This window comes from Stenotrophomonas capsici (assembly GCF_034961085.1).
Taxonomy (GTDB): Bacteria; Pseudomonadota; Gammaproteobacteria; order Xanthomonadales; family Xanthomonadaceae; genus Stenotrophomonas; species Stenotrophomonas capsici.
On the sequence record NZ_JAYFUH010000263.1, the window covers coordinates 1 to 106,237 of the forward strand.

General features: G+C 66.6%; 84 protein-coding genes, 1 pseudogene and 1 riboswitch. Of the genes and pseudogenes, 49 read left to right on the forward strand and 36 right to left on the reverse strand.

Annotated elements, in window-relative coordinates:
* The coding region (locus VA603_RS19085) for a DUF294 nucleotidyltransferase-like domain-containing protein (RefSeq protein ID WP_323439769.1) at positions 1-1,219 on the forward strand (1,219 nt) is incomplete at its 5' end.
* A gap of 28 nt (positions 1,220-1,247) precedes the next feature.
* Here the strand turns inward: VA603_RS19085 and VA603_RS19090 are convergent.
* From VA603_RS19090 to VA603_RS19110, 5 genes are all read right to left on the reverse strand, one after another.
* A complete protein-coding gene (locus tag VA603_RS19090; protein ID WP_132863419.1) occupies positions 1,248-1,802 on the reverse strand; it encodes a queuosine precursor transporter in 555 nt (184 codons plus the stop codon).
* 377 nt (positions 1,803-2,179) lie between these two features.
* Positions 2,180-2,695: a hypothetical protein gene (locus tag VA603_RS19095; protein ID WP_323439770.1), complete on the reverse strand. Its 516-nt coding sequence runs from the start codon at positions 2,693-2,695 to the stop codon at positions 2,180-2,182.
* 31 nt (positions 2,696-2,726) lie between these two features.
* Complete coding sequence (locus tag VA603_RS19100; protein WP_323439771.1) at positions 2,727-3,269, reverse strand: hypothetical protein; 543 nt, start codon at positions 3,267-3,269, stop codon at positions 2,727-2,729.
* A complete protein-coding gene (locus VA603_RS19105; RefSeq protein WP_323439772.1) occupies positions 3,266-4,135 on the reverse strand; it encodes a DUF2145 domain-containing protein in 870 nt (289 codons plus the stop codon). Before VA603_RS19105 ends, VA603_RS19100 begins: the two co-directional genes overlap by 4 nt.
* Before the next feature lie 118 nt (positions 4,136-4,253).
* Positions 4,254-5,222, reverse strand: coding sequence for a mitochondrial fission ELM1 family protein (locus VA603_RS19110; RefSeq protein WP_323439773.1), 969 nt, complete (start codon positions 5,220-5,222; stop codon positions 4,254-4,256).
* A 131-nt stretch (positions 5,223-5,353) separates the two neighbouring features.
* Here VA603_RS19110 and VA603_RS19115 point away from each other — a divergent pair, with 131 nt between their 5' ends.
* Together VA603_RS19115 and VA603_RS19120 are read left to right on the forward strand one after the other, a co-directional pair.
* Entirely contained in the window at positions 5,354-5,944 is a 591-nt protein-coding gene (locus VA603_RS19115; protein WP_132863426.1) for a malonic semialdehyde reductase, read from the forward strand.
* 90 nt (positions 5,945-6,034) lie between these two features.
* A complete protein-coding gene (locus VA603_RS19120; RefSeq protein ID WP_323439774.1) occupies positions 6,035-6,742 on the forward strand; it encodes a YceI family protein in 708 nt (235 codons plus the stop codon).
* A 129-nt stretch (positions 6,743-6,871) separates the two neighbouring features.
* On the opposite strand, the gene VA603_RS19125 is transcribed toward VA603_RS19120, so the two are convergent.
* Both VA603_RS19125 and VA603_RS19130 read right to left on the reverse strand, forming a co-directional pair.
* A complete protein-coding gene (locus VA603_RS19125) occupies positions 6,872-7,186 on the reverse strand; it encodes a hypothetical protein (RefSeq protein ID WP_425603755.1) in 315 nt (104 codons plus the stop codon).
* 83 nt (positions 7,187-7,269) lie between these two features.
* A complete protein-coding gene (locus VA603_RS19130) occupies positions 7,270-7,581 on the reverse strand; it encodes an I78 family peptidase inhibitor (RefSeq protein ID WP_323439776.1) in 312 nt (103 codons plus the stop codon).
* Positions 7,582-7,845: 264 nt separating this feature from the next.
* Here VA603_RS19130 and VA603_RS19135 point away from each other — a divergent pair, with 264 nt between their 5' ends.
* The gene (locus tag VA603_RS19135; RefSeq protein ID WP_132863432.1) at positions 7,846-8,907 is read left to right on the forward strand and encodes a linear amide C-N hydrolase; all 1,062 of its coding nucleotides are present in this window, start codon (positions 7,846-7,848) and stop codon (positions 8,905-8,907) included.
* A 42-nt stretch (positions 8,908-8,949) separates the two neighbouring features.
* Positions 8,950-9,732: a hypothetical protein gene (locus VA603_RS19140; protein ID WP_323439777.1), complete on the forward strand. Its 783-nt coding sequence runs from the start codon at positions 8,950-8,952 to the stop codon at positions 9,730-9,732.
* Positions 9,733-9,851: 119 nt separating this feature from the next.
* Here VA603_RS19140 and VA603_RS19145 read toward each other — a convergent pair whose 3' ends face one another.
* Positions 9,852-10,643, reverse strand: coding sequence for a siderophore-interacting protein (locus VA603_RS19145; protein WP_323439778.1), 792 nt, complete (start codon positions 10,641-10,643; stop codon positions 9,852-9,854).
* Between the two features lie 84 nt (positions 10,644-10,727).
* On the reverse strand, positions 10,728-11,222 hold the full coding sequence (locus VA603_RS19150; protein WP_323439779.1) for a PadR family transcriptional regulator: 495 nt from the start codon (positions 11,220-11,222) through the stop codon (positions 10,728-10,730).
* A 407-nt stretch (positions 11,223-11,629) separates the two neighbouring features.
* Between VA603_RS19150 and aceE the strand changes: the two genes are divergently transcribed.
* Both aceE and VA603_RS19160 read left to right on the forward strand, forming a co-directional pair.
* A complete protein-coding gene (gene aceE / locus VA603_RS19155; protein WP_313252855.1) occupies positions 11,630-14,317 on the forward strand; it encodes a pyruvate dehydrogenase (acetyl-transferring), homodimeric type in 2,688 nt (895 codons plus the stop codon).
* A gap of 175 nt (positions 14,318-14,492) precedes the next feature.
* Positions 14,493-16,949: a P-loop NTPase gene (locus tag VA603_RS19160; protein ID WP_323439780.1), complete on the forward strand. Its 2,457-nt coding sequence runs from the start codon at positions 14,493-14,495 to the stop codon at positions 16,947-16,949.
* Between the two features lie 565 nt (positions 16,950-17,514).
* Here the strand turns inward: VA603_RS19160 and VA603_RS19165 are convergent.
* Positions 17,515-18,588, reverse strand: coding sequence for a hypothetical protein (locus tag VA603_RS19165; RefSeq protein ID WP_323439781.1), 1,074 nt, complete (start codon positions 18,586-18,588; stop codon positions 17,515-17,517).
* A gap of 133 nt (positions 18,589-18,721) precedes the next feature.
* Between VA603_RS19165 and VA603_RS19170 the strand changes: the two genes are divergently transcribed.
* From VA603_RS19170 to VA603_RS19180, 3 genes are read left to right on the forward strand one after another with little or no spacing between them, the layout of a single operon-like run.
* Entirely contained in the window at positions 18,722-20,773 is a 2,052-nt protein-coding gene (locus VA603_RS19170) for a hypothetical protein (protein WP_323439782.1), read from the forward strand.
* Complete coding sequence (locus VA603_RS19175) at positions 20,748-21,518, forward strand: hypothetical protein (protein ID WP_323439783.1); 771 nt, start codon at positions 20,748-20,750, stop codon at positions 21,516-21,518. Before VA603_RS19170 ends, VA603_RS19175 begins: the two co-directional genes overlap by 26 nt.
* Entirely contained in the window at positions 21,515-22,288 is a 774-nt protein-coding gene (locus VA603_RS19180; RefSeq protein WP_323439784.1) for a hypothetical protein, read from the forward strand. The genes VA603_RS19175 and VA603_RS19180 overlap by 4 nt, the downstream gene beginning before the upstream one ends.
* Before the next feature lie 53 nt (positions 22,289-22,341).
* Here the strand turns inward: VA603_RS19180 and VA603_RS19185 are convergent, their stop codons facing one another.
* Genes VA603_RS19185 through dcm form a run of 3 tightly spaced genes read right to left on the reverse strand, consistent with a single transcriptional unit; the run spans position 22,342 to position 25,392 of the window.
* Positions 22,342-23,688: a type II restriction endonuclease gene (locus VA603_RS19185; RefSeq protein ID WP_323439785.1), complete on the reverse strand. Its 1,347-nt coding sequence runs from the start codon at positions 23,686-23,688 to the stop codon at positions 22,342-22,344.
* Positions 23,689-23,710: 22 nt separating this feature from the next.
* Positions 23,711-24,139 carry a very short patch repair endonuclease gene (locus tag VA603_RS19190; RefSeq protein ID WP_323439786.1) on the reverse strand — a complete coding sequence of 143 codons (429 nt, stop codon included), beginning with the start codon at positions 24,137-24,139 and terminating at the stop codon, positions 23,711-23,713.
* A 2-nt stretch (positions 24,140-24,141) separates the two neighbouring features.
* Complete coding sequence (gene dcm, locus VA603_RS19195) at positions 24,142-25,392, reverse strand: DNA (cytosine-5-)-methyltransferase (RefSeq protein ID WP_323439787.1); 1,251 nt, start codon at positions 25,390-25,392, stop codon at positions 24,142-24,144.
* A 477-nt stretch (positions 25,393-25,869) separates the two neighbouring features.
* Here dcm and VA603_RS19200 point away from each other — a divergent pair, with 477 nt between their 5' ends.
* Both VA603_RS19200 and VA603_RS19205 read left to right on the forward strand, forming a co-directional pair.
* Positions 25,870-26,829, forward strand: coding sequence for a GGDEF domain-containing protein (locus tag VA603_RS19200; protein ID WP_323439788.1), 960 nt, complete (start codon positions 25,870-25,872; stop codon positions 26,827-26,829).
* A 3-nt stretch (positions 26,830-26,832) separates the two neighbouring features.
* On the forward strand, positions 26,833-27,087 hold the full coding sequence (locus VA603_RS19205; protein ID WP_323439789.1) for a nucleotidyl cyclase domain-containing protein: 255 nt from the start codon (positions 26,833-26,835) through the stop codon (positions 27,085-27,087).
* 96 nt (positions 27,088-27,183) lie between these two features.
* Here VA603_RS19205 and pnuC read toward each other — a convergent pair whose 3' ends face one another.
* From pnuC to VA603_RS19220, 3 genes are all read right to left on the reverse strand, one after another.
* Entirely contained in the window at positions 27,184-27,780 is a 597-nt protein-coding gene (gene pnuC / locus VA603_RS19210) for a nicotinamide riboside transporter PnuC (protein WP_323439790.1), read from the reverse strand.
* A complete protein-coding gene (locus VA603_RS19215) occupies positions 27,777-29,945 on the reverse strand; it encodes a TonB-dependent siderophore receptor (protein ID WP_323439791.1) in 2,169 nt (722 codons plus the stop codon). The genes pnuC and VA603_RS19215 overlap by 4 nt, the downstream gene beginning before the upstream one ends.
* 70 nt (positions 29,946-30,015) lie before the next feature.
* Positions 30,016-30,111, reverse strand: a riboswitch (TPP riboswitch).
* A gap of 43 nt (positions 30,112-30,154) precedes the next feature.
* The gene (locus tag VA603_RS19220) at positions 30,155-31,291 is read right to left on the reverse strand and encodes a phosphotransferase enzyme family protein (RefSeq protein ID WP_323439792.1); all 1,137 of its coding nucleotides are present in this window, start codon (positions 31,289-31,291) and stop codon (positions 30,155-30,157) included.
* Positions 31,292-31,522: 231 nt separating this feature from the next.
* Here VA603_RS19220 and VA603_RS19225 point away from each other — a divergent pair, with 231 nt between their 5' ends.
* The 3 genes from VA603_RS19225 to VA603_RS19235 are packed head-to-tail and all read left to right on the forward strand — an operon-like array spanning position 31,523 to position 34,061.
* Positions 31,523-32,476 (forward strand): hypothetical protein, encoded by a 954-nt coding sequence (locus tag VA603_RS19225; protein WP_323439793.1) that lies wholly within the window; start codon positions 31,523-31,525, stop codon positions 32,474-32,476.
* 48 nt (positions 32,477-32,524) lie between these two features.
* The gene (locus VA603_RS19230; protein ID WP_192286761.1) at positions 32,525-33,619 is read left to right on the forward strand and encodes a DNA glycosylase AlkZ-like family protein; all 1,095 of its coding nucleotides are present in this window, start codon (positions 32,525-32,527) and stop codon (positions 33,617-33,619) included.
* A gap of 49 nt (positions 33,620-33,668) precedes the next feature.
* Entirely contained in the window at positions 33,669-34,061 is a 393-nt protein-coding gene (locus VA603_RS19235; RefSeq protein ID WP_323439794.1) for a hypothetical protein, read from the forward strand.
* A 27-nt stretch (positions 34,062-34,088) separates the two neighbouring features.
* Here VA603_RS19235 and VA603_RS19240 read toward each other — a convergent pair whose 3' ends face one another.
* On the reverse strand, positions 34,089-35,564 hold the full coding sequence (locus VA603_RS19240) for a hypothetical protein (RefSeq protein ID WP_323439795.1): 1,476 nt from the start codon (positions 35,562-35,564) through the stop codon (positions 34,089-34,091).
* Positions 35,565-35,775: 211 nt separating this feature from the next.
* Here VA603_RS19240 and VA603_RS19245 point away from each other — a divergent pair, with 211 nt between their 5' ends.
* From VA603_RS19245 to VA603_RS19255, 3 genes and pseudogenes are all read left to right on the forward strand, one after another.
* Positions 35,776-36,489 (forward strand): hypothetical protein, encoded by a 714-nt coding sequence (locus tag VA603_RS19245; RefSeq protein ID WP_323439796.1) that lies wholly within the window; start codon positions 35,776-35,778, stop codon positions 36,487-36,489.
* A 96-nt stretch (positions 36,490-36,585) separates the two neighbouring features.
* Positions 36,586-38,543 (forward strand): annotated as a pseudogene (locus VA603_RS19250) (alpha/beta hydrolase family protein).
* Between the two features lie 158 nt (positions 38,544-38,701).
* The gene (locus tag VA603_RS19255) at positions 38,702-39,856 is read left to right on the forward strand and encodes a YncE family protein (RefSeq protein ID WP_323439797.1); all 1,155 of its coding nucleotides are present in this window, start codon (positions 38,702-38,704) and stop codon (positions 39,854-39,856) included.
* A 93-nt stretch (positions 39,857-39,949) separates the two neighbouring features.
* Here the strand turns inward: VA603_RS19255 and VA603_RS19260 are convergent, their stop codons facing one another.
* On the reverse strand, positions 39,950-40,312 hold the full coding sequence (locus tag VA603_RS19260; protein ID WP_132865091.1) for a BON domain-containing protein: 363 nt from the start codon (positions 40,310-40,312) through the stop codon (positions 39,950-39,952).
* A 264-nt stretch (positions 40,313-40,576) separates the two neighbouring features.
* Between VA603_RS19260 and VA603_RS19265 the strand changes: the two genes are divergently transcribed.
* On the forward strand, positions 40,577-40,771 hold the full coding sequence (locus tag VA603_RS19265; RefSeq protein WP_132865090.1) for a hypothetical protein: 195 nt from the start codon (positions 40,577-40,579) through the stop codon (positions 40,769-40,771).
* Between the two features lie 105 nt (positions 40,772-40,876).
* Here VA603_RS19265 and VA603_RS19270 read toward each other — a convergent pair whose 3' ends face one another.
* The 4 genes from VA603_RS19270 to VA603_RS19285 form a co-directional block, all read right to left on the reverse strand.
* Positions 40,877-42,511 carry an alkaline phosphatase D family protein gene (locus tag VA603_RS19270; RefSeq protein ID WP_323439798.1) on the reverse strand — a complete coding sequence of 545 codons (1,635 nt, stop codon included), beginning with the start codon at positions 42,509-42,511 and terminating at the stop codon, positions 40,877-40,879.
* 115 nt (positions 42,512-42,626) lie between these two features.
* Positions 42,627-45,641 carry a TonB-dependent receptor gene (locus tag VA603_RS19275; RefSeq protein ID WP_323439799.1) on the reverse strand — a complete coding sequence of 1,005 codons (3,015 nt, stop codon included), beginning with the start codon at positions 45,639-45,641 and terminating at the stop codon, positions 42,627-42,629.
* A gap of 320 nt (positions 45,642-45,961) precedes the next feature.
* Positions 45,962-47,128, reverse strand: coding sequence for a hypothetical protein (locus tag VA603_RS19280; RefSeq protein WP_323439800.1), 1,167 nt, complete (start codon positions 47,126-47,128; stop codon positions 45,962-45,964).
* A gap of 127 nt (positions 47,129-47,255) precedes the next feature.
* The gene (locus VA603_RS19285; protein WP_323439801.1) at positions 47,256-47,534 is read right to left on the reverse strand and encodes a hypothetical protein; all 279 of its coding nucleotides are present in this window, start codon (positions 47,532-47,534) and stop codon (positions 47,256-47,258) included.
* Positions 47,535-47,675: 141 nt separating this feature from the next.
* On the opposite strand from VA603_RS19285, the gene VA603_RS19290 reads away from it, so the two are divergent.
* From VA603_RS19290 to hemC, 5 genes are all read left to right on the forward strand, one after another.
* Positions 47,676-48,599, forward strand: a complete 924-nt coding sequence (locus VA603_RS19290) for a CorA family divalent cation transporter (RefSeq protein ID WP_323439821.1) — start codon at positions 47,676-47,678, stop codon at positions 48,597-48,599.
* A gap of 100 nt (positions 48,600-48,699) precedes the next feature.
* Entirely contained in the window at positions 48,700-49,017 is a 318-nt protein-coding gene (locus VA603_RS19295; RefSeq protein ID WP_192287302.1) for a DUF3817 domain-containing protein, read from the forward strand.
* 377 nt (positions 49,018-49,394) lie between these two features.
* A complete protein-coding gene (gene mdoH, locus VA603_RS19300; protein WP_425603757.1) occupies positions 49,395-51,311 on the forward strand; it encodes a glucans biosynthesis glucosyltransferase MdoH in 1,917 nt (638 codons plus the stop codon).
* 119 nt (positions 51,312-51,430) lie between these two features.
* On the forward strand, positions 51,431-52,096 hold the full coding sequence (locus tag VA603_RS19305; RefSeq protein WP_323439803.1) for an alpha/beta hydrolase: 666 nt from the start codon (positions 51,431-51,433) through the stop codon (positions 52,094-52,096).
* Positions 52,097-52,187: 91 nt separating this feature from the next.
* Positions 52,188-53,096: a hydroxymethylbilane synthase gene (hemC, locus tag VA603_RS19310; protein ID WP_132865083.1), complete on the forward strand. Its 909-nt coding sequence runs from the start codon at positions 52,188-52,190 to the stop codon at positions 53,094-53,096.
* Positions 53,097-53,347: 251 nt separating this feature from the next.
* Here hemC and VA603_RS19315 read toward each other — a convergent pair whose 3' ends face one another.
* Positions 53,348-54,139: a DUF481 domain-containing protein gene (locus tag VA603_RS19315; RefSeq protein WP_132865082.1), complete on the reverse strand. Its 792-nt coding sequence runs from the start codon at positions 54,137-54,139 to the stop codon at positions 53,348-53,350.
* 161 nt (positions 54,140-54,300) lie between these two features.
* Between VA603_RS19315 and VA603_RS19320 the strand changes: the two genes are divergently transcribed.
* Complete coding sequence (locus VA603_RS19320) at positions 54,301-55,266, forward strand: helix-turn-helix transcriptional regulator (protein ID WP_132865081.1); 966 nt, start codon at positions 54,301-54,303, stop codon at positions 55,264-55,266.
* A gap of 144 nt (positions 55,267-55,410) precedes the next feature.
* Here VA603_RS19320 and VA603_RS19325 read toward each other — a convergent pair whose 3' ends face one another.
* Positions 55,411-56,010, reverse strand: coding sequence for a lipocalin family protein (locus tag VA603_RS19325; protein ID WP_132865080.1), 600 nt, complete (start codon positions 56,008-56,010; stop codon positions 55,411-55,413).
* 137 nt (positions 56,011-56,147) lie between these two features.
* On the opposite strand from VA603_RS19325, the gene VA603_RS19330 reads away from it, so the two are divergent.
* Together VA603_RS19330 and VA603_RS19335 are read left to right on the forward strand one after the other, a co-directional pair.
* A complete protein-coding gene (locus tag VA603_RS19330; RefSeq protein ID WP_313252816.1) occupies positions 56,148-56,465 on the forward strand; it encodes a hypothetical protein in 318 nt (105 codons plus the stop codon).
* Positions 56,466-56,533: 68 nt separating this feature from the next.
* Positions 56,534-58,633, forward strand: coding sequence for a prolyl oligopeptidase family serine peptidase (locus VA603_RS19335; protein WP_313252814.1), 2,100 nt, complete (start codon positions 56,534-56,536; stop codon positions 58,631-58,633).
* Between the two features lie 274 nt (positions 58,634-58,907).
* Here the strand turns inward: VA603_RS19335 and VA603_RS19340 are convergent, their stop codons facing one another.
* Complete coding sequence (locus VA603_RS19340; protein WP_323439804.1) at positions 58,908-60,110, reverse strand: pyridoxal phosphate-dependent aminotransferase; 1,203 nt, start codon at positions 60,108-60,110, stop codon at positions 58,908-58,910.
* 121 nt (positions 60,111-60,231) lie between these two features.
* Here VA603_RS19340 and VA603_RS19345 point away from each other — a divergent pair, with 121 nt between their 5' ends.
* From VA603_RS19345 to hslU, 9 genes are all read left to right on the forward strand, one after another.
* On the forward strand, positions 60,232-62,340 hold the full coding sequence (locus tag VA603_RS19345; RefSeq protein ID WP_323439805.1) for a S9 family peptidase: 2,109 nt from the start codon (positions 60,232-60,234) through the stop codon (positions 62,338-62,340).
* A gap of 179 nt (positions 62,341-62,519) precedes the next feature.
* Complete coding sequence (lptM, locus tag VA603_RS19350) at positions 62,520-62,753, forward strand: LPS translocon maturation chaperone LptM (protein WP_132865075.1); 234 nt, start codon at positions 62,520-62,522, stop codon at positions 62,751-62,753.
* Positions 62,753-63,604 (forward strand): diaminopimelate epimerase, encoded by an 852-nt coding sequence (dapF, locus tag VA603_RS19355; RefSeq protein WP_425603758.1) that lies wholly within the window; start codon positions 62,753-62,755, stop codon positions 63,602-63,604. The genes lptM and dapF overlap by 1 nt, the downstream gene beginning before the upstream one ends.
* Positions 63,601-64,278, forward strand: a complete 678-nt coding sequence (locus tag VA603_RS19360) for a DUF484 family protein (RefSeq protein ID WP_313252807.1) — start codon at positions 63,601-63,603, stop codon at positions 64,276-64,278. Before dapF ends, VA603_RS19360 begins: the two co-directional genes overlap by 4 nt.
* 16 nt (positions 64,279-64,294) lie before the next feature.
* Positions 64,295-65,173, forward strand: a complete 879-nt coding sequence (gene xerC, locus VA603_RS19365) for a tyrosine recombinase XerC (protein ID WP_132865072.1) — start codon at positions 64,295-64,297, stop codon at positions 65,171-65,173.
* Between the two features lie 107 nt (positions 65,174-65,280).
* Positions 65,281-65,757 carry a DUF1203 domain-containing protein gene (locus tag VA603_RS19370; RefSeq protein WP_132865071.1) on the forward strand — a complete coding sequence of 159 codons (477 nt, stop codon included), beginning with the start codon at positions 65,281-65,283 and terminating at the stop codon, positions 65,755-65,757.
* Between the two features lie 121 nt (positions 65,758-65,878).
* Positions 65,879-66,346, forward strand: coding sequence for a DUF3079 domain-containing protein (locus VA603_RS19515; RefSeq protein ID WP_345785856.1), 468 nt, complete (start codon positions 65,879-65,881; stop codon positions 66,344-66,346).
* Positions 66,232-66,783, forward strand: coding sequence for an ATP-dependent protease subunit HslV (hslV, locus tag VA603_RS19380; protein WP_132865070.1), 552 nt, complete (start codon positions 66,232-66,234; stop codon positions 66,781-66,783). The genes VA603_RS19515 and hslV overlap by 115 nt, the downstream gene beginning before the upstream one ends.
* Before the next feature lie 29 nt (positions 66,784-66,812).
* Entirely contained in the window at positions 66,813-68,186 is a 1,374-nt protein-coding gene (gene hslU / locus VA603_RS19385) for an ATP-dependent protease ATPase subunit HslU (protein ID WP_132865069.1), read from the forward strand.
* 141 nt (positions 68,187-68,327) lie between these two features.
* Here the strand turns inward: hslU and VA603_RS19390 are convergent, their stop codons facing one another.
* Positions 68,328-69,005, reverse strand: coding sequence for a TetR family transcriptional regulator (locus VA603_RS19390; protein WP_132865068.1), 678 nt, complete (start codon positions 69,003-69,005; stop codon positions 68,328-68,330).
* Positions 69,006-69,228: 223 nt separating this feature from the next.
* Between VA603_RS19390 and VA603_RS19395 the strand changes: the two genes are divergently transcribed.
* On the forward strand, positions 69,229-70,413 hold the full coding sequence (locus VA603_RS19395) for an efflux RND transporter periplasmic adaptor subunit (protein ID WP_313252802.1): 1,185 nt from the start codon (positions 69,229-69,231) through the stop codon (positions 70,411-70,413).
* Between the two features lie 12 nt (positions 70,414-70,425).
* On the forward strand, positions 70,426-73,569 hold the full coding sequence (gene smeE / locus VA603_RS19400; RefSeq protein ID WP_323439806.1) for a multidrug efflux RND transporter permease subunit SmeE: 3,144 nt from the start codon (positions 70,426-70,428) through the stop codon (positions 73,567-73,569).
* A 138-nt stretch (positions 73,570-73,707) separates the two neighbouring features.
* Here the strand turns inward: smeE and VA603_RS19405 are convergent, their stop codons facing one another.
* Entirely contained in the window at positions 73,708-73,959 is a 252-nt protein-coding gene (locus VA603_RS19405) for a hypothetical protein (RefSeq protein WP_132865065.1), read from the reverse strand.
* 116 nt (positions 73,960-74,075) lie between these two features.
* The gene (locus VA603_RS19410; protein ID WP_323439807.1) at positions 74,076-74,528 is read right to left on the reverse strand and encodes a nucleoside deaminase; all 453 of its coding nucleotides are present in this window, start codon (positions 74,526-74,528) and stop codon (positions 74,076-74,078) included.
* A gap of 100 nt (positions 74,529-74,628) precedes the next feature.
* Between VA603_RS19410 and ubiE the strand changes: the two genes are divergently transcribed.
* Together ubiE and VA603_RS19420 are read left to right on the forward strand one after the other, a co-directional pair.
* A complete protein-coding gene (ubiE, locus tag VA603_RS19415) occupies positions 74,629-75,393 on the forward strand; it encodes a bifunctional demethylmenaquinone methyltransferase/2-methoxy-6-polyprenyl-1,4-benzoquinol methylase UbiE (RefSeq protein ID WP_132865063.1) in 765 nt (254 codons plus the stop codon).
* Between the two features lie 274 nt (positions 75,394-75,667).
* A complete protein-coding gene (locus tag VA603_RS19420; RefSeq protein ID WP_323439808.1) occupies positions 75,668-77,620 on the forward strand; it encodes a M1 family metallopeptidase in 1,953 nt (650 codons plus the stop codon).
* Between the two features lie 102 nt (positions 77,621-77,722).
* Here VA603_RS19420 and VA603_RS19425 read toward each other — a convergent pair whose 3' ends face one another.
* Both VA603_RS19425 and VA603_RS19430 read right to left on the reverse strand, forming a co-directional pair.
* Positions 77,723-79,012: an acetamidase/formamidase family protein gene (locus tag VA603_RS19425; protein WP_323439809.1), complete on the reverse strand. Its 1,290-nt coding sequence runs from the start codon at positions 79,010-79,012 to the stop codon at positions 77,723-77,725.
* Between the two features lie 195 nt (positions 79,013-79,207).
* Complete coding sequence (locus VA603_RS19430; protein ID WP_323439810.1) at positions 79,208-79,834, reverse strand: TetR/AcrR family transcriptional regulator; 627 nt, start codon at positions 79,832-79,834, stop codon at positions 79,208-79,210.
* An 80-nt stretch (positions 79,835-79,914) separates the two neighbouring features.
* Here VA603_RS19430 and VA603_RS19435 point away from each other — a divergent pair, with 80 nt between their 5' ends.
* The 3 genes from VA603_RS19435 (at position 79,915) to VA603_RS19445 (ending at position 82,507) form a co-directional block, all read left to right on the forward strand.
* The gene (locus VA603_RS19435; RefSeq protein ID WP_323439811.1) at positions 79,915-81,024 is read left to right on the forward strand and encodes an MBL fold metallo-hydrolase; all 1,110 of its coding nucleotides are present in this window, start codon (positions 79,915-79,917) and stop codon (positions 81,022-81,024) included.
* Between the two features lie 113 nt (positions 81,025-81,137).
* A complete protein-coding gene (locus VA603_RS19440) occupies positions 81,138-81,872 on the forward strand; it encodes a hypothetical protein (protein WP_323439812.1) in 735 nt (244 codons plus the stop codon).
* Positions 81,873-81,886: 14 nt separating this feature from the next.
* Positions 81,887-82,507 carry an HAD family hydrolase gene (locus VA603_RS19445; protein WP_323439822.1) on the forward strand — a complete coding sequence of 207 codons (621 nt, stop codon included), beginning with the start codon at positions 81,887-81,889 and terminating at the stop codon, positions 82,505-82,507.
* A 73-nt stretch (positions 82,508-82,580) separates the two neighbouring features.
* Here the strand turns inward: VA603_RS19445 and VA603_RS19450 are convergent, their stop codons facing one another.
* From VA603_RS19450 to VA603_RS19465, 4 genes are all read right to left on the reverse strand, one after another.
* Positions 82,581-85,406 carry a valine--tRNA ligase gene (locus VA603_RS19450; protein WP_323439813.1) on the reverse strand — a complete coding sequence of 942 codons (2,826 nt, stop codon included), beginning with the start codon at positions 85,404-85,406 and terminating at the stop codon, positions 82,581-82,583.
* Between the two features lie 34 nt (positions 85,407-85,440).
* Positions 85,441-85,632: a YqaE/Pmp3 family membrane protein gene (locus VA603_RS19455; protein ID WP_323439814.1), complete on the reverse strand. Its 192-nt coding sequence runs from the start codon at positions 85,630-85,632 to the stop codon at positions 85,441-85,443.
* A gap of 9 nt (positions 85,633-85,641) precedes the next feature.
* A complete protein-coding gene (locus VA603_RS19460; protein WP_132866183.1) occupies positions 85,642-86,064 on the reverse strand; it encodes a DNA polymerase III subunit chi in 423 nt (140 codons plus the stop codon).
* 112 nt (positions 86,065-86,176) lie between these two features.
* A complete protein-coding gene (locus tag VA603_RS19465; RefSeq protein ID WP_323439815.1) occupies positions 86,177-87,649 on the reverse strand; it encodes a leucyl aminopeptidase in 1,473 nt (490 codons plus the stop codon).
* A gap of 104 nt (positions 87,650-87,753) precedes the next feature.
* Between VA603_RS19465 and lptF the strand changes: the two genes are divergently transcribed.
* Both lptF and lptG read left to right on the forward strand, forming a co-directional pair.
* Positions 87,754-88,839 carry an LPS export ABC transporter permease LptF gene (gene lptF / locus VA603_RS19470; RefSeq protein ID WP_313252789.1) on the forward strand — a complete coding sequence of 362 codons (1,086 nt, stop codon included), beginning with the start codon at positions 87,754-87,756 and terminating at the stop codon, positions 88,837-88,839.
* Entirely contained in the window at positions 88,836-89,942 is a 1,107-nt protein-coding gene (lptG, locus tag VA603_RS19475) for an LPS export ABC transporter permease LptG (RefSeq protein WP_323439816.1), read from the forward strand. Before lptF ends, lptG begins: the two co-directional genes overlap by 4 nt.
* Positions 89,943-90,087: 145 nt before the next feature.
* On the opposite strand, the gene VA603_RS19480 is transcribed toward lptG, so the two are convergent.
* Complete coding sequence (locus VA603_RS19480; RefSeq protein ID WP_323439817.1) at positions 90,088-90,558, reverse strand: RDD family protein; 471 nt, start codon at positions 90,556-90,558, stop codon at positions 90,088-90,090.
* Between the two features lie 71 nt (positions 90,559-90,629).
* Here VA603_RS19480 and xerD point away from each other — a divergent pair, with 71 nt between their 5' ends.
* Together xerD and VA603_RS19490 are read left to right on the forward strand one after the other, a co-directional pair.
* Positions 90,630-91,607, forward strand: coding sequence for a site-specific tyrosine recombinase XerD (gene xerD, locus VA603_RS19485; protein ID WP_132865052.1), 978 nt, complete (start codon positions 90,630-90,632; stop codon positions 91,605-91,607).
* A gap of 196 nt (positions 91,608-91,803) precedes the next feature.
* The gene (locus VA603_RS19490) at positions 91,804-92,580 is read left to right on the forward strand and encodes a DsbC family protein (RefSeq protein ID WP_132865051.1); all 777 of its coding nucleotides are present in this window, start codon (positions 91,804-91,806) and stop codon (positions 92,578-92,580) included.
* A 79-nt stretch (positions 92,581-92,659) separates the two neighbouring features.
* On the opposite strand, the gene VA603_RS19495 is transcribed toward VA603_RS19490, so the two are convergent.
* Positions 92,660-94,792, reverse strand: coding sequence for a glycosyl hydrolase family 18 protein (locus tag VA603_RS19495; RefSeq protein WP_323439818.1), 2,133 nt, complete (start codon positions 94,790-94,792; stop codon positions 92,660-92,662).
* 307 nt (positions 94,793-95,099) lie between these two features.
* Here VA603_RS19495 and purL point away from each other — a divergent pair, with 307 nt between their 5' ends.
* Positions 95,100-98,981, forward strand: a complete 3,882-nt coding sequence (gene purL, locus VA603_RS19500) for a phosphoribosylformylglycinamidine synthase (protein ID WP_323439819.1) — start codon at positions 95,100-95,102, stop codon at positions 98,979-98,981.
* Between the two features lie 662 nt (positions 98,982-99,643).
* Positions 99,644-106,237: ESPR-type extended signal peptide-containing protein (locus VA603_RS19505; RefSeq protein WP_323439820.1), on the forward strand; the 6,594-nt coding region annotated here is incomplete at its 3' end.

Sequence of the window (106,237 nt, forward strand, 5' to 3'; positions counted from 1 at the left end):
CTACCTGGCACTGCTGGACGAACAGCCCAGCGCGCTGACCCGCCTGGTCAACGTGCTGGCGCGCAGCGCGCTGTTGTCCGAGCGGTTGGTGGCGTTCCCGCTGTTGCTGGACGAACTGCTGGACACGCGCGTGGCCGGGCCGATGCCCGGGGCGCAGGAAATGCAGGACGCCTGTTCGGCCGCGCTGGCCATCGACGACCCGGAAGCGGCGCTGCGCGCGCTCAATGAAGTGCGCCTGGCGCTGAGCTTCCGCATGGCGCTGGCCTTCCACGATGGCCGCCAGCGTGCGGTGGACTGCACGTTGCAGTTGGCGCAGCTGGCCGATGCCGTGGTGGTCACCGTGCTGGAGATGGCGCGCGCGGACATGCGCCATGCACACGGTGAGGTGCCGGGCGGGCGCTTCGCGATCATCGGCTACGGCAGCCTGGGCGGCGAGGAGCTGGGCTTCGGCTCGGACCTGGACCTGGTGTTCCTGTATGACCATCCGGCCGAGGCCGAGGAGAGCGATGGCAAGCGACCGCTGGAAAGCGGGCGCTGGTTCGCACGCCTGGCGCAGAAGGTGATGGCGCTGCTGTCGGCGGTGACCGCCGCCGGGCGCCTGTATGACATCGACGTGCGGCTGCGCCCGGACGGTGGCAAGGGCGCGCTGGTGTCTTCGCTGGCCAGCTACACCGAGTACCAGCGCGAGCGTGCCTGGACCTGGGAACACCAGGCGCTGGTACGCGCGCGCGGGGTTGCCGGCACCGGGTCGCTGCTGGCCGATTTCGAGCAGGTGCGCGATGCCACGCTGGGCCGGGCGCGCGACGCGGAAACCCTGTTCGGCGACGTGATGAAGATGCGCGGCCGCATGCGCGCCGAACTGGACCGCAGCGATGCCGGGCGGCTGGACCTGAAGCAGGGCGCGGGCGGGCTGGTCGACCTGGAGTTCGTGCTGCAGACCGGGGTGCTGTCGCAGGCCGCGGTGCATCACGCGCTGTGCGGGCCCCGCCAGACCCCACGCCTGATCACCGCCCTGGCCGGCGTCGGTTGGCTGCAGGAAGACACCGCGGCGGCGCTGCACGATGCGCACGCGACGCTGCTGGACGTAGGGCTGGGCTGCACGTTGGACCGGCGCCCGCGCATGGCGGTGCCGACGGCGGAGATCCAGGCCGCCTGTGCGGCGATCACCGCCGCGGCGGTGGGCAAGGGCCTGGTATTCCCGGGCGGCGCCGGGGAGTGAGGCACGCCGGCGGCGAGGCGCCTGGTGGTTACTGCTTCACCGGTGCCATCTTCCACAGCAGGGCACGAAACGGCGCCAGCAGGCACAGGCCGATGCCGAGCTTGACCAGCCAGTCGCCGACCGCCCAGCTGACCCACGGCAGCTGCGAACCGGCGAAGGCGATCGACCAGAAGATGGCCGTGTCCAGCGTGGCGCTGCAGGTGGTGGCCACCATCGGTGCGCGCCACCAGTTGCCCACGCGCAGGCGGTCGAACACGGTGATGTCCAGCAGCTGCGCGCAGATGAAGGCCAGGCACGAGGCCACCGCGATGCGCGGGGTGGCGATCCAGACCGACAGCACCACCGCCACCGCGAAACCGGCCCAGGCCACGCGGCGCGCGGCCTGCGGGCCGAAGCGGCGGTTGATCAGGTTGCTGACCAGGAACGCGACCGGGTAGCTGAAGGCACCCCAGGTCAACCAGTCATTGATCGGGTACTGCACCAGCACATTCGAGCCCAGCACCACGGCGCCCATCGCCAGCACTGCCAGCAGCAGCGAGGTGGGGGTGAGCGGGGCGAAGCGGATGGACGGATGTGGGGACATGGGCACTACGGGCAGCACCGTGAGGCGCCGCATCGACAAGGGAAAGGGGGGGCAGCCGCGCCCGGACGGGCAGCAAGGCAGGCGCGCATTGTACCCGCAGGTTGCTGGCCGCCATGTAAAGGCGGCCCAGACCTCGTCGCCAGGGGATGCGCACAAAGCCCCTCTCCCGCCTGCGGGAGAGGGGTTGGGGTGAGGGCAGCTTGAGCAGGGGGCCGCCGGGGGTCAAACCGCACCCCTCCCCAACCCTTCCCTGCGCCTACGGCGCAAGGGAGGGGGCCAAAGCGGCTTTTGCCGCAATCTGAAAGACCATGCGGAACCACCCCCTCCCTTGCGCCGCAGGCGGAGGGGAGGGCCGGGGAGGGGTAAGCCTTCCCCCGTCAAAGCACCTGCGTGCGGCTGTCGTCGGAGGCTTCGACGGTCGGCACGAAGGTCAGCACCGCGCCGTCCTCGGCGCGCAGCATCCAGCCGGCGCCCTGCGGGCTGGGGGTGAAGGCGACCCGTTGGCCGACGTTGAAGTTGGCGGCCGGGTTGTCCTCGCGCTGCGGCCAATGCAGCTGCGCGGTGTTCTCCGCGTTGCTCGGGTCTTCCAGCGCGACGGTGCGGCCGCCATCGGCTGCTTCGGTGATCGACTTCACCTGCATGTCCGGCAGCGGGCCGGCGGTCAGGCGCCGTGCCTGGCGGTCATTGTGCGCCCGGGTAGACGACTCACCGGCCTTGCCGCTCACGCCGGCGGCCAGGAACAACGGCGCCGATACCAGCATCGAGGCGCCCGCAGACACCACCAGCGTGCTGATCTCGGACTTGTTCATGCCTTCGCCGGCGCGTGCCGGCGCCACCGCCAGCAGGCAGGTCACGGCGACGCTGGCGACAAACAGGGTAAGCGGGGTCTTCATGGGAATTCCTGGGGAAAGAAAAACGACGGGTTCACAACGTGCGGGTGCGGCTTTCATCCACCGCCTCGATGCTCGGCACGAACGCCAGCGCCGTGCCTTCGGTATCACGCAGCATCCAGCCGGCGCCCTGCGGGCTGGGCTGGAAGGCGATCATCGCCCCCACGCGGAAGCCGGCCGCGGGGTCGTCCTCGCGCTTGGGCCATTCCAGCGTGGCGCGGTTCTCGGGATTGCCGGGGTCTTCCAGCGCCACCCGGCGGCCGCCATCGGCCGCGGTCTCGATCGACTTGACCTCCAGGTCCGGCAGGTGCCCGGCCCTGAGGCGGCGCTTCTCCCCGCGGCGCTCGCGCGATGCCTTGGACATGTCGGCCGCGCCGCGCACGCCGGCGGCCGACAGGAACATCGGCCCGGACACCACCATCACCGCGCTGAAGCCGGCCACCAGCACCGAGCCCTGCGAGCCGTTGAGGTTCAGCCCGTCCATGCCCGCCTGCGCGGGGGCGCTGGCCAGGCCCAGGCCGACGACGACGACGGCGAAGGCGAAGGTGAGTGTGCTGCTGCGGATCAGGTGCTTCATGGGGAGGACGCCTGTCGTGGGGACGCCGTGCCGGTCACCGCCGGCACCGGGGTCTGGTGGGGGATGGACAACTCGCGTTCCAGCGCGCCGCTGCGGTGCAGGAAGTCGAACACCGACTCCACCGTCACCACCGAATAGTTGCCGGAGATGCGTTCGCTGGCCGGATGGTCGGTGACGGCCACGTTGTCGGCGAAGAACCGCGCACCCAGGCGCTTGCCGATGCCGATGTGCATGCGGCTGGGCGTGTAGCCACGTTGCTTGAGCCAATCCAGGGTGCGCTTGCGGTCGTCCAGCACGGTGCCGTCGCCGGACTGCGCCATCGCCGCGGCGGTGACCTCCAGGATCCACTGGTTGGAATTCTGGTACTCGGTGCTGCCGGGGTAGGCCAGCATGCTGTAGCGCGGTTCATGCAGCGCACGGGCCTGCGGCGCCGCGCCGGCCAGCAGCGCCTTCAATGCGCCGCGCACCGCCGGCGTCGGGACGCCCACGCGCAGGTCGGTGGTGATCGAGCTTTCGCCGACCAGGTTGACCAGCCCTTCGCGGTACAGGTCGGAGTGGTCGGTCTTGCAGCGGTTGAGCAGGTGCACCACGTCCCAGCTGCCTTGGTCATTGCGGACCAGGAAGGCCAGGTGGCTGTGGCGCAGGCCGTACTTGCTCAGGTCCTGGCCGCCGCGCGCGGCCAGCACCACGTCCACGTCGGGCAGGGCATCGAGCGTGTCCGCGGTGACCGCGGCCATGTCGAACATCGCTGCGATGGTGGTGGGCGGCGGATAGCGCGGTGCGCAGGCCTGCTGGGCAAAGGCCGGTGCGGTGAGGGCGGATAACCCGAGGCAGGCGGTCAGCAGGCGTGTTCTGCAATGTTTCATTGGCGCGCATCCTTGCATGGCATTCGAAAAGGAATCGTTAGTTCAGGGGCTGCCGGCACGGCCGCCTTGCGTTCGCGCAGATCATAGAGCCAGGCCACGTGCGGTGGGGCATGGCCGGTTACAGGCCCAGCCGTGCGCGGACGTCGGCCGCGATCCGTGCCGTCTCCCGCAATGGCTCGACCTCCTGCGCGGGAGGATCAAGCACCGCCAGGCCGTCCAGCAGCCGCCCGCGTTCGCGCAGCACGGCCTGGAAATGCGCCATCCGCCCCTGCGCGCGCTGCCCCAGCAGCACGCCCACCGGCACCCGCGTGGCGCAGGCCTCGGACAGCAGGTTCACCGAGTCCGGCGTGCACACGATGCGGTCGGCCCAGCCCAGCAGCCCCGCATAGGGATTGGACCCATCGCCGCCATCGCTCCAGATCACCCCGGGCACGTCGTCGAAGGCACGCAGCAGGGCCTGCGTGGTCGCCCGCGGGGTGCGCCGCGAGGTGGTCGCCAGCACGCTGCCGCCGTCGGCGCGGATGCGCGCGGCCAGTTGCGCGAACAGCGGCTGCAGGTCGGCGTCCTGCCACGGTGCATGGTCGGTGGGGCCGCCGACGAGCAGCGCGGTGCGCGGGCCGGGCAGTTGTTCGAAGCTGGAGAACGCCGCGCGGCCCCAGGCCAGCCAGTCGTCGTTGACCGGGTTGAGGCTGCCCAGCAGGGTGAGCACGTTGTCGCCGCGCAGGCGGTCATGCTCGGGCACCACCACCAGGTCCCAGTGGCGCGCGCCGATGCGCGGGTCCAGGATCTGCACGGTGCGGGTGCCGCGGCGGCCCAGCAGCCGCAGCGCCGCCGCGGCCTGCCGGCCACAGCCGATGGCCAGCCCCGGCGGGTTGCCGGCCAGCTCGGCGAAGGTGGGGCCAAAGCCGTGCGCGGCGCCGGGCAGCAGCCGCGGCGACAGCCAGCGCCAGGGCGCCTGCGGCTGCAATGCCAGCCGTTGTTGGCCACCCAGGCGCAGCGTCGATGCCAACGCCACGGCCTGGCGCACGTTGCCGGCGCGGCCGTCGGTGATCGTCCAGGGAAGCGTCGATCGTTTCGCGTATGGCATTAATTCGTTTCAGTAAGTCTGGGTGTTGCAACAGTCGGAGCGTTCTACACTGCGTCCTTGCATCGACGTTGCCATTGTCCGGGGCTTTCCGGCGCAATGCACGACCGTAGCCCTTTCACCACGGAGTTTCCATGTCCGACATCTTCAACGATGCCGCGCTTGACCAGCTGTTCCGCACCGCCCGTACCCAGAACGCCTTCCAGGACCGCCCGGTCGAGGACAGCCAGCTGCGTGCCCTGTACGACCTGCTGAAGTGGGCGCCGACCTCGGCCAACTCGAGCCCGGCACGCTTCGTGTTCGTGAAGTCCGCCGAGGCCAAGCAGAAGCTGGCGCCGGCCCTGTCCGAGGGCAACCTGGCCAAGACCCTGGCCGCGCCGGTCACGGCGATCATCGGTTTCGACCAGGATTTCCACGAGAAGCTGCCGTACCTGTTCCCGCACGCCGACGCCAAGTCCTGGTTCGACGGCCCGCGCGAAGGCCGCCACGAGGCGGCGTTCCGCAACGGCACCCTGCAGGGTGCCTACCTGATCCTGGCCGCCCGCACGCTGGGCCTGGATGCCGGCCCGATGTCCGGCTTCGACCCGGCCAAGGTGGACGAAGCGTTCTTCGCCGGCACTGCCATCAAGTCCAATTTCCTCGTCAACCTGGGCTATGGCGATCCGTCCGGCGTGTTCCCGCGCCTGCCGCGGCTGTCCTTCGACGAAGCCGCGCGCATCGAGTAAGTGTTGCACCGGCGGCGTCCCTCACATCGGGCAACGCCGGGTATGTTGAAGCTGCCTGCATTCCCCATTCCCGTCCTCAAGGAGAGTTCCATGTCCAACCTGTCCAAGCTGTTGCTCCCGCTGGCGCTGGCCGCCGCCATCACCGCCTGCTCCAAGCCGGCCGACCAGGCCGCCGCACCGGCCGCCACCCCGGCTGAAACCGCTGCGCCGGCCGAAGCCGCCGCCGCTGCCCCGGCCGCCCCGGAAGCGGCCGCCATCCAGGTTGCCGCCGGCACCTACAAGCTCGACCCGACCCACACCGACGTGCTGGTGCAGTGGAACCACCTGGGCTTCTCCAACCCGACCGCGCACTTCGGCAACGCCGACGGCACCCTGGTGTACGACGCCGCCGACGTGACCAAGTCGACCGTGGAAGTGACCCTGCCGCTGTCGGGCCTGAACAGCTTCACCGCCAAGTTCGACGAGCACCTGCGCAGCGCCGATTTCTTCGACGCCGCCAAGTTCCCGACCGCCACCTTCAAGAGCACCAAGGTGGAAGCGGCCGGCACCAACAAGCTGACCGTCACCGGTGACCTGACCGTCAAGGGCGTGACCAAGCCGGTCGTGCTGGACGTGACCGTCAACGGTGCCGGCGAGCACCCGATGGCCAAGGTGCCGGCCGTCGGCTTCGACGCCACCGCCACCCTGAAGCGCAGCGATTTCGGCATGGGTGCCTACGTGCCGAACGTCGGCGACGAGATCAAGGTGCGCATCACCACCGAAGCCCTGGTCCCGAAGGCTGAAGAAGCCAAGGCCTAGTAATCGGCGCCGGCCCCGGCCGGCATGCGACATGACAAAGGCCCGCCAGCAATGGCGGGCCTTTGCTATGGATGGGAGCAGCGCTGTTCCCCTCCCTCTTTGCCGCAGGCAAGGTGAGGGGTAACGCGTTTACTCGCAGCGCACCGCGGTGATCACATTCCCCGCATCCACGTACACCCGCAGGCGGTCCTGGCGGATGTCGCGCGAGACGATGGTGCCCGGGCCGATCGGGTTGACCAGCCCGGCGCCACTTTCCTGCTTCAGGCGGCGGATGGTGGGTTCGTCGTTGGTCTTGCCCACGGCCCACTGCACGCCGGCATCGCTGCAGCGGCCGAAGTCGGTGTCGCGCGCGGCCGACGGGGGGGGCGTGCTCTGGCAGGCACTCAGGCCGGCTGCCAGCACAGCGGCAACCAGCAGCGTACGAAGGGAAGTGGCGCGCTCCATGGGCATTCCAATGGCAACAGGGGCGCTGAGCATAGCAGCGCCATTTTGTACGGATGCCGTCCGGCGCGGTGGCCGGGCAGCGATTACTCGCAGCGCACGGCGGTGATCACATTCCCGGCGTCCAGGTACACCCGCAGGCGGTCCTGGCGGATGTCGCGCGAGACGATGGTGGTCGGTGTGATCGGGTTGACCAGGCCGGCGCCGCTTTCACGCGAAAGCCGGCGCATGGTGGCCTCGTCGCCCGGCTGACCCACCGCCCATTGTAGGTCGGTCGCGCTGCAGCGGCCATCGCCGGCGATGGTCGGCCCGGGCGTGGTCAGGCAGCCACCCAATGCCCCAGCGAACACGATGGAAGCGGCGGGCAACAACGCCTTGTGGATGCGGAACAGGTTCATGCGTGGACCCGGGAGTCTGCGGCCGGAGGTGGTTGGGCCGAGCATACCAGCCGGCAATGGCCGCACGATTGATCCGAAACAATGTGTGCGTGCGTGAGATTCCCCACCATCCCGAACGACGCCGCTCCTGCGGTTTCAACCTGCGCGCGGCAACGGGTTGCGAAGCCGATCACACCCGCGCATTCGGCGCCGCCGGCGCGCAACACATTGGTGGCATGATCCGGCCTGCATGCAACGTGCTGTTCAACTTTAGGGGAGTGATCCATGAAGCGCATCAGACGATCCATTGCCGCTGCCTGTGCCACGTTCCTGTGTGGTGCACTGGCCCTTCCGCAGGCCGAAGCCTGCACACGCTTCGTCTATCACGGTGCCAACGGTGAAGTGATCACCGGGCGCTCGATGGACTACAAGATCGACACCGGCACGCACCTGTGGACCTTCCCGCGCGGCATGAAGCGCAGTGGCGAAGCCGGGCCCAACTCGCTGCAGTGGACCTCGCGCTACGGCAGCGTCATCGCCAGTGCCTACGACATCTCCACCACCGACGGCATGAACGAAGCCGGGCTGGTCGCCAACCTGTTGTGGCTGGCCGAATCGGAATACCCCGAGCGCACCACCGGCAAGCCGGGCCTGAGCATCGCGGCGTGGACGCAGTACGTGCTGGACAACTTCGGCAGCGTCGACGAAGCGGTGAAGGCGCTCTCACGCGAGCCGTTCCTGCTGGTCTCCGACAGCCCGCCCGGCGAGCAGCGCATGGCCACGCTGCACTTGTCCATCTCCGATGCCAGCGGCGACAGCGCCATCATCGAGTACATCAAGGGCAAGCAGGTCATCCACCACAGCCGCGACTACCAGGTGATGACCAACTCGCCGATCTTCGAGGAGCAGCTGGCGCTGGAAAGCTACTGGCGGCAGATCGGCGGCACCGTGATGTTGCCCGGCACCAATCGCGCCTCCGATCGCTTCGCGCGTGCGTCGTTTTACGTCAACGCCATTCCCAAGGCCGAGGACCCGGTGGAATCCATCGCCAGCGTGTTCAGCGTGATCCGCAACGTGTCGGTGCCGTACGGCATCACCACGCCGGACCAGCCCAACATCTCCTCCACGCGCTGGCGCACCGTGGCCGACCAGAAGCGCCTGCTGTACTTCTTCGAATCGGCACTCACGCCCAACGTGTTCTGGGTGGACATGAAGAAGCTCGATTTCAGCGAGGCCAGCGGCAAGGTACGGCGGCTGGACCTGGGCGAGTTCCAGCGCACCACCTACGCCGGTGAGGCGAATGACCAGTTCAAGGAAACGCCCGCGTTCCGCTTCCTGGGGATCTGAGCGGCGGTGGCCACGGGCGTGTTTCGACAAGGAGGGCATGGCATGCGGCATCTGGCCGTTCATCGTTGCATTGCAGTGGCGCTGTTGGCCGCAGGCGCGCTGCCTGCGGTGCAGGCGCAGGAGGCCGCGCAGGACGGCCGCTGGCGTTTCCAGGCCACGCCGTATGTGTGGATGAGTGGCCTGGAAGGCCAGGTGCGGCCGTTCCGCAGTGCGCCGGCCGCCGACGTGGACAAGTCGTTCGCGGAGTTGTTCGAGAGCCTGGATGCGGCGGCCTTCGTCACCGCCACCGCGCGGCGCGACCGCTTCGTGCTGCAGGCCGACCTCACCCACGCCTCCACGTCCGACTCGGCCGCACTGCCGATGGGCCTGTCGGCGCGGGCGAAGGTGCGCCAGACCTCGGCCACGCTGACCGCCGGCTATGCCTTCGCCCCGACCGAGGCGGCCGGGGTGGACCTGATGGCGGGACTGCGGCATTGGGATGTCAGCACTGCGGTGGACGTGACCGGCATCGGTTCGGCGCGGTCGAAGTTTTCCTTCGTTGACCCGGTCATCGCCGCGCGCTGGCGGCAGGCCGTGGCACCGTGCTGGTCAGCGCTGGTGTACGCCGATGCCGGCGGTTTCGGCGTGGGGTCGGACGCAACCTGGCAGGTGCTGGCGCTGGCCAACTACCAGGCCCGTGACAACCTGTTCCTGTCGATGGGCTACCGCCACCTGCGCGTGGATTACCGCGAGCACGGGCGGCGACTGGACGTGGACCTGTCCGGCCCGATGCTGGGCCTGACCTTCCTGTTCGGCAAGGGACACGGCGCGGCCGCCTTGCCGTGAGGCAAGGCTGAGCATGACTGCCCCCTCCCTTGCGCCAGCGGCGCAGGGGAGGGCTGGGGAGGGGTGCTTCTGACGAAGCTGCCGAACACGTCGGCCGGAAGGTCCTCGCGCTGCGCCCCTTACTCCGCGTCGCTCGGGTCCGCCTTCCAGTAACCGGTGGCGCGGATCCAGTCCTTCGGCACCTGCAGGTGGCCTTCGACGAACTTGCGCATCATCCGTGCACGCTTGGACTCGGTGGCAATCCAGTAGAACGCATCGCCGTCGGGTTGCTCGAAGTCGACCAGCGCGTCCTCCAGCAAGGTGCTGGTGGCCGCATCCACGCCGTTGCGCTCGAACCACGACACGGTGACCTGTGCAGCGCTGTGCAACGGCTGGCGGTCGCCCTCTTCCGGGATCTCGATGAACACCTCGGCCACTGCGCCTTCGGGCAGCTCCTCCAGGCGGCGAGCAATGGCGGGCAGGGCGGTTTCGTCGCCAATCAGCACATAGGCGTCGAAATCGTCGGCGATCACGTGCGAGCCACGCGGGCCGGCCACCACCAGTGGATCGCCGGCCTTGGCATGCGCGGCCCACTGTGTGGCCGGGCCGTCGCCATGCAGCACGAAATCGAGTACCAGCTCGCCGGCGTCGGCGTCGTACAGGCGCGGGGTGTAGTCGCGGGCCGGCGAGGGCAGCTGGCCTTCCGGGTAACGCGGGCCCTGCTCGGTCAACACCGGCAGCACGAACTGGCCTTCGGCGTTGGGGAAGAACAGCTTGACGTGGTCGTCCGGCGCGCGGCTGTCGAAGCCTTCCAGCGCATCGCCTCCCACCACGATGCGCTGCATGTTCGGGGTCAGGCGTTCGCTGCGCAGCACCTGCAGGTGGCGGAAGCGGGGAGTGAAGCGGATCAACTGGGTTTCATGCAAGGACATGGCAGTACCTGGGGTCAATGACGGCATGGGCCGGGGTGACCTGGCTGGATCGCTCTGGCTGGGTCGTAACGAAAGGGGGAGGGCTTACTCGGGCGGGGTATCGCGCACCAGCGCGGTGGCCTCGTCCAGCAGTGCGGTGATGCGTTCGACATCGGCGCCCTGCCAGCGGCCATGGCGCTGCATCATCGAATGGGTGAGTTCGCGCATGGCTTCGCGCACCGACGGCGGCAGGTTGGCCTTGGTGATCACGCGCGCGCTGTGGCGCGCACGCAGCAGCGCGTCGTCCACCTCGCCCTGGCGCAGCTTCAACTGGGCCTGGCCGACGGCGGTGATGTGGTAGCGCTTGCGGCCACCTTCCTCCTCGGCCTGCACCCAGCGCTGGTTCTCGAAGTCGGCCAGCAGCGGGTACACCGAGCCGGCGCTGGGCGTGTAGACGCGCATGAACATCTCGCTGACCTGCTGGATCAGCTCGTAGCCATGGCGCGGCGCCTGGCCGATCAGCGACAGCAGCAGCAGGCGCAGGTCGCCCCGGCCCAGCGGGCGGGGGGAGGAGCGGCGACGGGGTTCGGTGGCACTCATCGGGTCTTTTCGATATATCGAAACGTGCGAAACGATATATCGAAAACTCCAGCCGGGCAACATCCGGCGGCTGCGGGCAGCCAGACAGAGCGTTTCGCCAGCGGGATGCAGCACGCTGGCTGGGAATTGCTGCAATGCAGCATGATCATGCCTGTCATGCCGCTGACCCGCCGCGCTGCCAGCCTGCAGCCGCATCGCTGCCTTGGTTCTGCCGCAAGGCCCTCCCGGGGTTGTCCCGTGGTGTCCCTGATCCCGCTGCATCGCTGTCGTCATCTGTCTTGCGGACACTGGCTTTTACGCCTCCATACGTATGCGTAGCCCGCTTGGCAAGGGGTCGGGTGCGCTACACTTTGGAGTTCAAAACAACGAACAAGCGCGCGTGTGCGTGCAGCAACTTGGGAGCGCTAATGAACTGGTTGAATGAGGTGCTGAACAACGACCCGAACCCCCTGGAGACCCAGGAGTGGATCGAGTCGTTGAAGGCCGTTATCGATGTCGAGGGCCCCGAGCGCGCGCATCAGTTGCTGGAAGGCATGGTTGAACTGACCCGTCGTTCGGGTGCGTTCCTGCCGTTCTCGCCCACCACCGAATACGTCAACACCATCGAGCCGCAGCTGGAGGCCAAGAGCCCCGGCAACGCCGAGCTGGAATGGCGCATCCGCTCCATCATCCGCTGGAACGCGATGGCCACCGTGGTGCGCGCCAACCGCAAGCCGGGTGACCTGGGCGGCCACATCGCCTCGTTCGCCTCCGGCGCGACGCTGTACGACGTGGGCTTCAACCACTTCTGGCGTGCCCCGAGCGACACCCATCCGGGCGACCTGCTGTTCATCCAGGGCCACAGCGCTCCGGGCATCTATTCGCGCGCGTTCCTGGAAGGCCGCATCGACGAGCAGCAGCTGGACAAGTTCCGCATGGAAGTGGACGGCGGTGGTCTGTCGTCCTACCCGCACCCGTGGCTGATGCCGGACTTCTGGCAGACCCCGACCGTGTCGATGGGCCTGGGCCCGCTGGCCGCCATCTACCAGGCGCAGTTCATGCGCTACCTGGAAAACCGCGGCCTGATCGAGAAGAGCGACCGCAAGGTGTGGTGCTTCATCGGTGACGGCGAGTCGGACGAGCCGGAAACCCTGGGCGCCATCGCCCTGGCCGGCCGCGAAGGCCTGGACAACCTGATCTTCGTGGTCAACTGCAACCTGCAGCGCCTGGACGGCCCGGTGCGCGGCAACGGCAAGATCATCCAGGAACTGGAAGGCGTGTTCCGTGGCGGCGGCTGGAACGTCATCAAGCTGCTGTGGGGCTCGTACTGGGATCCGCTTCTGGCCAAGGACACCAACGGCGTCCTGAAGAAGCTGATGATGGAAACCGTCGACGGCGAATACCAGAACTGCAAGGCCTTCGGCGGCGCGTACACGCGCGAGCATTTCTTCGGCAAGTACCCGGAAACCGCCGCGATGGTGGCCAGCCTGTCCGACGACGACATCTGGCGCCTGAACCGTGGTGGCCACGACCCGCACAAGGTGTACGCCGCCTACCACCAGGCCGTGAACACCAAGGGCATGCCGACCGTGATCCTGGCCAAGACGGTCAAGGGCTACGGCATGGGCAGCGCCGGCGAGGCGCTGAACCCCACCCACCAGACCAAGAAGCTGGACGACGAAGCGGTGCGCCACTTCCGCGACCGCTTCAACATCCCGGTCACCGACGAGCAGCTCAAGGACGGCCAGGTGCCGTTCTACCACCCGGGCCCGGACTCGCCGGAAGTGAAGTACCTGCAGGAGCGCCGCGCCTCGCTGGGTGGCTACCTGCCGCAGCGTCGCCAGAAGGCCGACAAGTCCTTCACCGCGCCGAAGCTGGAAACCTACGAGCGCCTGCTCAAGGAATCGGGCGAGCGCACCTACTCCACCACCATGGCCTTCGTGCAGACGCTGAACATCAGCCTGCGTGACAAGGAGCTGGGCCCGCGCCTGGTGCCGATCGTCGCCGACGAAGCGCGCACCTTCGGCATGGAAGGCCTGTTCCGCCAGATCGGCATCTACGCCCCGTACGGCCAGAAGTACAAGCCGGTCGACGCCGACCAGCTGATGTACTACCGCGAGGACCAGAGCGGCCAGGTGCTGCAGCAGGGCATCAGCGAGCCGGGCGCGATCGCCTCGTGGATGGCGGCCGGTACCAGTTACTCGGTCAGCAACGTGCCGATGCTGCCGTTCTACATCTACTACTCGATGTTCGGCTTCCAGCGCGTGGGCGACCTGGCCTGGCAGGCGGCGGACATGCGTACCCGCGGCTTCCTGCTCGGCGGCACCGCCGGCCGTACCACGCTCAACGGCGAAGGCCTGCAGCACGAAGACGGCTTCAGCCACATCGTGGCCGGCGGCATCCCGAACGTGCGCAGCTACGACCCGACCTTCGGCTACGAAGTCACCGTGATCCTCCAGCATGGCACCAAGGCCATGATGGAAGACCAGATCGACGAGTACTACTACATCACCCTGATGAACGAGAACTACACCCATCCGGCCATGCCGGAAGGTGCAGCCGAGGGCATCATCAAGGGCATGTACCTGCTCACCGACGCCGGCAAGCCGAAGAAGGGCGAGCTGCGCGTGCAGCTGCTGGGCAGCGGCACCATCCTGCGCGAGGCCATTGCAGCGGCCGAACTGCTGGACAAGGATTTCGGCGTCACCGCCGACATCTGGAGCTGCCCGAGCTTCAACGAACTGCGTCGTGATGGTTTCGACGCCGAGCGTTGGAACCGCCTGCACCCGGAAGCCGAACAGCGCAAGCCGTACGTCACCCAGCTGCTGGAAGGCCGCCAGGGCCCGGTCATCGCCGCAACGGACTACGTGCGCGCCTACACCGACCAGATCCGCGCCTTCGTGCCGGGCACCTACTCGGTCCTGGGCACCGACGGCTTCGGCCGTTCGGACACCCGCGCCAACCTGCGTCGCTTCTTCGAGGTTGACCGTTACTACATCGCCCACGCTGCCATCGCGGCATTGGCGAAGGACGGGAAGATGACGGCAAAGGATGTTGCCCGGGCGATCAAGCAGTATGGGATTGACCCCGAGAAGGCTAATCCTGTTGGGGTTTAATTAGTCAATTAATTGACGAGAGAAAGGGCGGCCATTGGTCGCCCTTTTTTTGGGCTAATGCCGGCGCGGTATGACGCAAATAGCTTGCTTTCGATGATAAAGTCCTTCTACACGGAGGGCTCCTTGGAGCTCGTCTGCGAGCGAGTGGATTCAATATCATCACACGGAGCGGCTAGTGAATAACGGGATACTCGAGGCTATTAAGAAAGGCGAGTTGATTCTATTTTTAGGTGCTGGAGCTTCATTTGGTTGCACTAGCTCGTCAGGAAAAGCAACAAAAATGCCGGTGGAACTGGCAAAGACATTGGCTGTCGCCGCTGGCCTCGAATATCATGGTGAGACTCTCGATGTTGTCTACGAGGCTGCTCAAGAGAAGCTCGGTGTTCGACTGAATCGAATTCTTGAGGATGAATATCGTCATACAAAGCCCTCGAGGGATTATGAAATTCTTTCTAAGTATTCTTGGAAGAGAATATATACAATCAACATTGATGATGGGCTTGATCACGCGCTAATTAGGAATAGTGAGCAGAATATATCTAAGTTCATAGCAAGTGATCCTGTTGAGATTGAGTCAAGATTTTTTGAAAAGCTCCAGCTCGTAAAGCTAAATGGATCTGCTGATCAGATCAATAGAGGTCTCATATTCTCTCCATCTGAGTACGCGCGTGCAGCGGAGTCTCATAATCCATGGTATTCGACCTGCGCATCTGATTTTGTTCGAAGTCCAATTCTTTTCATCGGCACTCAACTGAACGAGCCGCTTCTTAAATTTCACATTGAAAGATACCAAGCGCTGAGCGGAGAGTCGCCTGGTGTTAGTTATCTTATTGCGAAGGATGCGACGCCCATCCAGATTCAGAGTCTCAAGAAGTACAAGATTGAATTCATTAAGGGGACCTTTTCTGAATTCGTTTCTTGGTTGAAGGATAATCTTGGCGAGTCTCTTTCGCCTATGGACCTTGCTTATGCAAGCATGCCTCAATTGCGAGAGTTGAAGAGCTCTCGTGATCCAGAAAAATTTGCTGGCTTGTTCGATGCTGTTTTACCCATAACTAAGACTAGTGTTGGAGTGAACGATGCCGAAGGGGCTAATGCTATTAGAGACTTCTATAAAGGGTTTAAGCCTGGCTGGAGTGATATAACCAAGGGTGTTCCTGCAGAGCTAGCTATCCTCGGGGATGCGAAAAGCTATATAAATTCCATCTGTCCGGTAAAGTCGCACTTCCTTCCGATTCTAGGTCCCGCGGGAGCTGGGAAGACAACCCTACTAATGCAGCTATGTTGGTACTACAGTCAGAGCAGCGATTGGAGCGTCTACTTCCTTGATGCAGAGCCTGTATCGTTTATAGAGACGCTGGTAGAACTGGAGCGCACTTCTGCATCTCCGATGGTGGTTGTCGCTGTCGACAACATTGAGCTCATGGTGGAGGGAATTAAGCATGTGCTCGAATCCGGAAGGCTGACCAAGACACTAATCATAGGCTCCGAGCGGGAGAGTACCTGGAATAAGCGGGGGCGGCACGTACTAGCCGGGCTTCACCTGACCCCGTGTAGAGTCAGTGAGTTCACTCATGACGATGCGAGCAAAATTTTAGAGAAGTTGAAGCTGTACGGATCATGGACTCGGCTCGGAAAGATGAGTCACGCCGAAAGGATTTCAGAGCTGGTGAGGCGAGCGCGTAAGCAGCTTCTCATTGCGCTGATGGAGGCTACGCTGGGGCGCGGCTTTGAGCAGATTATCGAAAGTGATTACAATGGAATAACGTCAAGCGATGAAAAGTTGTTTCTCGCGATTGTGGCAGTAATAACCGATAGGCGAATCGAAGCTCCAGTGCCTCTGCTTGATCGTGCGCTAGATAAGGTTGGGATTCTTCGTAGAGCGGTCTCTTACGTGGACGATCTGGCAGGGATTGTCCATATGACGAGTGCCGGTGTTAGCGCGCGGCATCCAATCTATGCACGCTATCTAATTGATAGAGTTATCGATCCGTCCATAACCGCCAAGGCAATTAACGGAATTCTTCAGGCCTTCTCCGACTATCGAGCTCCGGTAATTCAGAATGTGAGCAAGAGTGAAGCCGCTCTATACAAGAGTATAATAAATCACAGGTTTCTATTTGATGTCTTGAAGGGAAGTGAAGCTCTTACCATAAATACGTACAAGAATCTGGAGAAAAAGTTCGAATCTGACGGTCTTTTCTGGCTTCAGTACGGATTAAGTCTTAGGGACTTCCAGAGAACGGACGACGCGCTCGACAAATTGAGGATTGCTCGTGATGCCTATCCTATGCCGCATACCCTCCATGCGCTGGCGCAGCAGCTTTTAAAATCTGCTGAAGAGTCTTCCAGTAGGGCCGTCGCACTTGCTCTTTCTGAAGAGGCTAAGGAAATCCTGGAGGGGTTGGATGATGTGATCTCCAGCGATGATACGTATCCGATCGTGACTCTCGCTGAAGGCCACACAAAGGTGATCTCAAAACACGTATCCGAGCTTGAGGCTAGGTCGCTTGCAAACAAATATTCGCTCGTTCTTGGTATCAGGTCAAAGGCCAATCCTCAGCACGAAAGGCTGAGAATCGCCTATGAGCGGCTTTTTAATTTTGCTGCCACTGGAATTATTAACTATTGATATTATAGTTGGAATAAAGGGGTCGGATTCGAGCTTCTAAGTCTCTGGCCCTTGTTCTTTGGGGCAACCAAGTTTTTCGGGTGTTAGCTGGCGACCGAGCTGGGCTTCGTTGGTTGCTCGGAATCGGTCGCTCCCCCCATTGGGCGCTGATGTCGCATGTGGTTGCTGAAACGGGAGGCATCTTCATCGCTGGCCTGCTGTACCAACTCTCGATAGGCATGCAGCCGTTCTGCTTCTGAGCGGGCCAGGCAGCTGTAGCAGACGTGCGGGCGAATGAGCGGGTCGGCTCTGCCCAGCGCGTTGTGGTGGTAGCTCGACCATCGGTAGCCACCTGCATGGGACACCATTCCGGCGCGGACCGGATTGAGTTCGATATAGCGATAGCATCGCAGCAGGTGTTCGTCGTTGGCGACGAGGTGTGATTTGTACCGTCCCTACCACTGCATAGTGGGCGCGCATGCGCATTATTGAGGTGTGATGTGTCCGGGGTGATCTGCGACAGCTTGACTAGCAGGGGTTCGGTGCTCTCTAGTGGGTCATCCCATGAAACAGCGGAAGCATCCTCTCAGCGGCCCGACAGAATCGAGCTGTCAATCACCTCCTTCGCATTCGGAAGGACTTTGAATGCAGATCTGGGAATGCTCACCTGCTTTCGATTTCCACCGTGTTGTCCGCTGTCAAGTCCGTGTGTGCCCATCGTTCTCGGGAACTCTATCTCGAATCCTTTGCGCAGATGAATACCGAGCCACGTGAACCCGCTGCCTTCTTCGTGGGCGTTGAGCAGGTGCGTTGCAGGATCGTCATGCTTTCCATTCAGACCAGCGTGATCTTCAAGGACAAAATGAAAAAGCGGGTGCTCGTCGGGCAGGATGCCGGCCAGCCTCGCGAGGTGCATATCCATCCCGAATGTATTCCCCGCTGAGGGATACTTGCGCTTGAACTCCGCGACAAAAATCGTGTCGTTCTGCCTGCACACGGCGTCGATATCGAATGGATAGCCGCCTGTGACTTCGAGAAAGCAGTTGATGAAGATTCTCGATCGGATGAGATCGTTTGCCTCCTCGATAGTCCATTTGCTGAAGAGGCTGACGGCTGCTTCAGATAGTGCCGAACTGGAATTGAAATCAGGCGGGTACTTCTGCGGGGTTCGCATCCCACAAGGGTTGGCATCGAGGAATTGACAGGCAGTGAAAGTCTTCCCCTCTGCATGCATGGCTTTCAGGTGAAGTCCCTTGTTGTCGAACCATGCCTTCCAGACCTGGAACTTCCTGTACATCAAGGAGCGGGCGAAGGCTGTTTCAAGTTCGGTATCGTTGTCAGGACCTTCCGAAAGCTTGAACCAGATACGCCTGCCTTCTTTATCAGAACCACAGACATGCCAGCCCTGGGAGACTTCGTGATTTTTTCGCATCCGGTCCACGAACAGCTTTTCGAAAATGAAAGCGGGAGCACGTTTGAAGCTCTCTGCTGCCAGGTAAGCACGCAGCGGCGCTGTGCGGGATGGATCGATGCAGTCAATGCTGCCCTGATAGAAGGCGGCAGCGATGCTGCGCACTGAGATCTTTCCGTCGATGCGGAAGCTCTTGGGGTCGCTTTCAAGGAGTGGCTTGTATCCACGTGGAAGATCCGACGTGGCCATTCTCATCTCCAGGATGCCATTTCGAGCATGGGCATGCTCTTCGCAAACAGATTCATTCGCAGAATACTATCAGTAGCCCGCTACACTTCGATGTAAGGATATTCCTTACATCATTGTGCTGGCGGCTTCATGGATGAGCAATGGCGAACTCGATGCCATGGCGAAAGTGCTGCGCAAGCTTGCCTGCGAACGTCATGCTTGCTATCAATGCCATCCAAATGGAAGAACATTTAATCCCATTCCCAGAATGGGATTATCTGATTGCATAGGGGGCTACATGGCTGTATGGCAGTTCAGATCGTTGAATCCGAACGAGAATTCGGGCGCAAGCACGGTCGATGACAACTTCGCGGTGGAAGAGCGGACGGATGTCGAGATTCTCGTGCGGGAGACGCTGCAGAATCCACTTGATGCGCGCGCGAAGCCTGATGACAAAGTGCGGGTGAGCTATCGCATCGTCGAAGTCGAGACAAAAGCCAGTCGGTTCTGTACTGAGCTGTTCCGGGACGTCTGGTTGACCCATGCCAAGGCGGGGCAGCTGCTTGCTGCTGCGCCGCCGGTGACGAGTAGATTTCTGGTCATCGAGGACTTCGGCACGACCGGACTTGAGGGGGCTTACGACGACTCCTCCGTCGACGGGCCGAGCGAGAACTGGAATGCGTTCTGGTTTCGAGAGGGAGAGGGCGCCAAACAGGCGCGTTCCAACGGCGGGGCCGGACAGGGCAAGATCACGCTGTATCTGGCCAGTTCGATCCGCTCGGTCTTTGCACTGACCCAGCGACGGTCCGATGAAAAAGCGCTGTTGTTTGGTTGCTCGCGTTTTCGCCGGAACTATCGTATCGGCAACAGCAAGGAGCGATGGGCGAAAGAGGCTCGCTGGGGCAGTGTCGAGGACGCCTCGCGGCTTGCCGAACCGGTTGTGGAGGCGGGCTTCATCGCGGCGGTCAAGCAGGAACTGAATCTTGCGCGGGGTGATGCTGCGGGGACGAGTTTCATCGTGCCATTGCCGCAGGCAGAGTTGACCGAAGAGTCGATACGGAAAGCGGTCGTGAATGAGTTCTTCTTCGCCATCTGCCGTGGGCGGCTTGAGGTGACGGTGGGCGACGTTCTGCTTTCCGCGGAGAGTATCGTAGGCCACGCTGCAGCGCTGGGTGAGGATGCGCGCAGCAGTGCTACGTATCGCGAGTTTCTACGGTTGGCTGCGATGAGGACCGGGTTACCCCCGTTGGCCAGAGCGGATGCCGAGTGGACGAAGAAGTTTGATGCCTCGGTGTTTCCGGAAAGCGACCTGAGGGTCCTGAAGAGCGAATTCGAGCTCGGAGAGCCTGTGGTCGTGGAGTTTCCGTTGGGAATCAAGGCCAAATCAGACGGCGCGAAAAGAACGACCTTCAAGGTGTTCCTGCAGCAGGATCAGGATCTTGAGAAGAGTGAAGAGCTGTTTGTACGCCAGGATCTGGCAATCGACGGCGAGAAGAAGCTGAAGAACGTCAAAGCAGCCATGCCGGTGATGGCATTGACGTTCATTGACGATGCCGGGCTTTCAGAGTTTCTGGTCTGCGCGGAAGAACCGACGCACCGGACGTGGAATGCGCAACGCCCGAAGGTGAAGAACAACTATGTCGCGCCGGGTACAGCGCTGTCTGCTGTGCGAAATGCTGCGTCCAGGCTTGTGCAGCTGCTGGCGCCCACGGCGAAGCGTGACGAGACCGCATTGGCGCTCTACTTTGCCGACCCTGCACAGTACGAGAGAGTCAGGAGGGGTGAGAAGGGAGTCACGGACAAGGAGGAACGACCGGGTGTGGAACGGCTGGTGGATATTCCTCCCGCCAAAGCAAAGCCGGTGGTGCTCAAGCCAAGGCAGGATGGGTTCAGCGTACAGGCGGTGGTGTCGGAAGGTGAAGCATTCGTTCCTATGGAATGCAGAGTACAGCTTGCCTACGCAACGGTGCAGGGGGATTCGTTCAAACTCTGGGATGCAGCCGACTTCTGGTTGAATGATGAGAAGCGCTTTCCTGCCGAGGTTAGCGGAGTGGATGAAGTCATCAGAGACGGCAACGAGCTGGCTTTCGTTATCCGTGATGAGACGTCCTCATTGACGCTCAGGGGGTTCGACGCACACCGCCAGCTGGATATCAGGCTGAAGTACAAGGAGGTTGCTGATGAAGCAGATATCGCGACGAACTAATCCCACTGACCTGAAACAGCTGGATCGAAAGCATTTCACCTTGCGCGTGGCCGACGAGGTGGGGGTGGGGCGCTCGTTCTGGATCGAGCGGTTCGATCATAAGGCTGCAGGCGTCCCGGCAATGGCACGTATGAGCTGCATCGCCGGAGCCGGCAGCACCGAGCAGTACTTCGAGCTTGGAGACGCTTCAGCCTTCCAGCGAAAGCCGATGTTCATCAATGAGCTGGCCAGGGACAAGCCGCTGCGGTTCCGCTTTGTCTTCAATCTGCCCGGGGATGTGCGCCTGCTGGGGTACGTGGACGGCGTACAGCCGGTGGATGAGGCGGGTAATCTCGGCGGAAGTCTGGTGGACATCCATCCGATGGATCTCGATGGACCGTTGTGGCTGCTTGCGCTTCCATCGGCAGATGATCCGGATGACAAGCCGTGCCTGATGGTTGAAAGATCGATTTTTCCTACAGCCCAGAGCGCAGTTGCTCATCCCTGGTTTGTCGCGCTGGTGATGCCGGAGGTCATGCGGCAGATTGCGGTGGCCATTTCGGAGAACGGCGGCGCGCTCGAGGATGATGGGAGCTGGATGGGGAAATGGAAGGAATACTTCAATGCGCTCGGTGTTTCGGAAGTGCCCGATGAGGATGCTCTGGGGGATTGGGCCGTTTCAGTGGCAAAACGCTTTGCAGGTAGCGGGCCGCTGAGGCTTCAGTTCGAGCGTCTGGCTGCGGAAATGCAGGGGGAATTGGAATGAAATGCCAGGTTGCCATGCTCAATGAAGACGGCATCGGGATGTTCAGAATGTGGCTGAAAGCCCCGGCAGGAATGCCTCCCCGTGAGATCTTGACGGACCCCAGGTTCAGTATCGTGCTGGAGGAGGATCATGAGATTGATCTTGATCGTCGATTCGAAACGACCTACGAACTTGGCAGGTATCTTCACGAAGAGGTGTTCGGCGGTTCCGTTGATCGTCTGAAGCTGCGTGGCAGGCACGGACTGTGGGCTTGGATATCTCTTGCCATGATCGGCAGTCTGCTGCGGCGAGGCAGAGGGAAAACAGGCCTTCCGCTGGGTGAAGCGCATTATGTCCATGCCGGTGAGCGTTTGGGCTATCGCCTCATTGCGCGTACCGCCTGGGAGGTGGTGTGCCTGCATGGTGACAATGCGCGACTCCCCTTCAGTTCTCCTGCGTCGCCTTGGGGGGATGTCGCTGAGCAGATGACTTCACGACAGGAGATATTCATGCATCCGAGCTTCTGGAAGGTGGCCGGAGTGCTGTATCTGGAAGCGGATGGGCGTGTAAAGCGTGGGGTATCAGCCATCCGTAGTGCAGGACATCGAAAGAATCCACGCAGTCGAGTCGGGCTCGGTGGCCTGCGACGCCTGGCAGTGAGCTTCGGTCAATTCGAGCGGACTTATCTGCTGCGGGCCATGACGGCGGAGCAGATCATCGGGATCCTGCCCCGGGAATATGGTGCATGGGCACCAGCTCAAGCCCAGGTTCAAGTCACCGAGATGGCTTGAGTGTCCCTGATCGTCACGGGTCACAGGCGGGCAGCTGCTGCCCGCCCCCTCGATCAGAGCAGCGCGGGCGGATGCAACGCGAGCAGTGTCGGTCGCTTTCTCCGTATCTCATGCTCGAAGAAGTCCTTGAAGGAAATGACGTTGGGATGCCCCGCATAGGCAGCTTCCTTGCTGGTCTTCAATGATTCGGGGACGACGAGAGCGATATCCGCAGTCTGCATCTCATCCAGAGCCTGGCTGGATACGCGATCATCCACCGTGGCCAGAAAGATCGCGCAGTTGAAGCGTTCGTGTGTGACCTGCTTCCAGCGTTCCCGCAGCGTGGTCTTTGCCGAGAGGATCGCGGCTTCGTTGTAGCTCCGCTCGCTCTTCAGTTGAACGGAGTGTTTGTCCGGGAGTACGAAATCCGGTCGTCGGCCGCCAAGGATTGCCTGTTCCTCGAAGCGCACATTGCCAGCCTTCAATAGGGTTGCAAGGTGATACTCGAAGGAGCGACCAGCGCGGGTCTTTCGCTGTTGACTGGCGCTGAGGAAGATCCGGTCCAGATCTGGAAAGCCACGGACAACCGATGTTGTCAGGTCGGGGTGTTTCGTCAGTGCCGAGTACACTTCGACGGCGCGACGACGAAGCTCATGGCGTTTGAAGATCCGGTACTCATGATCACGGCTGATACGCATGACCGCATCGCCCGGAGCCTCCATGTCGTACGGATTCAAGGACCTCATGCGCTCTGCGGCGAGGTACAGGGACTGCGCCTCTTCGGCCAATCTGGAAGGAGAGGGGAGTGTGGCGACCGATGCCAGAAGTTTCGACAGGGTGCCTTGGCGAGCCGCTGCGTCTATCTGTTCGATGAGCTCGGCCGAGACATCCTTTTCAAATGCCCCCGCGGCCAGTAGTGCGGAAGGCTCGATGAGTTCATGATGGAAGTCGGCCTTGATGTCCAGGCTCGTTTCGAGCAGTTCAGCGTCCTGGCTGGTGGAGTCGATGACGATGAACCAATACAAGGCATCGGAAACGGGCTCCAGAAGCTTCCCGCCGATAAGCCATGAGGCTGGGCTCAAGTCCCTGAAAAGGTCATGTGGCACCACAGTCAGGTGCGTTTCCGGGCCCTTGTTGCTGTAGTGACGCATCCCCGAGATCCTGCGCTCACCGGTCTGGGGCCAGAAAGTGATGCAGGAGGCCTGGAAGATGTGGGGCTTGTCCTCGCGCGCGATCAGCGGCGGGAAATAGTCGGATTCACGAATCAGCCGGGGAATGTAGATCCCGGCCTGGTGCTTGCCCTTGTCGTCTGCCCAGGAAGTGTCATTCCTGGAAAGCTTCTTGAGGAAGAGCTTGGTGCTGCGGGAGGCCCAATGCTCGATGAGTTCCCATTCGCTCTCTTCGGAATTGATCTGGAACAAGGCACCTTCCTCCCTGGAGGTTTCAAGACATTCGTTTTAGGGTTGAAGCCAGAGCATCGAAGACGGCAGCCTGGGCATCCGGGCGGAGGCTTCGAAGCGAGCATTCCCAGACTTCGATGACGCGCCACTCCATATCGGCCAGTTGGGCTTTGACTCGAGCATCGCGGAGGCGATTCGTTTCTATCTTCGCCTGCCAGAACTCCGGCCTTGTCTTTGGCTGCCGGAAAAGCGGGCAATCATGTCCATGCCAGAAGCAGCCATGAACAAACAACGCCGTTCGGTACTTCGGTAGAACAATATCCGGGCGCCCCGGTAGACCTGCCCCGCCCAACCGATAACGGAACCCCCGGGCATGGAGAGCCTTGCGGACAAGGACCTCCAGCTTGGTGTTCGAGCCACGGATCCGCGACATCTGTGCGGATCGCTGCAGCGGGGTGAGGCTGTCGACCAAGGTCAGGCCTTGGCCTTCTTCTTCGCTGGCTTTGCCGGCTCGGAAGAGGTATCGGATAACAGATGCGGGACCATGATCCGTGCAACCTCGCTGATCACCGGCACCACCACCGAGTTTCCGAACTGCTTGTAGGCACGTGTGTCGGACACCGGGATCCGGAAGTTGTCGTCGAAGCCCATCAGGCGTGCGCATTCTCTGGGGGTGAGACGGCGGGGGTTCTTTTTCGCCCCCTGTGAGATGAGGATTTCTGATCCGTCCTTGTAGTAGCGGGCGGAAAGCGTTCTGCAGGTGCTCTCCTTTGTGACCAGGCCGAAGCCGAATCCATTGCCCTTGTCCCGGTGCTTGGCTGCATAGTTCTGCAGATACTCCCAAAGCTTGTCGGACAGGGTGTACTTCTCGAGGACCTTGCCCTTGGCACCATTGATATAGGGGGAGTCGTCGGGTTCGGTGCCATCCTGCCGATGAAGCACTGCGCCCATTCGGGGAGAGATTCCGAAATCGGGAAGTTCGAGGTCGTCCCAGGTGAACGGAACCTCTTCGCGGAAGCCGACGATGATGATGCGCTCGCGGTGTTGCGGACCGAAGTGTTTGCCGTTGATGACCCGATGATGGACGTGGTAACCCAATTCGTTCTGAAGCACATCGATGATGGTCGAGAACGTCCGCCCCTTGTCGTGACTGACCAGGTTCTTGACGTTCTCCAGCAGGAACGCACGGGGCTTCTTCTCGGCAATGATCCGGGCTACATCGAAGAACAGCGTGCCTTGGGTCTTGTCCGCGAATCCATGCGGGCGGCCAAGCGCGTTCTTCTTGGAAACACCTGCGATGGAGAATGGCTGGCACGGAAAGCCTGCCAGCAGCACGTCGTGATCGGGAATGTCCCGCTCATCCACCTTGGTGATATCCGAGGCGAAAACGTGGCCCTCACCATCATGGAAGTTCGCGCGATAGGTCTTGACGGCGTAGGGATCCCATTCGCTGGTGAATACACAGCGGCCACCCTGCTTCTCGAACGCCGTGCGGATCCCACCAATGCCGGCGAACAGGTCGATGAAGCGGAACTTGCCTTCGCCAGAGGGCGGTTCGCCGAACGGCAGCAGACGCTGGCGGATCGCGTCTGCGATGTAGGGCTTGGGCTCGGTCTCGCGGGTCTGCCAGCGGCGGACAGTCTTCGGATCGACTCCCAGTGCCTGGGCGACCTCCTTTGGGCTGAAGCGTTGGAGGGAAAGGTCGATCAATTGGTACGTATTCATGAAGGCTCCGGGAACAACGGGGACAGTATGTCCAATTTCTTCCCGTGGGAGAAGGGTGCAATCAGCAGAATGGGCCGATCCGTGTCGGAGTTCGACTTGCAGAGCTCCGCGGCGGGGAAGCCTGCCGCGCGAAGGTCTCACCAGCTGCGATTCCTGCAGGTCGATGGGAGGAAAGGCACGCAGCCAGGATCTGCCACCCTTGGCTTGGAGGGCTTCCGACGGGGGGTTATGAGGACCAATACATGAACTCACTGACCTTCAGAGATCAAGTGTTGTGTCGATGCCATCCGACGCTTCTGGTCGTAAGAGATGAAATGACGTTTAGGGCGCTCGGAATGCGCTCGAAACGATATGCGAGGTGGAAGGCATGATTGGGTACGATACGCGCCACCTGGTTTTCCCGCTCCGGATTCCGCTGCCCAGGCTGGCGGCCATCCGCGTTGTTCTGCATCTGCGCTTCCCAACCTCGACCACCCCATGATCGCCACCCTTCTCGTAGGCATGCTGTGTGTCTACCTGCTGAGCTTCACGGTGATGTTCCTGCTCATCAGCCGACGGCTGCGCGGCGAGAAGATGGGCATGGACGCGTTTGCGGTGGGCAACCTCACGCTGGGCATGGCCTACGTGCTGCAGCTGCTGGAGGGGCCGGCGGGTTGGAGCTGGATGAGCGTGGTCAACCATTCGCTCACGCTCTGCTCGCTGCTGGCGTATTGCGTAGGTGGGGCGCGCTTCTTTGGCCGCGCCATGCCCCTGCTATGGCCGTCGGTCGGCATTGGCGTGGGTTATGCCGTGGTGCAGGTGCTGGTGGATGCGGCGTGGGGTTCGGTGGCGCGCTACTCGCTGCTCGCGGCGACCTGTGCGCTGTGCTTCATCGGCATGGTGGCGGTGCTGTTGTATGGCGTGCGCACGTTCGCGCGCGACCTGCGCGGTGAGGTGCTGCTGTTCGCGTTGCTGATCAGTGGCATCTGCGTGCTCAACGTCATCAAGCTCATCAAGCTGCTCAGTGGTGGGCTGGCGGCGTTGAGCATGGATGGCCCGTTCCAGATGGTCTTCTATGTCTATATGTGCTCGCTGGCGACCATTCTGCCGCCGTCGATCGTGTGGCTGGTGTTGCGCCGCCTGACCGATGCGCTCCGTGGCATGGCCGCGCGTGATCCGCTGACCCAATTGCTCAACCGTCGCGGCCTGACCGAGGCGTTGGACGCCTGGTTCCGGCGGCCCAATGCCCGGGCCCGCCTGCTGCTGGTTGATGTCGACCACTTCAAGCGCATCAACGACAACTACGGCCACCATGTGGGCGACGCGGTGTTGTGTGGCGTGGCGGATGCGCTGCGTGGCGCGGTGCGCAAGGACGACCTGGTGTGCCGACTGGGGGGAGAGGAGTTCGCCGTCATCTGCATGGGCGCCGACGATGCGGCGGCACGGCGCGTGGCCTAGCGGGTGCGCGGCGCCATCCAGAACAAGGTGATGCTGCAAGGCCCCCGTTACGCCGGGCTGCGCTGCATGGTGACCGTGGGCGTGTCGCACTGCTTTGGCGATGAAGCCTCGCTGGAGCGCGCCATGCAGGACGCTGATGCCGCGCTCTATCGCGGCAAGCATGCCGGGCGCAATCGCGTGGAGTGGGCGTCGCCGGTGGCGGATGCCCCGCCGGGAAGCGCGCCGATGAAGGCGGAAGCGGATGTGGCGCTTACCTGAGGCACAGCACTGGTCATGCGCGAGGACGTGTGGTCTGGCCGATTCCCGCCGCAGGGGAGGGAACCGGCACGGCCGTCCGTACGTCGCGTGGCGGGATCAGGCGGCCGGCGAGACTGGCTGTTGCATGCGGTCCTGTGCGCCGGCCTTCTTCCACGCGCGCAGGCCCATCGCCGCCAGTCCGACGAACACCAGGTACAGGCCCGCCGTGGCATGCAGCGACTTCACCGCGTACATGCCGACGTAAACCACGTCCACCACGATCCACAGCCACCAGGCGGCGGTGTGGCGGCGCGCCTGCCACCACTGCGCGACCAGGCTGAGCGCGGCGAGCATGGCGTCCAGCCACGGCAGGGCGGCGTTGGTCCAGTTGTGCATGGCCGCGCCCAGGGCCAGGCCGAAGGCGATGCCGATGCCCAGGTCGCGCGTCCACTGGCCGGTGGCCAAGGGCGCGATGACGATGCGGCCTTCGGCCTGCGTCTGCCTGCGCCAGTTGAGCCAGCCGTATAGCAGGAAGGCGGCGAACGCGCCCTGCAGCAGCGTGTCCGAGTACAGCCGGGCTTCGATGAACACCAGCGCGTACAGGCCCACCGACACCAGCCCCACCGGCCAGGCCAGCATCCGCCGCTGCGCCATCAGCCACACGCCGAGGATGCTGGCCGCGACCGCCGACCATTCCAGGATCGCCGGGTTCATAGCGCGATGGTCACCGACAGGCGCGCCTGCCGCGGTGCACCCGGGAACAGGTAGTAGTCACCGGAGCTGCTGCCGGTGTCGCGCCAGTAGAAGCGGTTGAACACGTTGTCCACCGACAGGTTCCAGTTCACCGCGTGATCGCGCAGCCGGTGCTGGAAGCGCAGGCCGGCATCCACCACGCTGTAGCTGGGCGCACGCACGCGGCCGTCGGCGGTGGCGACATTGGAGGAGGCATAGCGCCAGCCGCCGGTGATGCCCAGCCCTTCGGCGAAGGGCAGGGCGTACTCGGCATGCAGGCTGGCGCGGCTGCTCGGCACATTGATCAGCGGGTGGCCTTCATACGCGGGCGTGCCGCTGTTGCGGGCGCGTGCGCGCAGTGCGGTGGCGCTGGCGGTGAGCTGCAGGCGCTCGGTGACGTGGCCCTGTGCGCTCAGTTCCAGCCCGGTGTGGGTCTGCTGGCCTTCCTGCACGAAGGTATAGCCGTAGTCGCTGTCGTCGGGCTTGGCGTACTGGAACGGCTGGTTGATGCGGAACAGCGCCGCGCTCAGCGTCAGCGCATCCGACGGGGTGTACTTGGCGCCGACCTCGACCTGGCGCGAGCGCACCGCCGGCAGGAAGGTGCCTTCATTGGTGGTCCAGAATGGCGCCTCCTGGCCGAGCGAAATGCCCTGCGCATAGCTGGCGTAGAGGTTGAGATCGTCGTTGGCGCTCCAGATCAGCGCGGTCTGCGGCAGGAACCGCGACAGCCGGCTGCTGCGTTCCAGGTTGCCGCGCTTGTCGAAGGCGCGCTCGTCCAGGCGCACGAAGCGGCCACCGGCCAGCCATTGCCAGTTGTCGGCGAAGGTCACGCGGTCGAGCACGAACAGCGACTTCTGCGTGCTGTCCAGGCGGCGCACCGACGGGCCCGGCTGTAGCGGCGAGGGTGCGAACTGCGGCACGTCCTTGTCGTGGATGTTGGCGGTACCCACGTACTCGTTGACGTTGCGGCGCTTGTCCACGGTGCGGTCGAAGTAGTCCGCGCCCACGGTCAGCTGGTGCGCGACGTTGCCGGTGCTGAACTGGCCACGCAGCTCGGCATGCAGCTGGCGGTTGCGGCGGGTGTCGTCCGGGCTGCGGTAGTCGTAGATGTCGTAGTCGCCGTTGGGCGCGAAATAGTTGCCCGGCACGCTGCCGTCGGCGCATTCGGCGGCGTAGTAGCAGCCGTAGGCGAAGGCGACGTTGTCGTCGATGACCGAGCGGCTGTAGCTGGCCGACACGCGCGACTGCCAGGCCGCGTTGAAGTCGAAGATGTGCAGCGCGGTGAGGTTGGTGCTGTCGATGCCGACCGGCGCCTGCCACGCCTGGTGGCCGAGCATCTTCTTGCGGTCAACGTTGCGCGGCAGGGTGGTGGCGCCCAGCAACTGGTAGCCCGACGCCGAGCGCTGCGCGCTGGTCTGGTAGTTGGCGTCCACTTCCAGCTTGCCGCGCTCGCCGATCAGCCAGTCGGTGGCCAGTGCGTAGAAGTTGCGGCGGCCGTCGGCATTGTCGATATAGGAGTTGCTGTCATCCCACGCGGCATTGAAGCGCAGGCCGATGCGCGGCGTTACCCAATGGCCGGCGTCGACTGCGGCATAGCGGCTGCCTTCCGAATCGGTGCCGAGGGTGACGGTGCGTACTTCGGCCGGGCGCTTGCCCACGTAGTTGATGACGCCGCCGGGGGCGATCACGCCAGCGGCCAGGCCAGCCTCACCCTTGAGGATTTCCACCTGCTGCACGTTCTCCAGCGCCAGGCGCTGCTCGCCGGCCATGCTCAGGCCGTTGAAGCGGTAGCCGGTGGCCGTATCCAGCGCGAAGCCGCGGATGGCGATGTTCTGGTAATAGCCGACCGGTGCGTAGGCGTCGCCCAGCGACGCATCGTTGTAGGCCAGCTCGGACAGCGTGCGCACGTGGCGGCTGTCGAGCAGCTCGCGGTCCAGCACGGTGATCGACGCCGGGGTGTTCTTCCAGTCACCGGCGCCGAAGCTGTTGGACTGGGTGTTCCCGGCATGCGGCTGCTTGGCCTGCACGCGCACCGCGGCCAGCTCGGTGGGCGAGCGCTCGGCGGCGGTTTCGAGGTTGCTGGCGTACAGCGGCAGGGCCGCGCTCAGGGCAGCGCTCAACAGCGAGATTCGGTAGCAGCGGTTCATTCGTTTCGTCATCAGCCGGTGGGGGAGACGAAGCGAAGGCGCGCACGCGCAACCGGCCATGGAGGCGGTGTGCCTGCTGCTCAAAGCTCCCTACGCCGGTGCAAACCGGATCAGGTTCCAAGGGACTCTCTCAGCCTGCGAAAACCAGGCACCCCCGCTTCAGGCGCGTATTTGACCACAAACGGTACGGATTTGCGCCCCGTTGGTATTCAGGCAGCGGCGTGCAGGGCGGACAGCAGGGCCTGGCCGTCGGCGCTGCCGAACCAACGGGCATGGCCGAGCAGGAAGTCGTAGTAGGCGATGTCGGCATTGGCGGTGGAGCCGGTGATGCCGTGGAAGTACTCCACTTCGGACAGTGCGAAGTCCAGATGCACGATGGGCAGCAGATCGGCCAGCAGGTGTACCTGGGCGGCCGGGAGCGGGCGCACCTGCCGGTAGCCGTCGAGCAGGACCAGTGCGGTATCCACATGCACCGCGGCCATGCCGCGCTCCAGTTCCAGCCAGGCAATGGCATTGCGCTCGATGGCGGTGGCCAGGTCGAACAGCGCGCTGGTCGGCGAGGCCAACCCGAAGTCGAGCACGCTGGCGATCCGCGTCGCCTCGCCCTCGCGCTGCCACAGCAGGTTGGAGACATGCCAATCGTTGTGTGCCCACAGGCGTGGCTCGGCCTGCAGGCGCGCGGCCAAGCCGTTGTGCCAGGGCAGCACATCCTGCTGCAGCTCCTGCAGCCATGGGCGCCGGGACAGGTAGTCGTGCAGGGCCGGGCGCGTGGAGGCGTCGCGTGCCAGCAGCGCGATGGGGTCTGGGCTGCGGATCAGGTCATCGCGGGCGACCAGGATGTGGGTGTCGCGCTGTGGCGCGGTGTAGCTCTCCGCTGCGTGGTGCAGCGCGGCCAGCATGCGACCGGCCTCGCGTGCCTGGGCGAGGTCGGTAAGCGGCGTCCATGACGGCGCATCGCGGTACAGGTCGTCCCCCTCGCCGACGGCATGCAGCTCGTAGGTCCAGCCTTCGTGGGCAAGGGCGGTGGCTCCGCTACGGTCCGCCAGCACATCAACCACGGGTACACCTGCCCGGACCAGGTGCGCGATGAAGCGGTGCTCCTCGGCCAGCGTGGCGGCGGTGCGGACGCGGTGATGGTGGCGCTTGATGAAGACCCTGCCATTGACGCCTTGCGCGATGGCCGCAGCGGACATCGGGCGTGGGCTGTGCCAGATCAGCGTTGCCGTGGCTTCCAGCTGCGGGAAGCGCGTCGCCAGCCATGTGATCTCGCCGGCGCTGATCGCAGGCCAGTCGGCCGGCACCTCGTCGTTGTTGAGGCCTTGGACGCGGTGAGGGGAGGTGGTCATGGCAAAGCGGGGCGGGCGTGGTGGTACAGGGGCGACAGGGTAGCGCGTCGGGCCGGCAAGGGGAGGGGACGTGCGGCGACGCCCCCCCTCCCGCATGCGGGGAGAGGGGTTGGGCTGAGGGAAAGGGCTCAATTTCCCGTCCGCGCGGCCGATGCTGCCTCCGACGATGCGCTATCGTGCGCCGCCCCTTCCCCTTCCGGCGATCCGCCTTTCGAAATGGAGTTCGTACCCATGTCCCCCCGCGCCCTGTTGCTGGCCCTGGCCAGTGTTTCCTTCATCGATGCATCGGCCGCACAGGCGCAGGCATCGCCGGTTGCGCCCGCGAGCGTCGAGCGCCCGGCCCGCATCCGCCTGTTCGGGCAGAACGGCGTTGGCCTGACCATGTTCACCAACGCCCACTGCGAGGATGCCTACGAGGAGGAAATCGAGGGTTCGGGTGCGGTGTCGCTCGGCTTCAAGGCACTGGTCGGCAAGCGCCAGCCCAATACCTCCATTGGCATCCCGCAGAGCGTTACCACGCGCACGCTGGAAGACCGCAACCGGTTGATGGCCAACCCTTACTACACCGAGTTCGTGCTGGTGCCGGGACAGCCGGTGGCATTGCAGGCGCAGATCGCCAGCGGCGCCGGGTTGAGCTGCGGGCGCGGACGCGGGGTGCAGGTCAGCTTCGTCCCCGAGGCGGGCGTGGACTACGAGGGCGACATGATCCGCGACTTCGATGCCATGCGATGCGGGATTGCGGTGCGCCAGGTCGCTGCCGACGGCAGCCTCAGCCCGGTTCAGACCGCGCCGTGGCCGAAGAAGTGCGACGCGCCGCCCCGTCCGGCGCCGTCGTTGATGACGCTGTTCCTCGATGCCGACCAGCTGCAGTACCGGCTGGCCGAGGAAGGGGCCGAGGTGGATTCCATCGACAACGACAAGGGCAGCATTGAAGACCTTGAGGAGATGTTGCAGGAAGCACCGCTGGCTGCCGGCGTGGGGCTGTGCATCGTGAGCGACGAGGCGCTGGATGCCAGCGCGCTCGGCGCCAAACTCCCCGGCCTGCTGGAGGCGCGTGGGGTGGCCGACCGTGTGGTGCGGTTCCGTACCGGCGCGCTGGAAGCGGAATGGGGGCTCACCGCGCAGCATCCCTTGAGCTTCGCACTGGCCGAATACTACTGCCGCGCGGCCAGCGGCCAGCGCTGAACCCGGGGGCACTGGGTGGGGCGGGGGGAATGCGTGCATCATTCCCCCATGCAGCCCACCCTCGACCATCTTCGCCGGTATGCCATCGCCCGCTCGCTGTTCACGCCGACCACGCTGATGCGGGCGATCGGCAAGCTTGGCTTTGTCCAGGCCGATCCGATCCGAGCGCCGGCGCGTGCGCAGGACCTGACCCTGCGCCACCGCGTCACCGGCTATCGCGCCGGTGAGCTGGAGCGTCGCTATCCACGACTGGCGCTGGAAGAGGATTTCTTCGTCAATTACGGCTTCCTGCCGCGCGCGCACCATGCCTTGATGCATCCGCGCCAGGCGCGGGTGGTGTGGACGCCGGCGCGCTGGAAACAGGCGCATGCCGTGCGCGAGTTCATCGCAGAACGTGGCGTGGTGCATCCGCGCGAGGTCGATGCGCAGTTCGCCCACGGCAAGACCACCAACTGGTTTGGCGGCTCGTCCAATGCCAGCACCGAGCTGCTGGACGGCATGCATTACCGCGGATTGCTGCGGGTGGCGCGGCGCGACGGTGGAACCCGCGTGTATGCGCTGCGCCAGGGCGATGCGACGCCGGTGACGGCGGAGGTTGCTCAGGCCCGCCTGGACGCGCTGCTCGACATCATCGTGGGCAAGTACGCACCGCTGCCGGCGGCCAGCCTGGGCCAACTGCTGGGCCACCTGCGCAGCGGCGTGCCGCAATGGCAGGGGCTGCGTGCCGATGCGCTGAAGCGTGCACGGCAGCGCCTTGGCACGGTACGCGTGGAAGGCGTGGACTGGTTCTGGCCCGAGGGCGAGAACCCGGCCTCGGCGCGCTGGAAGCCCGATGACGCGGTGCGGCTGCTGACGCCGTTCGATCCGGTGGTCTGGGACCGGCGCCGCTTCGAACAGTTCTGGGGATGGGCGTATCGCTTCGAGGCCTACACCCCACCGGCCAAGCGCAAGCTCGGTTACTACGCCCTGCCGTTGCTGTGGGGCGAGCAGGTGATCGGCTGGGGCAACCTTGGGGTGGCTGGTGGCCAGCTGCAGGCGCAGCTGGGCTACGTGGCGGGGCGGGCACCGCGTGACGCCGCGTTCCGGCGCGGGCTGGAGGATGAGCTGGCGCGGATGCGGGTGTTCCTGGGGTTGGACCCATGACAACGGAGCGGCGCCGCGCGGCGCGCGCCCTTAAGGAGAGCGGCAGGCAATGAAGCGGGCGACAGCGGCGATGCGCAGCAGCGCGGTACACATGGCGGTGGCGTTCCTGGGCATGGGCGGTTGGGCGGTGTTCGCCAACAGTGCGCATCCGATGCCACGCCCACTGATCGCCGGCGTGGTGCAGGGCACCCTGTCGGCGCTGATCACGTTGTTCCTGAAGCGGATGATCGAGGCCATGTCGGTGCGCCTGCCCGGCAGCGTGGGCGGGTGGCTGCCGCCAGTAGTGGCGATGACGGTATCGCTGGTCCTGCTGACCAGCCTGCATTGGCTGGCCGGTACGCCGGAAATCGCGCGCACCATCGCGGTGCCGCTGTCGGTGACCACGGTGTACTCGAGCTTCTACAACCTGGCGCTGCGGCGGGGAGCCAGCGCAGCGCGGTAGTTCGCGACGGTTACGCTGCCATGCCGGTCAGCGTGACTGCCGGCAGTACAGCGGGTAGCGCTCGATCCGGCCGACGCTTTCGATGGCGGCCCGCACATCGGCGCGGGCGAGGAACGCGTCCTGCCGCTGCTGGGGAACCTGCTCGCCGGGCAGCAGCGGTGACTGCAGGCAGTCCTGGGCCCAGTCCAGCACGTCGTTGCGCCTGTCCGGCTGGGCCAGCAGCTGCCGCATGAAGGCCAGGGCCTGCTCCGGCTCGACCTGGATCAACGCGTCCAGATACGGCATGGGCGCATCATCGCGCAGCGCGTGCAGTTCCTTTAGCGCCTTCTTCTGCTGGCGGCTGTTGTCCTGCTGCAGGGCGGCGCAGTGGCGCACATGGGCCGCCACCGCCTTGCCATAGTTGCTCAGGTTGGCCAGCGGCGCGGCGGCGACGACGCGGATGGCTTCGGCGGCATTGCCGTTGGCGCATTCGAACTCGCCCAGGTTCAACACCTGGCTGATGTTCTCCTCGCCATTCTCGCTGAGCTGGCTGGCGCGACGCATTTCAGCGATGGCTTCCTCGGTGCGTCCCATCCGGCGCAGTGCGATGGCCTTGTTGTTCATCAGCCAGACCTGCTGGTCCATGTCGCTGAAGGCCGGCTTGTCGGTGCTGGCGGCGGCGATCCGGGCGACGGCGGCGTCGGACAGCGCGATGGCGTCCTCGTTGCGGCCGGCCAGCAACAGGGCACTGCTCAGGTGCAGCAGCGGCTCCAGGCGGTCGGGGAATACCTGGGTGCGGGTGCGCAGCAGGGCGATCTGGCGATCGACCGCCAGGGCGACGTCGAAGCGCGGGCGGTCGCGGTTGAACACCGGGTCGAAACGCTTGTCCGCGCGCATCGAGATCAGGAACTCCGGCTCCTGGATGCGCTGGACCACGGCACGCGCGGCCTCCGTGTCGCCCTGCTCCAGGCGTGCGCGCGCCAGCCGGAACCAGATGGCGCCCGGGGTGTTGGAGCTGCCGCCTTTCCAGTTGGCATCGAACAGGGCCTGCTGGAAGCCGATGCGTGCCGGGCTGCGGGTATCGCCGTGGGTGGCCAGCATGAACAGCAGTTCGGGGCGGGTGTTGTCCAGATATTCCGGCCAGCGTGCGGCGAATTCGGTCATGGCCTCGGCGGCGCCGTCCATGTCGTCCTTCTGCATCGCCACGCCGGTCATGCGGTACCAATCATCGGGGTTGTCGCTGTCCAGCCGGGCCAGCTCCGCATACCGCTGCGAGGCGACGTCCAGGCGGTCGTTCTGCCAGGCAACCAGCGCCGCGCGTGACAGCAGACGGTTGCGCTCGGCCGGTGGCAGGCCGGCATAGTCCGGGTCGGCCAGCAGCCGGTCCAGCAGCGCATCGGCGCGACTGCCGGGTTCGTCGGCGGCGATGGCCAGTGCCTCGGCGACGCGCTGCCGGTAGAACACATCCGCTGCGGGCGCGGCGATGGCCGTACCGGAAACACAGCCGAACAGAACGGCCAGCATGGCCATGTGCCTGAGAGTCATCCGCCCATCCCATCCCCTTGGAGTCCTTGGATTGTGGCACGCGACGCCCGCAGTTGGGTGCGCGTGGCGATGATGGCGCGGATGATGCTTGAATGGCTGCATCTAGGGAGGACGTCGGATGCGTGCTTGTTGGCTTGTCCTGGGAGTGCTGCTGTTGGGGGGATGCTCCTGCACGGAGCCGCCATTGCCGATGGCGGATGTTGCCGATATCGACCGTATCGAGATCAGGTACGAACACACTGGCTGGGGCGTCATCAATGAGACGTTCGTTCTTGTTCCCGTCCGGGGAGGTGGTGGATTCCGCCTTCAGGGGCACTATGAGAGCACCGCTGGCGGCGTTCGTGCCGGGGAGTGGCCGGTGAGGTCGACGGCAGTGGCGCAACTGCTGGCTGCCTTGCAGGAACGCCCGTGGCAACGCGAACGTGCCATGCGCGAGATCGCAGGCGGAGTGCGGCGCAGCGAGCTCATTCCCGCTACGTTCTGGACCACCTGGCCGCCACTGGCCTGCGATGCCGATGAGCTGCGTGCATTGGCGCGCAGCCGGTTGCGCGGTCGCAGCGTGCGGGATGAGGTGGATGCCTACTACGGCACCGGGATGCGCTGGACCGATGACGATCCCTACGTCCAGCTGCGCATCCTCCACCGCCAAGGCCGCGAGCAGCGTTGGCACTCGACCGCACAGCACGCCATGTTGGTGCCGTGGGTCGCTGGCGACTACGCGCCGATGGAAGCGCCGGACAGGCAGAACTGGTCGTTGTCGGTCAGCCGCACGCTGCGTGCGCTCGTGCCGGTTGATGCCCATCTCCATGCGCGGCTGGATGGCTTGCCGTCGATGCGTGCCCGGCTGCAGGACTACACGCAGTACGCCGCGGCGAGGGAATGCGAAAGGCTGCGCCCACGCTGAGGCGGGGCGCCGGTCGACGGCACTCGACGCTGCTGGCATTTTTCGCGATGCTCGCTTCGCCAGCGGGGGGCTGGGGCAGCGAACGGAAGGTTCGATATGCGGTTATGGATGCGCGTGTTGTTCGTGCTGATGGCAGGTATGCCAGTTGCCGGTGCGGCAACCCTGGACGTGGAGCCGTTCGTCAGGCAGGACATGTACCAGTGGGTGAAGATCTCGCCCGACGGCTTGCATTACGCGGTGACCGCGCCGCTGGAGGATCGCACCGCGCTGCTGATCCTGCGCCGTTCCGACAACGCCTTCACCGCGCGCATCTCCGGGGACGCCAACTCGGTGGTGGATGACTTCTGGTGGGCGAACAACGAGCGCGTGGTCATCTCCATGGCACGCCGGCAGGGCTCGCGTGATACTCCGGTGGCCATTGGCGAGCTGTACGCAGTGAACGTGGACGGCAAGCAGAGCATGCTGCTGGCCAGCCCTTACGGGGTCAACGAGAGGGCGGGGATCGTCTCTGAATACAAGTCCACCTTCGATCAATCGGTATACATGCTGGACCCATTGGCAGACGATGCGCGCAATGTGCTGGTATCGGCGATGCCGGTGGCGAGCGATCCATTCATCCGCATCGAGAAGCTCGATATCTACAACCGGCACCGGGCCCGCATCGCGGATGTGCCGGTGCGGCGTGCGGACTTCAAGACAGACGCTTCCGGCGAGGTGCGATTCGCGGTGGGTGCCAACACCGACAACGTGTCCAAGCTGTACTACCGCGACGCGCGCGGGCAGGAATGGCGGCTGATCAATGACGAGGGCAGCAGCGGGCACCGGCGCTACCCATTGGGTTTCAGCGCCGACGGCACGCTGGCCTACCTGCAGGTGGAGCGCAAGGCCGGCCCGGACGCGATTGTTTCCTGGAACCCGGCCACGGGTGAGGAAGTGGAACTGTTGCGCGATGCAGTCGTGGATCCGTACCGGATCCTGTATGACCTCGACGGCCGCACGCCGGTGGGCGCGTCGTACATGCGCGAACGGGTCGACAACCGCTTCTTCGACGAGAACGGCCGCGCGGCACGGTTGTACCGCAGCCTGGAGAAGTCCTTCAGTGGCGTGCGATCCGCTTGACCTCGGCCACTGCCGATGGCCGGCTGGTGCTGCTGTACGTGTGGAGCGACCGCAACAACGGCGACTACTTCCTGTTCGATACGCAGGAGCGCAAGGCCAACCGGATCTTCAGTCGCCGCGAGTGGTTCATCCCGGACCAGATGCCGGCCACACGGTATGTGAGTTTCAAGGCACGCGACGGCATGACGCTGCACGGGTACCTCACCGAGCCCAGGGGCGCGGTGGCGGGGGCGAAGCCGATGGTGTTGCTGCCGCACGGCGGACCTTATGGTGTGTTTGACGGCTGGGAGTTCGATGACGATACGCAGCTGCTGGCGGCCGCCGGGTATGCAGTGCTGCGCGTGAACTACCGAGGCTCGGGCAACTATGGCCGTGCCTTTACCGATGCCGGCGTGCGCGAGTGGGGCGGACGCATGCAGGATGACCTGGCCGATGCCACCCGCTGGGCCGTTGCACAGGGCATCGCCCAGGCTGATCGGATCTGCATCTACGGCGCAAGCTACGGGGGATACGCTGCGTTGATGGGCGCTGTGCGCGACCCGGAGCTGTACCGGTGTGCGGTGGGGTATGTCGGCGTCTATGACCTGGAGTTGATGCACAGCGATGCATCCTCGCGCAGCCGTTCCGGGCGTACGTGGGCCGCCGAATGGCTGGGCGAGCGCAATACGCTGGCGGCTCGCTCGCCCAGCCGCCTCGCCGAACAGATCAAGGTGCCGGTCTTCCTTGCGGCCGGCGGCAGGGATGAGCGTGCACCGGTGGAACATACCGAACGCATGGAGAAGGCGCTCAAGCGTGCCGGCGTGCCGGTGGAGACGCTCTACTACCCGAACGAGGGGCACGGCTTCTACACGCAGCCGCATCGCCGTGCGTACTACCAGCGCCTGCTGGCCTTCCTCGCACGCCATCTCGGCGGAGCGACGGCCAGCGCACAATAGGCGGCAACGGCTGCGAAGGCGGATGCTCGACTCCGCCTTCGCTTTTCCCTACCATGCCGGCACCAGCAAGCCACCCACGCTTCATGCAGCGGGACCTGCCGTCCGACGACGGCCCAGCGAGCCAGGACACCCTTCGTGCCCGACCAAAGGACGCTCGCATGCACTCTCATTCCCTCTTCCGTTCCGCCGCCCTCGCGCTGGCGGTTTCCTTCGCGTTGGCTGCGCCGTTGGCAATGGCCTCCGGCAATGCGCCGGCCGCTGCCGATGGCGCGCCTGCCGGCGTGCAGCGCCAGGCCGTGGCCAAGGGCCTGTACGAGCTGGCCTACAGCCCTTCGCAACAGGCGCTGTTCGTCGCCTCCTCCGGCGGCTTCGGTGACGATGCCGGGCCGGCACAGGTACTGCGCCTGGACCCGCGCACGCTCGCCGTGCAGGCCCGCATCCCGCTGGAGCGCAAGGCTTTCGGCCTGGTGCTGGACGACAGTAACCACCGCCTGTACGTCGGCAACACCGTGGACACCTCGGTGACCGTGGTCGACACCGCGCAGGGCATGGCCATCGGCACCGTGCAGCTGATGGAGAAGGTAACCGGCAGTGACGGCAAGCCCCGTTACAGCCACGACCTGCGCGAGCTGGTGGTCGATGCGCCCAACCATCGCCTGTATGTCACCGGGCATTCGCAGGAAGGCAGCGTGCTGTTCGTGGTCGACACGCAATCGCTGACGCTGCTGGACACCATTGCCGGGCTGGGTAACGCCAAGGCCCCGGGGCTGGCCCTGGATGCAGCCGGAAAGCGCGTGTACACCTCGAACCTGCGCGGTGAGGTGGTCACCGTCGGCACCGACAGCGGCAAGGTCGAGCAACGCTTCAGGATCAGCGCCGAGCAACCGATGAACATTGCCCTGGACCCCGGCAGCGAGCGCCTGTTCGTCACCGACCAGGGGCTGGAGATGATCCGCGCCTACCAGGGCAAGAGCATCGATGGCTTCGTCTCGCGCCACCCCGGCCAGCGTGTGCTGGTGCTGGACCGCCGTACCGGGCGGGAGTTGGCGAGCATCCCGACCGATGCCGGTCCGCTCGGCATCCTGCTTGATGCAGCGCGCAAGCGCCTGTACGTAACCAACCGGGAAGCCGGGACGGTCACCGCCTATGACAGCGACAGCTATCGCCCGGTGGGCAGCTGGTCCGTGCCGACCCATCCGAACAGCCTGGCGCTGGATGCACGCAACAACGTGTTGTACGTGAGCATCAAGAATGGCGAGGGTGATCCCAATGGCGGTGAGGAAAGCGTGGCCCGCATTGAACTGGGCAGCTGACCGCGACGGCGGCGGCAGGAAGCCGCCCGGCAGGAAGCGATCGCTGCCGGGCGGTTGCCGCGATGAGCGGCCAGATGCGCCGAGGGGACTGCGTCAGTGGCCAGCGCTCGCGTCACCAATGATCAGCGCACTGCTGTCCACGCTCTGCACGCCATCAATCCGGCGTGCGGTGACGACCGCGCGGTCGGCCTGCTCCTGCGTGGGAACGTGGCCACTGAGCATGACCGTGCCGCGCTGGGTTTCCACGCGGATATCCATGCCTGGCACATCGGCGGCGGTGACCAGCGCCGCCTTCACCTTGGTGGTGATCCAGGCATCGCTGGGTGGCTTCTCGGTGGCAGGAGCCATCTGCGGCGGCGGGCCTTCCTGCATCGTCTGCGTGGCGGTGGCCACCGGCGCACAGGTGGGGACGGCTGCCACGGCGAGGATCAACAACCCGCTCGGGTGACGTTTCATGGACGTACCTCCGGCCTTGTGGGGATGAACGCGGGCCCTGCAAGGACCCGATCACATCCTGCGCCCGCTCGGGTTAATGGACTGCACCGGTTGTGCAAGCAGAAGGTGAGCGTTGGCCATTCAAGTTGATGGGCCGGCGCTGAACGCCGTGCGCTCCTGTGGTGTTGAATGCGTGCATGCAACGGTACCTGCACATGCCGATTACGGACGGCTGCGCAGTCTGGACACCGGCAGGCCACCACCGTGCCTGCAGGAGCAGCAACCATGACCCGTGGTGACAAGAGTGCCTATACCGACAAGCAGAAGCGGCAGGCCGAGCACATCGAACAAAGCGAGCGCAAGGAGGGGCGTTCGAAGAAGGATGCCGAACGCATCGCCTGGGCGACGGTGAACAAGCACGATGGCGGCGGCAAGCGCTCCGGCTCCGGCCGTGCGCACCACGCATCCCATCACCGGTGATTCCCCGTCGCAGGAGTGTCTTCGGGCGCGAAGCCGATACCGGTTGCCGGGCTGGGTGCGTACGGAGGATCGACCGGCTTCGCGACCGACGCCGTTTCAGCGCGACTATGCCGAAAACCGTCTGCGATCGCGCTCGGCGCTCATGCGGTGGGTGCCGGACACGTCGAGGCCCCGCGTCTTGATGTCCTGCATGAACACCCACTCGCCGGTGATGCGTTGCGGGCGGATGTCGATCATCGCGTAGCCGCGCCGCGAGGTATCGCACCAGTCCAGCTCCGGATTGCTTTCGATGAAGATGCGGGCGACGTCACGCGGATCCACGACCACGCTGCCTTCGATGCCTCCGGAGGTGACGGCCTGCACGGCGAACTCGATGCCCGCGGGGCGGCCGTCCTCCTGCAGCGAGTAGGCCCAGGCGTTGTGACTGTCACCGGACAGCATCACCAGGTTGGCGTCCGCCTGCTGGGCCGCACGCAGCAGGCGCGAGCGTGCGGCGGGGTAACCGTCCCAGCGGTCCATCCACATCGGCAGGCCGAGCCGCGCCGCGCGCACGTAGTCGGTGAACGCCTGCACGGTGCGTGCGCTGGCATCCGGGCGCAGCCAGTCCACGGTTTTGGCGGGCATCACGGTGCGACCGAGGATGGTGCCCATGCCGACCAGTTGCCAGATGCTCTGGCTCGCGTTCTGGCCAAGCGCACGGTACAGCCAGCTTTCCTGCTCCAGGCCGAGCATGGTGGCCGACGGGTCCTGCCATGGACCATCGCGGAAGGCTTCCAGCGCAGCCTGGCTGCCGGCCGCGAAGGCGCTTTCGATGTCGGCCTGGCGGGTGCGCCCGAGCAGGCGCGATTCGGTGCGGTACAAGGTGGCAAGCGCGCCGATGGGATAGGCCTTCCACGGCTCGTCTGAAATCGGCAGCCATTCGCGATAGGCCTGCATGCCGGCGGCCTTGCGCATGCTCCAGTCGCCTTCGGTAGCCGGTTGGTGGTTCCCTGCGCCGCCCTCCCAGCTGTCGTTGGTGATCTCGTGGTCGTCCCACACTGCCACCATCGGCGCCATCTGGTGCAGCTTCTGCAGGTCGGGGTCGGCGCGGTAACAGGCCAGGCGCATGCGGTAGTCGAGCAGCGAGACCATTTCATGGTCGTGCGCGGGCAGCACCTGGCGTTCGTCGATGCGGTCATGCGGTTTGTAGGACGCGATGCCGTACTCGTAGATGTAGTCGCCCACGTGCAGCCACAGGTCCATGTCCTGGCGCTGGGCTGCGTGTGCATACGCGTTGAACCAGCCCGTCGGCAGGTTGGAGCAGGAGAACAGGCCCAGCCTGAAGCTGGCGACGTCCCCGACCGGCAGGGTGCGGGTGCGGCCCACCGGCGAGTGGCTGCCGTCCGGTGCGATGAACCGGTAGTAATAGGTGGTGCCGGGCTGCAGCCCATCGATGGTGAGCTTGGCGGTCCAGTCGCGATAGGCGCCGGTGCGCACCATGGCGCCCCCGACGACGCGGGTGAACGCCTGGTCCAGGGCCATCTCCGCCTGCAGGCGGACCTCGTCCGTGTTGCCCGCAGGGACGTAGCGCGTCCACAGCAGCATGGAATCGGGTCCCGGCTCGCCGCTGGCCACGTTGTGGGTGAAACCCCTGGCATTCATCACCTCGGTGGCGAGCAGCTTGCCACCCGGCAGCAGCAGGGCGCCCAGGCCCAGGCCGGCGCCGATGATCAGGCGACGACGGTCGATGGTGAGGGTCATTGCGAAGGTTCCTGGTGGGCGCTGGAGGAAGCGGGAAGGACATGGATGCCGATGCCTGCCTGCTCCGCCCTTCCCCGAAGGCGGGGAAGGGCGGAGTGCAGGGTGGGGGGCGGGCTCAGAAGCGGCCGCGGATGCCGAAGTTCCACATCGAGCCGTAGACCGTGTACATCTGCACGCGGCTGGCCACGTTGGAATAGATCAATTCCGGCTCGTTGAAGATGTTGCGGCCGGCCAGCATCACGTCGATGTTGTCGGTGAGCTTGTAGGTGGCGCTGATGTTCCACAGCTCGCGCGAGGCACGGTACAGGATGCCGTTGTTGGCGGTGGTCGGCGTGTTGCTCAGCGCGCTGACGCGGTGGCTGGACTGGTAGTTGCCGTTGATCTGGAAATCGAAGCGGCCGTAGTTGTAGCGCACGCCCCAGTTGGCCGCCTCCTTGGGCAGGTTCTGGCGCGGGCCGTCCGGGTTCACGTGGGTCAGCGAGCCGTACAGGCTCAGGCCCTTGAGGGCGCCCGGCAGGAAGGTCAGCTGCTGGTTGTACTCCAGCACCATGCCCTCGTTGGTACTGGTGCCCGGCAGGTTCTGCGCACTGCGGAAGGTGTAGCCCTCGTAGTCGCCGGGATTGAAGCCGACGTCCTGCGGGTCCACCGTGATGCCGGTGACCTGCATGTCCTTCATGTCCAGCTTGTAGTAGGACAGGCCGAGCATGCCCGACGGCTCCAGGTAGTACTGCAGGCTGGCGTAGTACTTGGTGGAGTGCTCGGGCTTGAGCTGCGCGTTGGGCACGGTGACGATCATCGTGTCGTCGTTGACCGAGACCACGCCGCCGAGGTTGCCGTAGTCCGGGCGCAGGATCGACTGGCTGAAGGAGACCTGGCCGACCAGCTTGTCGGTGAAGTCGTACTTGACGCCACCGCTGAAGAAGAAGTCGTCGTACTTGCCGCGGCGGGTGGTGTAGCGGCCGTTGTTGTACTGGAACATCAGGCCTTCGACCGTGTTGGGATCCAGGCCGGCGGCCTTGACCTCGCTGAGCGGGCGCACGTCGGCGATGCGCGCGGCGGTGCGGGTCTGCTCGTAACGCAGGCCCAGGTCGATGCGCGCGTCGCCGATGCGGGTCTCGGCCTCGAGGTAGGCAGCGTTCACCTCTTCCTGGATGCGCTTGTTGTTGTCCAGCTCGCGCTTGAGGTTGCCGACCACGTCCGGGGCGAAGTACTCCGGGTGCTCCTTGAAGATGTCGTACATCGCGTAGTTGCTGTCCGCGCGCCAGCCCTGCTGGTTCATGTTGCCCGCGCCGGTACCGATGATGGCGAAGTCGTAGTCACCGGTCCACGGGATCTGCGACGCCGGGTCGGTCTGGCTGCCGTTCGGGCCGATGTACTTGTACTGCTTGTAGGCGCCTTCGTTGGTGCGCCAGTCATTGCTGCGCGTGCCCAACCCGCCCATCAGGGTGAGCGGGTTGTCGTAGAAGGTGAGGTGGCGCTTGAGGTCGAGGTTGACGCCATGCTGGTCGTTGAGCGCGTCCGATTCGGCGGTGCGGATGTTGTAGCCGATGTCGGCGTCGCGGTTGAAACTCTCCGGGTCACCCCATGGGCGTCCTGCGGTCTGGTTGAGGATCCATTCGTGCGAGCTCTCCGACGGACGGTCCAGGGTGAAGCCGATCCCGGTCAGCCAGCTGTCGGTGCGCTGGAAGAAGCCCTTGCTGTTGTCGCGGAAGTTGAACTCGGCACCGGAATAGCTGCCACGCAACACCACTTCCCAGTCCTCGCCCTTGTACTCCAGCTTGGGCGCGACCAGGTAGGCCGGCGTGCCCGCATAGCGATGCGAGTACTGCGTATGCAGGCGGGTGTTGGTGCCGTTCGGGTTGACCACGATGTGGTTGGGCGTGGAGCCGGACGCGGTCTCGGACTTGGTCGGGGTGCCGAAGATCAGGTAGGTGTACTGGTTGAAGTACTCCACGTCATACATCGAATAGGTGCTGCGCAGGGAGGCGACCAGGTCATCGGTGATCTGGTAGTCCAGGCTGAGGTTGGCCGCGGTGCGGCTGGTCATCTTCGGGCCCGGGCGCCACATCACGCGGTATGGCATCGCGCTGCCGTCGGCCTTGTAGGCGTAGTCGGTCTGGATGCGGTCCTGCTGCACGTAGTTGGCGTTGTAGCTGGTGTTGAACTCCACGCCCAGGCGGCCATCCATGAACACGTCGCCGAATCCGAACTGGCCGGACGGGTAGATCGTGGAGTGCTTCCTGTCATCCGGGAAGTACTTGCCCGACCAGGTGGAGTCGGAGGTACCCACCGCGCCCAGCTGGAACACGATGTCGCGCTTGGTGCGCTGGAAGGCGTACTTGCTGCGCAGGTTGATGTTGCCGCCAGGTGCGTCTGCATCCATCGATGCGGTGAGCGTGTTGTTCAACTCGATCGACTCGATGCCGGTGATGGACATCTGCTCGAACGAGTTCTGCCGGCCCGAGTTGTTGTTCGAGGTGGCCGTGGCCATGCGCGCGCCATCGGTGGTGAAGGTGGAGTACTTGGGGTCCAGGCCTCCGATGCGCACGGCGGTGGCGTCCACTTCGGTGTAATCCAGCGACAGGCCCGGCATGGATTTCATGAATTCACCGACGTCACCCATGGTCAGCGCGCCGTAGTTGTCGGCGGCGACCACGTTCTTGGCGTTCATCGCGGCGCGGCGTTCCATGATGGCGCTGGCCTGGCCGTCACGCGAGGCGGTGACCTTGATCATGTCCAGGTCGGTCGCTGCACCGCTGCCGACCGCGTACGACGGTGCCTGCAACGCCACCTCCAGCGCGTTGGCCTTGCCGGCCTCGATGCGCACCGTGCTGCGCGATTCCTGCAGGCCGGTGTACCGGACCAGCACCGTGGCCTCGCCGGCCGGAATACCGGTCAGCTGGAAGTGCCCGCCTTCCTGCGAGTAGGTGACGCTGCGGCTGCCTTCGATGCGCACTTCGGCGTTTCGCACGTAATCGCCGGTGGCGGTGTTGAGCACGCGGCCACGCAGGCTGCCGGTGCCCACGTCCTGCACGATGGCCTCGGCCGACTGCTGTGCATGCGCAACCGGGCAAACGCTGAGCGCAGCCATGATGGCGCTGACCAGCGCCGACTTCCTGAGTTCGAACATGTTTCCATCCGGAGAAGTGTGGGAGTACCGCACACAGCTGAGCGTCCGCCGTGCAAGCGGCGCGAAGGTTACGTCCGGACAATTACAGAACCTTTACGTTTCACCGCCGCAGTCGGCGCGGTATGAAGGTGCTTTTTGTTGTGTGTGATCGCTGATGCCGAAATTCCCGCAGCCCAAGGCCATTTCCGTACGGACAGCAACGGTGGGAGCGACCTCGGCGGCGAAGCCCACAGTGGATGACGTGCATCGATTGCCGACGTTCCTGCAATGGCAGGCGCACGCGGGCAGGCATGCCGCGCGCGTCGCGGCCTGGGCCGCTCCTAGCGGAGGTCGGCGTCGACCGGTAGGAACGGTTGGTGCGCGTCGCCGGTCCAGCGCATCAGGCGCAGATCCGCGCTCTGCTTTCCATCGATGCGGGCGTCCGTGGCCAGGTAGAACAGGCCGTCCCCCAGTGGCTGCAGGCCGACATCGCTCTTCTGGTTCCAGCCCCGCACGCCGCTGGCCGTGTCGTGCAGGCCCATGTCGGCCAGCGGCAACAACAGGCCCTTCTGCCACTGCCCGGCGCGTTGGCCGGCGACGCCGCGCAGGTCAGCCCGGACCGGGGCGCTGCGTGCATCGACCGCGAACATCAGGTAGTTCGGGAACTGTGGCTTGTTGCCGGCATAAACGCCCATCAACCAGCGCTGGCCGTGGTCGTCGTACGCCAGGTTCTGCACGCCATAGCGGGTATTGCCGGTGCGCACGAAGTACTTGCCGTCGAGGGTGGCCGGGCCGCTGTGGTGCGGCGCCGCTTCGGTAAGCGGGCGCGCGAGCGCATCCCACTGCGCCGTGTCGTACTGCAGCAGCACCTGGTGATCGTTGTCGCTGCGCGCGGTGTTGCCGTAGATGCCGTAGGCGACGGTGAGCAGGCGCGGTCCGTCCATCCGGCCGAAGCGGGGACCGAACGAGACGCCATCGATGCCCGAGCAGCCATAGCGGTGGTCGGGTGATTCGGCCTCCCTGCCGCGATACCTGCCGTCATCGCCTTCGAAGCGCCCATCGCCGTTGACGTCGGCGGTGTAGTCCGCCACCACCTCCGGCAGGTAGACGGTGCGCAGGATGTCGCTCTCCGAGGCGCGGATGCCCACCCGATCGATGCGCGATACGTCGATCATCGCGATGTAGAAGGCGTTGTCCTTCTTGTACTCCAGCGATCCGTAGACCTTGCCATCGGCGGGGTTGAAGTCCAGGTCGCCCAGGTGGCCGGTCCAGCCGACCAGCGTGCCCACCAGGTTGCCCTTGAAGTCATAGCGCGCCAGCAGGTTGGTGAAGGAGTAGTAGATGTAGCCGTTGGCGCGGTCCACGGCGATGCCCTGCACGTGGCCGGACTCCCATTGCCCGCCGTGGTGTGCCACGGGCAGCACCGGCGGTGTCGTGGAAGGCGCGGCCAGGGCGGTGAAGCTGATGCCGGCGGCGAGCAGGGTCAGCAGCGGGGTGCGGATCATCATGGCGTGCGAGGCGGTCCGGAAGCGACCGAGGAGCATCGAGCGCGGGCGTGACCCGGTGATGACAGGCAAAAAGAAAGCCCGGCTGCGCAGGGCAGGCCGGGCCATCGGAGACGCGGGGGCGAAGGGCTCAGCCTTCGTCTTCTTCCTCGTCCTCTTCTTCTTCCTCGTCTTCCTCCTCCTCTTCCTCGTCTTCGAAGGCATCGAGCTCTTCGACACGGGAGAAGTGGGGCAGGGTGTCGGCCAGGCTGATCAGCTTGCCGTTGGCCACCATCGGCCGCACCGCACGCTTGCCGGCTTCTTCCACGACGGCGAAGCAGACCAGCGACTGCGCGCTTTCATCGCCGTTTTCCTCGAATACCGCGACCCAGCCGTTGGCGGGAATGATCTGGATGATGTTGTCTTGCATGGGTGGAGTGTTGGCCGAAGGGAGCGCAGAGCTTGCGTGATGAAGCCGGTGCCGCGCAACCGCCACGCGCGCGGGGTGCTTTACCTGGCGCAGGCATTGGATGGACCATGCGGGCATGGTTTCCCGTTGCAGGTGCCGTCGATGCTGCATTGCCGTCCCATCACCCCGTCCGCCACGCCACCGGCGCTGTGGGTGGACCTGTGCCAGCCCACGCCGGAGGAACTGGACCAGGCCTCCCGGCAGGTGGGGTTCGCCATCCCGGACCGGGCCGGCATCAGCGAGATCGAGTTCAGCAGCCGGGTCCGGCGCGAGGGCGAGGCGCTGGTGCTGAACCTACCGCGCTTCCAGTACGCGGTGGACCACGTGGTTGCGCCGCTGGGCTTCGTGGTCGCCCCGCATGCACTGGTGGTGCAGCGCGAGCACACGCTGGACGTGCTCGACGGCCTGGAGGCCGACCTGGGCAAGCACCCCTGCGTGGGCGCGGCGGACCTGTTCCTGCGCGTGATCGAGCACATCGTCGACCACCTGGCCGACCAGCTGGAATCGCTGGAGAGCACGATGAGCGAGTTCTCGCGGCAGGCCTTCAACCACCCCAAGGGGCGCCGCGCCTCGCACCGGCTGGAGGGCATGCTGCACGAGGTGGGGGTGATGGGGCGGCGCATCAGTGCCATGCACAACACCCTGCACGGGCTGTTGCGGATGGTGAATTACCTGGATGAGTCGGCGCCGGAGTGGTTCGGCGCCGAGGCGCCCAGGCGGATCAAGCTGGTGCTCAAGGACCTGACCTCGCTGAGCGAGTTCGAGCAGCAGCTGGGGGACCGCAACGAATTCCTGCTCGACAGCGTGCTGGGCCTGATCAACATGGACCAGAACGAAGTGATGAAGGTGATGGCGGTGGCCTCGGTGGTGGGTATCCCGCCGACGGTGCTGGTTGGCGTGTGGGGCATGAACTTCGCCGCGATGCCGGAGCTGCACTGGCATTACGGTTACGCGATCGCCTTGGGCGTGGTGCTGCTGAGCATCGTTGTGCCGTTGGCATGGTTCAGGCGGCGCGGCTGGATCTGAGCGCGCGCCGGGCGCCGGCATGCCCCTTAACCGGCAGCGCCCGGCCACCTACAATCGCGTCTCCCCACGTGTTCCAGGAGCCGCAATGCCCGTCAAGCCGATGTCCCCTGCAGGAAAGCTGTTCGCCGCCGCCGCATTGATCGAAGGCGTCACCTGGGCAGGGTTGTTGGTCGGCATGCTGCTCAAGCGTGGCCTGGAACTCACCGACCTGGGCGTGCGCATCTTCGGGCCGCTGCATGGCATTGCCTTCCTCTTCTACGTCGCCATCTGCCTGTACGCCTGGATCAAACTGCGCTGGCCGCTGTGGGCGATGCTGGTGGCGCTGGTCGCGGCGGTGCCGCCGCTGGTGACCGTGCCACTGGAGATGTGGTTCCGCCGCATTGGCCTGTTGTCCGCGCGTGACGGCTCGGCGCCGTAACCGTTTTCATCCCGGGGCCCGCGACGCGGGCCTCGTCGGTTTTGCTTCAACCGTGCCCGAACAGCAGTGAAACAGCGGTCGATGACCGTTTTGGTGGTCACGCGCGATCATGGATAATGCGCCCCTGCAGCGCCGGGTCGTGGCGCTGCGCTGGTCCGCAGGGCCGGGTGGTGCGGTCGAGGGGGCTCCCGTACCACCGGAGGGTGTTCCCCCGGTGCGTCGCCGATGCCCCGCGGCATCGGTCCACCTTTGCCCTTCTGGCCTTCAACGCACAACGCGTTCCCTCTTCAAGGATTTCTGGTGCTACACCGAGACAATCAGCAACACGTTGCCGGGCAGCGGTTCGTTTCCTTCGTGATCCCCGGGGCAGCGCGGCAATGAGTAGCTCCGTGACCGAGACCACCGCCGCCCTCGATGCAGGCATCGCCATCCTGCCGGGTGAACACCCGCTGGAGATGCCGGAGCAATCGCTGCGCACCGGCCGCCTGCAGGTGCCGCGCCAGGACACCGCCCCGCCCAACATCGGCCTGCGTCGCCTGTACGTGTTCGGCACCACCGCGCTGATGACCGTTGGCGCGACCTGGATGATGGCGCGGGTGCTGCTCAACGGTGGCCTGAACGTGCTCGAAGGCGTGCTGCTGGTGCTGTTCGTGCTGCTGTTTGCCTGGGTCGCGCTGTCCTTCGTTGGCAGCCTGGCCGGCCTGCAGACGTTGCTGCGCGGCCGGCGCAAGCTGGGCATCTACCCGGACACGCCGCTGCCGACGCTGCGCAGCCGCACCGCGCTGCTGATGCCGACCTACAACGAGGACCCGCGCCGGATGATGGCCGGCCTGCAGGCCATCTACGAATCGGTCGCCGCCACCGGCCAGCTCGAGAACTTCGACTTCTTCGTGCTCAGCGACACCACCCGCGACGCCATCGGCCGTGCCGAGGAACAGGTGTTCGCGCGCCTGGTCGCTGCCACCGGCGGGGAAGGGCGGCTGTTCTACCGGCGCCGCGCCAGCAACGTCGGCCGCAAGGCCGGCAACATCGCCGACTGGGTGCGCCGCTTCGGTGGTGCATACCCGCAGATGCTGATCCTGGACGCGGACAGCCTGATGACCGGTGATGTCATCGTGCGGCTGGTGTCGGCGATGGAGAACCACCCCAACGTGGGCCTGATCCAGTCGCTGCCGGCGGTGGTCAACGGGCGCACCGCCTTTGCCCGCATGCAGCAGTTCGGCGGGCGCGTGTATGGCCCGGTGATGGCCTACGGCGTGGCCTGGTGGCATGGCGCCGAGAGCAACTACTGGGGGCACAACGCGGTCATCCGCACCCGCGCCTTCGCCGAGCAGGCCGGGCTGCCGGAGCTGCCGGGGCGCAAGCCGTTCGGCGGCCATGTCCTCAGCCATGACTTCGTGGAAGCGGCGCTGATCCGCCGGGGCGGCTGGGCCGCGCACATGGTGCCGTACCTGCAGGGCAGCTACGAGGAAGGCCCGCCGACGTTGACCGACCTGCTGATCCGCGACCGCCGCTGGTGCCAGGGCAACCTGCAGCACGCCAAGGTGGTGGGGACGTCCGGCCTGCACTGGATCAGCCGCGTGCACATGATGATCGGCATCGGCCATTACTTCACCGCGCCGATGTGGGCGATGCTGATGCTGATCGGCGTGGCGATCCCGCTGATCCATGGCGGCATCGACCTGGCCGAGGAAGTGCACCTGCGCATGTCCCCGTCGCATTACTGGCGCGGCCTGGACCAGGACGGCGTGCTCTGGGTGTTCGCGATCACCATGGCGGTGCTGCTTGCGCCCAAGGCCATGGGCTACGTGGCGATGCTGACCTCGCGCAGCGAACGCATTGGTTGCGGCGGCGCGCTGCGCGCCTTCGTCTCGATGGTGCTGGAAACCCTGCTGGCGGCGCTGATGGCGCCGGTGGTGATGTACGTGCAGTCGCGTGGCGTGGCCGAAGTGCTGGCCGGCAAGGACTCCGGCTGGGATGCGCAGCAGCGCGACGACGGCAGCATTTCCTGGGGCGCGCTGCTGCGTGGCTACGGTGGCCTGAGCCTGTTCGGCCTGATGGTCGGTGCCATGGCATATGCGGTGTCGCCACCACTGGCGGCGTGGATGGCGCCGGTGGTGGTGGGCATGGCGCTGGCGGTACCGGTGGTGGCCTGGACCTCCTCGCGCAAGGTGGGTGACTGGCTGCGCCGTCACGGCCTGCTGTGCATCCCGGAGGAAAGCCACCCGCCGCAGGTGCTGGTGCGTGCCGCCGAACTGCGCGCGGCTGCGGTGCGCGAACCGCTGCAGGACTGACTGCCGCCACCGGGCCCGGGCACGTACCGGTCCCCGGGCAGTGGCCGTTGAACCGTCGGCCTGAACATCGCGCCGCGGCCAGGCGGCATAATCCCGCTTCGTCTTCGGGAGTCATGCAGATGTTGGAAACGGTGGAGCAGGAAACCGGCGCGGCGCCGGAATGGTCGGTCATCTGGTTGCACGGTCTGGGCGCTGACGGGCACGATTTCGCCCCCATCGTGCCGGAGCTGGTGCGCCCGCACTGGCCGGCGATCCGCTTCGTGTTCCCGCATGCCCCCAAGCGCGCGGTCACCATCAACGGTGGCATGCCGATGCGCGCGTGGTACGACATCGTCAGCATGGATTTCCGCAGCCGCGCCGACGCCAGCGGCGTGGCCGAATCGGTGGCGCAGGTGGAGGCGCTGATCGCACGCGAGCAGGCCCGTGGCATCGCACTGGACCACATCGTGCTGGCCGGCTTCTCGCAGGGCGGTGCGATCACCCTGTCGGCGGGCCTGCAGCGGCGTACGCAACTGGCCGGACTGGTGGCGCTGTCGACCTACCTGCCGGAAGTGGACGCCGCGACCGACCAGTTGGCCGCCGGTGCCAACACGCAGCCGGTCTTCATGGCCCACGGCAGCGCCGATCCGGTGATCCCGGTGCAGGTCGCCGAGAACAGCGCCCAGGTGCTCAAGGCGCTGGGCTTCGAGCTGGAATGGCACCGCTATCCGATGGCGCACCAGGTCTGCGCCGAGGAAATCCACGCGCTGGGCGACTGGCTGCAGGCGCGTTTCAGCGCCGGCTGAGTGGGCTTCCGGCAGTTGTTGCGGCCTTGTCCGCACCCTGGCTGGGCCATGCACGCTGTGAGCGAGCGTCGCCAGCGGCGATAATGGCCGCATGACCATCCTGCGCATTGCTACCCGTAAGAGCCCGCTCGCCCTGTGGCAGAGCGAACACGTCGCTGACCGCCTGCGCCAGGCCCACCCGGGGCTGGCGGTGGAACTGGTGCCGATGAGCACCCGCGGCGACGAGGTGCTGGACCGCTCGCTGGCGGCCATCGGCGGCAAGGGCCTGTTCCTGAAGGAGCTGGAGCTGGCGATGCTGCGTGGCGAGGCCGACTGCGCGGTGCATTCGCTCAAGGACGTGCCGATGGAGCTGGAGGCACCGTTCGCGCTGCCGGCCATCCTCACCCGCGCCGATCCGGCCGATGCCTTCGTTTCCAACCAGTACGACACGCTGGACGACCTGCCGGCCGGCGCGGTGGTGGGCACGTCCTCGCTGCGCCGCCAGGCGCAGTTGCGCGCGCTGCGCCCGGACCTGCTCACCCGCGACCTGCGCGGCAACGTCAACACGCGCCTGGGCAAGCTCGACGCCGGCGAGTACGACGCCATCATCCTGGCCTGCGCGGGCCTGGAGCGGCTGGCGCTGGAAGCGCGCATCCGCAGCCGGCTGGTGGCGCCACAATGGCTGCCGGCACCGGCGCAGGCCGCGGTGGCGATCGAATGCCGGACCGATGCCGACGCGGTGATCGCGCTGGTGGCGGCGCTGGACGATGCGCCGACCCGCAGCTGCGTGGAGGCCGAGCGGGCGATGAACCGCGCCTTGGATGGCAGCTGCCACGTGCCGGTGGCCGGCCTGGCGCAATGGCGGGGCCAGGACCTGTGGTTGCAGGGGCTGGTGGGCGGCGTGGCCGATGGCCGCATCGTCCGCGCCGAAGGGCAGGGGCCGGCGACGGACCCGGAGGCGTTGGGCCGCAGCGTGGCGAGCAGGCTGCTCGATGGTGGCGCGGGTGAACTGCTGCGTTGAGCGGCCCGCGTAGGCGCGATCCCGGCCACGAAGTCGATACCCCGCCCCGTTGCCAGGAGCACCCCTCCCCAGCCCTCCCCTGAGCTGTGCTCAAGGGAGGGGGCAGATCGCCGCGCTGCCGCAGGAACGGCCTCGGCCGCCAAGCCGATGATGGTTCCGTTCGCGGAAGGCATCCCGCCGCATCCATCCAAAGCACCCGCGCATGAAAAAGCCGGCGAAAGCCGGCTTCTTCAAGGATCCCGCGCGCTCGCTTACTTGAAGCTGTAAACCACGTTCATCGTGGTCAGCGTATCGGTCTTGCGCTTGTCTTCGGTGACGTCGCTGTTGTGGCGGGCCTGCCAGCCGGCCTTCAGCGCGAAGTGCTTGTTCATGTTCACCGACACGCCGAAATCATTCTGCGCGAAGGTGTTGTACGAGCCCGATTCCACCAGCAACGTGTTCACCAGTTCGGTGTTGTCGGTGATGGTGTACTTCAGGTCGAACAGGCCGCGGCCGATCAGGCCGACGCGGTTTTCGTCGGTATCGGCATTGTGGCTGCGGCGCACGCCGGGGCCGATCTGGGTGTCCAGGATCAGCCGCTCGCCGTCGATCAGGCGGGTACCGTAGCCGAGACCGAAGCTGGCCTGGCGGTCGTAGGTGGCGAAATCGTCCCGTTCATAGCGCCCGGTGGCGGTGATCTGGCGATGCTCGCCCAACTGCAGCGCACTGCCGGCGCTGGCCGTGTAGCGGTTGGCGGTGGTCTGGCGGGTGCGCTTGCTGGTGCCGTCGTCGCTGGTCTCGGTGTACTCGGAGCTGGAGCGCAGGCCGAACAGGTCCATGCTGTGCACCCAGTCATCGTCGGTGTAGCGCAGCTTGAGGCGGCCGTTGAAGCTCTCGGTGTTGCTGTTGCCGTGGGCCGAGGCGAAACCCAGTTCGCCGCCGCTGCCGCTCCAGGGGGAGGTCATGGCTGCCAGGGTGGCCTCGTCGGGGGTCTGGCCGTCGTCGGCCCAGGCGGCCGGGGCGCACAGCAGCAACGGCAGGAGCAGGGAAACACGCAGGGACATCGATTGAATCTCCGGGGCCAAGGCGGGCAAGTAAACGGTTTCATGATACCGGATGGGTCCGGCGCCGGACCCGTGCCGATGGCCCTGCTTCAGACGCGGTTAGGCGGGCAGGAGCGGTTGCCGGACCCCAACCGGCGCTGAACTTCGGACATAATCGGGCCATGGACCGCTATGAACGCATCAATGCGCTGCATCGTCTGCTCAAGTCCGCCCGCTACCCCATCACGGTGGTGCGGCTGCAGGAGGAATTGGGCTGTTCCCGTGCCACGGTTTACCGCGATCTGGCCTTTCTGCGCGACGCGCTGATGGCGCCGGTGGAGGGCGATGGCGACGCCGGCTTCCGCTACCAGACCGCCGAAAGCGACCGTTTCGAGTTGCCCGGGCTGTGGCTCAGTTCCGAGGAGCTGCATGCGTTGCTGGCCTCCCAGCACCTGCTGGCGCGGACCAGTGGCGGCGTGCTGTCCTCGGTGCTGGCGCCGTTGCAGCAGCGCATCGAGAGCCTGCTCGCGGCCCAGGCCGGGGCGTCCTCCTGGCCGGTCGAGCGGGTCCGGGTCATCCCGCACCGCGGTCGCAAGCTGGACGAGGCCAGTTTCCGCACCGTGGCCTCGGGCGTGCTCGAGCGCAAGCAGCTGTCCTTCGAATACCGTGCCCGTTCCACCGACGAGGCCACCCGCCGCACGGTGTCACCGCAGCGCATCACCCATTACCGCGACAACTGGTACCTGGACGCCTGGGACCATACCCGCGAGGCGGTGCGCAGTTTCGCGGTGGACCGCATCCACCAGGCCCGGCTGCTCGAACAGCCGGCCCGCGACGTGCCGGATGAAGAGCTGAACGAGCAGCTGGCCGCCAGCTACGGCATCTTTTCCGGTGCCCCCAAGGGCTGGGCGACCATCGTGTTCAGTGCCAAGGCCGCCCGCTGGGTGGCTGACGAACACTGGCACTCCAAGCAGCAGGGGCGGTTCCTGCCGGATGGGCGTTATGAACTGAAGGTGCCCTACAGCGTGTCGCGCGAGCTGCTGATGGACGTGCTGCATTACGGTTCGGACGCGGAAATCGTCGAGCCACAGTCGCTGCGCGAACAGGCCAAGGCGCTGTTGTCGCTGGCCCTGAGCAATTACGACTGACGTCAAGCGCCGCACCGGGGCGGATGCTGCGCCCCGGCTTCCGTGAGCACCCTGCGGCAGTGATCGCCAGGCAGTGCGCCGTGGCGTCGTGCAGGCCACGGCGAAGGGCGCGGGGGTTCCGGTGGCCGATCCGGCCAGCCGTGGCTACTTCTTGTTCGGTACCTCGAAACCCAGCCTGTCCACCTGCGCCGGGTGTTGCGGCACGCGCTTGAGCTTGTCGGTGTTGACGTCGTACTTGTCGCGCAGGCGCAGTGCCAGCGCCCGGTAGGTAGCCGCATCCATGTCCGGCTGGCGGGCGAAGATCCAGGCCATCTCGCGGCCCGGGTAGCCGATCAGGGCCCAGGAATAGTCCGGTGCCACTTCCAGGATGCGCGAGTGGGTCGGCACGATCTTGTAGAACCAGGTGCGCCAGCGCCGGTTGCCACTGTCGTCATCGACCTTGGCGCGGATGTTGATCTCCTCCTCGGGCTCGTTGAAGCCGTCGCGGAACTGGTAGCGGATGGCGACCTTGTCCCCGTCCGTCAGCGAGTAGGTGTTGACGCTGGCCACGTGGCCACGCTCGACGAAGTTGGGCACCCGGCCAATCACGTACCAGCGGCCCATGAAGCGCTGCAGGTCGATCGGGCCGTCGGCATCGCCCTCCACGACCGGGGCGGCGGCAGCCGGGTCCTGCGCATGTGCAGGGGCCAGCGGCAGGGTGAAGCTCAGCAGCAGGGCGGACAGGATCGCGGGAATGAGTCGCATTGCGTAGGACGCGCCATGGTTGATGACGGCAGCATGTTCGACGGGCAGCGATGGGCGCGTCAATGGCAGGTCGCAGTCCGTGAGATGGCCGATGGCGAGGATGCACGCCAACACCCGTCCCATTGCCGGAGAACGTCATGTCCAAGCCTGCTGCTTCGTCATCCCGCCGTCACCCTGAGCCGACCCCCGATCCGCGGGTGCTGCGTTGCGTCAGGCAAGCCGTGATGGCAGGGTTGGCCCTGGTAGTGGTATGGCCGGCGGCGCGAGGCCACAGCGAGTGGATCGGCTGGTTGCCGTTGTGGCTGGTCGGCATGCCGTTGAGCGCATGGTGGGCCCTGTACCGCTTCCGCCTGCCTGCGCGCTGGCGCAACCGCCAGGCGGCACCGCGCCGCCGTGGCCCGCAGGCGCGCCGCGCACGCCGTCCGGTCCGGGCGCGCTGGTCGCAGGTGGCCTGACCTTCGACAGGGGGAGGTGGGGCAGGGCCTGTGCTAGCGTTCGCGGCCTATGTCCGCGTGGAGCACACATGTCCCGAATCACCTCCGCCTGCCTCGTTGCAGGCCTGATCTCCTCTGGCCTGGCCGGTGCCGCCATGGCCGCTGACGAACCCCAGGACAACTACGCCTGGCTGGAAGACGTCACCGGCGACAAGCCGCTGGCGTGGGTGAAGGAGCAGAACGCCCGTTCCGAGGGCCGCCTGGCGCAGACCCCGCAGTTCCGGCAGATGGAAGCCGGCATCCGCGAGGTGCTGGATTCGGACGCCAAGATCCCGGGCGTGGAGAAGATCGGCGACTACTACTACAACTTCTGGAAGGACAAGCAGCACGAGCGCGGCGTGTGGCGCCGGACCACGCTGGTGGAGTACCGCAAGGCCGAGCCGCTGTGGGAAACCGTGCTGGACCTGGACGCGCTGAACAAGGCCGAGGGCGAGAACTGGGTGTGGCATGGCGCCAACTGCCTGCGCCCGGAGTACACCCGCTGCCTGATCGCGCTTTCGCGCGGCGGCGCCGATGCCGACGTCACCCGCGAGTTCGACCTGTCCAGGAAGGACTGGATCAAGGACGGTTTCTTCCGTCCGGAAGCCAAGGGTGGCCTGGGCTGGATCGACCAGGACAACGTGTTCGTCTACACCGACTTCGGTGATGGCTCGATGACCACGTCCGGCTACCCGCGCGTGGTCAAGCAGTGGCGCCGCGGCACGCCGATGGCCTCGGCCACGACCGTGTACGAAGGCAAGCCGGAGGACATGTACATCGCCGCGATGCACGACGACACCCCGGGCTTCGAGCGCAACTACGTCAGCCGCACCATCGCCTTCTACAACAACGAGCTGTTCGTGCTCGGCGCCGACGGCAAGCTGACCAAGATCGATGCGCCGAATTCGGCCGAGAAGGGCGTGCGCCGCGAGTGGCTGACCCTGGAGCTGCGCGAGCCGTGGACCGTGGGTGGCAAGACCTACGCCGCCGGTTCGCTGCTGGCCACGAAGTTCGATGACTTCATGGCCGGCAAGCGCGAGTTCGACGTGCTGTTCGCACCGACCGAAACGACGTCGCTGGCCGGCATGTCCTGGACCAAGTCGCACGTGGTGCTGAACGTGCTGGACGACGTCAAGAACCGCCTGCAGGTGCTGACCCACGGTGCCAACGGCTGGACCACCGGTGATTTCACCGGCGCACCGGCGTTCGGCACCATTGGCATCGGCGCGGTCGACGCCGACGAAAGCGACGCGGTGTGGATGACCGTCACCGATTACCTGACCCCGACCACGCTGTCGCTGGCCGAGATCGGCCAGCAGCCGGAAGTGCTCAAGACCATGCCGGCGTTCTTCGACGCCAGCGGCAAGGTGATCGAGCAGCATTTCGCCACCAGCAAGGACGGCACCCGCGTGCCGTACTTCGTGGTGCACGACAAGGCGATGAAGCTGGATGGCTCCAACCCGACCCTGCTGTACGGCTACGGTGGCTTCGAGATCTCGCTGACCCCGGGCTACTCCGGTGGCATGGGCCGCGCCTGGCTGGACAAGGGCGGCGTGTACGTGGTGGCCAACATCCGCGGCGGCGGCGAGTACGGCCCGCGCTGGCACCAGGCCGCGCTGAAGCAGAACCGCCACAAGGCCTACGAGGACATGGCGGCAGTGGCGCAGGACCTGGTCAGCCGCAACATCACCTCGGCCAGGCACCTGGGCGTGCAGGGCGGCAGCAACGGCGGCCTGCTGACCGGCAACATGCTGACCCAGTACCCGGAGCTGTTCGGTGCGGTGGTGGTGCAGGTGCCCCTGCTGGACATGAAGCGCTACAGCCACCTGCTGGCCGGCGCCTCGTGGATGGCCGAGTACGGCAACCCGGACACGGCTGACTGGGAGTTCATCAAGACCTTCTCGCCGTACCACCTGTTCGACCCGGCCAAGAGCTACCCGCCGGTGCTGTTCACCACCTCCACCCGCGATGACCGCGTGCATCCGGGCCATGCCCGCAAGATGGCGGCCAAGATGATCGACGCCGGCAAGGACGTGACCTACTACGAGAACATCGAAGGTGGCCACGGCGGCGCAGCCAACAACGCGCAGGCCGCGCACATGTCGGCACTGGCCTATAGCTTCCTGTGGGAGCAGCTGAGCAAGAAGTGATGCTCAGCTGGAGTTGATGCAGCGCTGGAGTTGATACACGACAAACGCCACCGGAAGGTGGCGTTTGTTGTTTGAAGCCCCTCTCCCGCAGGCGGGAGAGGGGTTGGGGTGAGGGCAGGAGCGAAGTCCTGATGGTGAATTCATATGAACGCTTTCGAAGCTCAAAGCCCAAAGCCCAAAGCTCAAAGCCCAAAGCTCAAAGCTCAAAGCTCAAAGCTCAAAGCCCCCATCCGCCCTGCGGGCACCTTCCCCCGCAGGCGGGAGAAGGGAGTCATCAGGTCGTCTGTTGTCCCTGCCAGCGCTCCAACCCGCGCCCGATCCGCAGCACCGCCTCCTGCAGCCGGGCCACGTCCTGGGTGTAGGCGATGCGTACGTGCTGGTTGGCGCGGTGATGGCCGAAGTCCAGGCCGGGCGTGAATGCCACGTGCTCGGTCTCCAGGAAGTGCGCGCAGAAGGCCTGCGCGTCATCGGTGAATGCGCTCACGTCGCAATACAGGTAGAACGCCCCCTGCGGCGCCACGTCGATGCGGAAGCCCAACTCGCGCAGGGCGGGCAGCAGGTAGTCGCGACGCTGCTGGAACTGCGCGCGACGCTGCTCGAAGATGGCGATCGTCTCCGGCGCGAAGCAGGCCAGCGCGGCATGCTGCGCCATCGAGGGCGCGCTGATGTACAGGTTCTGCGCCACCTTCTCCAGTTCCGGTACCGCGGCCGGGGGCGCCACCAGCCAACCCAGCCGCCAGCCGGTCATGCCGAAGTACTTGGAGAAGCTGTTCAGCACGAATGCCTCGTCGTCCACTTCCAGCACGCTGGGGGCGTCGAAGCCGTAGGTCAGGCCGTGGTAGATCTCGTCCACCACCAGGTGGCCGCCGCGAGCCTTCAGGGTGGCCGACAATGCCGCCAGCTGGGTGGCGTCCAGCGTGGTGCCGGTGGGGTTGGCGGGGGAGGCGACCAGCGCGCCGACGCTGTCGGCGTTCCAGTGCCCGGCGATCAGTTCGGGGGTGAGCTGGTAACCGCTGTCCGGGCCGACCGGCACCAGCTGCGCGGCGCCTTCCACCAAGCGCAGGAAATGGCGGTTGCACGGATAGCCGGGGTCGGCCAGCAGCCAGTGCCGGCCCGGGTCGACCAGCAGGCTGGAGGCCAGCAGCAGCGCGCCGGAACCGCCCGGGGTGACCAGGATGCGCTCCGGATCGATCTGCAACCGGTAGCGGTCCGCGTAGAAGCCGGCGATGGCCTCGCGCAGCGCCGGCAGGCCACGCGCGGCGGTGTAGCGGGTATGTCCGGCGGCGAGCGCGGCCTGGCCGGCGCGAATGACCGGCTCGGCGGTGGTGAAGTCGGGCTCGCCGATTTCCAGGTGGATCACATCGTGGCCGGCCTGCTCCAGCGCATTGGCGCGGGCCAGCAGGGACATGACGTGGAACGGGCCGATCTCGTGGCTGCGCCGGCTGTAGCCGGACGGCGTGGGGGCTGGGGTGTTCATCGCCGACATCATAGGCCGCAAGGCCGGTGCTGGCAGCCGTATGTCGTCTCGAAGGGCTGCATTGCCCATGGCACACTGTCGGCATTGCGCGGGCATCCGCCCCGCCGATGGGAACCCTTCCGTGAAACCCACCCTTTGTCTGTTGGTAGCAAGCCTGATGATCAATTCCGCCATCGCCGCAACGCCCACTCCGCCGGATGTCGAGAAGCGTCCGCACACGGTCAAGGCGCCGTTCGGTGCGCAGCGCCAGGACGAGTACTACTGGCTGCGCGACGACAAGCGCGAGGATCCGGCCATGCTGGCCTACCTCAACGCCGAGAACGCCTACACCGATGCGTTGATGGCGCCGCTCAAGCCGCTGGAGGACAAGCTGTACGCCGAGATCGTCGGGCGCATCAAGCAGGATGATGCCAGCGTGCCGTACCGCGAGCGCGGTTACTGGTATTACACCCGCTACGAGACCGGCAAGGACTACCCCATCCATGCGCGCCGCAAGGGCGACATGCAGGCCCCGGAAGAGGTGCTGCTGGACCTCAACGCCATGGCCGAGGGCAAGGGCTTCTTCGGTGTCGACGACATGGCGGTCAGCCAGGACAACCGCATCCTGGCCTGGGCCGAGGATGACGTGGGCCGTCGCCAGTACACGCTGCGCTTCAAGGACCTGGGCACCGGCCGGCTGCTGCCGGACGTGATCACCGGGGTGTCGGCCAACGTGGTCTGGGCCGATGACAACCGCACCGTGTTCTACGTCGAGAACGACCCGGAAACCCTGCTCACCGTGCGGGTGAAGAAGCACGTGCTCGGTACCCCGGCCAGCAGCGACGTGCTGGTGTACGAGGAAACCGATGACAGCTTCTACATGGGCATCGGCCGTACCCGCGACGACAAGTTCATCACCATCGGCGTGGACAGCACGGTGTCTTCCGAGCTGCGTTACACCTCGGCCGCCAACCCGGGCACCTTCACCGTGCTCGCCCCGCGCGCGCGCGACGTGGAATACGACGCCGACCACTTCGACGGCCGCTGGGTGATCCGCACCAACGCCGATGGCGCGAAGAACTTCAAGCTGGTCACCGCGCCGGAAGGTGCCACCCGCCGCGACCAGTGGCAGGACTGGGTGGCGCACGACCCGCAGGTGCTGGTCGAGGGCTTCGAGCTGTTCAACGGCTACACCGCCATCGCCGAGCGCGCCGATGCGCTGGAGCGCGTGCGCCTGCTGTTTGCAGACGGCCGCAGCGAGTTCGTCAAGGCCGACGAGCCGGCGTACTCGATGGGTCTGTCGGTCAATGCCGAGCCCGACACCGACTGGCTGCGCTACGGCTACACCTCGCTGACCACGCCGGCCACCACCTACGAGCTCAACGTGAAGACCGGCGAGCGCCGCCAGCTCAAGCAGCAGCCGGTGATCGGCTACGACCCGTCGCTGTACCAGACCGAGCGGGTCTGGGTGACTGCGCGCGACGGCGCCAAGGTGCCGGTGTCGCTGGTCTACAAGAAGGGCTTCAGGAAGGACGGCAGCGCCGCGCTGTACCAGTACGCCTACGGCAGCTACGGCATGTCGATGGACCCCGGCTTCAACCAGAGCGTGGTCAGCCTGCTTGATCGTGGCCTGGTCTACGCCATCGCGCACATCCGCGGCGGCGAGGAAATGGGCCGCAACTGGTATGAGGACGGCAAGCTGCTGCACAAGCAGAACACCTTCAACGACTTCGTCGACGTCACCCGCGCGCTGGTCGCGCAGGGCTATGCCGCCAAGGACCGCGTGGCCGCGTCCGGCGGCAGTGCCGGCGGCCTGCTGATGGGCGCGGTGGCCAACCAGGCCCCGGGCGACTACCGGGTGATGGTCGCCCAGGTGCCGTTCGTGGACGTGGTCACCACCATGCTCGACGCCAGCATCCCGCTGACCACCAACGAGTACGACGAGTGGGGCAACCCCGAGCAGAAGCCGTACTACGACTACATGCTGAGCTACTCGCCGTACGACAACGTGCGCGCCCAGGCCTATCCGTCGCTGTTCGTCGGTACCGGCCTGTGGGATTCGCAGGTGCAGTACTGGGAGCCGGCCAAGTGGGTGGCGCGCCTGCGCGACGTGAACACCGGCAGCCTGCCGATCGTGTTCCGCACCAACATGGAAGCCGGCCACGGCGGCAAGTCCGGTCGCTTCCAGCGTTACCACGAGCTGGCCGAGTCGTATGCCTTCGTGCTGTCGCAGCTGGGCGTGGCCCAGTAATGCCGAACCGGTTGCGGGCCCGGGCGGCCCGCAACCATGACCGGTGCCTGCCCGGTTGCCCTGCAATGGGCGGGCCCCCTGCGCGGGATGGCCGACGGGCGCCTGCGGACGCGATCCATGGGTGACTGAACAGCCGCAGTTCCATCCGGACTTCATGGTCCAGTGGCTATACTCGGGGGATGAACATGACGTCCCGTTCCCTGTTGCTCATCCCGGTGGCCTGCGCGCTGCTGGCCCTCACCGCCTGCGGCAACAAAGGCCCGCTGGTGATGCCGCAGAAGCCGGTACCGGTCGAAGAGCAGGAGGTGGTGCCGGAAGACGCACCGGCTGCCGACGATGCCGCCGCTGTCCCGCCGACCGACGGCACTGAGCCTGCGCAGGCCAGGAAGCCGGCCGAGGGTACCCAGCCGTAATGAGCATGTCCGTTTCAGGGCGCCTGCCGTTCACCAAGATGCACGGCGCCGGCAATGATTTCGTGGTGCTGGACCTGCGCGCCGGCATGGCCCCGCCGGACGCGGACCTTGCCGCGCGCCTGGCCGACCGCCACCGCGGCGTGGGTTGTGACCAGATCCTGACCATCGAGCCACCGCGCTCGGAAGCCTCCGTGGCGTCCTACCGGATCTGGAACTCCGATGGGTCCACTTCCCAGCAGTGCGGCAACGGCGCGCGCTGCGTGGCGGCCTGGCTGGTGCGCGATGGCGCCGCCCAGGGCGAGCACTTCCTGATCGACAGCCCGTTGCGCACGCATGCCGTGCAGCGGTTGGGCGAGGATCACTACGCCGTGGCCATGGGCAAGCCGGAGTTCGAGCCGGAGCGGATCCCGTTGGTCGGCTTCCCGCGCGCGCGCGAGGAATACGCCGTGTCGCTGCAGGGCGAGAACGTGCGGTTTGGCGCGGTGTCGATGGGCAACCCGCACGCGGTGCTGGAGGTCGGCTCGGCCGATGCCGCGCCGGTGGAGCGGGTCGGTCCGTTGCTGCAGCAGCATGCCTCGTTCCCGGAATCGGTCAATGTCGGCTTCGCCCAGGTGTTGGACAGCGGCCACGCCCGGCTGCGCGTGTTCGAGCGCGGTGTCGGCGAGACCCTGGCCTGCGGCAGCGGCGCCTGCGCGGCGGCCGTGGTGTTGATGCAGCGGGGGCGGCTGCGGCGCGATGCGGTGTTGTCACTGCCCGGTGGCGACCTGCGTATCCAGTGGCCGGACGATGCGGCGGAAATCGTCATGTCCGGTCCGGCGGCATTCGTATTCGACGGAGAGTGGACAGGATGAACGACACGGCCGAAAAGATCGGGGCACACGAGGTGGCCGCTTGGCTGCGCCGACACCCGACCTTCCTCAAGCAGTTCCCCGACCTGGCCCTGACCATGGTGGTGCCCCGCGACGATGGCCCGACCGCGTCGCTGGCCAGCTACCAGCTGGAAGTGCTGCGCGACAAGAACCGCGAGCTCGCACGGCGGCTGTCCGACCTGGGCGTCAACGCCCAGATCAACGAACGGCTGGCAGTGCGCACGCACCAGCTGACCCTGGCGTTGATGCGCCAGGCGTCGGCAGCGGACACGTTGCGGGCGATGGCGGCCTCGCTGGAGGAAGACTTCGCCGGTGACCTGGTTCGCATCATCAGCCTGCAGCCGGTCGAAGGGCTTGAGCAGGCGCCGTGGCTGCAGGTCATCGCCGCCGACAGCCCGCGCCTGGCGCCGTTCCACGACTGCCTGCAGGATGGCGAGCCGATCTGCGGCCGGCTGCAGTCGGAGAAGAACGACGTGCTCTACGGCGAACGGGTCGACGAAGTGGCATCCACCGCGTTGCTGCCGTTGCCGGGCGTAGGCCTGATCGCGGTCGGCAGCCATGACCCGAACCGTTTCTACCCGGGCATGGGCACGCTGTTCCTGCGCATGATGGGCGAGTCGCTGGTGGTCGGGCTGCAGCGTTTCAACGCGGTGTGAGCGGGGGCGTGCGGCGATGAGCGCCGTCCCGGCGTTCCTGTCCTACCTGCAGGTCGAGCGGCGCATGTCCGCGCATACGCTCGATGCCTACCAGCGTGACCTCGCCGCATTGTCGCAATGGTGCCAGGCCCATGGCATCGACGACCCGCAGGCGCTGGCCACCGACCAGTTGCGTGAATTCATCGCCGCCGAGCACCGCCGCGGGCTGGCGGCCAAGAGCCTGCAACGCCGCCTGTCGGCCTGCCGCAGCTTCTATGCGTGGCTGCTCAAGAACAACGCCATCGACACCAGCCCTGCCGCCGGCCTGCGCGCGCCCAAGGCGCCGCGCAAGTTGCCGCAGGTGCTCGATGCCGATGAAGCGGTGCAACTGGTCGAGCTGCCCACGGATGCACCGCTGGGCCTGCGCGACCGCGCACTGCTGGAACTGTTCTATTCCTCCGGCCTGCGCCTGAGCGAGCTGTGCGCACTGCGCTGGCGTGACCTGGACATGGCCAGCGGCCTGGTGCTGGTGCATGGCAAGGGCAACCGCGAGCGCAGCGTGCCGGTGGGTACGCATGCGTTGAACGCACTGCAGGACTGGCGCAGGGACAGCGCGGGCAGCGGCGACAAGCCGGTGTTCCCGGGGCGCGCCGGCGGCCCGTTGAGCCAGCGGGCGGTGCAGATCCGCATCAAGCAGCTGGCGCAGCGGCAAGGGCTGTTCAAGAACGTGCACCCGCACATGCTGCGGCACAGTTTCGCCAGCCACATCCTGGAGTCCTCCGGCGACCTGCGTGGCGTGCAGGAACTGCTCGGGCATTCGGACATCGCCACCACCCAGATCTACACGCACCTGGATTTCCAGCACCTGGCCAAGGTCTACGACGCGGCGCACCCGCGCGCCAAGCGCAAGCGCTGAGCTGGTCGGTCAAGGCGCGGCGTCGCCATGATTGTGGTGTCCGGATACGGCGAGCACGTCGCGGCGCCGATCGCCATGCTGCAGCTCCCCATTCCTGGTGCATGCAGATGGCGTCCTTCATCCTGCGGGGCCTGGCCCCCGATACGTTTGCTCCGTTGTTCCTGCTCCCTGATGTCGTGCTCAGCGCACGGCAGATGCAGCGGCTGACGGTTCCCGATACGGCGACGACGGGATTTCCCTGCCGGATCAGCCTGGTCGATGCCCAGCCGGGCGAACAGGTGCTGCTGTTGCCCTACCAGCACCAGCCCGCCGAATCGCCATACCGCGCCAGCGGGCCGATCTTCGTGCGGCGCGGCGCACGCAGCGCCGTGCTCGGGACGGACGAGGTGCCGGCGACGATGCTGCGGCGGCTGCTGTCCGTGCGCGCCTACGATCATGCGCATCGGATCATCGCCGCCGAGGTCTGCGAAGGGACCGCGGTCGCGGCCTGGCTGCAGGCCCGCTTCGATGACCCTGCGGTGGATTACGTGCATGTCCACCATGCCCGCTACGGTTGCTATTCCTGCCGCGCCGACCGCGCGTGAAGCCCGCGCCAGGCGCACGGAAGCCCGGCGCACGATCAGAGGCCGGGGATTGATCTGCGTCAGGGCCAGCCGCACGCCCGCAGCGCACACTGCGCCACGGATGGTCGTGGCGTTGCCGAAGATGGCGAAACCGTTCCCGCTCGAACCCCGTCATCCCGAGCGCATCTGCTGGGGATGCGACCGCTATTGCGCGAGCGGCGCGCTGGCCTGTGGCAACGGCTCGGGCCGCACCCTGCATCCGATCGAGACGCAGGGCGAGGACTGGTACGTGGCGTGGGGCATCGAGCCGGAACCGGATCGCCCGAATCTGGCCCGGCTGGTGCCCTGGGAGCCGGGATGGTGCTGCGTGGGTGCGGCCGACGCCTCCGGACCTGGCCGTTTTGCTGAACGCCGGCTGTCGCCGGTGGGGGAGGGGGCAGGCTTGATCGCCGCGCGTCTGGCCCCACTTCGGTTGGACAGTATCCCGGAGGCCACATGGACCCCAGTCAGAACCCCAATGTTTTCCACGCCACCACCATCTGCTGCGTGCGTCGCGGCGAGCACGTGGCGATCGCAGGTGATGGCCAGGTCACGCTGGGCCACACGGTGATGAAGGGCAATGCCCGCAAGGTGCGTCGACTGGGCCGCGATGGCCAGGTGCTGGCCGGTTTCGCCGGTGCGGCGGCCGATGCGTTCACCCTGTTCGAACTGTTCGAAGCCAAGCTCGAGAAGCATGGCCAGTTGACCCGTGCCGCGGTGGAACTGGCCAAGGACTGGCGCACCGACCGCCGCTACGGAAAGCTCGAGGCGCTGCTGGCGGTGGCCGATAGGGAAACCTCGCTGATCATCAGCGGCACCGGTGACGTCATCGAACCGGAAGACGGCATCATCGCCATCGGCTCCGGCGGTTCCTACGCGCTGAGCGCCGCGCGCGCGCTGCTCGCGCACACCGGGATGGATGCGAAGTCGGTTGCCATGGAGGCCATCAACATCGCCGGTGGCATCTGCATCTACACCAACACCAACGTGGTGGTTGAAGAGCTCTGAGCGCTTCGGCCAACGACTGCGAGTACCCCATGAACCACAAGATCGAAGTCTCTTCCGCCACCATGACCCCGCGCGAGATCGTGCAGGAGCTGGACCGGCACATCGTCGGCCAGCATGACGCCAAGCGTGCGGTCGCCATCGCCCTGCGCAATCGCTGGCGCCGCATGCAGCTGCCGGCCGACCTGCGCAACGAGGTGATGCCGAAGAACATCCTGATGATCGGCCCGACCGGTGTCGGCAAGACCGAAATCGCGCGTCGCCTGGCCACGCTGGCCAACGCGCCGTTCGTGAAGGTGGAAGCCACCCGCTTCACCGAGGTCGGCTACGTCGGCAAGGACGTGGAGCAGATCATCCGTGACCTGGCCGACACCGCGGTCAAGCTGTACCGCGAACAGGCCAAGGTGCGCGTGCGCACCCAGGCCGAGGAGCGCGCCGAGGACCGTATCCTGGATGCGCTGCTGCCGCGTCGCAGCGTCGGCATCGGCTTCGATGCCGAGGCCGCGCGCAACGAGCCGTCGGCCGCCGACAACGAAACCCGCATCAAGTTCCGCCGCATGCTGCGTGCCGGCGAGCTGGATGAGCGCGAGATCGAGCTGGAAGTGGCGGCCAACGTCAGCATGGACATCATGACCCCGCCGGGCATGGAGGAAATGGGCCAGCAGCTGAAGTCGATGTTCGCCAACCTGGGCGGCAGCAAGTCGAACAAGCGCACGCTGACGATCAAGGCCGCACGTCCGCTGCTGGTCGAGGAAGAGGCCGGCAAGCTGGTCAACGAGGACGACATCCGCACCGCCGCCATCGAGGCCTGCGAGCAGCACGGCATCGTGTTCATCGACGAGATCGACAAGGTCGCCAAGCGCGGTGACAACGTCGGTGGCGGCGATGTCTCGCGCGAGGGCGTGCAGCGTGACCTGCTGCCGCTGGTGGAAGGTTCCAACGTTTCCACCAAGTACGGCACGGTGAAGACCGACCACATCCTGTTCATCGCCTCCGGTGCGTTCCACCTGGCCAAGCCCAGTGACCTGATCCCGGAACTGCAGGGCCGTTTCCCGATCCGCGTGGAGCTGGGTGCGCTGAGCAAGCAGGATTTCGTGCGTATCCTCACCGAGCCGAAGGCCGCGCTGACCAAGCAGTACGAAGCGCTGCTGGCGACCGAGGGCGTCACGGTCAACTTCACCCCGGACGCGGTGGATCGCCTGGCCGAGATCGCCTTCCAGGTCAACGAGCGCCAGGAGAACATCGGTGCACGCCGCCTGCACACGGTGCTGGAGCGGCTGCTCGATTCGCTCAGCTACGAGGCGCCGGACCGTGACGGCGAGGCCATCGCGATCGACAGTGACTACGTGAACAAGCACCTGGGCGAACTGGTGCAGGATCCGGACCTGAGCCGTTACATCCTGTAAGCGAATCGCTCCGGTGTTCGAGGAAACGGCAGCACGTCAGTGCTGCCGTTTTTCGTTGGGGATTCGTGGCTGGGCTTGGCGCTGGGGTTGCATCCCCGCCCATGCAGCGGGGATGGACTCACCGCGCTGCACCCGCGCGTTTCAGTCGTGCTCGTCCGGGTCGGCCGGCGGCAAGGGCAGGGGATCGGCCCCCGGGGTGATGACGCCGGGTTTGACGTAGTAGGACAGCAGCGCATCCATCACCTCGCGGCTGTCGCGCTGCAGCTCGAACTGGCGGGGTTCGAGCATGGCGCTGTACAGCACGCCGGTCATGCCCGCATGCAGGATGCGCGAGACCACGGCCGTGTCGACACCCTCGCGCAACTGGCCCAGCTCGCGGGCGCGTTCGAAGGCGCGGCGGAAGATCGCCATCTCCTCCTCGATGCTGTCGTGCTGCAATTGCTGCATTGCCTGGCTTTCGGCGCTGAGGTCGTTGCGCAGCATGATCTCCATCATGTCGCGCAGGTGTGGCTCGGTGGCCAGTTCGCTCAGCGAGACCAGCATCGCCGAGCGCAGGTCCAGGATCGGCGTGTTGCGGTGGGGCGAGTAGGTGCGGCGCAGGCGCTTGATGAAGGGGACGCGCTCGCGGTTGATCATCGCTTCGAGCACTTCGGTCTTGTTCTTGAAGTGCCAGTACACCGCGCCGCGCGAATAGCCGGCACGCTCACCGATCGCCGCCAGCGAGGTGTTGGCGACGCCGTTCTCATGGAAGCAGGCCAGGGCGGCATCAAGGATGCCTTCGCGGGTGGCCTGGGCTTCTTCTTTGGTCTTTCTGGCCATGGCACTGCGCCGTTGCTGGATGAAACCGGGCTGAATTGTAGCCGTTTACAAACATGCGTGCATGTATGTATATTTCGCCGGCTTGCTTCGCAGGATGGCACTGCTGTGCATTTGTGGTGGCGGTTCTCACGGGCCTCCACGTAAGTTATGCACACCGTGCGTGCCGGGCCCTTCGGGGCCGGCGCAGGTCCGCGAGCGCCACCTTTCCCATTGAGTCTTCCACATGTCTCGAATCCGCAGCTATCGCGTCGTCGCGCTTTCTCTTGCCCTTTCCGTTGCACTGGCCGCTTGCAAGGGCGGGGAAGCGCCGCCGCAGGGCGGCCCGGGCCAGGTCACGGTCGTCACCCTCAAGACCGAGCCGGTCACCCTGACCCGCGAACTGGTCGGCCGCGCCAATGGCTACCAGGTGGCCGAGGTGCGCCCGCAGGTCAGCGGCATCGTGGCCAAGCGCCTGTTCACCGAAGGCAGCTTCGTCAAGGAAGGCCAGGCGCTCTACCAGCTGGACGATGCGGCCTACCGCGCCCAGGCCAACAGCGCCCGCGCGCAGCTGGCCCGCGCCGAAGCCACCGCCAGCGCCGCACGGCTGGCGGCGCGCCGCAGCAGCGAGCTGGTCCGGAGCAAGGTGATCAGCGTGCAGGACGATGAGAACGCACAGGCCGCCTGGAAGCAGGCCGAGGCTGACGTGGGCGCCGCGCGCGCCTCGCTGGACGCGGCCAACGTGACGCTGGGCTATGCCCGCATCACCGCGCCGATCAGCGGCCAGATCGGCAAGTCCAGCGTCACCCAGGGCGCGCTGGTCAGCGCGGGCCAGGCCGCGGCGCTGGCGACCATCAACCAGCTCGACCCGATCTACATCGATGTCACCCAGTCCTCGGCCGAGCTGCTGCAGCTGCGCCGCGAACTGGCCGAAGGCCGCCTGGAAGGCGCCTCCGAGCTGCCGGTGGACATCGTGCTGGAAGACGGCACCCCGTTCGCCCACAAGGGCACGCTGGAGTTCTCCGAGGTCAACGTCGACCCGTCCACCGGCAGCTACGGCCTGCGCGTGCGGGTGGAAAACCCCGACCACGTGCTGATGCCGGGCATGTTCGTGCGCGCGGTGCTGGGCAGCGGCGTGCGGCCGAACGGCCTGCTGGTGCCGATGCAGGGCATCGCCCGCGATGCCAAGGGCGACACCAGCGCGATGGTGGTCGATGGCGAAGGCAAGGTCGCCGTGCGTCCGGTCACCGTCAGCCGCACCATCGGTGACAAGTGGCTGGTCGAGAGCGGGCTGAAGGCCGGTGACAAGGTCATCGTCGAAGGCCTGCAGAAGATCGGCCCGGGCATGCCGGTGCAGGCCACCGAGAAGGGTGCCCAAGCCGCCAAGCCCGCCGCCGCGCCCGACGCGACGGCGCCGGCGGCCAAGCAGTAAGCGGAGAACTCCATGGCACGCTTCTTTATCGACCGACCCATCTTCGCGTGGGTCATCGCCATCATCATCATGCTGGCTGGCGCCCTCGCCATGCTCAAGCTGCCGATCTCGATGTATCCGGAAGTGGCACCGCCTGCGGTGTCCATCTCGGCCAGCTACCCGGGCGCGTCGGCCAAGGTGGTCGAGGACTCGGTGACGCAGATCATCGAGCAGAACATGAAGGGCCTGGACGGGCTGATGTACTTCTCGTCCAACAGCTCCTCCAATGGCCAGGCCAGCATCACCCTGACCTTCGAGAGCGGCACCAACTCGGACATCGCGCAGGTGCAGGTGCAGAACAAGCTGCAGCTGGCCATGCCGTTGCTGCCGCAGGAAGTGCAGCGCCAGGGCATCAACGTCGCCAAGTCCAGCTCCGGCTTCCTCAACGTCATCGGCTTCGTGTCCGAGGACGGCAGCATGGACGAGAACGACATCTCCGACTACGTCGGCTCCAACGTCGTCGACCCGCTCAGCCGCGTGCCGGGCGTGGGTTCGATCCAGGTGTTCGGCGGCAAGTACGCCATGCGCATCTGGCTGGACCCGACCAAGCTGCAGACCTACAAGGTCTCCGTCGACGAGGTCACCGCCGCGGTGAAGGCGCAGAACGCGCAGGTCGCGGTGGGCCAGCTCGGCGGTGCGCCGGCGGTGAAGGGCCAGCAGCTCAACGCCACCATCAACGCGCAGGACCGGCTGCAGACGCCGGAGCAGTTCCGCAACATCGTGGTGCGTACCGAAGCCGACGGCTCGGCGCTGAAGCTCGGTGACGTGGCCCGCGTCGAGCTGGGCGCGGAAACCTACGACTTCGTCACCCGCTTCAATGGCAAGCCGGCCTCCGGCCTGGCCGTGACCCTGGCCACCGGCGCCAACGCACTGGAGACCTCCGAGGGCGTGAGCCGCACGCTGGATGAGCTCAAGGCCAACTTCCCGGCCGGCATGAAGGCGGTGATCCCCTACGACACCACGCCGTTCGTGCGCGTGTCGATCAAGGGCGTGGTCAAGACGCTGCTGGAAGCCATCGTGCTGGTGTTCGTGGTGATGTACCTGTTCCTGCAGAACTTCCGCGCCACGCTGATCCCGACGATCGCCGTGCCGGTGGTGCTGCTGGGTACGTTCGGCATCCTCGCGGTGCTGGGCTTCTCGATCAACATGCTGACCATGTTCGCGATGGTGCTGGCCATCGGCCTGCTGGTGGACGATGCCATCGTGGTGGTGGAGAACGTCGAGCGCATCATGTCCGAGGAGGGCCTGTCGCCGCTGGAAGCCACCCGCAAGTCGATGAGCCAGATCACCGGCGCGCTGGTCGGCATCGGCCTGGTGCTGTCGGCGGTGTTCGTGCCGATGGCCTTCATGAGCGGCTCCACCGGCGTGATCTACCGCCAGTTCTCGGCCACCATCGTCTCGGCGATGGCGCTGTCGGTGCTGGTGGCGATCGTGCTGACCCCGGCGCTGTGCGCGACCATGCTCAAGCCGCTGAAGAAGGGCGAGCACCATGTTGCCCACACCGGCCTGCTGGGCCGCTTCTTCAATGGCTTCAACAACGGCTTCGACCGCACCAGCGGCACCTACCAGCGCGGGGTGAAGGGCATCCTGCTTCGCCCGGGCCGGTTCATGGCGGTGTTCCTGGCGCTGGCGGTGGTGATGGGCCTGCTGTTCGCACGCCTGCCCAGCTCGTTCCTGCCCAATGAAGACCAGGGCATCCTGATGGCGCTGGTGCAGGCACCGGTCGGCGCCACCCAGGAGCGCACGCTGGAGTCGATCTACAAGCTGGAAGACCACTTCCTCAACAACGAGAAGGACGCGGTCGAATCGGTGTTCTCGGTGCAGGGCTTCAGCTTCTCGGGCATGGGCCAGAACTCGGGCATGGCCTTCGTCAAGCTCAAGGACTGGGGCGAGCGCTCGGCCGACCAGGGCGTGGGCCCGATCACCGGCCGCGCGATGATGGCGCTGGGCCAGGTCAAGGACGCCTTCATCTTCGCCTTCCCGCCGCCGGCCATGCCGGAGCTGGGCATCGCCTCGGGTTACACCTTCTTCCTGAAGGACAACTCCGGGCAGGGCCATGAAGCGTTGGTCAACGCCCGCAACCAGCTGCTCGGCCTGGCCGGGAAGAGCCCGAAGCTGGCCAACGTGCGCCCGAACGGCCTGGATGACACCCCGCAGCTGCGCCTGGACATCGACGTGGCCAAGGCCGGTGCGCATGGCCTGTCGCTGGACACCATCAACAGCACGCTGGCAACGGCCTGGGGCTCGAGCTACATCGATGACTTCATCGACCGTGGCCGCGTCAAGCGCGTGTACGTGCAGGCCGATGACGGCTTCCGCATGAACCCGGAGGACTTCAGCCTGTGGACGGTGAAGAACAACGCCGGCGAGATGGTGCCGTTCTCGGCCTTCGCCAGCCAGCGTTGGGACTACGGTTCGCCGCGCCTGGAGCGTTACAACGGCGTCTCGGCGCTGGAAATCCAGGGTGAAGCCGCACCGGGCGTGGCCTCCGGCGACGCGATGCTGGAAGTGGAGCGCCTGGCCAAGGAACTGCCGCCGGGCTTCAGCATCGAATGGACCGCGGTGTCCTACCAGGAGCGCGAGGCCGGTTCGCAGACGCCGCTGCTGTACACGCTGTCGCTGCTGATCGTGTTCCTGTGCCTTGCCGCGCTGTACGAGAGCTGGAGCGTGCCGACCGCGGTGCTGCTGGTGGCGCCGCTGGGTATCCTCGGCGCGGTGCTGGCCAACACCCTACGTGGCATGGAGCGTGACGTGTACTTCCAGGTGGCGATGCTGACCACGGTCGGCCTGACCTCGAAGAACGCGATCCTGATCGTGGAGTTCGCCAAGGAGCACCTGGAGAAGGGCGCCGGCGTGATCGAAGCGACGATGCATGCGGTCCGTGACCGCCTGCGCCCGATCATCATGACTTCGCTGGCGTTCGGCCTGGGTGTGTTGCCGCTGGCCATCGCTTCCGGCGCCGGTTCCGGTGCACAGCGCGCCATTGGTACCGGCGTGCTCGGCGGCATGGTGGTGGGCACCTTGCTGGGCCTGTTTTTCATCCCGTTGTTCTTCGTGGTGGTGCAGCGCCTGTTCAACCGCAAGCTGCGCGACAAGCCTGAAGACGCGGCGCACTGAGCGACCACGTGGTGAAACGGAAAACGCCGGGCAATGCCCGGCGTTTTTTTCATAGGAGCGGCGTTGGCCGCGAAGCTGGCAACGGATGAAGGCAAACGTCGCAGACAGGAACACCGGGCAGTGCCCGGTGTTCCTGTTTCAATGCTCGAACTCGGCGGTTTCCAGCAACTGGGCCTTTTCAACCGCGCCCAGCCGCTGCGCGAAGACCGCCAACCGGTTGCACAACTCGGCCTGGTGCTCGGGGTAGGCCGCGACCAGCTCGCGCTGGACCTGCTGGTAGGCATCCCAGAACGGGGCCGAACTACGGTAACGCTGGTAATGCTGGCGTAGCCGTTCCCCAGCCTGTTGCAGAGAACGGCGACTGCTGGCTTGGATGGGCGCGATGAACATCGCTTCACCTCGTCAATGGCAGTGCCCCTGTCCGCGCAGCTTACGCTGCCAACTCTTACGATTGGGTTTCACTGTCTCACATTGGCGTGATACCAGTCATGCCGCAGTCAGCTGGCTTACTCGCCGATGTCTTCGTACCAGATCTCCGGATGATCGGTGATGTAGCGGCCCATCATCTCGATGCAGCCGGCGTCGTTCAGGTCGATGACCTTGACCCCGTTCTCGCGCAGCCAGTCGATGCCGCCGCCGAAGCTGACCGATTCGCCGACCACCACGGTGCCGATGTTGAACTGGCGGACCAGCCCGCTGCAGTACCAGCACGGGGCCAGGGTGGTGACCATGAGGGTGTCGCGGTAGCCACGCTGGCGGCCGGCCTTGCGGAAGGCATCGGTTTCGCCGTGGATGGACGGATCGCCTTCCTGGATGCGGCGGTTGTGGCCGCAGCCGAGCAGGCGGCCGTCGTTGTGGTAAAGCGCCGCGCCGATCGGGATGCCACCCTCGGCCAGGCCCTGGCGGGCTTCGGCGATGGCGGTTTCGAGCAGGGCGCGGTAGTCGGGGGTGGTGATCATGCGGGGTCCTCAAGGCGCGCGGGCGCCGGTGCGGCCATGATAGCGGCGTGATTCAGGCGCCTGCCGCCGCAAGCGCGCCGGCGGTGCGATAATCGTGCTCATGAGCGAATCCCCCTACAAGACCGGCACCACCCACTTCGGCTTCCGCGACGTACCGGCCAAGGACAAGCAGAAGCTTGTCGGCCAGGTGTTCACCTCCGTGGCCGACAACTACGACCTGATGAATGACCTGATGAGCCTGGGCATCCATCGCTTGTGGAAGCGCTACTTCGTGGCCACCGCGCAGGTGAAGCCGGGTGACCGCGTGCTCGACCTGGCCGGTGGCACCGGGGACATCGCCGTGCTGCTGAAGGAGCGACTGGGGCCGGAGGGCAGCGTGGTGCTGGGCGACATCAACGCCGGCATGCTGTCGGTGGGGCGTGACCGCCTGACCAACCGCGGCCACGTGTCCGGCTTCGAGTGGGTGCAGCTCAACGCCGAGGCACTGCCGTTCCCGGACCAGAGTTTCGACCTGGTGACCATCTCCTTCGGCCTGCGTAACGTCACCGACAAGGACGCCGCGCTGCGCGAGATGTACCGCGTGCTCAAGGTCGGTGGCCAGGCGCGTGTGCTGGAGTTCTCCGAGGTGACCGTGGACTGGTTCAAGCCGATCTACGATTTCCATTCGTTCAAGGTGCTGCCGAAGCTGGGCAAGTTGTTCGCGCGTGGCGATGCTGACAGCTACCAGTACCTGGCCGAGAGCATCCGCAAGCACCCGCCGCAGGAGGAGCTGAAGGGGATGATGACCGAGGCCGGGTTCGGCCGCTGCCATTACAAGAACCTCAGTGCCGGCATCGTGTCGATTCATTCCGGCTACAAGCTCTGAGGCGGGTTCAGGATGCAGGGAAAAGGCGGCCAAGGGCCGCCTTTTTCATGGCCGCAAGGCGGCAGGAGCGGCCTTGGCCGCGAAGCAGGCGCACCCCCTGTGCGCGAAAAGCCAACCCCTCCCCAACCCTCCCCTTGGCTTCGCCAAAGGGAGGGGCGCCCCCGGCATGGACATGGCAGCAGCGGCCAAGGTCGTTCCTACGGTGCGCTGCCGCATCCGGCAAACCCGTTCGGGTTTAAAATCGACGGCTGTTCCCTGAACCGGTTCTCTTCAGATGCGTTCTTCCCTGCTGATGCTGCCCCTGGCCGTGGCGCTTGTCGCCGGCTGTGCCAAGGAACCTGCCGCCCCCACCGCCGACCCCGTCGCCCAGAAGCCCGCCGCCGCCGTGAATACCGTCAGCCGCAGCCACGATGAAAGCTCCTACGCCGAGCCGGACAAGGTCGTCATCAAGGACCTGGCGCTGGACCTGAAGGTCGATTTCGACGCCAAGCAGATCGGTGGCACCGCCACCTACACGCTGGAGTGGAAGGACAAGGCCGCCAAGCAGCTGGTGCTGGACACCCGCGAGCTGACCGTGGAGAAGGTCGAGGCGATCGGCGCCGACGGTGCCGCCTCGCCGCTGCAGTTCGCCCTGGCTCCGGCCGACAAGGTGTTCGGCAGCAAGCTGAGCATCGAGACCCCGGACCAGCCGGCCAGCGTGCGCATCACCTACCACACCGCACCGACCGCCTCGGGCCTGCAGTGGCTGGAGCCGTCGATGACCGAGGGCAAGAAGCTGCCCTTCATGTTCAGCCAGTCGCAGGCCATCCACGCCCGTTCGTGGGTACCGCTGCAGGACACCCCGAGCGTGCGCTTCACCTACAGCGCGCATGTGACCAGCCGCCCGGACGTGATGGTGCTGATGAGCGCCGACAACGACCCGAAGGCCGCGCGTGATGGCGATTACGCCTTCAAGATGCCGCAGCCGATCCCGTCCTACCTGCTGGCCATCGCCGCCGGTGACCTGGTGTTCCAGCCGATCTCCGAGCGTTCGGGCGTGTGGGCCGAGCCGACCATGGTTGGCAAGGCGACCAAGGAGTTCGAGGACACCGAGAAGATGATCGGTGCCGCCGAGAACCTGTACGGCGAATACCGCTGGGGCCGCTACGACATGCTGGTGCTGCCGCCGTCGTTCCCGTTCGGCGGCATGGAGAACCCGCGCCTGACTTTCGCCACCCCGACCGTGATCGTCGGCGACAAGTCGCTGGTTTCGCTGGTGGCCCACGAACTGGCGCACAGCTGGTCGGGCAACCTGGTGACCAACGCGAGCTGGAAGGACATCTGGCTCAACGAAGGCTTCACCACCTACGTGCAGGCACGCATCACCGAGGCGCTGTACGGCCAGGAAATGGCCGAGATGGAGCGCGAGATCGACCAGACCGACCTGCTCAACGAAGTGAAGGACATGAGCCCGGCCGACCAGGCACTGGCGCTGCCGCCGCTCAACGAGCGTGACCCGGACGAAGCGCTGAGCAACGTTGCCTACGTCAAGGGCGCCTGGTTCCTGCAGTTCCTGGAACAGCGCTTCGGCCGCGAGGTGTTCGATCCGTTCCTGCGTGGCTGGTTCAACGACCATGCCTTCCAGAGCGCGAACACCGACCAGTTCGTCGAGTACATGAAGAAGAACCTGCTGCCGAAGAACCCCTCGGCGGTCACCGATGCCGAACTGAAGGCATGGCTGGAGGAGCCGGGCATCCCGGCCTTCGCCACCCGCGCCCGTTCGCGCAACTTCGCCGTGGTCGACACCGCCCGCATCGCCTACCTGGGCAGCGACACCGTGCCGAGCAACCAGGTCACCGGTGCGTGGGGCACCCAGGAATGGGTGCGCTTCATCGACGGGCTGGGCGAGAAGCAGCCGGTGGAGAAGCTGGCACAGCTGGACAAGGCCTACCATTTCACCGGCACCGCCAATGGCGAGATCGCCATGCGCTGGTACCCGCTGGCCATCCGCAGCGGCTACAACGAAGCGCTGCCGGCGGCCGGTGAGTTCATCGAGAAGGTGGGCCGTCGCAAGCTGGTGCTGCCGATCTACGCCGAGCTGCTGAAGACCCCGGAAGGCCTGGCCTTCGCCAAGGACGTGTTCGCCAAGGCCCAGCCGGGCTACCACCCGATCACCACCGCCTCGGTGGAAGACATGATCGCCAAGGCGGAAGCTGCGTCGACGCAGCAAGCTGCGCCCAAGCCGTAATCGGCCTCGGCAGGTTCCAAGGCAAACGGCGAGCTTCGGCTCGCCGTTTGTTCTTGCGCCGCTGTTGGCTTGCGGGCTGCGCATGCCCGCCTCCAACATCGATCACGGCGTTGGGTTGGGAGTCTTCAGCGTGGCTACCGGCAAGCCTTTCAACACCGATTTGTCGATCTTCGCGGCCACGCCCACACTGCGGCCGGCAAGATTGACCACGCTGTACTGCACTGCCACGCCGAGCACCTGGGTGGCCTGCGACATATCCAGTCCATGGGACTGGCGCAACCACTGCAGCATCCCCGACGTCGCCAGCCGCAGCGCATCGTCGCTGGAGCCTGCTTGCCCCAGGGTCATGATCTGCGTCGGTGATTCAACGCGTGGCGTGGCGATGGACTGCTTCTTGATCAGTTCCACTTTCAGTACCACGTCCAGTGATGTCTCCAGCGCCCATTGGCTGGTCTCGCCATCGCCCTGCAGGGCATGGCCATCGCCGACATACAGCAACGCGCCGGGTTGCTGGACCTGAAGGTAGACGGTGTTGCCTTCGACCACGGCATTGAAATCCATGTTGCCGCCGAAATCGCCGGCGTCGCCGGTGGAGAACGCGGGGTAACCGAAGCCCGGGGCGACGGCGAGGCCGCCGAGCATCGGTTTGACCGGGATCTGGAAGTGTTCCAATGCGCCACTGGCGCCCTGTGGGCGAGCCGTGCCACGTACGCGGTCCAGTTCCCAGCGCACCGGCTTTCCCAACGTCGCCGTTTCGGTGGCGATGCGCGGGGTCTTCAGGCGGCCGACGATGCCGTCGAGGCTGTCGGCGTAATCGCGGTTGAGTTTCAGCGAACGGATGGTGATTGCCAGCGTGTCGCCAGGCTCGGCACCGGCGACGAAGAACGGCCCGACCTGTGGGTTGCCGAACAAGGCGCGGGTGACGCCGTGCTCGTCGACACCGCCGGAATCCAGGGTCCTGGTCTGCACGGAATCACCGGGCCAGATCACCAGCGCCGGGGCGCGCTCTGCGCTGAAGGTATTGGCGTAGTCGCTCGGCGTGAAGTCGTGCAGACGCGGGATATCCCCTGGTCGTGACGGCACCCGCCATGCGCTGAAATCATGCGCTGCACGGGCATTGCGATTGTTGGTGTCCGGCTCGTCGCTGCGGCCCCGCATGCGGTTGCCATCGATCTGGCCATCGTAGTGGTAAACCTGGCCGTCGCTGCCGGTGGCGGTGAACTTCAGCTGCGCGCCGTTCAACGTGCCTTTGATCGGGTCGCCGCCCAGCGTTCCGCTGACACGCGAGCCCTGGACGTCCAGATTCAACGTCTGCCTGGCGCTGTTGCCCCATAGATCGGTGGCCAGGATCCATTGATCGCTGGCGAGGGCGGCGAGCGGAAGTGCGGACAACAACAGCGAAGACCATTTCAGGCAGGTGCGCACGATGCGTGTCCGCGTAGGGCCCGGCGGGCGTGTTCGCGGAGTGTACGAATGGCGATGCTGCCGTCGCAGTGTCAAACGTAACGACACGTGTAGTCAGGTCGGCCGCCGTGAAGCCGGGCCAGGACTGTGGCCGCTGGTGACCGATACCGGCCCGGGCCGCACTCAGGGCTTGAGCGCACGCAGCGCCAGGAACATGTCCACGCAGTCTTCCATCAGGCGCTGCTGCGCGGCCGGGTCCAGGGGCGGCTGGCCCAGCGTGATCTGCGGCCAGAACGCGAAGGCCTTGACCATGCCCTGCAACTGGTGGGCCGCCTCGGCGGGCGCGATGTCCGCGCGCAGCCGGCCATCGGCCTGTGCGGCGCGCATCCAGGTGGTCATGCCTTCCTCCTTCTCGGCGAGCTTGTCCATCACCACGCGTGCGCGTTCCGGCGCGTGCACCAGTTCGGCGATGGCCACGCGCGAGAGGTCGATGAACCCCGGGTCGGCCAGCAGGCGCAGCTTCTGCGCCAGGAATGCCAGCAACTGGTCGCGCAGCGGGCGGGCCGGGTCGTACGCCACCCCTTCAAGCGCGCGGCTGGCCTCCCACAGCTGCAACAGGATCGCGACGAACAACTCGTCCTTGCTGCTGAAGTGGTTGTAGACCGTGCGCTTGGAGACATCGGCGGTCGCGGCGATGCGATCCATGCTGGTGCCGGCGAACCCGAACGCGCGGAACTCGGCCACGGCCGCCTGCAGGATGGCGGCGCGCTTGCGGTCGGTGAGCCGGGGAGGGCGGTTGCTGGTGGTCATGCCGTCGATTTTACACCGTTCAGTTTACTTTCTGGAAATTGGAAGTAGACTCGCCGGTGTACTTTCCATGGCAAGCCCCGATGAAGCGTCGCCTGCCCCGTTTCCTCCTCCTGATCACGGTACTGACTGCCATGTCCATTGGCCTGTTGACCTGCGGCGCGCACCCGGCCGCTTCCTATGACCAGTCGCCGCAATACGGCGATGGCCGCTTCCACAACGCGGCGGCGAAGAAGACCTCGCTGGGCGCGGCCCGCACGCTCGGCGTGCTGTGGCGGTTCCTGTTCGACAAGCCGGCCGATGCCACGCCGCAGGCCCCGATCCCGGTGCAGGCCCTGACCCGCCAGGCGCTGCTGGACGCGCCCGATGACAGCCTGTGGCGGCTTGGGCACTCGACCATGCTGCTCAAGCTGGACGGCCACTTCTGGCTGACCGACCCGGTGTTCTCCGAACGGGCCTCGCCGCTGTCGTTCATGGGCCCCAAGCGCTTCCACGCGCCGCCGCTGTCGATCGAGGCGCTGCCGCCGATCACCGGCGTGATCATCTCCCACGACCACTACGACCACCTCGACCATGCCGCGGTGTTGGCGCTGGCACCGAAGGTGCGCCATTTCGTGACGCCGCTGGGCGTGGGCGACCGGCTGATCGGCTGGGGCGTGCCGGCCTCGCAGGTGACGCAGCTGGACTGGTGGCAGGAGACGCGGGTGGAGGGGCTGAAGATCGTCGCCACCCCGGCGCAGCACTTCTCCGGGCGCGGGCTCTCCGATGGCAACCGCACGCTGTGGGCATCGTGGGTGATCGACAGCGGCCGGCTGCGCCTGTTCTTCAGCGGCGACAGTGGCTACTTCGATGGCTTCGCCCGCATTGGTGAACGGTATGGGCCGTTCGACCTGGCCATGGTCGAGACCGGTGCCTACGACGCGGACTGGCCCGACGTGCACATGCAGCCCGAGCAGAGCCTGCAGGCGCACCTGGATGTGCGTGGCAAGGTGCTGATGCCCATCCACAACGGCACCTTCGACCTCGCGTTGCATCCGTGGACCGAGCCGTTCGAGCGCATCACCGCGCTGGCGCAGCAGCAGGGCGTGGCCCTGACCGCACCGCGGATGGGCGAGCGCCTGGACCTGGGGGCACCGGCCCCGTCCACGCACTGGTGGCGCGGGGAAGCCGCGCTGCCCCTGCCGGCCGAGTGAGCCCACGCATGTGCAGCGGGCAGGGCGCAGGGCGAGCAATCACTGGCGTGGATGTTTAAAGTGGGCGGCGTCGCGCGGCCAGGTGCCGCGCCCTGTTTCCCTGGAGCTGCCTGATGAAACCCTTGATCCTTGGCGTGCTGTGCGTCGTTGCACTGGCCGGCTGTCGCGACCCGGAAGCCGAGCGCCAGCAACAGGAAGCCGCCGCCGCGCAGGAGCGCGCCAAGCGCGAGGCCGACGCCGATGGCATTGCAAAGCTGTACGACGCGGCGGTGACCGGCACCGACTGGGAGAAGGCGAAGATCCACGGTGCCGCGCTGCTGGACCAGTTCCCCGATTCGGAGGCGGCCAAACGCATCGAGCCGGGCTTGGCCGAGGTAAGGGAGAAGGCCGACGCAGCACGCGAACTGCGCCGCATGCAGGGCCTTTGGAACTACAACCAGGTGGCGGTGAAGGGGGGCACCCAGCGTTCGGCGGCGATCTACAGCAAGGACCGCGTCGACGTGGATGGCACGGGTACCAAGCCGGTGCAGCTGGTGTTCCGCGACCACCCGGAATGGAAGCGGCACGCCTATCTGGTGCTGCAGGCCAGCGACTTCGCGCGCGCCTGCTACCGCAGCTGCCAGGTCACGGTGAGCGTGGACGGTGCCGCGCCGCGCAGCATGGCCGCGAACCGCCCGGATACCGATGAAGCCATCGCCATGTTCATCAATGACAACCGTGGCCTGTGGCGCCAGTTGCGCAAGGCCAAGGTGGTCGAGATCGACTTCCCGGTGAAGGCCGGCGGCACCCGCAAGGCGGTCTTCGAGGTCGGCGGCCTGGACGGCAGCCAGATGCCGAACTGGGATTGAGCGTGGGGCAGGGCATGGCAGCGCGGGCGCTGGCCCGGTCGCGACACTGGGTGTTCGACATGGACGGCACCCTCACCGAGCCGGTGCATGACTTTGCGCTGATCCGGCGCGCGCTGGATATCCCGGCCGAGGCCGACATCCTGCAGCACCTGGCGGCGTTGCCACCGCCGCGTGCCGCCGAAGGCCATGCCTGGCTGATGGAGCACGAGCATGCATTGGCGGTTGCCGCCACGCCCGCGCCGGGCGCGGTGGACCTGGTGCGGACCCTGCATGCCGAGGGCTGTCGGCTGGGCATCCTGACCCGCAATGCGCGCGCGTTGGCACAGGTGACGCTGGCGGCGATCGGCTTGGCCGATTGTTTCGCGCCGGAAGATATCCTGGGGCGTGACGAGGTCACGCCCAAGCCGTCCCCGGCCGGCCTGCAGCATTTCGCGCAGCGCTGGGCGGTGGCACCGGCGGTGATGCGGATGGTCGGTGACCACTACTATGACCTGGCCACGGCACAGGCCGCCGGCGTGCCGGGCATCCTGGTCAACCAGCCCGGCGATCCGTGGCCGGGCATGGCGGACTGGCAGGTCCGCGATTGCGCCGAGCTGCTGCGGCAGCGGCGTGCGCTGGCGGTGCCGGTGGCGTGATGCCGCTGAGCTAGCGATGACATGAAAACGCCGCCCGGAGGCGGCGTTTTCATGTCCAACGTACCGCAGGCGCTTACAGCTTGGCGCGCTGCTCCTGCAGGCCGGCCAGCTGGCTGTTCCAGTCGGCCAGGCGCACGCGCTCCTGCTCGACCACCGCCGCCGGCACCTTGTCGGTGAACCTGGACAGTTTGGTCTCGCTCTTTTCCTTCTCCGAGGAAACGCGGGCGATTTCCTTGTCCAGGCGCGCGCGTTCGGCATCCAGGTCGACCAGGCCTTCCAGCGGCACCAGCAGCTTGAGCTCACCGACGATGGCGGCCGCGGCCGGCGGGGTCTGCGCGTCGGCAGCGAGCCATTGGATGCTTTCCAGCTTGAGCAGGAAGCGCAGCTGCGAGGTGAATCGCTCCACGCGCGCCGGGTCCGTCGCCTGGCCGCCCTGCAGCAGCAAGCGCACCTGCTTGGACGGCGGCACGTTGAGTTCGCTGCGCACGCGGCGCAGCGCGCTGACCATGCCCTTGAACCATTCCACGTCGGCCTCGGCCTGCGCGTAGTCGCCGGCGAACTCGGCGGCGGTCGGGTAGGTACGCAGCGACAGCGTGTCGGCGGTGATGCCCAGGCGCGGGGCGACCTGCTGCCACAGCTGCTCGGTGACGAACGGGGTCAGCGGGTGCAGCAGGCGCAGCACGGCCTCCAGCACGTACAGCAGGGTGTGGCGGGTGCTGGCCGCATCGTCGGCGTTGTCGCCGTTGAGGGCCGGCTTGGTGAGCTCCAGGAACCAGTCGCAGAACTCGTTCCAGACGAACTCGTACAGGCACTGCGCCAGCAGGTCGAAGCGGTAGTCGGCGAAGTTCTGCTGCGCTTCGGCCGAGACCTTGGCCAACCGCGACAGGATCCACTTCTCGGCATCGGTACGCGGCTGCGGCACGCCGCTGAAGCTGGACCCCTCGGTGTTCATCAGGGTGAAGCGGCTGGCGTTCCACAGCTTGTTGCAGAAGTTCTTGTAGCCCTCGGCGCGGCTCATGTCGAACTTGATGTCGCGGCCGTGGGTGGCCAGCGCGGCGATGGTGAAGCGCAGCGCGTCGGCGCCGTGGGCGATGATGCCGTCCGGGAATTCCTTGCGGGTGGCCTTCTCGATCTTCTCGGCCATCTTCGGCTGCATCAGGCCATGCGTACGCTTGGCGACCAGGTCGTCGATGGTGATGCCGTCGATGATGTCCAGCGGGTCGAGCACGTTGCCCTTGGACTTGGACATCTTCTGGCCCTGGCCATCGCGGATCAGGCCGGTGATGTAGACGTCCTTGAACGGGATCTGCCCGGTGAAGCTGTCGGTGGCCATGATCATGCGCGCCACCCAGAAGAAGATGATGTCGAAGCCGGTGATCAGCACGTTCGACGGCAGGTAGCGGTCGAAACCGCGCTCGGCCATGGCCGTTTCGTTCGGCCAGCCCAGCGTGGAGAACGGCCACAGCTGCGAGGAGAACCAGGTCTCCAGCACGTCGCTGTCCTGGGTCAGCACCACGTCATCGGCCAGGCCGGCCTTGGCGCGGGCTTCGGCCTCGTTGCGGCCCACGTAGCAGTTGCCCGCTTCGTCGAACCACGCCGGGATGCGGTGGCCCCACCACAACTGGCGGCTGATGCACCAATCCTGGATGTTCTCCATCCAGTGGCGGTAGGTGTTGATCCAGTTGCCCGGCACGAACGTGATCGAACCGTTCTCGACCAGTTCCAGGCCACGCTTGGCCAGGCCGTCCATCTTCACGAACCACTGGTCGGTCAGGTACGGCTCGATCACCTGGCCGGTGCGGTCGCCGCGCGGCACCTGCAGCTTGTGCGCCTTGGCCTCGACCAGGATGCCCAGGTCCTCCAGCTCGGCCAGGATCACCTTGCGTGCTTCGTAGCGGTCCAGCCCACGGTACTGCTCCGGCGCGTTCTCGTTGAGCGCGGCCACCGGGGTGAACAGGTTGATCATCGGCAGGCCGTGGCGCACGCCCACCTGGTAGTCGTTGAAGTCATGCGCCGGGGTGACCTTGACCACGCCGGTGCCGAACGCCTTGTCGACGTAGTCGTCGGCGATCACCGGGACGCGGCGGCCGGTCAGCGGCAGGGTGACGGTCTTGCCGACCAGGTGTGCGTAGCGGCTGTCCTCCGGGTGCACCATCACCGCGGTGTCGCCCAGCAGGGTTTCCGGGCGGGTGGTGGCCACGACCAGGTAGTTGCGGGTTTCGCGCAGGGTCTCGTTGCCGTCGGCATCGACCTCGACGTGCTCGTAGCTGGCGCCGTCTTCCAGCGCATAGGCGATCGACCACAGGAAGCCGTCTTCCTCGGCGCTTTCCACTTCCAGGTCGGAGATGGCGGTCTTCAGCACCGGGTCCCAGTTGACCAGGCGCTGGCCACGGTAGATCAGGCCCTGCTCGTGCCAGCGGATGAACGACTCGATCACCGCCTCGCTCGGGCCCGGGTCCATCGTGAAGGTGCTGCGCGACCAGTCGGCCGAGGTGCCGAGGCGGCGCATCTGGCCCTCGATCACGTTGCCCGAATGCGCCTTCCACTCCCACACCTTGTCGATGAAGCCGTCACGGCCCAGCGAGTCGCGGGTTTCGCCCTTGCCTTCCAGCGCCAGGTTGCGGCTGACCACCATTTCGGTGGCGATGCCGGCGTGGTCGGTACCCACCTGCCACAGCGTGTCGTAGCCACGCATGCGGTGGTAGCGGATCAGGGCGTCCATCAGCGTCTGCTGGAACGCATGGCCCATGTGCAGGGTGCCGGTCACGTTCGGCGGCGGCAGCAGGATGGTGTACGGCTCGCCCTTGCCGGACGGCTTGAAGTGGCCGGCCTTCTCCCACGCGTCATAGAGCGCGGTTTCGAAGGACTTGGGATCGTAGCTGGAGGCGAGTTGGGTCATGCGGGGGAACCGGATCGAAGCGTGAAAGGAGGGATCAGCGGGCGCCGAAGGCGCGCTTGATCTTCTGGTCGGTGTGGTACTGGCTGACCGCGTATGCAGCCCAGATGGCGGCGGGCACCCAGCCGATCAAGGTGATCTGCAGGATCAGACAGACAATGCCGGAAATGGGGCGACCGATGGTGAAGAAGGCCAGCCAGGGCAGGAGGATGGCGATGAGCAGGCGCATGGTCGTTCCTTACATGTCGTGTTTGTTGAGCGCGTAGCCGGCGGCCTTGTACTGGCGCCAGCGCTCGCGCAGCGGTTCGCGGGCTTCCGGGTCGGCCGGCACCACTTCCAGCACGCGCTCGCAGGCGCCCAGCCAGGGTTCGTCGCGCAGGTTGATCACCAGCGGGCGTTCCGGCGCATCGGCACCGGGCACGGCGATCAGCACGATGGCTTCCTCCTCGTCCACGTCCTCGCCCACAATCTGGTGCGGGATGTAGGCATCCGGGTCGAACGACCACAGCAGCTCGTCCAGTTCCTCGGCCTGGGCGGCATCGCGTGCCAGTACGAGCGTGTACAGGCCGCCGTCATTGGCCTTGCGGGCCAGCTCGCACACCAGCTTCAGCGGTTCGGCGAGGAAACGCGGCTTGGCGATCAGGTAGAAGTCGGCGCGGATAGTCAAGGCGGGGAACCGGGGAAGGGGAATGGGGAAGGACGGTGCGGAAGGCGGCGTGGGGAACCGGCGCGGGGCATTCGCATGCCCGGTTGCCGGCTCCCCGTTACCTGCCTCAGGCCACCCGGTCCAGCAGCCACTGGGTCAGCAGGCCCACCGGACGGCCGGTGGCCATGCCGCGCTTGCCTTCGTCGCTGGCCACGCCGGCGATGTCCAGGTGCGCCCAGCGCTGGCCTTCGGTGAAGCGCGACAGGAAGCAGCCGGCGGTGATGGCGCCGGCCCAGCGGCCGCCGATGTTGTAGACGTCGGCGAAGGTCGAATCCAGCATGCCCTGGTACTCGTCCCACAGCGGCAGGCGCCAGGCGCGGTCGAACACATGCTCGCCGGCGGCGACCAGTTCATTGGCCAGGTCGTCGTGCTTGCTCATCAGGCCGGCGGTCTGGTGGCCCAGGGCGACCATGCAGGCACCGGTGAGGGTGGCCACGTCGACCAGCGCGGCCGGTTCGAAGCGCTGCGCGTAGGTCAGTGCGTCGCACAGGATCAGGCGGCCTTCGGCGTCGGTGTTGCCCACTTCGATGGTCTTGCCGGACATCGAGGTGATCACGTCGGACGGGCGGTAGGCATTGCCGTCGATGGCGTTTTCCACGGCCGGCACCACTACCACCAGGTTCAGCGGCAGCCTGGCCTTGACCGTGGCCACGAAGGTGCCGATGACGTTGGCGCCGCCGCACATGTCGTACTTCATCTCCTCGATGCCGCCCTGGGTCTTCAGGTTGACGCCGCCGGTATCGAAGGTGATGCCCTTGCCGACCAGCACGTAGGGCTTGGCGTCACCGCCGTTGTTCCACTTCAGCACCACCAGCCTGGGGCGGTTGGCCGAGCCGCGGGCCACGGCCAGCAGCGAGCCCATGCCCAGCGCTTCCATCTGCTGCTCGTCCAGGATCTCGGCTTCGGCGCCGTCGTGCTCGGCGGCGAAGGCGACCGAGGATTCGGCCAGGTAGGCCGGGGTGCACAGGTTCGGCGGCAGGTTGCCCAGTTCGCGGGCGTACTCGACGCCGGCGGCGATGGCTTGGCCCTGCAGCAGCGCGGTGTCGTCCTGGCCGAGGATGGCCAGCGTCTCCAGGCCCGGGGCATCCGGCTTCTTCTTGCCCAGGGTGGCGGTGTAGCGGTAGCTGGCGTGGTTGGCGGCGATCACGGCCTGGCGGATGTTCCAGGCGGCATCACGACCGCTTACGGCCAGTTCGGACAGGGTGAACAGGGCGCTGCGGGTGACGCCGCTCTTCAGGGCGCGGCCGGCGTCGCCGACCGCCTTGATGTACTGGGGCACACCGAACTTGGCCGGTTCGCCCAGCCCGACCACCAGCACGCGCGGGGCGGTGACGCCGGGCAGGTCGTGCAGCACGGTGGTATTGCCGGTCTTGCCGCCGACATCGCCACGCTCGACCAGGGCCGTGAGGCGGCCGCCGCTGGCGGCGTCCAGGGCCTGGGCGGCCGGGCTCAGCGACTTGTCGGCGAAGGCGCCGACGATGATGCAATCGAAGCCGGCGGAGGCCGGGGCGGCGTGGTTCAGGGTGAATTCCAGAGACATTGATCAGATTCCGTTGCCAAATCCGTACAATCGCAGGCTGTTTACGTACGGTCCCATGGACCGGCGTGCCGCGGACGAAACCGAGAGTTTAAACCACCGACCCTATGGCGAAGCTTGACCGCTACCTGCTGAGCGACTTCCTCCAGAGCTTTCTGGCCACTTTGATCGTCCTGCTGGTGGTGAGTGTCGGCGGCGTGCTGGTCGACATCCTCGGCCGCATCGCCGACGGGCGCATGCCCGCCGGGCTGCTGCTGTCCCAGCTGGGCCTGCAGTTCGTGGTCTACCTGCCGATCATCGTGCCGCTGGCGCTGATGCTGGGCCTGGCGCTGGCCATCGCCCGGCTCTACCGCGACTCGGAAATGGCGGTGCTGACCGGCGTGGGCGTCGGCCCGCGGCGCCTGCTCAAGCCGATCCTGCTGCTGGTGGCGCCGGTCGTAGCGCTGGTGGCGCTGTGCTCGGTGTGGCTGGGCCCCTGGGCCGACCGCACCTCCGAGCAGATGATCGAGGAGGCCAGCCGCAGCGTCGTGGTGGCCGGGCTGGAGCCGGGCAAGTTCACCCAGGTCTCCGGCGGCGGCATCGTCTACCTGTCCTCGCTCAACGAGGACGGCACCCGGATGGGCAAGGTCTTCATGCAGCGCACCCGCGATGGCCGGATCGACGTGGTGTCGGCCAAGCAGGGCTCGATGTTCTTCGAGGGCGAGCGCCAGCGGTTCCTGCGCCTGGAGGACGGCTACCGGGTCGAGGGCCCGGAGAACGGGGCACTGGACTATCGCCTGATGCGCTACGCCAGCAACGAGATCGCCTTGCCCGACCGCGACGAGACGCGCGACAAGGACGACCCGGAAATGATGACCACCGGGCAACTGCTCGCGGACCCACGGCCGGAGGCCAAGGCCCAGCTGCACTGGCGCATCACCCCGCCGCTGCTGGCGCTGGCCTTCGCCCTGCTGACCCTGCCACTGGCGCGCAGCGCGCCGCGCCAGCAGCGCTATGGCCGGATCATGATGGCGTTCCTGGCCTACATGGTGGGCGTGCAGCTGAGCATCCTCGGCCGGCAGTGGCTGGCCAAGGGCGACATCCCGGCCGGGCTGGGCATGTGGTGGCTGACCGTGCCGCTGCTGGCGCTGGCGCTCTGGCTGTATTTCCGTGATGGCCGGCTGGGTCGCCCGCGCGCAGGAGCAACGGCATGAGGCTGACCCCGCGCATCCATGACATCTACGTCGGCCGCAACGTGCTGGCGACCGTGCTGCTGGTCTGGCTGGTGCTGTTGGGGCTGGACGCCATCCTGGCGCTGTCCGGCGAGGCCAAGAACATCGGCGTGGGCAGCTATACCTTCGGCCATGCGCTGGCCTGGACCGCCTACACCGTCCCGCGCCGTGCCTACACGCTGTTCCCGATGGCCGCGGTGATCGGTGCGCTGATGGGCCTGGGCCAGCTGGCAGCGACCTCCGAGCTGACCGCGCTGCGCGCGGTGGGCGTGTCGCGGCGGCGGATCGCCGGGTCGGTGGCGATCGCCTTGTCGCTGCTGACCGTGCTGATGGTGGTCAACGGCGAGACGCTGGCACCGTGGTCGCAGAACCGTGCCGATGCGCTCAAGACCAGCGCCAAGTACAACACCGACATGACCATGGCCCGCTATTACGGGTTGTGGGCGCGCGAGGGCGACACCTTCCTCAACGCACAGAATGGCGAGGAGCTGCTCGACGACGAGGGGCGCAGCCGCCTGGTGCTGAACGAGGTCCGGCTGTACACCCTCGACGATGCCGGCCGGCTGGCAACGCTGACCTATGCGGTGACCGCCACCCATGACCAGAATGGCTGGGTACTGGGCAAGGTCCGCCGCGACGTGTTCGGTGACCGTTCGGTGACCCGCGAAACCGCCGAGAGCGAAGTCTGGGAGTCGAACCTGGACGCCGCCGCGCTGGCATCGGGCCTGGCGCGTCCGCGCAACCTCAGCGCGGGCGAGCTCAAGACCAGCATCGACTACCGCAAGCGCAACGGGCTGGACGCACGGGACTACGAGGACACGTACTGGAGCCGCTGGTTCTACCCGTTGAACGTGCTGGCGCTGTGCCTGGCCGCGGTGCCGTTCGCGTTCGGTTCGCTGCGCAGCGGTGGCATGGGCAAGCGCCTGTTCCTGGGCATGCTGTTCGCGCTGGGCTTCCTGCTGCTGCAGATGTTCTTCGGCCGCATGGCCGGCGCGTTGAAGGTCGACTACCGCATTGCCTATGCGCTGCCGCCGATCATGATGCTGGCCATTTCCGGCTGGCTGTCACGACGACGGGTCGGCTAGGAACGGCCTTGGCCGCCAAGCCTGTACCCGTGACGCGGCCATTGATCCAAGGCCGGGATGGCTTCCCAACCTGCGTGAGCGTGCTCGCCTGCCGGCAGGCGGGGAGTCCGCGCAGCGACTCCCGGCACGCATCCGCGTCGGGCGATCACGGCTTCGGCAGCTTCACCAGGCGCGTGCCGCTGGCACGGTCATGCCAGGTCAGGCGCTGGCGATCCACCAGCGCCCACCAGAACCCAAGGCCGCCACACAGCAGCGACAACGTGCCGACCGCGTAACGCACCCACAGCGCGCCGGTGCCGATCGGGCCGCCATCGATCGCGCGCAGGTGCAGGTGCCACGGGCGCATGCCCAGGGTCTGCCCACCGCGTTTCCAGCTGGCGGTGGCGTAGATGCCAGCCACGATCCAGCAGCACAGCCACAGCAGCCATTGCAGGCCGCTGAAGGGATGGATGTTCTCGCGTGCGGCATGACCGGCCAGGGTGTAGCCGACGGTGAACACCGCCGAGACCAGCATCCACAACGCCAATACCGGCCAGACGTCGTAGAACAGCGCCGCCAGCCGACGTGGCAGCAGGGCGGAAGGGCGGGCGGGAGGAGCGTCGGCGGCGATCGTCATGTGCCGAGCATACGGGCTGGGACGGCGACGATGCATGGGCAGCGGCACGGCCAGCCCCTATGCTTGTGCCGATGTCCGCCGCATTGACGCCCGCCGAACGCCGCCAGATGGTGCAGCAGCTGCCGCCGCTGCGCGATGCCGATGCCCGCCTGATCCAGCGTTTCCTGGATGCGATCTGGGCCGAACAGGGCCTGGCCCGGGCATCGCTGGACAGCTACCGCCGTGATCTGGAAGGGCTGGCGCGGTGGCGTGACGGCGCCGGCGATGGCCTGGCTGGCATCGATCGCGCGGGCCTGTTCGATTACCTGGCCTGGCGTACCCGGCATGGCTGGACGGCCCGCAGCAATGCACGGCTGCTGTCGGCGTTGCGGGCGTTCTTCGGATATGGCCTCAAGCGCGGTGAGCGGCATGACGATCCGTCCGCCCTGCTGGAGCCGCCCAAGCTGCCGCGCTCGCTGCCCAAGGCCTTGGCCGAAAGCCAGATCGATGCGCTGCTGGCCACGCCCGACGTGGAGACCGCAGAAGGCCTGCGCGACCGCGCGATGCTGGAGCTGATGTACGCCGCCGGCCTGCGCGTGAGCGAACTGGTCAACCTGCCGGCCAATGCGGTCAACCTGCGCCAGGGCGTGCTGCGGGTGACCGGCAAGGGCAGCAAGGAACGGCTGGTGCCATTGGGCGAGGAGTCCCAGCACTGGCTGGAGCGCTACTTGGCGCAGGCGCGCCCGCAGTTGACCGGCGGCAAGGCGGTGCAGGCCACGCCGGACGGGCAGGTGCCGTTGTTCGTCGGCAACGAGCGCAAGCCCTTGAGCCGGCAGCAGTTCTGGGCCTTGGTGAAGGCCAGTGCAGCGGTCGCGGGCATCGACCCGGGCAAGATCAGCCCGCACGGCCTGCGCCACAGCTTCGCCACCCACCTGCTCAACCACGGCGCGGACCTGCGCGCGCTGCAGATGCTGCTGGGCCACAGCTCGCTGTCCACCACACAGATCTACACGCTGGTGGCGCGCGAGCACCTGCAGAAGCTGCACCGCAGGCATCACCCGCGTGGTTGAGGGGTTTTCCACAACGGGTGTGCGGCAGTGGCCGCACAAGCTGTGGATAAATGCCGGTATCCCTTGCCCCGCCGGCGTTTCCGGTGGCTGGTGAATATTTGTCCAGATGCCCCGTGGCAGGTTGCCGACTGCCCGCACGGCGCGTTGCAGGGGCGTATGCGAGAATCGGCCGGATACTTCTTCCCACGGGTTGCCGATGTACCGAATTGCCATTGCCGCGCTGCTGGGCGCGATCAGCCTTACCGCCTGTGCGCAGCAGGCCTCGCCGACCGCCGCCGCCCCTGCGCCGCAGGTCGCCGAAGGCCCGGTCGAGCAGACCGTGCGTGATGCGCTCAAGCAGCTCGACCCGAACTTCAGCCCCGACTACATCGGTGCCGCGCCGTTCCCGGGTTTCCGTGAGGTGATCGTGTCCGGCCAGGTGCTGTACGTCACCGACGATGGCCGCTACCTGATGCAGTCGCAGCCGTATGACATCCAGAAGAAGGCCATGGCCACCAGCGCCGGGCTGCTGCAGTACCGCCGCGGGTTGCTGGCGACCCTGCCGCACGCGGACCGCATCGTGTTCGCCCCGCCGAATGCCAAGTACACCATCAGCGTGTTCACCGACATCGAGTGTGGTTACTGCCGCAAGCTGCATCAGGACATCGCCGAGCTCAACCGCAACGGCATCGCGGTCGAGTACCTGGCGTTCCCGCGCATGGGCCTGGGCAGCAAGGACTACACCGACATGATCTCGGTCTGGTGCGCCAGCGACCGCAAGGCCGCACTGACCGCGGCCAAGTCCGGCCAGCCGGTGTCCCCGAAGACCTGCACCAACCCGGTCGCCATGCAGTACAACCTCGGCCAGCAGTTGGGCATCAACGGTACCCCGGCGATCTTCGCCGCCGATGGCAGCCAGCTCGGTGGCTACCTGCCGCCGGCACAGCTCAAGGCCGCGCTGGAGCGCATCGACGCCGCCGGCGGCGGTCGCTGATCCATTCGCCGGCTTATCGGCTGCACGTGATACCGGAAGCCCCTCCAATGGAGGGGCTTTCTGTTTGCGGGCGCGCCGCTTACTTCAGGCCGCGGTCCAGCGCGTTGACCATCGTGCCCTGCGCATCGTCACCGCTGAACTCCCAGAAGAACGCGCCGCCCAGGCCTTGGGCCTTCACGTAGGCCATCTTCTCGATGAGCATCTCCGGGGTATCGAAGCTCCAGAAGGTGGTGCCGTTGTAGATCCACGCGGCCTTGGCGGCCGGGTCGCGGTGGGCCGGCCAGCCCAGGTCCTTGAGCACTTTCCAGTCCTCGATGCCGGCTTCGTATCTGCCAGCCGCCGGGCGGCCAGGCTGGTACAGGCCGTTGTTGGTCGGTGCCACGTTGGTCCAGCCGCGGCCGTAGAAGCCCACGCCCAGGTTCAACTTGTGGGCCGGTACGCCGCGGGCAAGGTAGGCCTCGATCGCGTCATTGCTGTTGTACAGGCGCTCGTCCCCGCTGGACGGGTCGGCCGGCGAATCGAACAGTGCCGAATGGTGGTTGGTACGTGGTGCCCAGGCACCGTGGAAGTCGTAGGTCATCACGTTGATGAAATCCAGGTAGCGGTGGTACTCCCCGGGGTCGGTCACGCGGATCTTGTCGATGCCGGCACCCACCGCCACGGTCAGCAGCATGCCGGGGCGGACCGCATCGAGCTGGCGGCGGAACTCGGCCAGCAGTGCGGTGAAATTCTGCCGGTCGGCCGGGCTGCCGCAGCCCAGGCCGCAGGCGGCCGGGTACTCCCAGTCCACGTCGATGCCGTCGAAGATGCCCGCGGCCACGCCCGGCCCACCCGCGTTGTCGGTGAACGGCAGGTTGCCCTTGATGTAGGCATCGATGCACGAGGCCACGAATGCGGCGCGGTTCTCCGGCTGCGCGGCGCTGGAGAAGCCGCGTGACCAGGTCCAGCCACCGAGCGAGATCAGCACCTTCAGGTGTGGGTGCTTGGCCTTGAGCTGGCGCAGCTGGTTCCAGTTGCCGCGCAGCGGCTGGTTCCAGGTATCGCCACGGCCGCTGACGCTCTCGGCCGCGCCGAAGCTGCGCGTGTAGTCGGCATAGGCATCGCCACCGCTGCCGGTGCCCGGGTTCGCGGCCTGGGTGATGCCGACCTCGCAGCGGTTGTTGCGCACGTTGCCGAAGGCGTAGTTGATGTGGGTCAGCTTGGCCGCCGAGCCGCTGCTGTCGATCTGCTTGACCTTGTAGTTGCGGCCGTAGATGCCCCACTGGGTGAAGTAGCCGATGAGCCGCCTGGCGCCCGGGCCGTCGCCGTCGGTGTCGGCAGACGGGGTGCGCACGCCCACCGGTGCGCTGCGGGCCGAAGCATTCCCGGCCACGTCGCGGGCCCGCACGGCGTAGCGGTAGGCGGTGTCCGGTGCCAGGCCGCTGTCCAGGTAGGAGGGGGTGGAGGGCGAGGCGACCAGGCGGTCATCGCGGTACAGGTCGTAGCCGGCCAGCCCGCCGCCACCGGGATTGTCGCTGGACGGATTCCAGCGCAGCTGGACGCGGTTCGGGTCCAACGCCTGGGCCGACACTGCGGCGGGGACGGTGGGTGCGGTGGTATCCCTGTCCTCGTGGGGAGCGGGGGTGACGATGAGGGTGACCGTGGCCGAGCGCGTGCTCGCATTGCGGTCGTCGGTGGCCAGGGCGCTGAGCACATGGGTGCCGGCTGGAACCGCTTGCCATTGCAGGGTGTACGGGGCCTGGGTGTCCACGCCCAGCGACTTGCCGTCATGGAAGAACTCGACTTTGCGGATACTGCCATCGCGATCGGAGGCATCGGCGCGGAGCGTGACCGTGCTGCCGGCGGCAAAGCGGCTGCCGGCCGAAGGAGCGGTCAGCCGGACCTGCGGCGCCTGGTTGGCCGGCGGCGGGGAAGGCGGTGGCGGATTACCGGCGCCGCTCCCGCAACGGCCAAGGGAGCGGTAGTAGCGCCGGCCGGCGGGATGGTCCGGCGCGGCGTTCCAGATCTGTTGCTGGACCTGGTAGAGGACTCCGTCCTTCTGCAGGGTCTGCCCGGGCGAGTAGATCGTGGTGGCGATCCAGGGCTTCACGCCGGTGCAATCGGCGGCCTGGGCCGCTGGCAGCGCGGCCAGGCCCATCACCGTGGCCAGGAGGAGGCCGGTGCGGGTGCGACGGCGCCGGTAGGGCGGGCGGTGGTTGGGATGATCCGTCATGGTCAATCTCCTTTGGGGGCGGCCGGCGCGGGGCATGCCTTCGGCATGGCCCGCGCATCAAGCGCTTGGCCGGGGCCGGGTTGGGGGAGTTCCGTTGGCGAGCGGGAAGGCGGGCGGACGGGCCGGGGCAGCGCCACCGGCTGAATGAGCATAGCGAGGGGGGAACCGTAACCCCGCTTTCCCTCCACACCGGGCGATTGCCGCTGGCGCCCGGCCAGCGCCTGCCCGCGCTGAACCGGAAATCAGGGGAGCTGCGGCGGACTCCGGTACAATGCCGGGCCCGATTCCTAACCATGGTTTCCCGGACATGATCGTCCTCGAGGGCGCAGCTGCCCTTTCGCCGTTCCGTCGCGAACGTCTTGAATCCCGCCTGCAGTCCATCGCCGCCGACCTGCGTATCACCGGTGCCTGGCATGTCTATTTCACCCAAGCTGCCGATGCCGGCGCGGTCGACCTGACCACGCTGGGCCGCATCGTGCAGGGCCAGCCGCAGGCGGCCGAACGCGCCGACGGCGCGGTGTCGCGCTATGTGGTGCCGCGCCTGGGCACGCTGTCGCCATGGTCGAGCAAGGCCACCGAGCTGGTGCGCGGTGCCGGCCTGGCGATCCAGCGCGTGGAGCGCGGTACCCGCATCGACCTGAGCGGCTGGCCGGCCGACCCGGCCCAGCAGGCCGCGGTGGCCAAGCTGCTGCACGACCCGATGACGCAGTCGCTGCTGACCGACATCGGGCAGGCGCAGGCATTGTTCACCAGCCTGGCCCGCGGCCAGCTGGAGCGCATCGCGCTGGCTGACCTGGAAAGCGCCAACAAGCGCCTGGGCCTGGCCTTGGCCGAGGACGAGATCGAGTACCTGCGCCAGCGCTACACCGAGCTGGGCCGCGATCCGTCCGACGTCGAGCTGATGATGTTCGCGCAGGCCAATTCCGAGCACTGTCGCCACAAGATATTCAACGCCAGCTGGACCATCGATGGGCAGGCGCAGGACCGCTCGCTGTTCAAGATGATCAAGAACACCCATCAGCAGACCCCGCAGCACACGCTCAGCGCGTACAGCGACAACGCTGCGGTGATCGAGGGTGAACCGGCCGCGCGTTACCGCCCGGACCCGGCCAGCGGCAAGTACCGCAGCGAAGCGGTGGTGCCCAGCGCCTTCCAGATCAAGGTGGAAACCCACAACCATCCGACCGCGATCGCGCCGTTCCCGGGTGCCTCGACCGGTGCCGGTGGCGAAATCCGCGACGAAGGCGCGACCGGCCGCGGCGGCAAGCCCAAGGCGGGCCTGACCGGTTTTTCGGTCTCGCACCTGCGCATCCCGACCCTGCCGCAGCCGTGGGAAGCGCCGCGCGCGCTGAACCCGCGCATGGCACCGGCGCTGGACATCATGCTCGACGGCCCGCTCGGCGGCGCCGCGTTCAACAACGAGTTCGGCCGCCCGAACCTGCTGGGTTACTTCCGCAGCTTCGAACTGCCGGAAGGCGAGATCACCCGCGCCTATGACAAGCCGATCATGCTGGCCGGTGGCCTGGGCGCGATCGACCGCGTGCAGGTGGACAAGCTGCGCCTGCAGGACGGTGACATCGTCATCGTGCTCGGCGGCCCGGCGATGCTGATCGGCCTGGGCGGCGGTGCCGCCTCGTCGGTGGCCTCCGGCGAGAGCGCCGAGGACCTGGATTTCGCCAGCGTGCAGCGCGACAACCCGGAAATGGAGCGCCGCTGCCAGGAAGTGATCGACCGTTGCGTGGCCATGGGCACCGACAACCCGATCAAGTTCTTCCATGACGTCGGCGCCGGTGGCCTGTCCAATGCCATCCCGGAACTGCTGCACGACTCCGGCGTGGGTGGCGTGATCGATATGGGCAAGGTGCCCACCGACGATCCGTCGCTGTCGCCGCTGGAACTGTGGTGCAACGAATCGCAGGAACGCTACGTGCTGGGCATCCCGGCCGGGCGTCTGGCCGAGTTCACCGACATTTGCGCACGCGAGCGTTGTCCGTTCGCCGCGGTCGGCATCGCCACCGCCGAGGAGCGCCTGGTCGTTGCCTACGGCGCTACGCCGGGCAACATCCCGGCCGATGCGCCGATCGACCTGCCGATGGACGTGCTGTTCGGCAAGGCGCCGAAGATGCATCGCGACACCACGCATCCGGCCGCGCCGCGTTGGCCGCAGCTCAAGACCGCCGGCATCGACCTGCACGACGCTGGCCTGCGCGTGTTGGCGCATCCGACCGTCGCTTCCAAGAGCTTCCTGGTCACCATCGGTGACCGCAGCGTCGGCGGCTTGACCGCGCGCGAGCAGATGATCGGCCCGTGGCAGCTGCCGATGGCCGATGTCGCCATCACCCTGGCCGGTTTCGACACCTACGCCGGTGAAGCGATGTCGCTGGGCGAGCGTACCCCGCTGGCCCTGCTCAACGCCGCCGCCTCGGCGCGCATGGCGGTGGGCGAAGCGATCACCAACCTGTGTGCCGCACCGGTGCTGTCGCTGGATACGGTCAAGCTGTCGGCCAACTGGATGGCCGCCTGCGGCCACAACGGCGAAGACGCGCTGCTGTACGACGCGGTCAAGGCGGTGGGCATGGAGCTGTGCCCGCAGCTGGACATCAGCATCCCGGTGGGCAAGGACTCGCTGTCGATGCAGGCGCAGTGGCAGGCCGAGGGCAGGACCGAGAAGTCGGTGTCGCCGGTGTCGCTGGTGATCTCGGCGTTCGCGCCGGTGGTCGATGCGCGCCAGCAACTGACCCCGCTGCTCGACCGCGAGACCGAAAGCGAGTTGTGGCTGATCGGCCTGGGTGCGGGCAAGCAGCGTCTGGGTGGTTCGATCCTGGCCCAGACCCAGGCCGACCACAGTGCCTTGCCGGCGTTTGCCGGTGAAGTGCCGGACCTGGACGACCCGCAGCGCCTGCGTGGGTTCTTCGAACTGATCCGCGATGCACGTGAGGCCGGCCTGCTGCTGGCCTACCATGACCGCAGCGACGGTGGTGCGTTCGCCGCGCTGTGCGAGATGTCCTTCGCCTCGCGCCTGGGCCTGGACATCGTGCTCGATGCCTGGGGCGATGACCCGTTCCGCAGCCTGTTCAACGAAGAACTCGGCGCCGTGGTGCAGATCGCCAAGGAGGACCGCGCCGCGTTCGCCGACCTGGTCGAGCGCCATGCGCTGACCGAGTGCGCGCAGCGCATCGCCCGCCCGACCACCGCGCCGGTGGTGCGGGTGCAACTGGGCGGCGAAAGCCTGGCCGAGTGGCGCTGGGAAGACCTGTTCGACGCCTGGTGGTCGGTGACCCACGCCATGCAGAAGCTGCGTGACAACCCGGAAGCGGCCGACCAGGAACGCGCGGTGGCCCGCAACTTCAACGCCCCGGGCCTGAAGCCGAAGCTGAGCTTCGACCCCGCCGAGGACGTGGCGGCACCGTTCATCGCCACCGGTGCGCGGCCGAAGATCGCGATCCTGCGCGAGCAGGGCGTCAACGGCCAGATCGAGATGGCCAACATCTTCGAGCGCGTGGGTTTTGATGCCTACGACGTGCACATGAGCGACCTGATCGCCGGCCGCGTGCAGCTGTCCGATTTCCGCGGCCTGGCCGCGTGCGGCGGCTTCAGCTACGGCGACGTGCTCGGTGCCGGCCGTGGCTGGGCGACCTCGATCCTGGAGCGCCCGGCGCTGCGCGAGGCCTTCGCCGCCTTCTTCGCCCGCCCGGATACCTTCGCGCTGGGCGTGTGCAACGGCTGCCAGATGATCAGCCAGCTCAAGGCCATCATCCCCGGTGCCGAGCACTGGCCGACCTTCCTGCGCAACCGCAGCGAGCAGTTCGAGGCACGCACCGCCCTGCTGGAAGTGCAGGAGTCGCCGTCGATCCTGCTGCGTGGCATGGCCGGTTCGCGCCTGCCGGTGGCCGTGGCCCACGGCGAAGGCCGCGCCGAGTTCGACAGTGCGGTGGACCAGGCCGCCGCCAGCATCGCGTTGCGTTACGTCGATGGTGATGGCCGCGTGGCCGAGCAGTACCCGCTGAACCCGAATGGTTCGCCGGACGGCATCACCGGCCTGACCACCAGCGATGGCCGCGTCACCATCCTGATGCCGCACCCGGAGCGCACCCCGCGCACCGTCAACCTGAGCTGGGCACCGGCGCGCTGGAGCGAGGATTCGCCGTGGCTGCGGATGTTCCGCAATGCCCGCGTGTGGTGTGGCTGAGTAACGCTGAGAAATGGCCCCGACCCTGTCGGGGCCGTCCGGGAAAGCCCGTGGCCGCTGCCGCGGGCTTTTTTGTTGGGTGGACAGGCCGGTGGCGGGCGGGTATCCGGTGGCGGTGGCGGGCTGCCCGGGACGGTTTGGCGCGCGTCCGGCGCTGTGGTCATTCCTGCAGCGCAAAAAAAGCCGCCCTGAACACGTGTCGCCATCGGGATTGGGTTCCCCGACGGAAGATTGGCTGGAAACGCCCGTGGGACAAGGCCCGGGGCTGGCCGCCGGCCGGGCCTGTCATGCCTGCAGAGCGTGCGGCGATGGCTTGGGGACAACACACGCATCCGTTTGTTTCATAAGAAATTTCCCAAAAATCATCTCCTTTGGAAAGGAGATTTGTGCGATGCATCTCAAAAATCGTTATGCAGCCGGAAACTTGACGCTAGATAAATCGTCGATTAACACTCGAACCATCCTGTAGCGCCTCGACACGTACGGAACCGTGGTTACACATCCGTACGGGCGAGAGCCGCCACGGCAGGCGTGAGCCTCGCGTGCCCGGTTGTCCGGGAGACAGGATCCACAACACCTCAGGGGGATCGTTGGACGCGTTCAGTCCAGCGATGGCCGTTTCTGCAAGCGGAATAAACCACCCCACTTGAGGAGCTGTGACGATGAATCGGATTTATCGCAAGGTGTGGAACAAGGCATTGGGGCAGCTGGTCGTGGCATCGGAGTTGGCCACTTCCAACGCGTCGGGCGTCGTCGTCGATGAACGACGCGCCGGCAGCCATCGGCTGCAGGCCTTGTCGCTGGCCATCGCCCTGGGACTGGGCGCAGGAACGGTTACCGCCGTACAGGCGCAATCGGTCGAAGTGGGCGGCAGCGGGCAGTGCATGGTGCTGGGCAGCGCGACCCTGGTGGATTGCGCGACGTCCGGTGACGCGCAGGCCACGGGCAGCAACGCGGTGGCCATTGGCGCCGGCACGGTCGCCTCGGCCGACGGCAGCGTGGCACTGGGTGCCGGCTCGGTCGCCGACCGCGCCAACAGCGTTTCGGTGGGTACGGCGGGCAGCGAGCGGCAGGTCACCCACGTGGCCGCCGGCACCGAGGCCACCGATGCGGTGAACAAGGCGCAGCTGGATGCCGTGGCGGCCGCCGGCGAGAACGTGCAGCGCTACTTCAAGGCCAACGGTGCTGGCGACGGCAGCGACGACGCGGTGGCCAGCGGCGACGGTGCCACGGCGGCGGGCGTGGGCTCGGTGGCCAGCGGTGCGGAGAGCATCGCGGTGGGCAGCTACAACAGCGCGGCGGGCGACTACGCCAGTGCGGTAGGCTACGTGAACACCGCCAACGGCACCAACAGCTCGGCGGTGGGCAACTTCAACCAGGTCGATGGGCAGAACAGCAGCGCGTTCGGCTTCGCCAACTTCGTCGATGGCGACAACGCCACGGCGGTGGGCAGCAACAGCATCGCCAGTGGTGGCAGCAGCTTCGCCGCCGGTGACAGCGTGATCGCCAGCGGCGAGTACGCCACGGCGGTGGGTTCGGAAAGCGTGGCCAGCGGCGAGCAGAGCGCGGCCTTCGGTGCGGCCTCGGCGGCCTCGGGGGATGGCGCCACGGCGGTGGGCGTGCTGGCCGAAGCCGATGGCATCGAGTCCACCGCGGTGGGCTACTACAGCAGCGCCGAAGGCAATGGGGCGACCGCACTGGGCGCGGAGAGCGTGGCCAGTGGCACCACGGCCAGCGCGCAGGGCTTCGCCGCGCAGGCCACGGCCAGCTACGCCACGGCGGTGGGTGGCTATGCACAGGCGGCGGGCTTCAACAGCACCGCGCTGGGCAACAGCAGCACGGCCAGCGGCAGCAACGATGTGGCCGTTGGCGCCGATGCGGTGGCCAGTGGCGAAGACAGCCTGGCCGCCGGCCAGGGCGCGCTGGCGACCGGCTACAACAGCGTCGCGGTGGGCGGGTCGCTGTTCGGCCTGCTGCCGGCCGAGGCCTCGGGTGACTACTCCACCGCCGTGGGCGGTGGTGCGTGGTCGCCGGGTACCAACAGCACGGCGCTGGGCAACGCGGCCATCGCGCAGGGAGCAAACAGCGTGGCGCTGGGTGCCGACTCGCTGGCCGAGCGTGACAACACGGTCTCGGTGGGCGATGTCGGCAACGAACGGCAGATCACCAACGTGGCCGCCGGCACCGAGGACACCGATGCGGTGAACAAGGCGCAGCTGGACGAAGCCACCGCCAACAGCAAGTACTTCGTTGCCACCGGCGAGAACGGCGCCATCGCCGAAGGCGAGGAGGCGACCGCATCGGGCAGCAACGCGATGGCGCAGGGGGACTACGCCACCGCGCTGGGTTCTTCCAGTTCGGCACTGGCGCTGGGGGCGTCGGCCATCGGCAGCGGCGCGGTCGCCACCGGCCAGTACGCCACGTCCACCGGTTACAACGCGGTGGCCGAAGGGGATTCCAGCACCGCCAACGGTGGCCGCCTGTACTTCGAGGATGCCGACGGCAACGTCGTGCTGGACCAGACCACCACGGCGTCCGGCGTGGGCGCATCGGCCTTTGGCGCCGGCGCGGTGGCGACCGGGGCGTTCTCGACGGCGAATGGTGCCGGCGCGACGGCCGAGGGCGCGCAATCCACCACCACCGGCTACCGCAGCAGCGCTGGCGGGGCCTATTCCACCGCCAACGGCAGCTTTGCCGATGCCAGCGGCGCACGCAGCACGGCGCTGGGCTATGGCAGTGAATCCACGGCCACCTACGCCACCGCGGTGGGCTTCGCGGCGGTGAGCAGCGGCGACTACAGCACCGCGGTGGGCGGCGTGGCCGACATCGGCGACCTGCTGTACGGCTTCCCGGGCTTCATCACCCAGGCGACCGAGGCCAGTGGCGTTGCATCCACCGCCTTGGGCAACGGCGCGCAGGCGACTGACCTGGGCGCGACCGCCGTGGGCACCGCGGCGACCGCCGAAGGGGTGCAGGCGACCACGCTGGGCACGTTGGCCGCGGCCGCCGGTGACGGCGCCACCGCGATCGGCGGCGGCAGCTACGCCAATGCCGAGAACGCCACCGCCGTGGGCTTCCTGGCCGAGGCCAGTGGCGTGAACAGCGTCGCGCTGGGTGCCAACTCGGTAGCCGATCGCGACGACACCGTTTCGGTCGGCAGCGATGGTGCCGAACGGCAGGTCACCCACGTGGCGGCCGGCACCGAGGCCACCGATGCGGTGAACAAGGCGCAGCTCGACGATGTCGCGGCCGTCGCCTCCAACACCGACAAGTACTTCAAGGCGACCGGTGGCGACGACAGCGATGCCGGTGCGCTGGCAGAGGGCCAGAACGCGACGGCGGCCGGCGAGGCCAGCAACGCCATCGGCAATGGCGCTTCGGCCTACGGCAACGGTGCTAATGCACTGGCCGACAACGCGACCGCGCTGGGTACCAGCGCGCTGGCGACCGGCGAGGGCGCGATCGCCGTGGGCTTGAACGCCAATGCATCGGCGCAGGACAACATCGCCATCGGTACCAATGCCAGCACCGCGCAGGGCGGGCAGCTGGCCATCGGCGCGGACAGCAGCGCCAATGGCCTGTTCGCCGCGGCCATCGGCGCGGACGCGCAGGCCTCGGGCCTGGCCGCGACCGCCATCGGCAACGCGGCATGGGCCACCGGGCGTGAGTCCACGGCCATCGGCTTCGGCGCGACCGCCGATGCCTGGCAGGCGGTGTCGGTGGGTTCGGGCGCATATGCGACGTTCTTCGGTACCGCCGTGGGCACCCAGGCGCAGGCCGCCGAGGTCGCCACCGCGGTGGGCCAGAACGCCATCGCCGACATCGCCGGTGCCGCCTTCGGCGTGCAGACGCGCGCCGGGCAGGGTGGCGTGGCAGTTGGCAACAACGCCGCCACCGGTGAAATGGGCGTGGCGGTCGGCACCAATGCACTGGCCGGGCAGGATGCCTACAGCGAAACCGAGGGCAAGCAGACCACCGCGCTCGGTGCCGAGGCATGGGCGACCGAGGACGGCGCCACTGTCGTCGGTTACAACAGCTACGCGCAGGCGCAGAACGCAACCGTGCTGGGCTCCAATGCGTGGACCACCAAGGACGCGCAGAACAGCGTGGTGTTGGGCGCCGGTTCGCTGGCCGACCGGGCAAACACGGTGTCGGTGGGTGCCGCGCAGGAATGGACCGATGCGGCCGGCGTGACCCACGCCGCCATCGACCGGCAGATCACCAACGTCGCCGCGGGTACCGAAGGCACCGACGCGGTGAACGTGGACCAGCTCAATGCAGCGGCCGAAGGCGCGCTGCTGGCGGGCCGCTACTTCAAGGCCAACGGTGCCGGTGACGGCAGCGACGACGCGGTGGCCAGCGGCGACGGTGCCACGGCGGCAGGCGTGGGCTCGGTGGCCAGCGGTGCGGAGAGCATCGCGGTGGGCAGCTACAACAGCGCGGCGGGCGACTACGCCAGTGCGGTGGGCTACGTGAACACCGCCAACGGCACCAACAGCTCGGCGGTGGGCAACTTCAACCAGGTCGATGGGCAGAACAGCAGCGCGTTCGGCTTCGCCAACTTCGTCGATGGCGACAACGCCACGGCGGTGGGCAGCAACAGCATCGCCAGTGGTGGCAGCAGCTTCGCCGCCGGTGACAGCGTGATCGCCAGCGGCGAGTACGCCACGGCGGTGGGTTCGGAAAGCGTGGCCAGCGGCGAGCAGAGCGCGGCCTTCGGTGCGGCCTCGGCGGCCTCGGGGGATGGCGCCACGGCGGTGGGCGTGCTGGCCGAAGCCGATGGCATCGAGTCCACCGCGGTGGGCTACTACAGCAGCGCCGAAGGCAATGGGGCGACCGCATTGGGCGCGGAGAGCGTGGCCAGTGGCACCACGGCCAGCGCGCAGGGCTTCGCCGCGCAGGCCACGGCCAGCTACGCCACGGCGGTGGGTGGCTATGCACAGGCGGCGGGCTTCAACAGCACCGCGCTGGGCAACAGCAGCACGGCCAGCGGCAGCAACGATGTGGCCGTTGGCGCCGATGCGGTGGCCAGTGGCGAAGACAGCCTGGCCGCCGGCCAGGGCGCGCTGGCGACCGGCTACAACAGCGTCGCGGTGGGCGGGTCGCTGTTCGGCCTGCTGCCGGCCGAGGCCTCGGGTGACTACTCCACCGCCGTGGGCGGTGGTGCGTGGTCGCCGGGTACCAACAGCACGGCGCTGGGCAACGCGGCCATCGCGCAGGGAGCAAACAGCGTGGCGCTGGGTGCCGACTCGCTGGCCGAGCGTGACAACACGGTCTCGGTGGGCGATGTCGGCAACGAGCGGCAGATCACCAACGTGGCCGCCGGCACCGAGGACACCGATGCGGTGAACAAGGCGCAGCTGGACGAAGTGGCCGCTGTGGCCGACACCACCAGCAAGTACTTCAAGGCCAGTGGCAGTGCCGACAGTGATGTCGGTGCCTACGTCGAGGGTGATAACGCGGTGGCCGCCGGCGAGGCGGCCAATGCCTACGGCAACGGTGCCTCGGCTTACGGCAGCGGTGCCAATGCCCTGTCCGACGGGGCGACCGCGGTCGGCATGAACGCCCTGGCCAGCGGCCAGAACGCCGCCGCGTTCGGCCAGAACGCGCAGGCGATGGGCCCGGGTGCGGTGGCCGTCGGTGGCAACGCGGTGGACGAGAACGGCGATGCGCTGATCAACGTCGGTGGCGTGCCGGTGGATACCGGTGCGACCAGCGCCGGCGTCGGAGGCACCGCGCTGGGTGCCAGCGCCAATGCCGAAGGCTTCGCCGCCACGGCGAGCGGCGTGGGCGCGTTGGCACGTGGCGACCAGTCCACCGCCAATGGCGCGGTTGCCAACGCCCTGGGTGACTACAGCACCGCGACCGGTTCGCAGAGCTATGCCGAAGGGGCGGGCACGACCGCGGTGGGCTTCAACGCGGCGGCCTACGAGGACGGCAACGTGGCCGTGGGCCGCAATGCCTCGGCACTGGGTGAAGGCAGCCTGGCGATCGGTGATGGTGCCGAGACCGGCTTCGGCCTGTTCGGCATCGGTGCGGCCAACGCAGTGGCGATCGGCAGCGGCAGCTGGGCCTTCGGCGATGACGCTACCGCGGTGGGTGCCAATGCCTGGGCCTTCGACCAGCGCAGCACCGCCGTGGGTGCGGGCGCGCAGGCGGGCGCCGAGAACTCGGTGGCGCTGGGTGCCGGATCGGTGGCGGGCCGTGACAACACGGTGTCGGTGGGCGATGTCGGCAGCGAACGGCAGATCACCAACGTGGCCGCCGGCACCGAGGAGACCGACGCGGTGAACAAGGCACAGCTGGACGACGTGGCCGCCGTTGCCGAGGAAGGGCAGATAACCGCGAAGTACTTCAAGGCCAGTGGCAGTGCCGACAGTGATGTCGGTGCCTACGTCGAGGGTGATAACGCGGTGGCCGCCGGCGAGGCGGCCAATGCCTACGGCAACGGTGCCTCGGCTTACGGCAGCGGTGCCAATGCCCTGTCCGACGGGGCGACCGCGGTCGGCATGAATGCCCTGGCCAGCGGCCAGAACGCCGCCGCGTTCGGCCAGAACGCGCAGGCGATGGGCCCGGGTGCGGTGGCCGTCGGTGGCAACGCGGTGGACGAGAACGGCGATGCGCTGATCAACGTCGGTGGCGTGCCGGTGGATACCGGTGCGACCAGCGCCGGCGTCGGAGGCACCGCGCTGGGTGCCAGCGCCAATGCCGAAGGCTTCGCCGCCACGGCGAGCGGCGTGGGCGCGTTGGCACGTGGCGACCAGTCCACCGCCAATGGCGCGGTTGCCAACGCCCTGGGCGACTACAGCACCGCGACCGGTTCGCAGAGCTATGCCGAAGGCGCGGGCACGACCGCGGTGGGCTTCAATGCGGCGGCCTACGAGGACGGCAACGTGGCCGTGGGCCGCAATGCCTCGGCACTGGGTGAAGGCAGCCTGGCGATCGGTGATGGTGCCGAGACCGGCTTCGGCCTGTTCGGCATTGGTTCGACCAATGCGGTGGCGATCGGCAGCGCCAGCTGGGCCTTCGGCGATGACGCCACCGCAGTGGGCGCCAATGCCTGGGCGGTGGGCCAGCAGAGCACCGCGCTGGGCATGGGGGCGGAGGCCAGTGGCACCGGTTCGGTGGCCCTGGGTGCCGGCTCGGTCGCCGACCGCGCCGGTACGGTGTCGGTGGGCAGTGCCGGCAATGAGCGCCAGATCACCAACGTGGCCGCCGGTACCGAGGCCACCGATGCGGTGAACAAGTCGCAGTTG

Bases quoted from the DNA above. Each gene is read 5' to 3' on its own strand.
- VA603_RS19090 (WP_132863419.1), bottom strand. From the start codon at position 1,802: ATGTCCCCACATCCGTCCATCCGCTTCGCCCCGCTCACCCCCACCTCG.
- VA603_RS19095 (WP_323439770.1), bottom strand. From the start codon at position 2,695: ATGAAGACCCCGCTTACCCTGTTTGTCGCCAGCGTCGCCGTGACCTGC.
- VA603_RS19100 (WP_323439771.1), bottom strand. From the start codon at position 3,269: ATGAAGCACCTGATCCGCAGCAGCACACTCACCTTCGCCTTCGCCGTC.
- VA603_RS19105 (WP_323439772.1), bottom strand. From the start codon at position 4,135: ATGAAACATTGCAGAACACGCCTGCTGACCGCCTGCCTCGGGTTATCC.
- VA603_RS19110 (WP_323439773.1), bottom strand. From the start codon at position 5,222: ATGCCATACGCGAAACGATCGACGCTTCCCTGGACGATCACCGACGGC.
- VA603_RS19115 (WP_132863426.1), top strand. From the start codon at position 5,354: ATGTCCGACATCTTCAACGATGCCGCGCTTGACCAGCTGTTCCGCACC.
- VA603_RS19120 (WP_323439774.1), top strand. From the start codon at position 6,035: ATGTCCAACCTGTCCAAGCTGTTGCTCCCGCTGGCGCTGGCCGCCGCC.
- VA603_RS19125 (WP_425603755.1), bottom strand. From the start codon at position 7,186: ATGGAGCGCGCCACTTCCCTTCGTACGCTGCTGGTTGCCGCTGTGCTG.
- VA603_RS19130 (WP_323439776.1), bottom strand. From the start codon at position 7,581: ATGAACCTGTTCCGCATCCACAAGGCGTTGTTGCCCGCCGCTTCCATC.
- VA603_RS19135 (WP_132863432.1), top strand. From the start codon at position 7,846: ATGAAGCGCATCAGACGATCCATTGCCGCTGCCTGTGCCACGTTCCTG.
- VA603_RS19140 (WP_323439777.1), top strand. From the start codon at position 8,950: ATGCGGCATCTGGCCGTTCATCGTTGCATTGCAGTGGCGCTGTTGGCC.
- VA603_RS19145 (WP_323439778.1), bottom strand. From the start codon at position 10,643: ATGTCCTTGCATGAAACCCAGTTGATCCGCTTCACTCCCCGCTTCCGC.
- VA603_RS19150 (WP_323439779.1), bottom strand. From the start codon at position 11,222: ATGAGTGCCACCGAACCCCGTCGCCGCTCCTCCCCCCGCCCGCTGGGC.
- aceE (WP_313252855.1), top strand. From the start codon at position 11,630: ATGAACTGGTTGAATGAGGTGCTGAACAACGACCCGAACCCCCTGGAG.
- VA603_RS19165 (WP_323439781.1), bottom strand. From the start codon at position 18,588: ATGGCCACGTCGGATCTTCCACGTGGATACAAGCCACTCCTTGAAAGC.
- VA603_RS19170 (WP_323439782.1), top strand. From the start codon at position 18,722: ATGAGCAATGGCGAACTCGATGCCATGGCGAAAGTGCTGCGCAAGCTT.
- VA603_RS19175 (WP_323439783.1), top strand. From the start codon at position 20,748: ATGAAGCAGATATCGCGACGAACTAATCCCACTGACCTGAAACAGCTG.
- VA603_RS19180 (WP_323439784.1), top strand. From the start codon at position 21,515: ATGAAATGCCAGGTTGCCATGCTCAATGAAGACGGCATCGGGATGTTC.
- dcm (WP_323439787.1), bottom strand. From the start codon at position 25,392: ATGAATACGTACCAATTGATCGACCTTTCCCTCCAACGCTTCAGCCCA.
- VA603_RS19200 (WP_323439788.1), top strand. From the start codon at position 25,870: ATGATCGCCACCCTTCTCGTAGGCATGCTGTGTGTCTACCTGCTGAGC.
- pnuC (WP_323439790.1), bottom strand. From the start codon at position 27,780: ATGAACCCGGCGATCCTGGAATGGTCGGCGGTCGCGGCCAGCATCCTC.
- VA603_RS19215 (WP_323439791.1), bottom strand. From the start codon at position 29,945: ATGAACCGCTGCTACCGAATCTCGCTGTTGAGCGCTGCCCTGAGCGCG.
- VA603_RS19220 (WP_323439792.1), bottom strand. From the start codon at position 31,291: ATGACCACCTCCCCTCACCGCGTCCAAGGCCTCAACAACGACGAGGTG.
- VA603_RS19225 (WP_323439793.1), top strand. From the start codon at position 31,523: ATGTCCCCCCGCGCCCTGTTGCTGGCCCTGGCCAGTGTTTCCTTCATC.
- VA603_RS19230 (WP_192286761.1), top strand. From the start codon at position 32,525: ATGCAGCCCACCCTCGACCATCTTCGCCGGTATGCCATCGCCCGCTCG.
- VA603_RS19235 (WP_323439794.1), top strand. From the start codon at position 33,669: ATGAAGCGGGCGACAGCGGCGATGCGCAGCAGCGCGGTACACATGGCG.
- VA603_RS19240 (WP_323439795.1), bottom strand. From the start codon at position 35,564: ATGCTGGCCGTTCTGTTCGGCTGTGTTTCCGGTACGGCCATCGCCGCG.
- VA603_RS19245 (WP_323439796.1), top strand. From the start codon at position 35,776: ATGGCGGATGTTGCCGATATCGACCGTATCGAGATCAGGTACGAACAC.
- VA603_RS19255 (WP_323439797.1), top strand. From the start codon at position 38,702: ATGCACTCTCATTCCCTCTTCCGTTCCGCCGCCCTCGCGCTGGCGGTT.
- VA603_RS19260 (WP_132865091.1), bottom strand. From the start codon at position 40,312: ATGAAACGTCACCCGAGCGGGTTGTTGATCCTCGCCGTGGCAGCCGTC.
- VA603_RS19265 (WP_132865090.1), top strand. From the start codon at position 40,577: ATGACCCGTGGTGACAAGAGTGCCTATACCGACAAGCAGAAGCGGCAG.
- VA603_RS19270 (WP_323439798.1), bottom strand. From the start codon at position 42,511: ATGACCCTCACCATCGACCGTCGTCGCCTGATCATCGGCGCCGGCCTG.
- VA603_RS19275 (WP_323439799.1), bottom strand. From the start codon at position 45,641: ATGTTCGAACTCAGGAAGTCGGCGCTGGTCAGCGCCATCATGGCTGCG.
- VA603_RS19280 (WP_323439800.1), bottom strand. From the start codon at position 47,128: ATGATGATCCGCACCCCGCTGCTGACCCTGCTCGCCGCCGGCATCAGC.
- VA603_RS19285 (WP_323439801.1), bottom strand. From the start codon at position 47,534: ATGCAAGACAACATCATCCAGATCATTCCCGCCAACGGCTGGGTCGCG.
- VA603_RS19290 (WP_323439821.1), top strand. From the start codon at position 47,676: ATGCTGCATTGCCGTCCCATCACCCCGTCCGCCACGCCACCGGCGCTG.
- VA603_RS19295 (WP_192287302.1), top strand. From the start codon at position 48,700: ATGTCCCCTGCAGGAAAGCTGTTCGCCGCCGCCGCATTGATCGAAGGC.
- mdoH (WP_425603757.1), top strand. From the start codon at position 49,395: ATGAGTAGCTCCGTGACCGAGACCACCGCCGCCCTCGATGCAGGCATC.
- VA603_RS19305 (WP_323439803.1), top strand. From the start codon at position 51,431: ATGTTGGAAACGGTGGAGCAGGAAACCGGCGCGGCGCCGGAATGGTCG.
- hemC (WP_132865083.1), top strand. From the start codon at position 52,188: ATGACCATCCTGCGCATTGCTACCCGTAAGAGCCCGCTCGCCCTGTGG.
- VA603_RS19315 (WP_132865082.1), bottom strand. From the start codon at position 54,139: ATGTCCCTGCGTGTTTCCCTGCTCCTGCCGTTGCTGCTGTGCGCCCCG.
- VA603_RS19320 (WP_132865081.1), top strand. From the start codon at position 54,301: ATGGACCGCTATGAACGCATCAATGCGCTGCATCGTCTGCTCAAGTCC.
- VA603_RS19325 (WP_132865080.1), bottom strand. From the start codon at position 56,010: ATGCGACTCATTCCCGCGATCCTGTCCGCCCTGCTGCTGAGCTTCACC.
- VA603_RS19330 (WP_313252816.1), top strand. From the start codon at position 56,148: ATGTCCAAGCCTGCTGCTTCGTCATCCCGCCGTCACCCTGAGCCGACC.
- VA603_RS19335 (WP_313252814.1), top strand. From the start codon at position 56,534: ATGTCCCGAATCACCTCCGCCTGCCTCGTTGCAGGCCTGATCTCCTCT.
- VA603_RS19340 (WP_323439804.1), bottom strand. From the start codon at position 60,110: ATGAACACCCCAGCCCCCACGCCGTCCGGCTACAGCCGGCGCAGCCAC.
- lptM (WP_132865075.1), top strand. From the start codon at position 62,520: ATGAACATGACGTCCCGTTCCCTGTTGCTCATCCCGGTGGCCTGCGCG.
- dapF (WP_425603758.1), top strand. From the start codon at position 62,753: ATGAGCATGTCCGTTTCAGGGCGCCTGCCGTTCACCAAGATGCACGGC.
- VA603_RS19360 (WP_313252807.1), top strand. From the start codon at position 63,601: ATGAACGACACGGCCGAAAAGATCGGGGCACACGAGGTGGCCGCTTGG.
- xerC (WP_132865072.1), top strand. From the start codon at position 64,295: ATGAGCGCCGTCCCGGCGTTCCTGTCCTACCTGCAGGTCGAGCGGCGC.
- VA603_RS19370 (WP_132865071.1), top strand. From the start codon at position 65,281: ATGGCGTCCTTCATCCTGCGGGGCCTGGCCCCCGATACGTTTGCTCCG.
- VA603_RS19515 (WP_345785856.1), top strand. From the start codon at position 65,879: ATGGCGAAACCGTTCCCGCTCGAACCCCGTCATCCCGAGCGCATCTGC.
- hslV (WP_132865070.1), top strand. From the start codon at position 66,232: ATGGACCCCAGTCAGAACCCCAATGTTTTCCACGCCACCACCATCTGC.
- hslU (WP_132865069.1), top strand. From the start codon at position 66,813: ATGAACCACAAGATCGAAGTCTCTTCCGCCACCATGACCCCGCGCGAG.
- VA603_RS19390 (WP_132865068.1), bottom strand. From the start codon at position 69,005: ATGGCCAGAAAGACCAAAGAAGAAGCCCAGGCCACCCGCGAAGGCATC.
- VA603_RS19395 (WP_313252802.1), top strand. From the start codon at position 69,229: ATGTCTCGAATCCGCAGCTATCGCGTCGTCGCGCTTTCTCTTGCCCTT.
- smeE (WP_323439806.1), top strand. From the start codon at position 70,426: ATGGCACGCTTCTTTATCGACCGACCCATCTTCGCGTGGGTCATCGCC.
- VA603_RS19405 (WP_132865065.1), bottom strand. From the start codon at position 73,959: ATGTTCATCGCGCCCATCCAAGCCAGCAGTCGCCGTTCTCTGCAACAG.
- VA603_RS19410 (WP_323439807.1), bottom strand. From the start codon at position 74,528: ATGATCACCACCCCCGACTACCGCGCCCTGCTCGAAACCGCCATCGCC.
- ubiE (WP_132865063.1), top strand. From the start codon at position 74,629: ATGAGCGAATCCCCCTACAAGACCGGCACCACCCACTTCGGCTTCCGC.
- VA603_RS19420 (WP_323439808.1), top strand. From the start codon at position 75,668: ATGCGTTCTTCCCTGCTGATGCTGCCCCTGGCCGTGGCGCTTGTCGCC.
- VA603_RS19430 (WP_323439810.1), bottom strand. From the start codon at position 79,834: ATGACCACCAGCAACCGCCCTCCCCGGCTCACCGACCGCAAGCGCGCC.
- VA603_RS19435 (WP_323439811.1), top strand. From the start codon at position 79,915: ATGAAGCGTCGCCTGCCCCGTTTCCTCCTCCTGATCACGGTACTGACT.
- VA603_RS19440 (WP_323439812.1), top strand. From the start codon at position 81,138: ATGAAACCCTTGATCCTTGGCGTGCTGTGCGTCGTTGCACTGGCCGGC.
- VA603_RS19445 (WP_323439822.1), top strand. From the start codon at position 81,887: ATGGCAGCGCGGGCGCTGGCCCGGTCGCGACACTGGGTGTTCGACATG.
- VA603_RS19450 (WP_323439813.1), bottom strand. From the start codon at position 85,406: ATGACCCAACTCGCCTCCAGCTACGATCCCAAGTCCTTCGAAACCGCG.
- VA603_RS19455 (WP_323439814.1), bottom strand. From the start codon at position 85,632: ATGCGCCTGCTCATCGCCATCCTCCTGCCCTGGCTGGCCTTCTTCACC.
- VA603_RS19465 (WP_323439815.1), bottom strand. From the start codon at position 87,649: ATGTCTCTGGAATTCACCCTGAACCACGCCGCCCCGGCCTCCGCCGGC.
- lptF (WP_313252789.1), top strand. From the start codon at position 87,754: ATGGCGAAGCTTGACCGCTACCTGCTGAGCGACTTCCTCCAGAGCTTT.
- lptG (WP_323439816.1), top strand. From the start codon at position 88,836: ATGAGGCTGACCCCGCGCATCCATGACATCTACGTCGGCCGCAACGTG.
- VA603_RS19480 (WP_323439817.1), bottom strand. From the start codon at position 90,558: ATGACGATCGCCGCCGACGCTCCTCCCGCCCGCCCTTCCGCCCTGCTG.
- xerD (WP_132865052.1), top strand. From the start codon at position 90,630: ATGTCCGCCGCATTGACGCCCGCCGAACGCCGCCAGATGGTGCAGCAG.
- VA603_RS19490 (WP_132865051.1), top strand. From the start codon at position 91,804: ATGTACCGAATTGCCATTGCCGCGCTGCTGGGCGCGATCAGCCTTACC.
- VA603_RS19495 (WP_323439818.1), bottom strand. From the start codon at position 94,792: ATGACGGATCATCCCAACCACCGCCCGCCCTACCGGCGCCGTCGCACC.
- purL (WP_323439819.1), top strand. From the start codon at position 95,100: ATGATCGTCCTCGAGGGCGCAGCTGCCCTTTCGCCGTTCCGTCGCGAA.